Here is a 115343-nt window from a genome sequence, read left to right as displayed (position 1 = left end):
AGTATTGGCAAAAGGGGCAGGACTCATTGCCTTGCGTATTAAAGAAATGGGTGCGGAAAATCGCATCCCATTACTGGAAGCTCCACCTTTGGCACGGGCGTTGTTTCGCCATGCTGAGGTTGGCGGCTTTATTCCTGCGGCGTTATATGCAGCTGTCGCAGAAGTGCTTGCCTGGGTTTACCAATTGAAACGTTGGAAACAGGAAGGTGGCCTGAAACCGAAAAAACCTGAAAATCTGCCAGTGCCGCCAGCACTGGATTTTGCTGGAGAAAATAATCGTCATGGCTAATCTGGCCTCATTACTACGTTTATCAGGAAATCGTTTACCGGGGAATATAAAAGGCTCCCAGTGGCAAATGCTTGCAGGGCCTGTTCTGATCCTCATGATCTTGTCGATGATGGTACTGCCGTTGCCACCATTCCTGCTTGATCTGCTATTCACTTTCAACATCGCGCTTTCCATTATGGTCCTGCTGGTGGCAATGTTTACCCGCCGGACGCTGGATTTTGCCGCATTTCCGACCATTTTGCTATTTTCAACCTTACTGCGTCTATCACTTAACGTCGCTTCTACGCGAATAATCCTGCTGGAAGGGCACTCAGGATCTGCCGCAGCTGGGCAAGTTGTAGAAGCCTTCGGTCACTTTCTGGTCGGTGGTAATTTTGCCATTGGTATCGTCGTTTTCGTTATCTTGATCCTGATTAACTTTATGGTTATTACCAAAGGTGCAGGGCGTATTGCAGAAGTTGGTGCGCGCTTTGTATTGGATGGGATGCCGGGTAAACAGATGGCGATAGATGCTGATTTGAACGCTGGATTGATCGGCGAAGATGAAGCCAAAAAACGCCGGGCCGACGTTACGCAGGAAGCGGATTTTTACGGCTCAATGGACGGTGCGAGCAAATTTGTACGTGGCGATGCGATTGCCGGACTCATGATACTGGTGATCAATATTATTGGTGGTTTGATCGTTGGTGTCGCTCAACACGGCTTATCTTTGGGGGATGCCGCAGAAGCCTATACCTTGCTGACCATTGGTGATGGATTGGTTGCTCAGTTGCCTGCATTAATTATCTCCACAGCGGCAGGTGTTATCGTAACGCGTGTAGCGACGGATGAAGATGTTGGCCAGCAAATGGTGACCCAGCTTTTCAACAATCCCAAAGTCATGATGTTGAGTGCGGGTGTACTCGGTCTGCTTGGGTTGGTGCCGGGAATGCCAAATTTTGTCTTTTTGTTATTTACGGCCGCTTTGGCGGGCGTGGGCTATTTCCTCTTGCGTAAGGACAAAAATCCGCTGGTGGCACAACATGAAGAGATGAAAGCGGTGGAAGAGCAGCAACAAACCGCAGAAGCCTCATGGTCGGATGTGCAACTGGAAGATCCACTGGGTATGGAAGTGGGTTATCGTTTGATCCCCATGGTGGACTTTCGCCAAAACGGCGAATTGCTGGGTCGTATTAGCGGTATTCGCAAAAAATTTGCGCAAGAAGTGGGATATCTGCCCCCCGTGGTGCATATTCGTGACAATCTTGAATTGGCACCCGCCAGCTACCGTATCATGATGAAAGGCGTAGAAATTGGGCGTGGCGAAGCCCATCCGGGACGATGGTTGGCGATTAATCCGGGTGGAGCTGTGGGCGAATTGCAAGGTGACTTGACGACAGATCCCGCCTTTGGTCTGGCTGCTGTCTGGATTGATGACAGCCTAAGGGAACAGGCGCAAGTGCAAGGCTATACTGTTGTAGCGGCCAGCACGGTTGTTGCCACTCACCTAAACCATTTACTATCCCAGCATTCCAGTGAGCTATTTGGAAGGCAGGAAGCGCAGCAATTGTTTGAGCGAGTCAGTCAGGAAATGCCAAAACTGACAGAGGATTTTATTCCTGATGTAGTCAGCCTGACAACTTTGCATAAAGTTTTGCAAAACCTGCTGGCAGAACAAGTGCCGATCCGCGATATGCGTACGATTGTTGAAACACTGGCAGAACATGCTCCGGTACAGAAAGATCCTTATGAATTGACTGCCATTATTCGAATCGCACTTGGCAGAGCGATTGCCCAGAAATGGTTCCCGGGTGCGGATGAAATCAAAGTCATTGGTCTGGATACCGGATTGGAAAGATTGCTGCTGCAAGCACTGCAAAATGGTGGTGGATTGGAGCCAGGTTTGGCAGAAAGTTTGGAACGTCAGGCGGCAGAGGCATTGGAGCGCCAGGAAATGTTGGGAGCGCCATCTGTATTATTGGTCAACCATGCACTTCGTCCACTGATGTCTCGCTTCTTGCGACGTGTACTGCCTAGATTAGTTGTACTGTCCAACCTTGAAATCACCGACAATCGTCAAATCAGAATGACGGCAACGATTGGGGGGGCGAGGTAGTCTTAATAAACACACTGTCTTGACGAAAAAATAATGAATATACTCGATAAACTTCAGGTTGTAATCCGCAAGACGACGCGAGGCCTTATATTTCCCCGCTGCGCGGGGAAATATAACACGCACCTTGAAGTTGGATTGGTATATAAGGTGATCGCTTCGGCGATCACCTTATTATGGATTACTCTGCACTCATACAGGCTCATTACTTATAATCGACAGTGAAGGTGGCTGTGGCATTAACGCTACCGGCAATGACGGTATTACTGGTTTGATAATACTTTGCCTTATATGACAATGTCTTCAAAGAATTTATCGTGCCAAGAGCTTGCTGTTCACCAAACCTCACAGGATTGTCCCTGTCATCTAACATCTGAATGCCGATCCCTGTTGCTGATGAGGTTGAATCAGCATTTATCACGCCATTTGTATTAGTCTTTCCCGGCTCCCAGGTAATATTCGCGTTCGGGGACCCTTTGCACTGCACATTGATCTCGAAAGAACACCCACCGGCGGTATCACCTATATTTTTAAAGTGATTTTTTGATACAGCTCCCATCGGAACATGAATAATCGGCGTGGTTATTGCACAAGATCTTGCCGTGATGTTAAAAGAAGGGATTTTATAAGTGAAAACCGTATTGTGATCTCTATCATCAGCCATCGTTATTATTATTTCATTGACTGTTCCTGATTGAACTTCTTCATTGATCTTTATATAAAATTTACTGCTCAATGTTCTTCCTCGTGGTCCGTAGCCGATCCCTCTTGAACTGTTCACAGTCATGGTCTGAGACACTACACCATCAGGTTGGAGTTCCCATTTAAATTTGACACCAGGAAGACTGGTTTCATGATAACCATTTTTGAAGGAACCTACATTTACTCCAGTAATGGATTTTACGTATATATGCTGCTTGCTTATATAGCATTGTATCCACAACTCGTTATTGGAGGCGTGTTTTGTGTTTGGAAGATTTTTATAGTCAACATAAATATCATCAAATTTGACTATTTTTTGCATACTATTCGCCTTACATACTGCGGCTATAACCCGCGTTGAATAGCTTCCCGCGACAATAACAATGAATAATGCCAATAAAAAGTTATTCGCTTTAATTTGAAAGTGATTATTACGTTCAACATTAAACATGATAAATTCCTTTTAGTTGCGGCAATCAGCAATCAGGCGTAATACGCCTGACTTTTCGGACAGCATTGATAAATCTGTTTTTGCATGACATTGTTGATCCTTATTTTTTCCCCATTGTACTTTTATTTCTGCCTGCTCGGGGACAGCATTCAGATACAACTCACCGTCATCGCCAACAATCCCGCTACTGTCACTGTTTGTTAACGCTGCGCTGGCACCGAAAGGCACAGGTTTGCCGTTGTAACGTAATGCCACCAATATGCGATACCCTTGACGAACGCGAAAATCGGCAGCAACCACGGCCCCGCGAGTCGGTACAATGTGTTGCACTGAATTGTCAAGGTCAATGCCATCTGCCAGCATCTCAGTATCCAGGGCAATCCGGTTGTAGGTATAAGGTTCGATCGACGGGATGACGGCATAGCCACGTGAATCTGTTTTAATTTCACTGTGATTTAAAATAGTTGTTTCGGCTGCACCCGCCGCTTTGACCAGTGCGACGGTTTCACCCAATGGCTGGGAAAACGTAATGCCGTCTTGATGGGCGACAATACCGCCAGACAGCCCGTAGTTAAGCGATTGCCCAGTATCACTGTAGCTGTAGCCCAGATTCACACGACCAGAAGAATGGCTGTATTCCAGAGAAACACCTCCGCCCACGCCTTCCATATTATTGCTGTGTTCTCCGTGGAGACTATATGACAAGGCATGAGCATCCAATGCGCTGCCACTAATCGTCAATTGTTGGCCTCCTCGACTGTGGTCATTTCTATTCATGCTGTAAGTTACCCATCCATTAGGCAGCCACTGCCCCAGTGGAATAGAAACGTTAAACGATGCCTGCATATCCTTACTCTTCATGGATTCATGACTGGCATCGTAGGAAAGATTCAACCCATAATTGATCCCAGCAAGGTTAATGTTATAACCGGTAGATAATGATTGATTGGAACCTTGTTTTCCCCAGTAATCTTGCTGATAGGCAGACACATAAATATTGCCAAAATTCCCCATCCCTTGGTTTAGAGTCAGCTGCAATTGGTTACGCTTATTTTGTGCGCGGCCGGCTTCTTTTCTGACTGAATATTCATTCGCCTCTGCAAATGAATAGTATTCTGGTGTGGAATAGCGATACCCGGCCAATGTCAGGGATGTCCCCGTTGTCTCAATACTTTTCGTATATTGGATTCGATATGATCGCCCTTGTTTACGTTCATTTTCCTGCAACCAGGTATCAGCTTGTGTCATATCCAGAGAAATCGCACCAAAATTCCCTAAACCCATCCCCAGGCCAGCGTTAAACGCCCGGTAGTTTTCTGCTACCTGAATACCAGATAGCAAACTTAACCGATTGGAGAGTCCATAGATAAATGTCGCTTCGCTAAAATAAGGTTTATCAGCGCTGTCATTGGAATAACGGTAACGTCCCAGAGTAACCTGATATTTTAATTGTCCTTCTCGCTGCATCATTGGCACTGATGAAAATGGTTGTACAAATTTACGCTGCCGCCCGTCCTTTTCGGTGATCGTGATATCCAAATCACCGGAGCCGGAGGTTGAATAAAGATCCGTAATAACAAAAGGCCCTGGCGGAACATAGCTTTCGTAGATGACGTAATTATTTTGGCGGATCGTTACACGCGCATTGGTTTGAGCAATACCCCGGATAATTGGCGCAAATCCACGCTGGCTGCTGGGCAACATTAAACTATCGGATGTCATAGAAGCACCGATAAACGGCACGCTTTCAAATATATCTCCGTCAGTAACGGTTTCGCCAAGAATTATTTGGCTTTTTAGTTCTGGAATGTCCCGTTGGATGTAGCTGTTAATGGATGAAAAACGACTCTCATCTTTATTTTTTCCAGAATGATAGTTATAAACTGATTGATTCCTTATACGCCAGGCTCCGATATTTATTCCGCTTTGTAAATTTAAAAAGTAGCTTTGTTTTTTTATGTTTTTATTATAATTTTCCGATCCACTAAAGTTATAGCTCATTAAAAATGCGGTCTCTCCATGTTGCCATAAATGTGATGCCACAGTATCTCTGGCTTGATTATCCAATACTGCCTGAGGAATACTGATATCCAGACGTTGCTCATAGAAATCAAATGAGGTTGATGCCTGTAGAATATATTCGCTAATATCATCAATAACTTGCTCAGGAGAGAGTTTCATCAGCGCAGGAAAAACTGACATTTTCACGCCATACTGTTTTAAATCATCGACCGTTAGTTGTGGAGACAGTTTCCCGTTTTTTAGTTTAATAAAATTAACCTGTTTTGTGTCTTTTTCTTTCCCGTTAAGAAATATGTTCACCTGATACTGACCCGGTAATTGACCACCGGGGAATGAAAATACGCTTAAATCAATCACCGATTGAGTATCATCTAATTCCAATGCTGATGATCGAAAGTAATCCTGTGCCGTGACGGGTAATGATAGCAATATGGAAAAACATAAAATAAAGACTGAAAGTAAACATGTTGGCATAATTGTGCCGCCACTCGTTTTATATTTAACAAATATGATTTTTCGTCCCCTATCTTTATCTTTTATCTTCTTTTTGAGGCAGATTTTTACTTACCTCTTTGCTTATGCCACCATGACTATTAATGCTATTCCAGCTGACTAAGCCTGATGATTCAGATGGCAGGACGAAATGCGCTACACCTTGCGGAGCGATCATGTCAGTACCCGTCAGGATTTTCCCGGCTACTTTGAGCTGCCCGATGGTTACATAATAATTACTGGGGTTTCTGACCTCAAGTTGGTGACCAATGCGACAAAATGTCAGCGTCTTATAAGCTTCTTCAGAATCACCTTCAATGCCTTCAGGCCGATAAAACAGTTTGATCCGAGTTTTCACCGCAATCAATAAAGTATTCTGCTCGTTTTCTTGTACGGGAGGGATAGACTTCACATTAAGGTAAAAAACCGATTCCTTATCATCAGGTAAATGCCCGCCGATACGGACAATACGAAGAATACTTTCTTTGCCAGCATCCAAACGAAATAGCGGGGGAGTCACAATGAAAGGAGCTTTTTCTCCTTTTGAATCCGTGGTGATAAAAGACTGAATTAAATAAGGCCGGCTTTCGTCAGAGTTTTTCACTGAAATTGAAGTTTCTTTTTTATTTCCTTTATAAATAACACGGGTTCCACCAATAGTTACACCCGCCCAGGAAGGAGATATAAAGAATAATAATATAATCGTTATTTTTTTCGTTAACATATACGATGTAAATATTTTTTTTATTTTATCTTTCATTATTACATGACTACTTATGATATTAATAGCTCCTGGCCGCAGCCGTAAAAGTGCCACTGCGGCCAGGGAATAAATATTTATTTCCCAATTCAACTTCAAGATGCGTGTTATATTTCCCCGCGCAGCGGGAAAATATAAGGCCTCGCGTCGTCTTGCGGATGGCAACTTGAAGTTTATCGGGTATAACTAATTAATTTTTATCTGTAATTTATATTAAAATGAAGTGTGGCATCAGCCGTTCCGGCTGTAGGGTTATCTCCATTAGATACATAAGCCGCTTTTAAAGGTATTACCATATCGGATTTACTGGTTTTATCAGAGAATGAGTAAGTGGAAGATAAATTTATCTGCTTATCACTTTCGTCATAAATGCCAATGCCAATCCCTTTTGAACTTGAAGATGTGTTTAATGCCAATAAATTTGCATTTTTGGAATCCACCTGACTCCCAGAAAATGTAACGTCCATTGTAATAGGTGCAGACGGATCAACAGGGCACCCAGTTAATTTGATCTTAAAATTCCTTTCGCTTCCCGCAACTTTAATTCCCGCTGTTTTTATATCGCTTTTGAGATGTGTCCCCATGTTCACAACCTTGTCAGTATCATCACTAACAGTGCAAGTGGTTTCTATAATTCTCCCCGTGAATTTTACTTCCCCGGTTGTTGCCGGAGGTGCCGCATAAGAAATATTACTTACTGAAGCCAATATTGCAACAATAAAAGATGAAACTAAAACATTCTTCATTTACATATCCATAACAATCATAATATAAAACTACTTATTATGTATAACGCAAAATAATAACGCGTTATAACAAAAAGATTCGGGCACAGTTTTTTGTGCGCAGAAGAAAAATTTACCTTATGAATCAAAAAAGATCAACAAAACTATCGGTATTCACGATCAATTAACAATATATTGATAGGATTTATCAATCAAGGAAAGGTAAAGAATTTGAGAAGAGCATTGTTCGTCCAACTCTCAAATGAGCGTGACTTATCATCTCTTTAAATTATTTGATACTCATTTTATGATGCTAAAACCACCTCTTAAGCGTGAGGTAATAATAAGTTTCATCAATATAATGAGAATTATTTTCTTTTTTATCAGGCGAGGAAGAAATACAGATACACAGAAACAGACCCCTTATCATTGCCAATAAACCAAGAGGTCTGTAGAACTTACTGCTTAGGCAGTAACCGAATGATCAAACGCTGATCTTGTGGCCTGATAGCGCTGAATGATGACGGGCCTGGCCGTCTGCACCATAAAGAGAAGGGCTGTGGTGAGTTTTCAGAAAAGCGATTGCTTGACTGTTCAACTCAATATGTTGTTCCAGTAAAAATCCGTTATGTGAATTTAAATCACAGATACGTTCAACAGATTGACTAATTTGACTCCATAATACGGCTAACACTTTATGGTTAGCATAAGGCGCATTTATTTTTAGCGTGTCATTTAACTGCTGGCGTTTTCGTTCAGCATGATCGAGTGCTGAAAGCAAAAATGTCTTTTGTTCTGTCACACGATGTAACTGATTCGCGTCAATAAAGCCTTCGCTTAATATGTGCTGTTCTTCTGCCATAGTTTGCGAAAGCGAATTTAAGTGTGCGCTTTGCTGTTCAAGCAAGAGTTGAAGTTCTTCCATTTATGGCTCTTTAAATTTTAGTGTTTATTTATCATATTCCATGTTTTCAAGGGCCTCCCTAAATAGAGCATCAGCAATTTTACCGCTGTCCATCGTTAGGGTTCCCTTTGCAATGGCTTCTTTCAATTGTTGTACTTTTTGGATATTAATATCCTGACTGCTTGGCTGGACGAGCTTTTTCTGCGCTTCGCTCAACTTAACTTGTGTATCTGCGCTTTTTTCTGCAACAGCCACAATTCTGCGAGTGCTCTGAGCACCTTCATTGGCATTGCGTTGCTGTAAAGCAGCTATAGCCAGTAGAGGTTGAGTGCGTTCAATACTCATAATCGTAATCCTTTAATCAGGCATTATTTATTTGTCTTAGGTAGCAGGCGATATACCGCTGGCATGCCTGTAAATCATGGTCTGTTGGTTATATCGGCGTGAAAAAATAAAACTTTAGCCATTTATAACATCATTTTTACACTGCCATTTTCTTGAGCTGCACCCGTAATAACCTGTCCAGAGTTCAGGCGGACACGGATATTATCAAAACTCGCGGCGTTGTTAATTGCTTTTCCTTCGTAACGCACCTGAAAATGGTGTCCATCTACGGTGACAACTACATTTTGCCCGGCTTGAATTGCCCAGGGACGCCGGATCATATTACGTGTGATGAATTGTCCGGCAGGGATGTTGCGCAGTGCAATACCATTTTGTATGGCCTTGCTGTTACGGATTATGTCATTTGGCAGCTTATCTAAGGAACCCGTTTTTACTTGAAAATCTTTTTCTGTCAGGACCGCATTGCGGTTAATGGCCCGCTTAGAAACCCAATAAGGGCCGACGACATTGACATAAACCTGAACAAAACGGCGTTGCTGACCACAAGTCACAGGAACGGAAAGGTTACCCCAATTTTTGTTGCTAAGTAACGGTTGTATTTCAGGGTGTTCACAAGCGGGCCATTGTTGTTCAGGTGTTTTGATTTCGACTAAGACCTTATGATTCAATGGGCGATGGATCTGCCTGAAATAGTCATCTATTAATTGCGGTAACGGGTTTCCCCAGGCTAAAGCGCTGCCGAAAACAAAAAATAGATTAAGGAAAAAGGCAAACAACCCGATAAACTTTAATGCAGGCATTTCACCACCTTGGATCCTGTTAGCGAACCATGATTTCAAAAAATATTCAGCACCTGTTGGATGTGAGCAGTGTAACTCGATTGATTATTCGTTAATGGGATAAATAGCAATTCAATTTGTTTCTATTCTTCGAATTACCTTTTTCTTCTCCGTTTATTCTGTTAGCTGCCTGGGGCTTATACCCAGCAAATTTCACGAACAGATCCGGGGGAGGAGTATGCTCGATAAATTAGATGCCGCCTTTCAGTTTCGACAAGAAGCGCTGGCACTGCGCAACCAGCGGCAGGAAATTTTGTCTGCCAACATTGCCAATGCGGATACCCCTGGCTATCAGGCGCGTGATGTCGATTTTGCTGCTCAACTAAAAAAAGTCATGGCACATGGTCGTGTAACCGGAGATGGCGTTGGGCTAACGCTGACTTCCGATCGACATATTCCCGTTCAGCCTCAAAAACGTCTGGAGATGGATCTGCTGTATCGGGTGCCATACCAGACAGCTATGGATGGAAATACCGTTGACATGGATATGGAACGCAGCAATTTCGCTGATAACAGCTTGAAATATCAGGCTGAACTCACGATGACGAATGCACAAATCAAAAGCATGATGTCAGTTCTACAGTCACAAGGATAATGGGAATGTCTCTACTCAGTATTTTTGATATTGCCAGCTCCGCGCTTTCTGCTCAGTCTCAGCGACTGAATGTCAGCGCCAGTAATATGGCGAATGCCGACAGTGTTGCGGGGCCGGATGGCGAACCATACCGGGCCAAGCAGGTTGTATTCCGCGTTGCTGCACCAGCAGGCCAAGAGGTTGGCGGTGTTCGCGTTAGTGAAGTGGTGGATGATCCATCACCTTTCCGTCTTGAATATCAGCCGGGCCATCCGCTGGCCGATGAAAAAGGTTATGTACGTATGCCGAATGTGGATGTGGTCGGGGAAATGGTCAATACCATCTCGGCTTCCCGCAGCTATCAGGCGAACGTTGAAGTACTGAATACCACCAAATCCATCATGTTGAAAACGCTGACACTGGGCCAGTAACAGGAATATCGTTATGGGAATTACCGTTCCAATTAATGAATCATTGGATAATTCAGCCGTCAGTGGGCTGTCTAACTTGACCCACCAAAAAACGCAAAGTAGTGGTGATATCAAAGATAATTTCTTGAATATCTTGGTTGCCCAGCTTAAGAACCAAGACCCGACCAACCCGATGGAAAACAGTGAATTGACTTCACAGATTGCGCAGATCAGCACTGTTGAGGGGATTGAGAAACTCAATAAGACGTTGGGTTCCATTGTCGGACAAATGGACAGTAACCACACGATGCAAAAGGTGGCCCTGATTGGCCGAGGTGTCATGGTGCCCGGCAATGAGATTTTGCTGGGTTCCAGCGCAGAAGAGGGCATCAGCACAACCCCAATCGGTTTTGAACTAGGCCGGCCTGCCGACACTGTCAAAGTGACCATCAGAGATAAAAGTGGCGTAGTTGTCCGGGAGATGGAATTCAATAAATTAGATCCCAACACATCCGAATATTTGAAGGCGGGCGTACACAGCTTCATATGGGATGGTAAAAACGCAGACGGCAATGTCGTGGAACAAGGCGCTTACAACTTCACCGTTTACGCAAGCCAACAGGATCAGGGATTGGGGATAACTTCCCTGAGATATGCCGAAGTTCAGGGCGTTGTGCGGCAGGAGAATAGCACTAAATTGGATTTAGGGCTGGTGGGTACGGTAAACATGGACGAAGTTCGTCAGATTCTTTAATTAAACGGAGGACATATGGCTTTTTCACAAGCGGTCAGTGGCTTGAATGCCGCTGCGAACAACTTAGACGTTATTGGTAATAATATCGCAAACTCGGCAACATACGGATTTAAGTCCAGCTCTGCGGCTTTTTCGGATGTATTCAGTGGCTCGGATGTCGGGTTGGGCGTCAAGGTTTCTGGCATGGTGCAGAACTTTAAGGATGGTTCAATCACCAAAACCAACGATCAATTAAATATGGCGATCACGCAGGGCGGTTTTTTCCGTATGCAGGATACCAACGGCAATATTTTTTATTCTCGCAATGGCCAGTTTAAAATGGATGCCGATCGTAATGTGATCGATATGCAGGGCATGAAATTGACCGGTTATCCGGCCATTCAGGGCAAAGAGGGTCCTGAAATTCAACAGGGTGCCGCACCAGGGCCAATTTCGATCCCAACGGATATGCTGACGGCCAAAGCGACGACAGAAGTCAAGATGAAGACTAACCTGAACTCGATGCATGACAAGATCGATACGAAAGCGAAGCCATTTGAACCAGGCGATAAAGATACTTTTAGCTACAGTTCCGGTATTTCGGTATACGATAGCCTCGGCAATGAACATAACATCAATGTGTTCTTCGTCAAAACAAATGATAACCAGTGGGATGTTTATGCCCTGGATACTTCGGTTAAGAATTCAGCGGCTCAAAAATTAAACACAGACAGCGTTCAATTTAATGGCACTGGTCAGCTTGCGGCAGCAACGACGGCTGAAAACATATTTGCTTTCAATATGCCAGCCCTGAATGGTTCTAATCCGGCAGAAGTCAAATTCGATTTTAACGGTAGCCAACAGCAGAGAGTCAAAGAATCCTCCGTTTCTAACCAGAAGCAGGACGGTTATGCGGCAGGTCACTTCACCAACTACCAGGTTGACGGTGATGGCAAAATTTACGGCCTTTATTCTAACGAACAGAAGCAGGTGTTGGGGCAGGTCGTCTTGGCAAACTTCTCCAACCCGGCCGGTTTGGCTTCACAGGGTGATAACGTTTGGATAGAAACCGGTGCATCGGGTAGTCCGGTTGTGGGCACGGCGGGTTCCGGTAACTTCGGTAAGCTTATCAGTAGCTCATTGGAATCATCAAACGTTGATATGAGCCAGGAGCTGGTCAGCATGATCGTCGCCCAGCGTAATTACCAATCCAACGCCCAGACCATCAAAACGCAGGACCAAATTCTGCAAACGCTGGTCAGCATGCGTTAATAGGCTCAGGCGGATAGCATTATGGATCACGTCATTTATACCGCTATGGGAGCTGCACGCCAAACGCTGGAGCATCAGGCTGTCACCACTAACAATCTGGCCAATGCGTCAACGCCGGGCTTTAAGGCCCAGCTTGCGGCACTGCGTGCCGTCCCCATTGAAGGCGAAACTTTACCGACCCGCTCGCTGGTTGTTGCCTCTACCCCTGGCATGGATAGCCGTCAGGGACCCATGAATTACACTTCCCGTCCGTTAGATGTGGCTGTCGGACAAGGTGGCTATTTGGCTGTCCAGCTTGAAGACGGGACAGAAGCCTATACCCGTAACGGCAGCATCCAAATTTCTCCCGAAGGGCAACTGATGGTGCAGGGACGCATGTTGATGGGCGAAAACGGGCCGATTGATGTTCCGCCGCAGGCCGAATTGACTATTGCGACAGACGGCGCCATTTCTGCCTTGATTGCCAGCGATCCGCCCACGTTATTGGGGCAGATTGGCAAGCTGAAAGTCGTCAAACCGGAAGCCAACCAGGTGGTGCGTGGTGACGATGGCCTGTTCCATTTAACGCCACAGGCGCGGGAACAGCAGGGCAATGAACTGGCGGCCAGTACCGAAGTGAAAGTGATGCCGGGTGTACTGGAAGGCAGCAATGTTAACCCGGTGGAAAGCATGGTCAACATGATAGCCAACGCGCGTCGCTTTGAGATGCAGATGAAAGTCATACACAGTTCCGATGAAAATGCACAACGGGCTAATCAAATTCTTGCTATGAGCTAATCGGGGGAGATAAATTCATGATCCGATCTTTATGGATTGCCAAGACGGGTTTGGATGCCCAGCAAACCAATATGGATGTTATTGCTAACAACTTGGCAAACGTTAACACCAATGGCTTTAAACGCCAGCGGGCAGTATTTGAAGATTTGCTCTACCAAACCGAGCGTCAGCCGGGAGCAATGTCATCTGAGCAGACTAATCTGCCCTCAGGTTTGCAGATTGGCACGGGGGTACGCCCAGTAGCGACGGAACGGCTGCACAGTCAGGGCAATATCGTCAAAGCCAGTACTAATGATGTGGCAATTTCAGGACGCGGCTTCTTCCAGATCCAGATGCCTGATGGCACCACGGCTTATACCCGTGATGGTTCATTTCAGAAAGACCAGAACGGCCAGTTGGTTACGGCCGGGGGGTTTCAGGTCGTGCCAGCCATCATCATTCCAGACAACACCACCAATCTCAGTATTGCCGCTGATGGGATTGTCAGCATAAAAGTGCAGGGACAAGCCGCTTTTCAACAGGTCGGGCAACTCACGCTGACGACGTTCATCAACGAAAGTGGGTTAGAAAGCATTGGTGAGAACCTGTATCTGGAAACCAACAGTTCCGGTGTTCCGGTGGAAAACACGCCAGGTATCAATGGAGCTGGAACGCTTCGTCAGGGCTTTGTCGAAACGTCTAACGTCAATGTGGCAGAAGAGTTGGTCAATATGATCCAGGTGCAGCGAGCCTATGAAATCAACAGCAAGGCAGTATCAACCTCTGATCAAATGCTGCAAAAACTGTCCCAGTTATAACCTAACCATTAATGGTGGGGGAACACGTTCCTCCACTATTTCTACGATAAATTTAAGAGCATAGAAGATGGATACAATGCCTGTTGCCGAAAGCCATGCTAAAAACCATGTAGCTTATGGCTCCACGGGTTTACGGAAAAACCAGAGAAATAAGTGGCGTATCAGCATATCTGTGACGGCACTCGCATTGTCGGCACTGACATTGGGGGGGTGTGCTTATATGCCGCACAAGCCACTGGTGAAAGGACAAACAACCGCAAACCCCACCGAAGCACCTGCTCCAACGCCAAATGGCTCTATTTTCCAAACGGTCCAACCGGTTTATTACGGCTATCAACCGCTGTTTGAAGACCGCCGTCCACGCAATATCGGTGATACGCTGATGATTATCTTGCAAGAGAACGTCAGTGCGAGCAAAAACTCTTCTGCCAATGCCAGCCGCAATGGAAAAACCAGTTTCGCAGCGGCCTTGACCCCACGCTTTCTACAGGGATTGATGGGAGGAGGAAAAACCGATTTAGGCATGGAGGGAAATAACGAATTTGGCGGCAAGGGCGGTGCAAATGCCAACAATACCTTCAGGGGCACCATTACGGTGACCGTAGACAGGCTGCTGGCCAATGGCAACCTGCATGTCGTGGGGGAAAAACAGATCGCCATTAATCAGGGCACGGAGTTCATCCGTTTCTCTGGCGTTGTTAACCCGCGCACCATTACGGGCAACAATACGGTGAGTTCCAACCAGGTTGCTGATGCCCGTATTGAATATGTTGGTGATGGTTATATCAACGAAGCGCAGCACATGGGGTGGTTGCAACGTTTCTTTATGAATATCTCACCGTTTTAAAACAGGATGGTCAGGATGAGAAAATTAGTCACCCGCCTTTTTACGCTATGGTTGGTGCTGTTCGGTACGTTCACCTCTGCCAGTGTTTTTGCGGAACGTATTCGTGATGTGACGACGATTGAGGGGGTCAGGGATAACGCACTGATTGGTTATGGTCTGGTAGTCGGATTGGATGGAACGGGTGACCAAACCATGCAGACGCCTTTTACCACCCAAAGCTTGAGCAATATGTTGTCGCAATTAGGTATCACCGTACCGGCCGGTACGAATATGCAGCTTAAAAACGTCGCCGCCGTGATGGTGACAGCAAAACTGCCCCCTTTTGCGCGTGTAGGGCAGAACATTGATATTGTCGTTTCCTCGCTGGGGAATGCCAAGAGTCTGCGTGGCGGGACATTGCTGATGACGCCGTTAAAAGGGGTAGATAACCAGGTTTATGCTTTGGCTCAGGGCAATATTCTGGTGGGAGGGGCAGGTGCGAGTGCCGGAGGCAATAGCATCAAAATCAACCAGCTTGCCGGCGGACGGATCTCCAATGGTGCCGTGATTGAGCGTGAATTGCCAACCCGGTTTGGTCAGAAAGGCACGCTGAATCTGCAACTGAATGATGATGATTTCGGGCTGGCTCAGAAAATCAGTGAGGCAATCAACCGGTTGAAAGGAACAGGGACGGCGACACCGTTGGATTCCCGCACAGTCCAGTTGCGTTTGCCGATTGAGAACAGCGAACAGGTGAAGTTTCTGGCGCAAGTACAGAACTTGTCTATCCGTGTAGATGCCGGTGATGCCAAAGTGATTTTCAACTCCCGAACAGGCTCCGTGGTGATGAACCGCAATGTGACGTTGGACAGTTGTGCGATTGCTCATGGGAGTTTGTCGGTGACTGTTGAACGTCAGATAGCCGTCAGTCAACCCAATACGCCATTGGCGGGAGGCAGTACCGTCGTGACCCGCAATACGGGCGTTGGTATTCAGGAGCAGGGAGGTGCATTGCAGCAACTCAGTGCCAGTGCGAATCTGACCCAGGTTGTGCGTGCATTGAATGCGTTGGGGGCAACGCCAACCGATTTAATGTCTATCTTGCAGGCAATGGAGAGCGCAGGCTGTCTGCGTGCGAAATTGGAGATTATCTGATGAATGACTTTCTGACGATGCCCGGTGCCGCTTACGATGTTAACGCCTTGCATTCATTGAAAGCTAAACTGTCACAGGAACCACAACAAGGGCTACGGCAAGTAGCCCAGCAACTGGAAGGCGTCTTCGTCCAGATGATGCTGAAAAGTATGCGTTCTTCGTTGCCGCAGGATGGCATTTTAAGCAGTGAGCAGACTCGTTTTTATACTTCGATGTACGATCAGCAAATTGCCCAGGATCTTTCCCAAAAGGGATTGGGATTTGCTGACATGATCGTGAAGCAATTCTCTAATGCGAATAATGTGCCCGATGGGTTAGCTGACAACGTGCCGCTGCCGCTGGATAATGAAATTCTGCAAACATTACCGAACCAGGCATTAGCGCAATTTATACGTCGGGCTATTCCGGCTCCTGATGGTATACCTGACTACACGTCTAACAACTCTTCTTCGGCTTTCGCCAAGGATTCGGCTAAGCCAAAATCATTGCCAATGCCCAGCGCCAGTTTTGTTTCCATGCTTTCCTTGCCGGCACAGTTGGCAAGCCAGCAAAGCGGTATTCCTCATTTATTGATTATTGCCCAGGCAGCGCTGGAATCCGGTTGGGGACAGCGAGAGATTCTGACTGCGGAAGGTAAGCCAAGTCATAATTTGTTTGGTATCAAAGCAGGGAAACACTGGAAAGGACCCGTCACCAATATCATGACGACGGAATACATTGATGGTGAGCCGAAGAAAATGCAGGACCGTTTCCGCGTCTATGGCTCTTACAGGGAAGCGATAACCGATTACGTTAATTTGCTGACGGATAATCCCCGTTACGCCAAGGTTGCACAATCAACCACAGCGGAGCAGGGAGCGCACTCCTTGCAAGAGGCAGGCTATGCCACCGATCCCAGTTATGCTCAAAAATTAGTGTCATTGATCCAGCAGTTAAAAAACACCGGCAATCAAATGGCAAAAGCCTATACCGCTGATTTCGATAACCTGTTTTAACGGGATGAATGTCACTCAAGAATCAGGGTATTTTGCCGATAACTGTAGCAGTGCATTACCTCCCACGATGGAGGCATAACGAAAACGTAAAAGGATAGACACATGTCCAATAGTCTTATCAATACTGCCATGAGTGGTATTAATGCTGCACAGGTGGCAATGGGTGTAGTGGGTAATAACATTACCAACTCTAAGGTTGAAGGATATCACCGACAGACAACGGTAATGTCGCCGGATAGTGGCAGCATGTCACCGGTTGGTTTTATTGGCAATGGTGTGAATGTTAATTCTATCAACCGCCAATACGATACATTTATTAACCAGCAATATAACGCTGCACAAACCAAACATGACGCATTAAAGATATACAAGGAGCAGGTCACCCAAATTGATAATCTACTGGCGGATAAGGCAACCAGCCTTTCCAGCTCTATGGAAGACTTTTTTAACAGCCTGAGCACGCTTGAAAATAACGCAGATAATAGTGCGGCAAGAACGACGGTGCGAGGCAAAGCTGAAGGTTTAGTTAACCGATTTAAAGAAGCTGATCAATTTCTCGGTAAGTTGGACGATGGTATCAATAGCCAAATTGAACAGAATGTTAAAGGAATCAATAAATACGCGGAAGAAATTGCCTTTCTGAACGATGAGGTTTCTCGTATGCGTGGCGCAGGACACGGTGAACCGCTGGCTTTACTGGATAAACGTGATCGTGCGCTGTATGAGTTAAATCAGCTTGTTGACGTAGAAATGACTCAGCAAGACGGTGGTGTTTACAACGTCTCATTTGGCGGTGGCATGTCGCTGGTATCGGGTAGCAAATCCTATCGGTTAGAAGCGCTCCCATCCAGTGCAGATAGCAGCCGTATTACGCTGGGCTATGATAATGGTACAGGAACCAGAGAGATTGATGAACGCTTTATCTCGCAAGGAAAGTTGGGTGGTGCATTACGTGTCCGTAGTGAAGTGATCGATCCAACCCGCAATCAAGTAAACCAATTGGGATTAGTGATGGCGGATCGATTCAATCAGGTTCAGCACGGTGGCTACGATCTGGAAGGTCAACCAGGTATTAATTTCTTCAATTTTGCGCAGCCGGCAACCATTGCTAACAGCAATAACAAAGGTATGGCTGAAATTAAAGTGGAATATGCAGATACCACGAAAGTAAAAGACAGTGACTACACCATCAAGTACGAAGGCGGGGATTGGAAAGTCCAGCGTGTTGCTGACAGGGAAGTGATCTCTGTCACTAAAAAGGGTAATACGCTGGAATTTGACGGTCTGAAAGTCGAGATTGATGCGACTCATTCACAGGATAATGATCGGTACACACTGAAAACGGTCAGTGGTGTCATAACGACACTTGAAGTCAATATTAAGGATTCTGCTCGATTAGCCACTGCCGGCAAAGGAAACAATGGTCCGAGTGATAACGACAATGCGAAGAAATTCACTCTCCTGCAAAAAGAAAAGCTAATTAATGGTAAAAATACCTTGACTGATGCTTATGCTTCGCTGGTCAGTACGGTGGGTAGCAAAACCAATAGTGCTAAGCGCAGTCTGGAAGCCCAAGAGATTAGTTTAGAGGCGTGTTTCACCGCCCGTGAGCGGCTATCTGGCGTCAATATGGACGAAGAATACGGCGAACTGCAACGTTTGCAGCAATACTACCTGGCAAATGCTCGTATTATCCAGACAGCATCAACACTGTTTAATGCCATTTTAGACATTCGTTAATCACTTGTGGCAAAAGAGAAAAAGGAACTGATATTGTGCGTGTAAGTACGAATCTTTTATACAGTCAAAAAATGAATGGGGTTTTTGGCGCTCAGTCTAAATGGATGCGGTATGGTGAACAGTTATCCAGTGGGAAACGTGTTATCAATCCATCGGATGATCCATTGGCGGCTTCTCAGAATATTGTGACTTCCCAATCTGAATCGCAGAACCAGCAATTTGCGATGGCACGAATCTTTGCCAAAAACACAATGTCAACCCAATTGAGCACTATCTCCAGTGTGGTATCGGTAACACATAGTGTTCTGGAAACATTAGTCGCGGCGGCGGATGAACAGAGCGACCACGATCGTGCATCTTATGCTCAGCAGTTAGATGGGCTTAAACAGCAATTGCTGAATCTCAGCAATAAAACCGATGGCGATGGACGTTATATTTTTGCTGGTTATAAAACGGATAAACCCCCTTTCAACGATAGTAACGGGAAAGTTACCTATGAAGGCGGAGATCAGGCGATAAGCCAAAGGGTAGATGACAACCGTTCCATGATTATCGCCCATACAGGAAAAGACGTCTTTTTATCCAACCCGATTAAAGAACCTGATGGTAAAGCAAGTGAATCAAATATTTTTGCTTCCATTGATTACGCGATCGAAGCGCTTAGAGAGCCATTCACGGATGCCAGCCAGGCAGAAAAAGATGCAGCACTGGAGCAGATTAACAAGGCCAACCGAGGTGTGCGTAATAGCCTGAACAACTTTTCTTCGGCAGAGGCTGTGCTAGGGCTGCAACTTCAGGAAATGGACAATTTGGATGACTTATCTCGTGAACGCAGTGTGGCCAATAAAGTTCGTATGGGGGAATTGGTCGATGTAGATTGGCTCTCCACCATTTCCGATTATTACCAGGAACAGGCGTCACTACAGGCTTCTTATAAGGCTTTTGCTGATTTAAAAGGCATGTCGTTGTTTGAGGTGTATCGCTAATTAAGATTGGTATACTTCCATATTTTCAGGTTGCAGTTTTATTTTCTTATCCCAGTGATACAGCCCTTGCTTTTTCATTACATGAGGAAAAATAAGGGCTTATTTATAAAGAAATCTGATTTAGACGTCATTGAAGATTAGAGTTGACTATAGGTGGCTTGCTTGATGTGCAGGAAATTGAATCGCCTTTTTTGAAATCACCTAACCATGAACAACATTACTTTTGCATTGCGTTAGCATGATAAGCGATATGCTCTTCAATAAAGCTGGCGATAAAGTAGTAGCTATGGTCATATTCTGGCCGGAGATTTATAGTCACGGGATAACCGGTTTCATCGCAAATATCCTGCAATAAATCAGGGCGTAACTGTTCATCCAAAAAGCCGTCATTGAGACCTTGATCAATCAAAATAGGAAGCTGTTCTTTCGCATTCTTGATCAGTTCTACCGTGTCATATTGTTTCCAATCCGATATATCTTCACCAAGATAGGCTGAAAATGCTTTTATTCCCCATGAAACCTGAGCAGGGGCCACAATAGGTGAAAATGCCGACACACTGCGATAACGTCCTGGATTTTTCAATGCAATAGTCATTGCACCATGGCCTCCCATGGAGTGTCCACTGATTGCCCGTATATTCGTGACTGCAAAGTGTGTTTCAATCAAATTGGGAAGTTCTGAAACAACATAATCATACATACGATAATGTAAAGCCCAGGGATGTCTTGATGCATTGAGATAAAAGCCAGCCCCTTTTCCAAGAAAATAGGCGGGATCGTCAGCGACATCATCGCCTCGCGGGCTGGTATCTGGAGCCACAATAACGATACCCTGTTCAGCCGCATAACGTTGAGCACCTGATTTTGTGATGAAATTTTGCTCGGTGCAGGTCAGGCCAGAAAGCCAGTAAAGGACGGGTAATCTTCTTTCTTTCATCTGAGGAGGCAAGAAAATTGCGAAACGCATCTGGCAACCCAAAACTTTTGATTCATGTTGATAGACATCCTGCCAACCACCAAAACAAGCGTGATGTTCGATTCTTTCCATTACTTCCTCTCTAATGTCATTTGTTGCAATGATATTTTATGATTTATCAGATACCGTGTTGGCGTGCAACACGGTTTTCTGTCCACGATCCAGACTTCGTCAGTAGTCAGTAGTCAGTAGTCAGTAGTCAGTAGTAAATGACTGTTCGGATCGATTTACCCTCATGCATCAGGTCGAAAGCCTCATTAATGGATCCCAGAGGCATTGTATGGCTAACGAAAGGTGCAAGTTCGATTTCACCTTTCATCGCTTTTTCCACCATTCCCGGCAACTGGCTGCGTCCTTTTACGCCGCCGAAAGCTGTGCCTTTCCATGTACGCCCGGTAATAAGTTGGAATGGCCGGGTGGAGATTTCTTGTCCAGCGCCGGCTACACCAATGATGACGGATTGTCCCCATCCCCTGTGCGCACTTTCCAGAGCGGCACGCATGACATTGACATTACCGATGCATTCGAAAGTATGATCAACACCCCATTTAGTCATCTCCAGAATGACCTGTTGGATAGGCTTGTCGTAGTCATTGGGATTGAGGCAATCAGTGGCACCAAATTGTCTGGCAAGTTCAAATTTAGTTGGATTGGTATCAATGGCAATAATGCGTCCTGCCTTTGCCTGGCGAGCGCCCTGAACAACGGCCAGACCAATCCCACCCAGTCCGAAAACGGCAACAGAATCTCCCGGCTGTACTTTGGCTGTATTATGTACGGCACCAAGACCAGTAGTGACACCACAGCCCAATAGGCAAACTTGTTCATGGTTTGCCGTTGGATTTATTTTTGCTACGGATACTTCTGCAACGACAGTGTATTCACTGAATGTGGAACACCCCATGTAATGATAGATAGGTTGTCCATTGTAAGAAAAGCGGGTTGTGCCATCTGGCATGAGACCCTTACCTTGCGTTTCGCGGACTGCGATACAAAGGTTCGTTTTCCCAGACTGACAGAACTCACATTTGCCACATTCCGCCGCATATAATGGAATGACATGGTCACCTGGTTTTACACTTGTGACACCGTCACCTACTTCGACCACGATACCGGCTCCTTCATGGCCCAGAATAACAGGGAATATTCCTTCAGGATCGCTACCTGAAAGGGTAAAGGCATCCGTATGGCAGACACCTGTATGGCTGATTTTGATCATGACTTCACCTGCTTTTGGTGGAGCAACGTCAATTTCGATAATTTCGAGTGGTTTATTTGGCCCAAAGGCAACGGCAGCACGTGATTTCATATAATCCCTCTTTGATTTTTGCACAGAATATTTTAATACTTTTATTTGTCTGGATATTATCCGTATGGTTTGATTTTATTTTTGAGCTATGACCAATCAATCAATAAAAAATATTTATACGCATCAATATCACCATGATTAGAGATTTTTATAAAAGACCCCATAACCATAGCGTTGTCAATTGACTTTAAACTGCTATCGGCATCCAACTTCAGGATGCGTGTTATATTTCCCCGCTATGCGGGGAAATATCAGGCCTCGCGTCGTCTTGCGGATGGCAACTTGAAGTTTATCGCGTATAAATAGTATCTTTTGTAAATTATTTAAAATAAAATAATAAATGATAGATTTTATTGAGACCTGTTAATAATATGTCTCATCGATTAACTCATTTTATATCGTTCTATAAAAATCATTGAAGATAATAAACGCCCTTACCGAGTCGCTATATATTCTGTATATAATCTGATTTCAAATCATGGAGGTTTAATGGCTGACTTCAATTCTAAACCCATTAAATTTGCTTATTGGGTGCCTAATGTGTCCGGTGGATTGGTGATAAGTAAAATCCAGCAACGTACCAACTGGGATCATACTTATAATCGCAGTCTGGCTCAAATCGCCGAAAGTGTAGGTTTTGACTATGCATTGACCCAAATTAGATTTACTGCTGGATATGGTGCTGAAAACCAGCATGAATCGATGACTTTTTCGCAAGATCTGCTTTCAGTAACCCATAAATTGAAAATCATTGCCGCCCTTTTACCCGGGCCTTGGAAACCCGTGTTGGCCGCTAAACAGATAGCAACCATCAGTCAGCTTTATGGTGCCCGTATTGCGGTTAATATTGTTAGTGGTTGGTTTCGCGGTGAGTTTAAAGCGATTGGTGAACCGTGGTTAGATCATGAAGAACGCTATTTACGTTCTGAAGAATTTATCCGTTGCTTGCAAGGGATCTGGTCGCAACCCGCTTTCAGTTTTTCTGGTGATTTTTATCGTTTTCATGATTATGTTTTAAACCCCAAGCCACAGCTACCCTTACCGGAAATTTTTCAAGGAGGCAGTTCCAGAGCCGCCAGAGACATGGCTGCCCGTGTTTCTGATTGGTATTTTACGAATGGCGGTAGTGTGGAATATATTCACAAACAAATCGAAGATATTAAAGCGAAAGCGTTATTGAATCATCATCAGGTAAAAATCGGCGTTAATGGTTTTGCTATTGCCCGTGATGATGAGAAAGAGGCTCGCGCAGTATTGCAGGATATTTTAGATAATAGTGATTTTGAAGCGGTGAAAAGTTTCCATCATGAAGTGCAAAATGCGGGAAATGCATCACCGGAAAAAGAAGGAAACTGGGCAAAATCAACTTTCGAAGATCTTGTACAGTATAATGACGGCTTTAAAACCAACCTTATTGGCACACCATTACAAATAGCCCAACGAATTATTGAATATAAAAAGGTTGGTGTAAACCTGATATTGCTTGGATTTTTGCATATGCAGGAAGAGCTAGCGTATTTTGGTAGAAACGTGATCCCACTTGTCAGAGAATTGGAACAACAAACTGATTGAATAACCATTTATTGATTTTAAATACCATGTTATTTGCGTTTTGTATTGGTAAAAAAGCACCCAATAGATTTCAAACGGCTGCTTGAAATCTATTGGGTATATCCGTTAATCAAATTGATATTGGGATATTAGGTCATCCACTCAATTGACTAAATGTCCCGATATTCTGCCATAGGCTGGTTACCCATTGTCCGACATGGGGTGTGGACAGCATAGTCATGTGATTGCCGGGCACAACTATCGTATTGAGTTCAGCCGCGTGAAGACGCCATTGGGTTTCTCGAGTTCTCCTTGCCTCTTTTTTATCGCCTTCCCCGGCATTAACCAAATGAACAAGCCCCTCATAACGGGTACGCGGTATATAACGGGTGTTCAGATTAGCCTGCATAACGCGAACAATCCCTTGCAACAGTGATATGGGTGTTTTTGCCGGGAAAAGCCCGACCCTAACCAGAGCACTGTGCAGATGCTGGATTTGTTCATCCGCAGCCAGGTCAGCAAAATCTTGTCTGGTGAGCGGAAGAGGCTGGTTTAGTAGCATATTATAGATATCGATCAACTCCATGATTGTTTCAATACGGTTGACTGACTTGAGGGCACTCCCTTGCTGATCCGGTTCATCGGTATCAATAAGAATAAGATCGGATACCTGTTCTCCATCGGCCTGCAATTGCAGGGCTATTTCAAAGGCAATCCAGCCCCCAAAAGAGTGACCGAGCAGGTGATAAGGGCCATGCGGTTGGATCTGGCGGATACTCTGGATATAGGCACGAGCGGCCCCTTCAACACTGCTGTAAGGGGAATGATGCTCAATCGTGAACCCACGTGCCTGTAAAGCGTATATCGGAAGTTGCTGTGGGAACGATAGTGCCAGTTCGAGCAGACTGGACGGGCTGGCACCGGCACCCGGCAGGCAAAATAGCGGCGATACGGCTGGAGAGCCTTGCTGAATAATAACCAGTGGGTTAAAGGAAGGCACATCCCGTAGGTTTTCAGTGATTGAATCCACGATCTGGTTTAGCAGAGGAGGCTGCATAATGGAGAAATGTGTCCCACCGATAGGATAGAGCACCGAATCGGGACCGACAATGTCATGCCAGCCGTGCCAGCTGTCGCCGTTGACTAACTCCTCCGAAGTATAGAGGTGAACCGGTAAGGCGGATTTTTGCGCGATGTACTCTTGACCAAGCTGTGAAATCATCTCGGCGGTATAGACACGCAGAAGAATATCTTCACGTGTGATCCCCGCCGGCAACCACTGGTGTTCCATGAAGTACTCAAGCACCTGTTCCACATTATTGAGGTGGTACAGTTCCGCCAAATCCTTTTTATCATCAAGAATCTTTTGGGCACGCAGTGCGTTAATAACGAATCCAATTCGTCTTGCTTCTTCGCTGACAGAGAGGGCGGCAGTTGTTAAGGCGTCACTATTATCTTTATGGGCATGATAATAGGAATCAATCATACCAATAAACTCGACTGTCTCACCATCACTGGTTAATTGTTGGGCTATCTCGTAGGCAATTACCCCCCCAATCGACCAGCCCATCAGGCGATAAGGCCCTTGTGGTTGGATACGGCGAATGGCCTGAATATGGTCAGCGGCAAGTGCTTCAATCGATCCCGGAGGATGCGTCAGTGTATGGATACCAAGCGCCTGCAAGGCATAGACCGGAAGTTCAGGGGGCAACAGGGTAGCCAGGGGAGAATACACCAGGGGATCACCGAATGTTTCGTGAACCAAGAATAAAGGCAGCAAAGTGCCTGCCGGACTGAGCGGTACAGGATTTTCGTCAAATGGGGATACGGGGATGACGAACTGTTCCTTAACCGCCAGGGCCAGATCACATAAGGTTGGATGGGTGAACAGAGTGGCCAGTGAAACCTGCATATTTTGTTCACGCATGTGATTCAACAACTGTACCGCGAGCAGCGAGTGTCCGCCAAGTTCAAAGAAATGGTCATGGCGGCTAATCCTTTCCAGTCCCAGTAAATCTTGCCAGATCCGAGCCAGCGTGGTTTCTGTTTTATCGATGGGAGATTCATAGCCCCGCACCACGAAAGCGGACAGATCGGGGGCAGGTAACGCCTGCCGGTCGAGTTTGCCGTTAGGGGTTAACGGGAAAGTCGCTAACGTGACAAAGGCACTGGGCAACATATAGTCGGCAAGGTGTTGGACAAGTTGCTGGCGCAGTTTGGCGGGCACCAATTCAACCCCTTCCTGCGGTAACAGGTAGGCGACCAGTCGTTTCTGGCCGGGTTCATCTTCGCGGGCAATCACCGCCGCTTCACGCACGCCGTCACATTGGCAGAGTCTGGCTTCGATTTCCCCCAGTTCAATGCGGAAACCCCGTAGCTTAACCTGAAAATCATTGCGACCCAGGTAGTCGATATTGCCATCGGGCAGCCAGCGGCCGAGGTCACCGGTTTTGTACATGCGGGCATCAGGTGTGGCTGAGAATGGATCGGGAACAAAGCGTTCCGCTGTCAACTCAGGGCGGTTGAGATAACCTCGGGCCACACTGGTGCCACCAATATAAATCTCACCAGCAACACCAAGAGGCAGCAACTGGCCTTGGGCATCCAGAATATAGATCTGGGTGTTAGCAATTGGCCGGCCGATGCTGGGCTGTGACAATGTTAAATCAACCGGACAGAGGGTGGCATCTACCGTACATTCTGTTGGTCCGTAAACATTGATAAAGCGGGTTGTTTCTATTTCTTGCAGTCTGGACCACATTGAAGGAGGAATACTGTCACCACCCACCAGCGCCAACCTGGGTTGATAACCGACACGGGTTCCCAGCCCGGACTCTAACAGCCATTGTAATTGCACTGGCGTACAGTCGAACATGTCCACAAGGTGGCGTGCAAAATAGCGCCAGAGTTGCTGGCTGTCGGCACGGATCTCTTCAGGTACGATGATCAATGTATGACCGGAAAGTAACTGAAGCCAGATTTTCACCGAAGCATCAAACACAATACTGGCATTCATCGCTACGCGGCACGGTGGGCTGAGGTCGAGCGCGGCATTCAAACCGGTATGAAGATTGATGACATTCCTGTGTGTCACCATCACTCCTTTGGGCTGTCCCGTAGAACCGGAGGTGTAAATCACGTAGGCCAGATGATGTGGTGTGAGTTCCAGCGTTTGAGCATCGGGATTGTTTTCAGATCCCTTCGCAAAGAGAGAGCGTGACTGAGTATCGAGTAAAATGCTGGGCAGGGTGCAGTCCAGCATGTCAACGAACGCAGATTGGGTAAGCAGGGCTACCGGTGCAGCATCATCTATCATGTAAGTCAGTCGTTCGGCCGGATAGGCCGGGTCCAGTGGGACATAGGACCCACCGGCTTTGAGGATAGCCAGCAGTCCCACCATCATCTCAAGGCTACGTTCAACACAGATAGCCACACGATCATCAGGACGTACCCCTATGGCAATCAGATGATGCGCCAGGCAATTGGCCCGCCGGTTCAGTTCACCGTAGCTGAAAGACAGATCGCCGAAGACGACGGCGGTGACGTCAGGTGTGCGGGCGGCTTGTTGCTCAAACAGTTCATGGATCAGGACGTTTGGCGGGAAGTTAATCCCTGTGGCGTTGAACCCGGCCAGTAACTGTTGGCGTTCCGTGGCAGGCAGGATTGACAGATCCAAAACCGGTCGCCGAGGTTCGTTCATTAGGGCTTCGGTCAGGCTGCTAATGGCAGTGACCAAATAATCAGCTACCCGGGGAGAATCAATTGTGGCGACGGCCTTGACTGATATGCTGAACGCTTCCCCAGAGTCATCCACTGAGAGGCTCAACGGGTAGTTAGTTCGCTCCTCAGAAAGCAACAGGCGTATGCCACGCCAGACTGTCTCAGTTGTATCTGGTCGGTTATGGCGATAATTCAGTAAGGCACTGAACAGCGGCATTGGTGGTGCTACACCGCTGCACCGTTGTGCCAGCGCCAACGGAGCTTGTTCATGCTCCAATAAGGCGGTCAGGTTATGGTAGGTATCCTGCACAATTTCCTGTACCGTGCGCCCGCCCAGAGCGACACGCAAGGGCAGGGTGTTGATAAACATCCCCAGTATACGATCAACCCCCGCGCCGCCTTGCAGACGGCCCAGTAGCACGGAACCAAAAACCACATCATCGCGGTCACTGATTTGGGCCAGTACCTGCGCCCAGGCCACATGGAACAGCACACTGGAACTAACGCCCAGCCGACGCGCCTGAGAGCGAATGGCCTTCGCCAACGTAGAGTCAAGTGGAAGACGGTGTTCGTTGATAACACTATTATTGGCGGGGACGCTGAGTATCCCGAAGGGGGCGGTTGGCTCATCAATATCCGCCAGTTGGCTACGGAAATAGGCTTCATGCTCTGTCGTTGGCATACTTAATGTTTGGGCAATAAAGTTGCGGTAGGGCAGCATGGGGGGCAGTGTTTTGGCATTGCCCAGCAGTATCTGGGCAATTTCCGCAAAAATCAGCTCCAGTGTCATATGATCACTGACCAGATGGTGGAAACGCAAAGCCAGCAGCCATTCATTTTGTTGCGGATCATGGGCGGTATCGACGGCAAAGAGGGGGGCCAGGTTCAAATTGATTTTATGCTGGCGTGGATCAGTGTGAGCCTGTAACTGCACCGGAATATCGCCTGTCGTGGCAGGGGTGAATTCACGGACAGTCAGCGGTGCCTGACGCCAGACCACCTGCACCGGCTGTTCCAGTCCTTGCCAATAAATGGCGGTGCGCAGGATATCATGGCGATTGATAACCTGTTGCAAGGCATCCAAAAAGCTATCGAGACGATCACGGGTATCGAAAGCGAGTAAGCTTCGCAGCAGATAATTATCTCCCTGTGACTGTAACAGATGATGGAACAGGATACCTTCCTGCAACGGGGTCAGTGGATAGATATCCTGTATATTACCTGCTCCGTCCGGCAACTGCTCAACGATGGCATCAATTTCGGCCTGGCAGAGAGAAACTAAAGGCAGCATATCGGGCGTGATAACCGTACAACCTTCGGGGATACGGTTAGGGGGGACGACAAAGGGGCTGATCCCATGCTGGGTGGCCTGAGCCATATTGGTGAGCACAGGTGAGGCGAACACACTACGAACCTCGAGCTGCCAGCCTAAATTGCGCAGTTCTTCCACCAGACTGACAATCATCAGTGAATGACCGCCGAGTTCAAAGAAGTGATCGTGACGACTGACCTGTTTGAGTCCCAGGAGTTTTTGCCAAATCTGCGCCAGCGCGGTTTCTGCCTCACCGATGGGAGCTTCATAGTTGCGGGCCACAACCGCCGATAAATCGGGAGGCGGCAGGGCCTGACGGTCGAGTTTGCCATTGGGGGTCAGGGGGAAGGATGTCAGCGTGACAAAGGCACTGGGCAACATATGCTCAGCGAGGTGCCGGGCCAGTTGCTGGCGCAGTTCTGCCGGCACCAGTTCAACCCCTTCCTGTGGCAGCAGGTAAGCGACCAGCCGTTTTTCGCCGGGTTCATCTTCGCGGGCAATGACCACAGCCTCACGTACGCCGTCACATTGGCTGAGTCGGGTTTCGATTTCCCCCAGTTCAATGCGGAAACCCCGCAGCTTGACCTGAAAATCATTGCGGCCGAGGTAGTCGATATTGCCATCGGGCCGCCAGCGGCCGAGATCGCCGGTTTTGTACATACGGGCGTCTGGCTGTGAAGCGAAGGGATCAGGCAGGAAGCGTTCGGCGGTCAGTTCAGGCCGATTCAGATAACCGCGAGCCACGCCCGTCCCGGCAATATAAATTTCCCCCGTCACACCGCGCGGAACGGGTTGACCCTGTGCATCCAGAATATAAATCCGGGTATTGGCGATCGGGCGGCCAATCGGGGGCGGATTATCCTCTGCGGAGGAAGCACAGGAATAGAGTGTGGCACAGACTGTGATCTCCGTCGGCCCATACGCATTGATCATCTGCCGGCCGGGTGACCAGCGTTTGACTAAGGTTGATGGACAGGACTCTCCCCCCACCAACAGGGTTTGCACGGTATCGGGCAGGGTATCCAGCGCGGATAACGCGGTGGGTGACAAGAGAACATGGCTGATGGCCTGATCGGCTAAGTAGCCGGACAGTATGGCGCCGGGCAATAGATTAGCCCGTTTGGCCAGATAGAGGCACCCGCCCGCCATTAAGGCCATGCAACATTCCCAGATACTGGCATCGAAGCTGTTGGAGGCGAATTGTAAGACACGACTGTCGGCGGTGAGTGCCAGGGCATGTTGCTGGGTGGTGATTAAATTGCACAGGTTTTGATGTTCAATCATCACGCCTTTCGGTTGCCCTGTTGAACCGGAAGTATAAATGACATAGGCCAGATGGCGGGATGTCAATCCCAGCGCTTGGGAGGCTGGGTTATCAGCGGGTTGTGTTGCCAGACCTGATTCGTGGTCATCCAGTAAGACCGTTGGCAAGGCGTTAAACTGAGCGAGCCACTCTGATTGGGCCAGTTCCGATTGAGTCAGTAAAGCCACGGGGGTAGCATCTTCCAGCATATAGCTCAACCGTTCGGGCGGGTAGGACGGATCAAGCGGGACATAAGCCCCCCCCGCCTTGAGGATAGCCAATAAACCGACCACCATCTCCGGGCTGCGTTCAACACAAATGGCGACCCGGTCATCAGGCCGCACCCCCAGCGCAATCAGATAATGGGCCAACTGATTAGCGTGGTGGTTTAATTCACCATAGCTCAGTGTCTGGTCTTCATAGACGACAGCAAGAGTATCGGGATGCTGTGCGGCCTGCGCCTCAAACAGTTGGTGGATCAATGCCTCTTGCGGGAAATCGGCCTGAGTGGTATTGAAATCCACCAGCAGTTGCTGCCGCTCTGCCGCCGGTAAGATAGGGATATCCCGGATCGCTTGTTGCGGGTTGTGAACTAAGGCATCAACCAAACCGCTGATGACTGTCGCCAGATAGGTGTTGATGCGTTCCGGTGCAATGTCGCTGACAGTCAGAGCCGTTAATTGGAAACCGTCTCCTAAGTCATCCACTGACAGGGTGATGGGGTAGTTGGTACGCTCTTCTGCGGCCAAAACACGGATACCTGCCCAAGTGCTGTCAACGGACTCGGTTTCACCCATTTCCGTTTCACCCGAAGGGCTGTGACGGTAATTGAACAAGGTGCTGAACAGTGGCAGGGGTTGCTCCACGGCACTGCACCGTTGTGCCAGCACTAACGGGGCTTGTTCATGCTCCAGCAAAGTGATCAGGTTGTGATAGGTCTCCTGCACGATTTCCTGTACTGTGCGCCCATCCAGAGAGAGACGCAGGGGTAACGTATTGATAAACATGCCCAGTATTTGATCCGCCCCCGCCCCGCCTTGCAAACGGCCCAGCAGCACGGAGCCAAACACCACATCATTGCGGCCGCTGGTGTGGGCCAGAACCTGTGCCCATGCCACATGGAACAGGACACCCGGGCTGACACCGAAACGACGCGCCTGAGTGCGGATGGCTTTGGCCAGATCAGGCGCGATAGCGAGATGGGCTTTAGTGACAAGATCGTTGCCAGTTTGTACATTAAGCAACCCAAATGGCGCGGTGGGTTCGTCAATGTCCGCTAATTGGGCGCGGAAATAGGCTTCATGCTCGGCGGTTGATGTATTCAGGGTTTGGGCGATAAAGTTGCGATAGGGCAATACTGCGGGCAGTTTCTCCGTTTTTGCCTGCAAGATGAGCGCAATTTCTGTAAAAATCAGCTCCAGTGTCAGATGGTCACTGACCAGATGATGGAAGCGCAGCGCCAGCAACCATTCATCTTGTGCCGGATTGGGGGCAATATCGGCGGTAAACAGGGGCGCAAGATTCAGATTGATACGGTGCTGACGCGGATCAGTGTGAGCCAGTAACTGCGCCGGAATATCGTCTGTCATGGCAGGCGTGAATTCACGGACAGTCAGCGTTGCCTGACGCCAGACCACCTGCACTGGTTGTGTCAGTCCCTGCCAGTAAGCGGCAGTGCGCAGGATATCATGGCGGTTAATAACCTGTTGCAAGGCATTCAGGAAGCTATCGAGCCGATCACGGGTATCGAAAGCGAGTAAGCTTTGTTGCAGATAGTTATCCCCCTGTGCCTGTAACAGATGATGGAACAGGATGCCTTCCTGCAACGGGGCCAGTGGATAGATATCCTGTACATTACCTGCCCCGCCGGGGATCAGCTCAACGATAGCATCAATCTCAGATTGGGAAAGCGAAACCAGTGGCAACATATCGGGCGTGATAACCGTACAATCTTCGGGGATACGGTTGGGGGGCACAACAAAGGTGCTGACCCCATGCTGGGTAGCCCGGGCCATATCGGTGAGGACCGGTGAGGCGAATACACTGCGAACCTCGAGCTGGCGGCCCAGATTACGTAGCTCTTCGACCAGACTGACAATCATCAGCGAATGGCCGCCGAGTTCAAAGAAGTGATCATGGCGACTGACCTGTTTGAGTCTCAGGAGTTTTTGCCAAATCTGCGCCAGCGCGATTTCTGTCTCACCGACGGGGGCTTCATAGCCACGAGCGACAACCGCCGATAAATCGGGCGGCGGCAGGGCCTGACGGTCGAGTTTACCATTAGGGGTGAGCGGGAAAGTCTCTAAGATGACAAAGCCGCTGGGCAGCATATAGTCGGCAAGATGCTCAGTCAGTTGCTGACGCAATTCAGCCAGCACCAATTCAGCGCCCTCTGACGGACGCAAATAGGCCACCAGTCGTTTCTGTCCCGGCTCATCTTCGCGGGCCAGTACCACGGCTTCGCGCACGCCGTCACATTGGGTGAGCCGGGCTTCGATTTCCCCCAGTTCAATGCGGAAACCGCGCAACTTGACCTGAAAATCATTGCGGCCAAGGTAGTCGATATTACCATCGGGCAGCCAGCGGCCGAGGTCGCCGGTTTTATACAGGCGCGCATCGGGTTCTGACGAGAACGGATCGGTCAGGAAGCGTTCAGCGGTCAGTTCAGGGCGATTCAGATAGCCACGGGCGACACCTACTCCGCCAATATAAATTTCCCCCGCCACACCAATGGGAACGACCTCACCGTGAGCATCAAGAATATAGATTTGGATATTGGCAATAGGATGCCCAATCGGCACTTGCCCGATATAGCGACCCGGAACACACTGCCAGGCCGTGACATCAATGGCCGCCTCTGTGGGACCGTATAAATTATGCAGTTCACTGTGAGGTAAATGGGACAGACAGTGTTGTTGCAAGGCATAGGGCAGCGCTTCCCCACTGCATAAAATCTGGCGCAGAGAAAGGCAGCGTCCAGCCGGAAGGAAATGGAGGAAAATTTGCAACATGGAAGGCACAAAGTGGATCGTCGTGATATGACGGTTTTCTATCTCTTCCAATAAATAGTGCGGTTCTTTGTGACCGCCGGGGCGAGCCATCACTAATTGTGCCCCAACCATCAGGGGAAGGAAGAATTCCCAAACGGAGACATCAAAACTGAACGGCGTTTTTTGTAAGACGCGATCTTGCGGGGTTAATTGATAAGTCGCCTGTGCCCAGAGCAAACGGTTAACCACACCACGGTGCTCATTCATCACGCCTTTGGGTAATCCGGTGGAGCCAGAGGTGTAGAGTACATAGGCCAGATGACGCGATGTCAGCCCCAGCGCCTGGGCGTCTGGATTGTCAGTCGGTTGTGCTGTCAGAAACGATTCATGGCTATCAAAGATCTTATCCAGCAAGACCGCAGGCAAGGTGCTGTCAAGTTTGTCGCGTAACGAGGTTTGCGTCAGTAAAACCACCGGTGCCGCATCTTCCAGCATATAGGCCAACCGTTCGGTTGGGTAGGCCGGGTCGAGCGGAACATAAGCACCACCTGCTTTAAGAATGGCAAGTAGCCCCACGACCATCTCCAGACTGCGTTCGACACAAATCGCTATCCGATCGTCAGGATGAACTCCCAGCGCAATCAGGTGATGAGCCAGACGATTAGCATGGCGATTCAATTTCTCATAGCTGAGAGCGTGAGCGCCACAAATGACGGCGGTTGCATTGGGCGTTTTTGCCGCTTGTGCTTCGACTAATTGATGGATCAGTGCCGCTTGTGGGAAATCCACTTGAGTGGCGTTAAAATCGGTCAGTACGTGTTGCCGCTCTGCCGCCGGTAAGATGGGGATATCCCGGATCGTTTGCTGCGGATTGTGAACTAAGGCATCAACCAAACCGCTGATCGCTGTCACCAGATAGGTGTTGATGCGTTCGGAGTCGATTTCGGTGACAGTCAGGGCTGTTAGCTGGAAGCCGTTCCCTAAATCATCCACTGACAGAGTGATGGGATAGCTAGTGCGCTCCTCTGCGGATAAAGTCCGTATGCCTGCCCAAAGGGTATCAACCACTTCCGTTTCACCTACTTCCGTTTCACCTACTTCCGTTTCACCCGAAGCGCTATGGCGATAATTGAGCAAAGTGCTGAACAGCGGCATGGGTTGTTCCACGGCACTGCATCGTTGTGCCAGCACTAACGGTGCCTGCTCATGCTCCAGCAAGGTGGTCAGATTGTGATACGTGTCCTGCACGATTTCCTGTACCGTGCGTCCGCTCAGAGAGATACGCAGGGGCAGGGTGTTGATAAACATGCCCAGTATGCGATTAGCCCCCGCGCCGCCTTGCAAACGACCCAGCAGCACGGATCCAAAAACCACATCATCGCGGCCGCTGGTTTGGGCCAGTACCTGCGCCCAGGCCACATGGAACAGGACACCGGGACTGACGCCCAGCCGACGCGCCTGAGAGCGGATGGCCTTCGCCAACGTAGAGTCAAGTGGAAGACGGTGTTCGTTGATAACACTATTATCGGCGGGTACGCTGAGTATCCCGAAGGGGGCGGTGGGTTCATCAATATCCGCCAGTTGGCTACGGAAATAGGCTTCATGTTCTGCCACGGGCACACTTAATGTCTGGGCAATAAAGTTGCGGTAGGGCAACATCGTGGGCAGTGTTTTTGCATTGCCCCGTAGTATCTGGGCAATTTCCGCTAAAATCAGCTCCAGTGTCAGATGGTCACTGACCAGATGGTGGAAACGTAAAGCCAGCAGCCATTCATTCTGTTGCGGATCGTGGGCGATATCGGCAGCAAAGAGAGGGGCGCGGTTCAGATTGATCCGATGTTGACGCGGATCAGTGTGAGCCTGTAACTGCGCCGGAATATCGCCTGTCGTGGCCGGGATGAATTCATGGATAGCCAGCGTTGCCTGACGCCAGACCACCTGCACCGGCTGTTCCAGTTTTTGCCAATAAACCGCTGTACGCAGGATATCATGGCGGTTGATAACCTGTTGCAAGGCATTCAGGAAGCTATCGAGACGATCACGGGTATCGAAAGCGAGCAGGCTTTGCAGCAGATAATTATCCCCCTGGGTCTGTAACAGATGATGGAACAGGATACCTTCCTGCAACGGGGCCAGTGGATAGATATCCTGTACATTACCTGCTCCGCCCGGGATCAGCTCAACGATAGCATCAATCTCAGATTGGGAAAGCGAAACCAGTGGCAACATATCGGGCGTGATAGCCGTACAATCTTCGGGGATACGGTTGGGGGGGACGACAAAGGTGCTGACCCCATGCTGGGTAGCCTGAGCCATATCGGCGAGGACCGGTGAGGCGAACACACTGCGAACCTCGAGCTGCCAGCCTAAATTGCGCAGTTCTTCCACCAGACTGACAATCATCAGTGAATGGCCGCCGAGTTCAAAAAAATGGTCATGGCGACTGACTTGTTTGAGTCCCAGGAGTTTTTGCCAAATCTGCGCCAGCGCGATTTCTGCCTCACCGACAGGGGCTTGATAGCTGCGCGTGACAACCGCCGATAAATCGGGGGCAGGCAGAGCCTGACGGTCAAGTTTGCCATTAGGGGTGAGCGGGAAAGTTTTTAAAGTGACAAAGGCGCTGGGCAGCATATAGTCGGCAAGATGTTCAGTCAGTTGCTGACGCAATTCAGCCGGCACCAATTCAGCGCCCTCTGACGGACGTAAATAGGCCACCAGTCGTTTCTGCCCCGGCTCATCTTCACGGGCCAGTACCACGGCTTCGCGCACGCCGTCACATTGGCTGAGCCGGGCTTCGATTTCTCCCAGTTCAATGCGGAAGCCCCGCAACTTGACCTGAAAATCATTGCGGCCGAGGTAGTCGATATTGCCATCGGGCAGCCAGCGGCCGAGGTCGCCGGTTTTGTACATCCGCGCATCGGGTTCTGACGAGAACGGATCGGTCAGGAAGCGTTCAGCGGTCAGTTCAGGGCGATTCAGGTAACCACGGGCCACACCGTCACCCGCGATATGGATTTCACCGGCAACACCGACGGGAACAGGCTGACCACACGTATCCAGAATATAAATCCGGGTATTGGCAATGGGACGGCCGACAGGAATGGCACGGGTGACATCAACCGGGGAAGCCATCGCATAGGTGGTGGCAAAGGTTGTGGTTTCTGTTGGACCATATCCATTTATCAGATGCGCGGGCTGGGACAGCGCCAACTGCACCTGTTGTATCTTTCTCGGGTCAAGGACATCCCCACCGACAAGCAGGTAACGTAACTGCCCAAACAGGGGAATAAGATGATCCAGATATTCGTTAAATAAGCCGGCCGTTAACCAAAGTGCCGTGACCTGTCCTTTTACCAGTACATTGAAGAAACTCACCGGATTCAGCAGTACCGATTGTGGAACCACCTGCAGGCGTGCCCCATTGAGCAGGGCAGACCAAATTTCCCAGGTCGAGGCATCAAAAGCGATATTGGCACAATGGGCGACACAGTCATTCGGCGCAATATCAGCAAACCCGCTATTCACGATAAGACGAAGGACATTGCGGTGTTCGACCATCACTCCCTTCGGTTGCCCTGTTGAACCGGAAGTATAAATGACATAGGCCAGATGGCGGGATGTCAACCCCAGCGCTTGAGGCGTTGGGTTATCAGGGGGTTGTGTTGCCAGAGACGGTTCGTGGTTATCCAGCAAGACCGTTGGCAAGGCGTTAAACTGAGCGAGCCCCTCTGACTGGGCCAGTTCCGATTGGGTCAGTAAAGCCACGGGGGCGGCATCTTCCAGCATATAAACCAATCGTTCGGCCGGATAAGTGGGATCAAGCGGGACATAAGCCCCCCCCGCCTTGAGGATAGCCAGTAAGCCGACCACCATCTCCGGGCTGCGTTCAACACAAATGGCGACCCGGTCATCAGGCCGCACCCCCAGCGCAATCAGATAATGGGCCAACTGATTGGCCCGGCGATTAAGCTCGCCATAGCTGAGGGTTTGCTCCTCAAAGACGACAGCAATGCTATCGGGATGCTGTGCAACCTGTGCCTCAAACAGTTGATGGATCAACGCCTCCTGCGGGTAATCCACTTGAGTGGCATTAAAATCCACCAGCAGTTGTTGCCGTTCTGAGGCAGGCAGCAACGGCAAAGTGGCAATAGGTTGGGTTTCATCCGCGACCATGGCGGTCAGCACATTGTTGAAATAACCGGCTATCCGCTCAACGGTGGTGGTGTCGAATAAATCGGTGGCATATTCCAGCTCACCGACCAGACCGGCTTCGCTTTCACTCAGTGACAAAGTCAAATCAAAATGAGCACTATGATGTGCCTGGTCAATCGTAGTCAGTTGCAAACCCGGCAGGGTCAACGCTTGGGCTGAGGTGTTATTTAAGGCCAGCATCACCTGAAAGAGGGGGTTGTAGCTTAAGCTACGTTCAGGCTGGAGTGCTTCTACCACCTGTTCGAAGGGCAGATCCTGACGGGTATAGGCGGCCAGTGCCCGCTCCCGAACCTGGGCCAGCAAATCCGCCACACAGAGTTCATCATGGCAAGAGATGCGCAAGGCCAGCGTATTAACAAAGAACCCCATCAGCCCTTCCAGTTCACGGTGTGGACGGTTGGCAATCGGGGTGCCGATAACGATATCATCCTGTCCACTGATCCGGGTCAGTACGAGACTCCAGGCACTGAGTACCGTCATAAATAAGGTGGTGTGATGGCGCTGTCCAAGTTCCTTTAGTGAAGCCAATAAGTCTGCGTCAACGTGCACAGGCACTTGGTTGCCCGCATAGGTTTGTACCGCCGGGCGTGGCCGGTCGGTTGGGAGAGTGAGTAAGGCAGGCGCGTCAGCAAGCTGGGCACACCAGAAATCACGTTGTTCAGTGAAGAGCGAGCCTTGTAACTGCGCCTGTTGCCAGACCGTATAATCAGCATACTGAATGGGTAGGGGGGGCAAAGGGTCATCATGATGACCGTCAAGGGCCGCCCGGTAAAAGGTGCCCAGTTCTTGCACCAGCACACCGACGGACCAGCCATCAGTGATAATGTGATGCAGAGTCAGTAACAGCACATGCTCTTCGTCTGCCAGTTGCAGCAATTGTCCACGGATCAGCGGTCCCAGGGCAAAATCGAAGGGTGCCTGCGCCTCGATATCAGCGAGTTCGGCGACACGCTGGGTACGCAAGGCCGTATCAAGCGGGCGCAGGTCGTGACAGGACAGAGCAAAACCGATATCAGCCGGATCGATATGCTGGCAGGGTTGGCCTTCTACCAGGATAAAGCGGGTACGCAGACTTTCATGACGGGCAATCAGGCGGTCAAGTGATGTTTTCAGCGCATGGGTGTTGAGCTGGCCTGTGAGGCGTAAAGTCACTGGCAGATGATAAGCCTGACTGGCCGCCGGATCGAGCTGGTTGATAAACCATAACCGCTGCTGGGCAAAAGAAAGAGGCAGAGATTGATGTCTGTCCGCGGGTTTAATCAATGCCGGTTGCTGTTGTTCCCCGCGGGCTTTCAGCTGTTCTGCAAGTCTTTTCTCCAGCACCGCACGTTTCAAGTCATCGATATTCATATTGATCTTTGTCATTATCTACTGCCTCCGCGGGGTTCTTTCCCGCCTAAAATGGCCATCAATTCTTCTGCTGACAGTGAGTCAAGATCGTCCAGGATTGACTCAAGTTCGTTTTCCCCTACTACACTCATTTGGGTTGAGAGAATGACAGTGGCCTGCTTTGTCAATGTGGGCGAAGCAAATAACGAAGTCAGAGGGATACTGACCAGGAATTTGTCTTGTATACGGGTTATCAGTCTGACGACCATCAGCGAGTGGCCGCCGAGTTCAAAGAAGTGGTCGTGACGACTGATACGCTCCAGCCCTAATAGATCCTGCCAGATTTGCGCCAACGCGGTTTCTATCCTGCCTTGTGGCGGCTCATAACCCTGAGTCACCACGGCCGCCAGATCCGGCGCAGGCAGGGCCTGACGGTCGAGTTTGCCATTGGGGGTCAGGGGGAAGGATGTCAGCGTGACAAAGGCACTGGGCAGCATATAGTCAGCGAGGTGCCGGGCCAGTTGCTGGCGCAGTTCTGCCGGCACCAGTTCAACCCCTTCCTGTGGCAGCAGGTAAGCGACCAGCCGTTTTTCGCTGGGTTCATCTTCGCGGGCCAGCACCACCGCCTCACGTACGCCGTCACATTGGGTCAATCTTGCCTCAATTTCGCCCAGCTCGATACGGAAACCGCGCAGTTTGACCTGAAAATCATTGCGGCCGAGGTAGTCGATATTGCCATCGGGCCGCCAGCGGCCGAGATCGCCGGTTTTGTACATACGGGCGTCTGGCTGTGAAGCGAAGGGATCAGGCAGGAAGCGTTCGGCGGTCAGTTCAGGCCGATTCAGATAACCGCGAGCCACGCCCGTCCCGGCAATATAAATTTCCCCCGTCACACCGCGAGGAACGGGTTGACCCTGTGCATCCAGAATATAAATCCGGGTATTGGCGATCGGGCGGCCAATCGGGGGCGGATTATCCTCTGCGGAGGAAGCACAGGAATAGAGTGTGGCACAGACCGTGATTTCCGTTGGTCCATAGGCATTAAGCATTTGCCGTCCGGGTGACCAGCGTTTGACTAAGGTTGGCGGACAGGACTCTCCCCCCACCAGCAAGGTTTGCACGGTATCTGGCAGGGTATCCATCGCGGATAACGCAGTCGGTGACAAGAGAACATGGCTGATGGCCTGATCGGCTAAATAGCCGGACAGTATGGCGCCGGGCAATAGATTAGCCCGTTTGGCCAGATAGAGGCACCCGCCCGCCATTAAGGCCATGCAACATTCCCAGATACTGGCATCGAAGCTGTTGGAGGCGAATTGTAAGACACGACTGTCGGCGGTGAGTGCCAGGACATGTTGCTGGGTGGTGATTAAATTGCACAGGTTTTGATGTTCAATCATCACGCCTTTCGGTTGCCCTGTTGAACCAGAAGTATAAATGACATAGGCCAGATGGCGGGATGTCAACCCCAGGGCTTGAGGCGTTGGGTTATCAGCAGGTTGTGTTGCCAGAGACGGTTCGTGGTTATCCAGCAAGACCGTTGGCAAGGCGTTAAACTGAGCGAGCCACTCTGATTGGGCCAGTTCCGATTGAGTCAGTAAAGCTACGGGGGCGGCATCTTCCAGCATATAAACCAATCGTTCGGCCGGATAAGTGGGATCAAGCGGGACATAAGCCCCCCCCGCCTTGAGGATAGCCAGTAAGCCGACCACCATCTCCGGGCTGCGTTCAACACAGAGGGCGACCCGATCATCAGGCCGCACCCCCAGCGCAATCAGATAATGGGCCAGCTGGTTAGCGTGGTGGTTTAATTCACCATAGCTCAGTGTCTGGTCTTCATAGACGACAGCAATGCTATCGGGATGTTGTGCGGCCTGCGCCTCAAACCGTTGGTGGATCAACGCTTCTTGCGAGAAATCGGCCTGAGTGGCATTGAAATCCACCAGCACTTGTTGCCGCTCTGCCGCCGGTAAGATAGGGATATCCCGGATCGCTTGTTGCGGATTGTGAATCAGGGCATCGATCAAGCCGCTGATGGCTGTCGCCAGATAGGTATTGATGCGTTCCGGTGCAATGTCGCTGACAGTCAGAGCCGTTAATTGGAAACCGTCCCCTAAGTCATCGACTGACAGGGTGATGGGGTAGTTAGTACGCTCTTCTGCGGCCAAAACACGTATACCGGTCCAGGAGGTATCAACCGCCTCCGTTTCTTCCCCTTCCGTTTCATTCGAAGCGCTGTGACGATAATTGAACAAGGTGCTGAACAGTGGCAGGGGTTGCTCTACGCCACTGCACCGTTGTGCCAGCACTAACGGGGCCTGCTCATGTTCCAGCAAAGTGGTCAGGTTGTGATAGGTCTCCTGCACGATTTCCTGTACCGTGCGCCCATCCAGAGAGAGACGCAGGGGTAACGTATTGATAAACATGCCCAGTATTTGATCGGCCCCCGCCCCGCCTTGCAAACGGCCCAGCAGCACGGAGCCAAACACCACATCATTGCGGCCGCTGGTGAGTGCCAGTACCTGTGCCCAGGCCACATGGAACAGGACACCCGGGCTGACACCGAAACGACGCGCCTGAGTGCGGATGGCTTTGGCCAGATCAGGCGCGATAGCGAGATGGGCTTTAGTGACAAGGTCGTTGCCAGTTTGTACATTAAGCAACCCAAATGGCGCGGTGGGTTCGTCAATGTCCGCTAATTGGGCGCGGAAATAGGCTTCATGCTCGGCGGTTGATGCATTCAGGGTTTGAGCAATAAAGTTGCGGTAGGGCAATACCGCAGGCAGCCTCTCCGTTTTTGCCTGCAAGATGAGCGCCATTTCTGTAAAAATCAGCTCCAGTGTCAGATGGTCACTGACCAGATGATGGAAGCGCAGCGCCAGCAACCATTCATCTTGTGCCGGATCATAGGCGATATCGGTGGCAAAGAGGGGAGCACGGTTCAGATTGATACGGTGCTGACGCGGATCAGTGTGAGCCAGTAACTGCGCCGGAATATCGTCTGTTATGGCAGGCGTGAATTCATGGACAGTCAGCGTTGCCTGACGCCAGACCACCTGCACCGGCTGTGTCAGTCCCTGCCAATAAATGGCGGTGCGCAGGATATCATGGCGGTTGATAACCTGTTGCAAGGCATTCAGGAAGCTATCGAGCCGATCACGGGTATCGAAAGCGAGTAAGCTTTGTTGCAGATAATTATCCCCCTGTGCCTGTAACAGATGATGGAACAGGATGCCTTCCTGCAACGGGGCCAGTGGATAGATATCCTGTACATTACCTGCCCCGCCGGGGATCTGCTCAGCCAGGGTATCAATCTCAGTCTGAGAGAGAGAAGCTAAAGGCAGCATATCGGGCGTGATAGCCGTACAACCTTCGGGGATACGGTTAGGGGGCACGACAAAGGTACAGACTTCACGTTGGATAGCCTGAGCCATATCAATGAGAACCGGCGCAACAAATACGCTGCGAACATCAAGTTGCCAACCCAGATTGCGCAGATCTTCGATCAGACTGACAATCAACAGTGAATGGCCGCCGAGTTCAAAGAAGTGATCATGGCGACTGACCTGCTTGAGTCTCAGGCGTTTTTGCCAAATCTGCGCCAGGGCGATTTCTGTCTCACCGACGGGGGCTTGATAGCTGCGCGTGGCAACCGCCGATAAATCGGGGGCAGGCAGAGCCTGACGGTCGAGTTTGCCGTTAGGGGTGAGCGGGAAAGTCTCTAAAGTGACAAAGGCGCTGGGCAGCATATAGTCAGCGAGGTGTTGGGCAAGTTGCTGGCGCAGTTCAGCCGGCACCGGTTCAATTCCCGCCAACGGCCGCAGATAGGCTACCAGCCGTTTCTGCCCCGGCTCATCTTCGCGGGCCAGCACTATCGCCTCCTGCACCCCGTCACATTGACTGAGTCGGGTCTCGATTTCCCCCAGTTCAATGCGGAAGCCCCGCAACTTGACCTGAAAATCATTGCGACCCAGGTAGTCGATATTACCATCGGGCAGCCAGCGGCCGAGGTCGCCGGTTTTATACAGGCGCGCATCGGGTTCTGACGAGAACGGATCGGGCAGGAAGCGCTCGGAGGTGAGTTCAGGGCGGTTCAGGTAACCACGGGCGACACCCACTCCGCCAATATAAATTTCCCCCGCCACACCAAGAGGAACGGGTTGACCTTGTGGATCCAGAATATAAATTTGCGTATTCGCAATAGGCCGGCCTATCGGTGGCACTCTTTCATCCCGGGTATCACAGGGGGTGAGCGTTGCACAAACAGTGGATTCCGTTGGCCCGTAAGCATTGATGATGATCCGTTGGTCTGTTGCCCAACGTTTGATCAACGACGATGAGCAGGCTTCACCGGCCAGCACCAGAATGGTCAGGTCGGGTAATTCAGCATCCGGTGTTAAGGCGCTGGCGGCAACGGGCGGTAGGGTTACATGAGTGATCGCCTGCGTTTTCAAGGTATTAATCAGAGCTTCGCCGGGTAATAGCGCTTCACGGGGGGCCAGGACAAGGCAGGCCCCTTGGCACAGCGTAGTGGCAATTTCAGAGATGCAGGCATCAAAGCTGAAAGAAGCAAATTGCAATAGGCGGGTGTTAGCTGTGATATGGAATGCTTCAATTTGTGCCTGAGTGAGATTATATAGGCCACGATGCTCAACCATCACGCCTTTGGGCTGACCCGTGGAACCAGAGGTGTAGATCACATAGGCCAGATGGTGTGACGTTAACCCCAGTGCATAAGCATCAGGATTATGTATTGCGCAGGTATCGAGGCCCACGGTGTCCAGCAGTACGGTAGGTTGGTCGCTGCTCAGTGTTTCAACTAACGATTCTTGGGTAAGTAATGCCACCGGGGCGGCATCATCCAGCATATAGGCCAGCCGTTCGGCCGGATAAGCCGGATCGAGCGGCACATAGGCGGCACCTGCTTTGAGGATAGCCAGTAATCCTACCACCAGTTCCAGACTGCGTTCGACACAGAGGGCGACCCGATCATCAGGCCGCACCCCCAGCGCAATCAGGTAATGGGCTACCTGATTAGCGCGGCGGTTTAATTCACCATAGCTCAGTGTCTGGTCTTCATAGACGACAGCAATGCTATCGGGATGCTGCGCGGCCTGTGCTTCAAACCGTTGGTGGATCAACGCGTCCTGCGGGAAATCGGCCTGAGTGGCATTGAAGTCCACCAGCAGTTGTTGCCGCTCTGAGGCGGGTAACATCGGCAAAGTGGCAATCCGCTGGGTTTCATCCGCCACCATAGCGGCCAGCACATTGTTGAAATAACCCGCTATTCGCTCAACGGTAGCGGTATCGAATAGAGCAGTGACATATTCCAGTTCACCGACCAAACCCGCCTCGGTTTCGGCCAATGACAAAGTTAAATCAAAGTGGGCGCCGGGATACGTTTGCTCAATAGGTGAACATTGAATATTGGGAAATGCCAGCGCCTGTGCGGGAGTATTATCTAAAGCCAGCATCACCTGAAAAATTGGGCTGTAACTGAGATTGCGTTCGGGCTGGAGCGCTTCTACCACCTGCTCAAAGGGTAAATCCTGATGGGCATAAGCGGCCAGTGCCCGCTCCCGAACCCGGGCCAGCAGATCGGCCACACTGAGATCATCATTGAAGGTGATGCGTAAAGCCAGCGTGTTAACAAAGAAACCGATTAACCCTTCCAGTTCATGATGCGGGCGGTTAGCCACCGGAGTACCGATAACGATATCCTCCTGCCCGCTAAGCCGGGCCAGTACGAGACTCCAGGCACTGAGCACCGTCATAAACAAGGTGGTGTGATGGCGCAGTCCCAGCTTTTTCAGTGAGTCCAATAAGCCGGCATCAATGTGCACCGGGACGCGGTTGCCAACAAAAGATTGTACTGCCGGGCGCGGCCGGTCGGTCGGGAGCGTCAGTAAGGCCGGTGCTCCGGTAAGCTGAGTGCACCAGAAATCACGTTGGGCCGTAAGCGCGGCCTCCTGCAACCAGTGACGCTGCCAGACGGCATAGTCGGCATACTGAATGGGCAGTGGCGGTAAAGGCGTATCTTGACCATCAAGGATGGCGCGATAAAAAACAGTGAGTTCATGTAGCATTACCCCCGTGGACCAGCCATCCGAGATAATATGGTGTAGTGTCAATAACAAGACATGCTCTTCGTCTGCCAGTTGCAGCAAGTGGCCGTGGAGCAGCGGGCCTTGAGTCAAGTCAAAAGGCGTTTGTGCTTCGAGTGCCATTAATTCCACAATACGGTGGCGATGTGTCTCAGATGGTAATGAGCGCAGATCCTGGTAAGACAGAGCAAAGCCAATATCAGCCGACTCAATGTGCTGGCAAGGTTGACCGGAAACCAGCACAAAGCGGGTACGCAGACTTTCATGGCGGGCAACCAGATGGTCAAGAGCGCGGATTAAGGCAGGGCGATGAAGCTGACCCGTCAGGCGCAATGCCACAGGGATATGATAGGCCAGGCTGGCCGCCGGATCGAGTTGAGCGAGGAACCATAAACGCTGTTGGGCAAAGGAGAGGGGCAACGGCTGGTTGCGGTCAGCCTCCGGGATCACTATCTGAGCTATTGTCGAAGCACCTGTGAGCGTCTGCGCCAGATGCATCAAAACCGGTTGGTCAAAGAGTTTCTGTAGTGACAAATCCCGTGCCAACTTTTGATGGACATGTGCGACGAGTTGGACAGCCAGCAGGGAATGGCCCCCGAGTTCAAAGAAATTATCGTGACGACCCACCTGTTCTAAGCCGAGCAAGTCTTGCCAAATCTGGGCTAAGGCGATTTCTATTTCGCCTACGGGAGCGGCATATTCCTGAACCACCACGGCCGATATATCTGGCGCAGGCAAGGCCCGCCGATCCAGCTTGCCGTTAGGCGTGAGCGGGAAGGCGTCCAGCGTGATAAAGGCGCTGGGCAACATATAGTCAGCGAGGTGCCGGGTCAGTTGCTGGCGCAGTTTGGCGGGCATCAATTCAACCCCTTCCTGTGGTAACAGGTAGGCGACCAGTCGTTTTTCCCCGGGTTCGTCTTCGCGGGCAATGACCACCGCCTCCCGTACACCGTCACACTGGGTCAGTCTTGCCTCAATTTCTCCCAACTCGATACGGAAACCGCGCAGCTTGACCTGAAAATCATTGCGGCCGAGGTAGTCGATATGGCCATCGGGCCGCCAGCGACCGAGGTCACCGGTTTTGTACAAACGGGCATTTGGCGTTGTTGAAAATGGATCGGGGATAAAACGTTCTGCCGTGAGTTCCGGGCGATTGAGGTAACCACGGGACACACCTGCACCACCAATATAAATCTCACCGCTCACCCCAAGGGGTACTGGCAGGCCCTGAGCATCCAGAATATAAATCTGGGTATTAGCGATCGGTTTTCCGATGGGAATAATGTTGTCAACGATACTCTCCTGATGATGAGTATCAAACGTGATGCAACCCACCACTGTTTCGGTCGGGCCATATTCGTTGATAATGCGTGATCCCGGTGACAGATCGTGCCAAAGTGCGACGACGGATTGAGAGAGTGCCTCCCCACCAACGATAAAACAATGGGCAGGACAAGTCCGTTTTTCCGCCAATAATCCCTTACCTATTGCAGCGAAATGAGTCGGGGTGATATTAACCAGCGTAGTAGGTGCCGTAGAGAGGGATAATAGTGCGGGCACCAACTCAGTCAGCGCCTGACCTTCATGGATAAGGTGCATTTTGCCGCCACAAAGCAGGGGCAAGTAAATACTGGAGACGGTGGCATCAAAAGCAAAAGATGATGACACGATGCTGTCTGTCTGGCTGGCTGTTACATAATGACTGAGTCCCCATTGTAAGTAATTTCTGAACCCGGCGTGTTCAACCATCACCCCTTTGGGTCGGCCGGTCGAGCCAGAGGTATAGATGACATACGCCAGATGATGAGAGGTCAGCCCCAGTGCTTGGACGTCAGGATTATTTTCCGCGTGATTGTCGAAAACAGGGGCATCAAGTAGCACGACAGGCAGGCGGGTGCCTGTCTTATCAATGAGTGACGTCTGGGTCAGTAATACCACTGGTGCCGCATCGTCCAGCATATAAGCCAGCCGTTCGGGTGGATAAGCCGGATCGAGTGGCACATAAGCCCCCCCCGCCTTGAGAGTACCCAATAATCCCACCACCATCTCCGGGCTACGTTCGACACAAATGGCGACCCGATCATCGGGTTGTACGCCCAGCGCCAGCAGATGGTGCGCCAGTTGATTGGCGCGGCGGTTTAATTCACCATAACTCAGTGTCTGGTCTTCATAGACGACAGCAATGCTAGCGGGATGCTGGGCAACCTGTGCCTCAAACAGTTGGTGGATCAATGCGTCCTGCGGGAAGTCGGCCTGAGTGGCATTGAAATCCACCAGCAGCTGTTGCCGCTCTGCCGCCGGTAAGACGGGGATAGCCCGGATCGCTTGTTGAGGGTGGTGAACCAGGGCATCGATCAAACCGCTGATGGCCGTCGCCAGATAGGCGTTGATGCGTTCGGGCGCAATGTCGGTGACGGTCAGGGTAGTGAGCAGGAAGTCATCCCCTAAATCGTCGACTGATAAGGAGATAGGATAGTTAGTGCGCTCCTCTGCGGTCAAAATACGGATGCCCGCCCAGGGGGTATCAAGCGCCCCGGTTTCCCCTATTTCCGTTCCATTCGACGCGCTGTGACGATAATTCAGCAAGCTACTGAACAGCGGCATGGGTTGCTCCACGCCACTGCATCGTTGTGCCAGCACTAACGGGGCTTGTTCATGCTCCAGTAACGTGGTCAGGTTGTGATAGGTCTCCTGCACGATATCTTGTACCGTGTGTCCGCTCAGGGAGATCCGCAGGGGTAGCGTGTTAATAAACATGCCCAGTATTTGATTAGCCCCCGCGCCACCTTGCAGACGTCCCGATAGCACAGAGCCAAAGATGACGTCATCGCGCCCGCTGGTGTGTGCCAGCACCTGTGCCCAGGCGACATGGAACAGAACACTCGGACTGACTCCTAAACGACGCGCCTGAGTGCGGATGGCTTTGGCCAGATTAGGGGCGACAGGGAGATGGGACTCAGTCACGCAGTCGTTGTCTGGGTGTACTTTGAGCACACCAAAGGGAACCGTGGGTTCATCAATATCCGCCAGCCGGCTACGGAAATAGGCTTCATGTTCTGCCACGGGGACACTTAATGTCTGGGCAATAAAGTTGCGATAAGGCAGTACCGCTGGCAGCCTCTCCGTTTTGCCTTGCAGGATCAGCGCGATTTCCGCCAGAATCAGCTCCAGTGTCATATGATCACTGACCAGATGATGGAAGCGCAGCGCCAGCAACCATTCATCTTGTGCCGGATCATAGGCGATATCGGTGGCAAAGAGGGGGGCCTGATTTAAATTGATACGATGCTGGCGTGGATCGGTATGATGCCTGAGTTGAGTGACAACGTCACCCGTTGGAGCCGGGTTGAAAATGTTTACCGTCAGCAGTGCCTGACGCCAGACCACTTGCACTGGTTGTGCCAGCGCCTGCCAGCAAATGGCGGTGCGCAGGATATCATGGCGGTTGATAACCTGTTGCAGTGCCGCTAAAAAGGCATCGAGGTGTTCACGGGTATCGAACGCGAGCAAGCTTTGCAGCAGATAATTATCCCCCTGTGCCTGTAACAGATGATGGAACAGGATACCTTCCTGTAATGGAGCGAGCGGATAGATATCCTGCACATTGGTGACGCCGCCCGGCACAGTGGTAGCGATGGCATCAATTTCAGTTTGGGACAGGGCAACCAAAGGCAGCATATCGGGCGTAATATTGGGGCAATCTTCGGGAATACGGTTGGGGGGCACGACAAAAGTGCTGCCCTCACGCCGTATTACCCGGGCCATATCAATGAGGACCGGCGCGACAAACACGCCGCGCACCTCGAGCTGCCAGCCCAGATTGCGCAGCTCTTCGATCAGACTGACAATCATCAGCGAATGACCGCCAAGCTCAAAGAAGTGGTCATGGCGGCTGACCTGTTTCAACTTCAGGAGTTTTTGCCAGATTTGAGCCAGGGCGATTTCTGTCTCACCGATGGGGGCTTCATAGCTGCGCGTGACTACTGCGGATAAATCAGGCGCAGGCAGAGCCTGACGGTTGAGTTTACCGTTAGGGGTGAGCGGGAAAGTGTCCAATGTCACAAAAGCGCTGGGTAACATATATTCGGCAAGGTGCAGGGCGAGTTGCTGGCGCAGTTCAGCCGGCACCAGCTCAACGCCCTCCCGTGACCGCAGATAGGCGACCAGCCGTTTCTGTCCCGGCTCATCTTCGCGTGCCAGTACCACAGCCTCACGTACCCCGTCACATTGGCTGAGTCGGGCTTCGATTTCTCCCAGCTCGATGCGGAATCCCCGCAACTTGACCTGAAAATCATTGCGGCCGAGGTATTCAATCGACCCATCGGATAGCCAGCGTCCCAAGTCGCCGGTCTTGTACAGGCGGGCCGTCGAGTCTGGGAAAAACGGATCGGTCAGGAAGCGATCGGCCGTCAGTTCAGGCCGGTTCAGGTAGCCGCGCGCGACCCCGTCACCGGCGATATAGATTTCTCCCGCCACACCGAGTGGTGCCGGTTGGCCGTGGGTATCGAGGATATAAATCCTCAGATCCGCCAAGGGCTGACCAATCAGACTGCCCCGCCCTGAGTGGATATCGGCTTCGGTGAGTTCACGATAGGTAGCATGAACGGTGATTTCGGTGATGCCGTACATATTGACCAGACGGGTTTGCGCCGTCGGGTTGCGCTCTACCCACGGCGCGAGGGTATGTAATTCCAGGGCTTCACCGCCAAAAATGATGCACCGCAGGGAATGCGCAGTCGCATCCTGGGCGGCAATCAGAGGGCGGAAAGCACTGGGGGTCTGGTTTAGGATCGTGACGTGTTCACGGCACAGGAGTGAATAAAACCGGTGCGGTGAACGGGCATTTTCTGCTGAGATAATGACCAGTCGGCCACCGTAAGCCAGCGCCCCCCACAATTCCCATACGGAGAAATCGAAAGCAAACGAGTGGAAGAGCGTCCAGACATCCTGGTCATCAAACTGGAAACGGGCTTGCGTGGCGGCTAACAGGCGGGTGACATTGGCGTGCTCGACCATCACCCCTTTCGGCTGGCCGGTCGAACCTGACGTGTAAATCACGTAGGCCAGATGACGGGATGTCAGGCCCCGCGCGTGTACATCGGGATTATCCGTCGGCCGGGCTGCCAGGCTCGGTTCCGGGCTATCCAGCAAGACCGCAGGTAAGGGGCTGTTCAGTTTGTCACATAATGGGGTTTGGGTCAGTAAAACCACCGGTTCGGCATCTTCCAGCATATAGGCCAGCCGTTCGGCAGGGTAGGCCGGATCGAGCGGCACATAGGCGGCTCCTGCCTTGAGGATAGCCAGTAAGCCCACCACCATCTCTGGACAGCGTTCAACACAAATGGCAATCCGATCATCGGGTTGGACGCCCAGCGCAATCAGATGATGAGCCAACTGGTTAGCGCGGTGGTTTAATTCACCATAGCTCAGTGCCTGGTCTTCATAGACGACCGCAAGGCTAGCGGGATGCCGGGCGGCCTGTGCCTCAAACAGTTGGTGGATCAACGCCTCTTGCGGGAAATCCACTTGAGTGGCATTAAAATCCACCAGCAGCTGTTGCCGCTCCGATGCCGTCAGCATGGGCAGAGCGGTAATCAGTTGGGTTTCATCGGCTACCATTGCAGTCAGCACATTCGTTAAATAACCGACCATACGCTCAATGGTTGTGGCGTCGAATAAATCCACGGTATAAGCCAGTTCACCGACCAGACCGGCTTCGGTTTCGGTCAGGGAGAAGGTTAAATCAAAGTGCGCACTATGGTGTTCCTGCTCAACGAGTGAGAGTTGCAGATCAGGTAACGCGGCCGTTTGGAGTGATAAGTGCTGTGGTGTGTTGTTTAAGGCCAGCATCACCTGGAAGATTGGGCTGTAACCCAGACTGCGTTCAGGCTGGAGGAGTTCCACCACCTGTTCAAAGGGCAGATCCTGATGGGCGTAGGCCGCGAAAGCGTGTTCCCGCACTTGGGCGAGCAGGTCAGCGACACGGGTGGTATCATCCAGCGTGATACGTAAAGCCAGCGTATTGACGAAGAACCCGATTAATCCTTCCAGTTCATGATGCGGGCGGTTAGCTACCGGTGTACCGATAACCATATCCTCCTGCCCGCTGAGTCGGGCGAGGACGATGCTCCAGGCACTGAGTATCGTCATAAATAAGGTAGCGTGATGGCGCTGTCCCAGTTCTTTAAGCGAAGCCAGTAAGGCTGCATCAATATGGACTGGGATCTGGCTGCCCGCATAAGTTTGTACTGCGGGACGGGGCCGGTCGGTGGGTAATGTCAGTAGGGCCGGTGCGCCGGCCAGCCGGTTGCGCCAGAAATCACGTTGTTCAGCAATAACGGCGTCTTGTAACCATGTTCGCTGCCAGACGGTATAGTCGGCATACTGAATGGGTAATGGCGCTAAAGGCGTCTCTTGCCCGTCAAGGATGGCGCGGTAAAGGGTACTGAGTTCATGCAGCAGTACACCGATGGACCAGCCATCCGAGATAATATGATGTTGGGTAAGCAGCAGGAGATGCTCATCATCGGTCAGTTGCAGCAGGTGACCTCGCAGTAACGGACCTTGGGCCAGGTCAAATGGCGTCTGCTCGTCAAGTGCTGTGACTTCGGTAATACGGTTGTTACGGGCGTCTGGCGTTAATGCCCGCAGATCCTGGTAAGACAGGGCAAAGCCGATATCGGCCGGATCGATATATTGACAAGGTTGGCCGGAAATCAGCACAAAACGGGTACGCAAGCTTTCATGGCGGGCGACCAGATGGTCAAGAGCGCGGGTCAGGGCCGGGCGATGAAGCTGACCGGTCAGGCGCAACGCCATCGGGATATGATAGGCCAGACTGGCCGCCGGATCGAGCTGAGCGAGGAACCATAAACGCTGTTGAGCAAAGGACAGGGGCAACGGCTGGTTGCGGTCAGCCACAGGGATGTCTACCAGAGAGGTGGTTGTCGTATCCGTCAGCGCGTGGGCCAGATCGCTCAAAAGCGGCTGGTCAAAAAGTTGCTGTAATGGCAACTCGCGGGCCAGTTGTTGACGAATGCGGGCCGCCAACTGGACAGCCAGCAGGGAATGGCCCCCGAGTTCGAAGAAGTTATCATGACGACCCACCTGTTCTAAGCCGAGCAGATCTTGCCAAATCTCGGCCAGCGTGATTTCGATTTCGCCTACGGGAGCGGCATATTTCTGAGCCACCACGGCCGATACATCTGGCGCAGGCAAAGCCCGACGATCCAGCTTGCCGTTAGGCGTGAGCGGGAAGGCGTCCAGCGTGACAAAGGCGCTGGGCAGCATATAGTCAGCGAGATGCTGAACAAGTTGGCGGCGCAGTTCTGCCGGCACCAGTTCAATCCCTTCCTGTGGCAGCAGGTAAGCGACCAGCCGTTTTTCGCCGGGTTCGTCTTCGCGGGCCAGCACCACCGCCTCACGTACGCCGTCACATTGGGTCAGTCTTGCCTCAATTTCGCCCAGTTCGATCCGGAAACCGCGCAACTTGACCTGAAAATCATTGCGCCCGAGGTAGTCGATATTGCCATCGGGCAGCCAGCGGCCGAGGTCGCCGGTTTTATACATCCGCGCATAGGGTTCTGATGAGAACGGATCGGGCAGGAAGCGTTCAGCGGTGAGTTCAGGCCGATTCAGGTAGCCACGGGCCACACCGTCACCGGCGATATGGATTTCACCGGCAACGCCGCAAGGAACGGGCTGCCCCTGTGCGTCCAGAATATAAATCCGGGTATTAGCGATTGGGTGGCCGATAGGGATTTTGCCGTCAACTTCCTGATCTGCCATGGCCGGGATTTCATAGGCGGTGGCAAACGTGGTGGTCTCCGTTGGCCCATACACATGCAGTAAATGTTTGGGAGGGGATTCGGTGCTGAGGCGAATGGCCGGACGAGTATCCGCCTGCTCGCCGCCAAAAAGAACATACCGTAAACCGGATAAGGAGGGCCCAATCAGGTTTGCATACTGGTTAAACAGGGCCGTGGTCAGGAAGAGGGCACTGACTCCTTCCGATGACAGGCACTGACCAAAAAGGGTGGGGTGTAACAGGGTCTTTTCCGGGATGAGCAGAATGCGCGCACCATGAACCAGGCCAGCCCACACTTCCCAGGTGGCGGCATCAAATGAGACATTGGCGCAATGGGCAATACAATCGTCAGGTCCCATATCGGCAAAGCCATTATTGATGATCAGGCTAACGACATTACGATGTTCAACCATCACCCCTTTGGGCTGGCCGGTCGAGCCAGAGGTATAGATGACATACGCCAGATGATGTGAGGTCAGCCCCAGTGCTTGGGCGTCAGGATTATTTTCCGCGTGATTGTCGAAAACAGGGGCATCAAGTAGCACGACAGGCAGGTGGGTGCCGGTCTTGTCAATGAGTGACGTCTGGGTCAGTAATACTACCGGTGCCGCATCGTCCAGCATATAAGCCAGCCGTTCGGGTGGATAAGCCGGGTCGAGTGGTACATAAGCAGCACCCGTCTTGAGAATACCCAATAATCCCACCACCATCTCCGGGCTGCGTTCAACACAAATGGCGACCCGGTCATCGGGTTGTACGCCCAGTGCCAGCAGATGGTGCGCCAGTTGATTGGCGCGGCGGTTTAATTCACCATAGCTCAGTGTCTGGTCTTCATAGACGACAGCAATGTTAGCGGGATGCTGGGCAACCTGTGCCTCAAACAGTTGGTGGATCAACGCCTCTTGCGGGAAATCGGCCTGAGTAGCATTGAAATCCACCAGCAGTTGTTGCCGCTCTGCCGCCGGTAAGACGGGAATAGCCCGGATCGTTTGTTGCGGATTGTGAATCAGGGCATCGATCAAACCGCTGATGGCCGTCGTCAGATAGGTATTGATGCGTTCGGGCGCAATGTCGGTGACAGTCAGGGCCGTCAACTGGAAATCGTCCCCAAAGTCATCCACAGACAGGGTAATGGGATAATTGGTCTGTTCCTCAGCCGCAACCAGGCGCATTTCTGTCCATATGGTATCAATGGACTTATCCTTTTCAGCCTGACTATGGCGATAATTGAGCAGGGTACTGAACAGTGGTAGCGGTGGGGTCACGCGACTACTCCGTTGTGCCAGTGCCAATGGGGCTTGCTCATGCTCCAGCAAGGTACTTAAATTGTGATAGGTCTCCTGCACGATTTCCTGTACCGTGCGCCCATCCAGAGAAAGACGCAGGGGGAGCGTATTGATAAACATCCCCAATATGCGATCAGCCCCTGCACCACCTTGCAAACGGCCCAGTAGCACAGAGCCAAACACCACATCATCGCGGCCGCTGGTTCGGGCCAGTACCTGTGCCCAGGCCACATGGAACAGGACACTTGGGCTGACACCGAAACGGCGCGCCTGAGTACGGATTGCCTGTGCCAACGTGGGGTCAAGCAGAAGGCTATTTTCGTGGATAGCACTATTATCGCTATCGCCGGGGACGCTGAGTATCCCAAAGGGGGCGGTGGGTTCATCAATATCCGCCAGTCGGCTACGGAAATAGGCTTCATGCTCTGCCACGGGCACACTTAATGTCTGGGCAATAAAGTTGCGGTAGGGCAGCATGGGGGGCAATGTTTTGGCATTGCCCTGTCGTATCTGGGCAATCTCGGCGAAAATCAGATCTGAGGTCATATGGTCATTGACCAGATGATGGAAGCGCAGCACCAGCAACCACTCATTTTGGGCGGGATCATGGGCGATATCAGCGACAAAGAGGGGCGCCCGGTTCAAATTAATACGATGCTGACCCGGATCAGTGTGAGCCAGTAACTGCGCCGGAATATCGTCCGTCTGGGCAGGGGTGAATTCACAGACAGTCAGCGATGCCTGACGCCAGACCACCTGCACCGGTTGCTCCAGTCCTTGCCAATAAACCGCTGTACGCAGGATGTCATGACGATCAATAACTTGCTGTAAAGCTGCCAGAAAGGCATCAAGATGTTCACGGGTGTCACAGGCAAATACGATCCGTGATAAATAGGCATCACCTTGTGTCTGTAACAGATGATGGAACAGGATACCTTCCTGCAACGGGGCCAGTGGATAGATATCCTGTACATTACTTGCCCCGCCGGAAACGGTATCAATGATGGCATCAATTTCGGATTGGGACAGCGAAACCAGTGGCAGCATATCGGGGGTAATGGCCGCACAGTTCTCAGGAATAAGGTTGGGAGGCACTATAAAGGTATGGGTATCACGTTGGATAGCCTGGGCCATATCGGTCAGAATGGGGGCGGCGAATACACTGCGGGCATGGAGTTGCCAGCCCAGATTGCGCAACTCTTCGATCAGGCTGATAATCATCAGCGAATGACCACCGAGTTCGAAGAAATGGTCATGGCGACTGACTTGTCTCAGGCTCAATAATTTTTGCCAAATCTGCGCCAGCACGGTTTCTGTCTCACCGATGGGGGCTTCATAGTTGCGGGCCACGACCGCCGATAAATCGGGGGTCGGCAGGGCCTGACGGTCGAGTTTTCCGTTTGGCGTGAGAGGGAAGGCGTCCAGCGTGACAAAGGCACTGGGCAACATATACTCAGCGAGGTGCTGGGCCAGTTGCTGGCGCAGTTTGGCGGGCACCAATTCTCCCCCTTCCCGTGGTAACAGGTAGGCGACCAGCCGTTTTTCGCCGGGTACATCTTCGCGGGCAATGACCACCGCCTCACGTACCCCATCACATTGGCTGAGACGGGCTTCGATTTCCCCCAGTTCAATGCGGAAGCCACGCAATTTGACCTGAAAGTCATTGCGGCCAAGATAGTCGATATTGCCATCGGGCAGCCAGCGACCGAGGTCGCCGGTTTTGTACATCCGCGCATCGGGTTCTGAAGAGAACGGATCAGGCAGGAAACGCTCGGCGGTCAGTTCAGGCCGATTCAGGTAACCGCGAGCCACACCCGTCCCGGCAATATAAATTTCCCCCGTTACACCGCGAGGAACGAGCTGACCCTGTGCATCCAGAATATAAATCCGGGTATTGGCGATCGGGCGGCCGATCGGGGGCGGATTATCGGCTGAACTATCTTCTGCGGAGGAAGCACAGGAATAGCGTGTGGCACAGACCGTGATCTCCGTCGGCCCATAGGCATTGATCATCTGCCGGCCTTGCGCCCAGCGTCTGACCAGGGACGGTGGACACGCTTCGCCCGCCACCAGCAAGATTTGCAGGGTATCGGGCAGGGAATTCATGGCGGCCAACGCGGTGGGTGACAAGATAAGGTGGCTGATGGCCTGATCGGCTAAGTAGCCGGACAGTATGGCACCGGGCAACAGGCTGGCTCGTTGGGCGAGATAGAGACGCCCCCCCGTCATTAAGGCCATGCAATATTCCAGAATACTGGCATCGAAACTGTTGGAGGCGAATTGTAAGACACGACTGTCGGCGGTAAGTGCCAGGGCATGTTGCTGGGTGGTTATCAGGTTGCACAGGCCATGATGCTCGATCATTACTCCTTTGGGTTGACCGGTCGAACCGGACGTATAAATGACATAGGCCAGATGGCGGTGCGTCAATCCCAGGGCTTGAGGCGCTGGGTTATCAGCAGGCTGTGTCGCCAGAGACGGTTCGTGGTTATCCAGCAAGACCGTTGGCAAGGTGTCAAACTGAGCGAGCCACTCTGACCGGGCCAGTGCAGTTTGGGTCAGTAAAGCCACCGGAACGGCATCTTCCAGCATATAGGCCAGTCGTTCGGCCGGATAGGACGGATCAAGCGGGACATAAGCCCCGCCGGCTTTAAGGACAGCCAGTAAGCCGATCACCATCTCCAGACTGCGTTCGGCACAGAGGGCGACCCGATCATCCGGACGTACCCCCAGCGCAATCAGGTAATGGGCCAGCTGGTTAGCGCGGTGGTTTAATTCACCATAGCTCAGTGTCTGGTCTTCATAGACGACAGCAATGCTAGCGGGATGCCGGGCGGCCTGTGCCTCAAACAATTGGTGGGGCAGCACGTCTTGCGGGAAATCGGCCTGAGTGGCATTGAAGTCCACCAGCAGTTGTTGCTGTTCTGAGGCGGGCAGCATCGGCAAAGTGGCAATCCGCTGGGTTTCATCTGCTACCATGGCGGTCAGCACATTGTTGAAATAACCGGCTATCCGCTCAACGGTGGTGGTGTCGAATAAATCGGTGGCATATTCCAGCTCACCGACCAGACCGGTCTCGGTTTCACTCAGTGACAAGGTCAAATCAAAATGCGCACTGGTGTGCATTTGCTCAATGGGCGTGCATTGGACATCAGGAAATGCCAGTGTCTGGGCGGGGGTATTATCTAAAGCCAGCATCACCTGAAAAATTGGGCTGTAACTGAGATTGCGTTCGGGCTGGAGTGCTTCTACCACCTGTTCAAAGGGTAAATCTTGATGGGCATAAGCGGCCAGTGACCGCTCCCGAACCTGGGCTAACAAATCGGCCACACTGAGATCATCATTAAAGGTAATACGTAAAGCCAGTGTGTTAACAAAGAAACCGACTAACTCTTCCAGTTCATGATGCGGACGGTTAGCGACAGGGGTGCCGATAACGATATCATCCTGCCCGCTAAGTCGGGCCAGTACCAGACTCCAGGCACTGAGTACTGTCATAAACAAGGTGGTGTGATGGCACAATCCCAGTTTTTTCAGTGAGTCCAATAAATCGGCATCAATGTGCACAGGGACGCGGCTGCCAACAAAGGATTGTACTGCCGGGCGCGGTCGGTCAGCCGGGAGTGTCAGTAAGGCCGGTGCCCCGGTAAGCTGGGTGCACCAGAAATCACGTTGTGCCGTGAGCGCGGCCTTTTCCTCTTGCAGCCAGTGGCGCTGCCAGACGGCATAGTCGGCATACTGAATCGGCAGAGGCGGTAAAGGCACGTCTTGACCATCAAGGATGGCGCGGTAAAAAACACTGAGTTCATGCATCAGCACACCGACGGACCAGCCATCAGTAATAATATGATGCTGAGTGAGCAGCAAGACATGCTCTTCGTCTGTCAGTTGCAGTAAGTGAGCACGCAGCAGCGGACCTTGGGTAAAGTCAAAAGGCGTCTGCGCGTCAAGTGCCGTGACTTCGGTAATACGGTTGTTACGGGCGTCTGGCGTTAATGCACGCAGATCCTGGTAGGGCAGGGCAAAACGGATATCAGCCGAATCGATGTGCTGGCAAGGTTGGCCGGAAACCAGTACAAAGCGGGTACGCAAACTTTCATGACGGGCGACCAGATGGTCGAATGCACGGGTCAGAGCAGGGCGGTTAAGCTGTCCCGTCAGGCGCAATGCCACAGGAATATGATAAGCCAGGCTGGCCGCCGGGTCGAGTTGCCCCAGGAACCACAGTCTTTGTTGAGCAAAGGACAGGGGTAACGACTGGCTGCGGTCAGCGACCGGGATCACTATCTGAGCCATTGTGGAAGCACTGGTGAGCGTTTGGGCCAAATGCATCAAAACCGGTTGCTCAAAGAGTTGCTGTAATGGCAATTCCCGCGCTAATCGCTGGCGGACTCGTGCTACCAGTTGGGTAGCAAGCAGGGAATGCCCCCCGAGTTCGAAGAAATGATCGTGACGACCCACTTGTTCCAAACCTAACAACGCTTGCCAAATTTGGGCAAGGGTGATTTCTATTTCGCCCACGGGGGCGGCATAATCTCTCACTACCACGGCCGATAAATCGGGGGCAGGCAAGGCTTTGCTGTCTAGCTTGCCATTGGGGGTCAACGGGAAGGACTCCAGCGTGACAAACGCACTGGGCAACATATATTCAGCGAGATGTTGGGCAAGTTGCTGGCGCAGTGCAGCGGGCACCAATTCAACCCCTTTCTGTGGCAGCAGGTAAGCGACCAGCCGTTTCTGCCCGGGTTCATCTTCGCGGGCCAGCACCACCGCTTCGCGCACGCCGTGACATTGGCTGAGTCTGGCTTCGATTTCCCCCAGTTCAATGCGGAAGCCACGTAGTTTAACCTGAAAATCATTGCGCCCGAGGTAGTCGATATTGCCATCGGGCAGCCAGCGGCCGAGGTCGCCAGTCTTGTACATCCGCGCATTGGGGGTGGAAGAGAACGGGTCAGTGAGGAAACGTTCGGCAGTCAGTTCAGGGCGATTCAGGTAACCGCGAGCCACGCCGACACCCGCGATATAAATTTCTCCCGCCACACCGCGAGGAACAAGTTGACCGTGTGCATCCAGAATATAAATCCGGGTATTGGCGATCGGGCGGCCAATCGGGGGCGGATTATCCTCTGCGGAGGAGGTACAGGGATAGAGTGTGGCACAGACCGTGGTTTCTGTTGGTCCATAGGCATTGATCATTTGCCGGCCTGGTGACCAGCGTTTGACTAAGCTTGATGGACAGGTTTCTCCCCCCACCATCAAGATTTGCACGGTATCGGGCAGGGAATCCATCGCGGCTAACGCGGTCGGTGACAAGAGAACATGGCTGATGGCCTGATCGGCTAAGTAGCCGGACAGTATGGTCCCGGGCAATAGATCGGTCCGTTTGGCCAGATAGAGACGAGCGCCCGCCATTAAAGCCATGCTACATTCCCAAATACTGGCATCGAAGCTGTTGGAGACGAACTGTAAGACGCGGCTGTCGGCCGTGAGTGTCAGGGCATGTTGCTGGGTGGTTACCAGATTGCACAGGCTATGATGTTCGATCATTACCCCTTTCGGTTGCCCGGTCGAACCGGAAGTATAAATGACATAGGCCAGATGGCGGGATGTCAACCCTAAGGCTTGAGGCGCTGGGTTCTCAGCAGGTTGTGTTGCCAGAGACGGTTCTTGGTTATCCAGCAAGACCGTTGGCAAAGCGTTAAACTGAGCGAGCCACTCTGACCGGGCCAGAGCAGTTTGGGTCAGTAAAGCCACAGGGGCGGCATCTTCCAGCATATAGACCCGTCGTTCGGTGGGGTAAGTGGGATCAAGCGGCACATAAGCCCCGCCAGCTTTGAGGATAGCCAGAAAGCCGACTATCATCTCCAGACTGCGTTCGACACAGATAGCGACCCGATCATCCGGCCGCACGCCCAGCTCAATCAGGTAATGGGCCAGTTGGTTGGCACGGCGGTTAAGCTCGTCATAGCTCAGGGACTGCCCGGCAAACACGACGGCTGTTGCATTGGGTGTTTTTGCTATTTGTGCTTCGAACAATTGATGGATCAGGGTCTCTTGTGGGAAGTCCATCTGTGTGGCATTGAAATCCACCCGTAATTGTTGCTGCTCTGTGAGTGGTAATAGGGGTAAGCATCGGATCTGGGTTTCAGGAGACGTCAGGGCAGCATCTATCAACACCATGAGGCGGGACTGGAGTGCTGTCGCTTCAGCACGACTCAGGTAATTGGGTGAAAAATTAAACTCAAGAGTGACCGGTTTCTGTGCATCCTCACTGTCAGCAAAAGCATATTGATGGACAGCGATAACAAGAGGAAACGATGCACCACGTTGTATTTTGGCGTATTTGAGTGTGGCGTCGGGTATATCGGCGTTCACTTCTGTCCGCTCAAATGACAGCATGATATCGAATAACTGGGTGCGTCCGGTCTGTTGTTGGATTTGTGTGAGCCGATTGATTTCTGTGATGGGAAGACGCTGATGTTTGTAGCAACGCCGCAATTCTGTTGCAGTTTTGCTCATCACATCAAGGAAAGTATCATGGGGCGAAACGGTTATACCGACCGGAATCACCGATGAAAACATCCCCACCGTGCGTTTTTGTTTGCTGTTTTTACGGTTATCTACGGGAATACCAATAACAATATCTTCATCTTCGGTACGGTTTGTCAGCGAGTAAGCAGTACGTGAAAAATAGCAAGCCAGCGCGGCATACATAAAATGCAGGACAGACAATCCATGTGCAGCAACAGTCTCTTCGATTCGCTGGAAGAGCGTTTTATCCAGTGACCAAATTAAAGGTTCGGTATGTTCGCTATCTGTTGTTTTCCCTGAATTTGATGGCTGAATTAAAGCAGGTGGTAAATTTTTATAGCGCTCTGACCAGAATTGCTGGTCTTGTCGATAGCGCTGCGAGTTTAAATAGGCATGATCTTCATTAATCAAGTCGAGATAAGAGGGGGCCGCTTTTGTCGATTTCTTTCCTTTGCTTAACCGAGTATATGTATTGGCTATCTCTTCGGAAATAAGTCTTAAAGTCGTCGTATCGCCAATAAGATGATGACAGCAAAACTGGCAGTACCAACGGTTATCACTTACTCGTAACAGTGCAAAACGCCATAGTTCATTGTACAAATCAAACGGACGCATGAAGGCAGTACGGATATAGTGTTCTGCTTGTTCTTCAGCGTCAGAATAACCTGAGAAATCGTGGATTGTTACGGATACAGGCAAGGCGTCGGTGAGCGCTTGCTGTGGTAATTCCTGAGTTTTAACGAGTCGTAAACGCAATGCATCATGACGATGAACAACGGTCTCAACAGCGCGAACTAACAGCGCATCATCCAACTTTCCCTCAACAAGGATCACGGAACCTAAGTTATAGCAGGTGCTATAAGGACGGAGGATCTGGTCGAGCCAGACGACTTGCTGGGGAGAGCTGAGTGGGAATTTAATATTATTGTTACTATTGCGTGGCATAGGCATCGCTTAACTCCTGCTCGTGATAATAATTAGTCATGCTAATAAATTAAAATTTGAGTTATGTAACAGTGCTGCACGCTAGAATATGATTGGCTAACTAACGCTTTCATAAACGAATGCTTTGTTTTTTTGATTTTTGTTATAAGAGAATGAGTTTGTGTATTTTTTGATTATTTGTATAAAAAATACTGATATAAGTATCGTTTGGGGAATTTTTGAATAGAATCAGAAAGATAGAGATAGAGATAGAGATAGAGATAGAGATAGAGATAGAGATAGAGATAGAGAATGTTTGAAAATGCTGATGGTGTGCCTGTGGGGCTATCATATACGAGTTCTTAAGAATTCAGATCTTTAAAATTCCTATATAATGTTTTGTTCTTATATAATCTTTTTGACGGTATTATTGAAGGCATCTGATATAAAAGAAAAGGGATTAACCAGCGCGAGAACGCGGGAGGGATGTTGCAGAAACCGGTATGGGTAAAACCAGACCGGTTTCTGAAAATATTCTGACATTCCGTCACTCTGTCCACTCAGGCCTGAGGCCGTCTTCGTTATCGCAGAGGAAGGGATTCAGGGAATATTTTACGCTGTAGGCACAACGTTTGCTGCTGCCGGGCCTTTGGCGCCCTTCTCGATGGAGAACTCGACCTTCTGGCCTTCGAACAGAGTACGGTAGTCGTTACTCTGAATTGCAGAGAAGTGTACGAACACGTCTTTGCTTCCATCAGAAGGGGAGATAAAACCAAAACCTTTATCCGCATTAAACCATTTTACTAAACCAGTCATTTTATTAGACATGTGATATTTCCTTTAATTGAGCCTTTTTAGGCGAATATGGCTTGTTTTACAGAAACTACTTAGCGCTTAACGTAGAGACTCAACAAGAAGGGATATCTGGGATAACGCCTGAGGATGAGAACTGCTTTAATAAACTGCTTTGTATGAGGTCTGTCTTTCAAACCGACGCCGATATTAACGCATGACCTGAGATATTAAGCAAGTAATATTTTAGCGGATTTGTATAATTGCGGGTAAGAAGGAGACGATATTGTTGAAAATCACCGCCGGCTGGCGGTGATTAGAACTTATAACAATTCAAATGCTCGCTTAATCATCGCATCGGAATAAGGCTGTTGGCCGTTTTCCATTTGAATGATCGCTTTAACCAGTCGGCTCATTGTGGTGACATTTTCTACATCCACTACGGCACTGCTAGCTATGCCAACTGATTTACATACATAAGCGATATAACTCTCGGTATTATTTTCATTCGGTGGTGCCCAGCGGGAAATAAACTGGCGAATCGTATTGTCCCCGTATTTGCGTTCGTAGTTGCGCAGAATTTTTAGCATCGCCCGTATGCCATATTCCGGCGCCACAAATTGACAAAATGATTTGTCTGTCTGGATATCACGCAAACCTTGCCATTTGTCTCTATGACGGATATTGCCGGGGTTGTGGTTACGAATTCCTCTTGTCATTGTTATCTCCTAAACGTTTATTGATGGCACGAATGGAAAACTCTCGGATTTTCTCTACGCCAATAAAACCAACGGCTCCGCCGAGGGCAGGTGAAATGCTGTTTGGAATACCAAATAGTTCCAGTCCACTGGAAAATCCCCACGACAGCGCTCCACACAGTAGCGGCTCGACCCAGCGATTTTTCCGCTCCACACCGTCATAAATAAGCCGGCCGTAACAGATCATAACGGCCAAAATAGAACCAGAAATTTGCGGCCAAGCGTTTCTTAGACCGTTTAATAAATCGGCCCATAAATCAGGATGTTCTTTCATTATTGTTCCCATAATTTGGTGATGGGCATCATCATCATCATCATCATCAACACTGACTGAATGAATGACGTCCCGTACCTTTTCATAGTAACGCGGGTAAAGAAAATCCACATGGATACGCTATTGTGCTCTGGCTCTTACTAAACCCATAAACGCCAAATTTTAGAGATAGACAAAAAGCAAATGAATTGCACAAATTCAAATAGACACTATATTAATCAATGTGATTTTTAATCATAAAATTATATTTTAACAAATAGTTAACTTAAATAATTGTATTGTTGATAATCTTTTCTGTAGCTCATTTTAGCATCACTAAATTTCCTTGATTGTATCAACTATTCGATGGTCATCGCCAAGTAACGCTGAATTTATCCTGTCAGTTTAAGTAGAGATAGAGTAAGGAATAATGTCATGAAAGTATTGATAGCAAAAAATGAAGTGGGTACACGATATCATAGCCACTATGTTGAAAATGCCGTGCATAGGTTGGCAGATAAATTAATCGAGAAAGAGGTTGATGTTGTTATTGCTGAGTCTTTTGATGATAGCTATACAATAATTTCTGCCAATGAGCCGTTTGATTGTTTAATGATAAGTTGTGCACTCATGGATGATGATTTATATCTTCAAGTACAGAGAATATTAAATAAATTATTTGAACGACAGGAAAATGTTCCGGTCTTTTTGTTAAGTGATCGGGAAAAAACGGTATTTTTGCTAAATCATGAATTATTGGAGCAGTTAACTGAATTTGCCTGGATATTAGAAGATTCAGCGGCTTTTATCGCGGGTCGTGCTATTGCTGCTATGCAGCGTTATCGTCAACAATTATTTCCTCCTTTAATGTCAGCGTTGATGAAATACAGCCGAACCTATGAATACTCCTGGGCGGCACCTGGGCATCAGGGGGGAGTCGGATTTAATAAAACACCGGTTGGCCGCTTTTATCATGACTATTATGGGGAAAATCTTTTCCGTACCGATATGGGAATTGAACGAGCCTCATTGGGTTCGCTATTAGATCATTCCGGTGCATTTGGTGAAAGTGAAAAAAACGCCGCCAGAGTGTTTGGCGCAGACCATTCTTATTCTGTCGTGGTGGGAACGTCAGGCTCTAACCGCACGATTATGCAGGCGTGCATGACCGAAGATGACGTGGTGATCATTGACCGAAATTGCCATAAATCCATTGAGCAAGGGCTGATACTGACAGGTGCCAAACCGGTTTATATGCTACCGAGCCGTAACCGTTATGGCATCATCGGGCCTATTTATCCACAAGAAATGCAGGTAAAAACATTACAGAAAAAACTGAAACAAAATCCCCTGATTCAGGGCATAGCGAGCCAGAAACCCGTTTATAGCGTAGTGACAAACTGTACCTATGATGGTGTCTGTTATAACGCCAAGCAGGTACAGGCGTTATTGGATAAAAGCGTCGATAGAATACATTTTGATGAAGCATGGTATGGCTATGCGCGGTTTAACCCAATCTATCACGATCATTTTGCCATGCGTGGAGATCCCAAAAACCACTCCGGGCCGACAGTCTTTGCTACCCATTCATCTCACAAGTTGTTGAACGCACTATCTCAAGCCTCTTTTATCCACGTACGGGACGGACGCAACCCTGTGGATTTTTCAAGGTTTAATCAAGCCTACATGATGCATGCAACAACGTCTCCTCTGTATGCGATTTGCGCTTCAAACGATATTGCAGTTTCGATGATGGATGGCAACAGCGGCTACTCATTAACTCAGGAAGTCATTGAGGAAGCCATTGATTTTCGTCAGGCATTAGCGCGCTTGCATCGTGATTTCAATAAGAAGGGGGATTGGTTCTTTAAACCCTGGAATCAGGAAAAAGTAACCGATCCTGCAACCGGTAAGAAAATGGCTTTTGAAGATGCGCCAAAGGAATTACTGGCGAAGGAACAAAGTTGCTGGCTAATGAATCCGGGAGACAGTTGGCACGGTTTTGAAGATTTGCCGGCTAACTGGAGTATGCTTGATCCGATTAAAGTCAGCATATTGGCTCCGGGCATGGGAGATAATGGTAAGTTGAAAAAACAGGGCGTGCCGGCAGCATTAGTCACTGCCTGGTTAAGCCAGCACGGTATCGTACCGACCCGCACGACAGACTTCCAAATTATGTTCCTGTTTTCAATGGGGATCACCAAAGGAAAATGGGGAACATTGCTTAACACCCTGTTATCTTTCAAACATCATTATGATGCCAATACGCCTTTGAATAAGGTGTTGCCAGATTGGGTAGAGCAGCACCCAGAAGTGTATGAGCAATTAGGACTGAAAGAGTTAGGCGATAAAATGTTCGATTATTTGCGGCAGAATAATCCGGGAGAAAAACTGAATCGGGCATATGCCGGTTTACCCAAAATGGAAATGATCCCGCGAGCCGCTTATCAGGCCATTGTGACCAATAATGTGGAAATGGTGGCCCTGGACGATTTACCTCATCGCATTGCGGCAAACTCTATCATCCCCTATCCGCCCGGTATTCCAATGCTGCTTTCAGGCGAAAACTTTGGTGATAAAACCAGTCCCCAAATTGGATATTTGCATGCGTTACAAAAGTGGGATCATGAATTTCCTGGTTTTGAGCATGAAACGGAAGGCACAGAGATTATCAACGGCATTTATCACGTGATGTGTATAAAAAAGTGAAAACGGGAAGATAAATTATGGCTATTGTTTCAGAAGCAAATGTTTCAGAGGCAAAAAAAGTCGGATTGATCCCCGTTACTCTGATGGTTGCGGGTAACATCATGGGTTCGGGCGTTTTTTTGCTGCCTGCCAGCCTGGCTTCAACCGGCGGTATTGCGATCCTTGGCTGGCTGGTGACTATCATTGGTGCTGTGGGGTTATCAATCGTCTATGCGAAAATCTCCTCACTGGATGATAGTCCGGGGGGATCTTATGCTTATGCACGGCGGGCTTTTGGCCCTTTTTTAGGCTATCAGACGAATATTTTATATTGGCTGGCGTGTTGGATCGGCAATATCGCCATGGTTGTGATTGGCGTGGGTTACCTGAGCTATTTTTTCCCCGTCCTGAAAGATCCCATTATTTTAACCCTCTCTTGTACAGTCATACTGTGGATATTTGTCATTTTGAACATTATCGGGCCACATGTTATTACCCGAGTGCAAGCGGTAGCAACAACCTTAGCATTGATTCCGATTGTAGCAACCGCCGTATTGGGTTGGTTCTGGTTCAACGGTAAGACCTATATGGATGCGTGGAACGTCAGTGGCTTGAATACCTTTGGCGCGATTCAGAGTATTTTAAACGTCACATTATGGTCTTTTATTGGCGTTGAAAGTGCTTCTGTTGCGGCTGGTGTGGTCAAAAATCCTAAGCGTAATGTGCCGATCGCGACGATTGGTGGTGTGCTGATTGCTGCCGTCAGTTATGTTCTGTCCAGCAGCGTGATTATGGGCATGATCCCTAACGCGGCGTTGAAAATCTCCTCTTCACCTTTTGGCGATGCTGCCCGATTGGCGTTGGGCGATACCGCAGGAGCCGTAGTTGCCTTTTGTGCAGCGGCCGGCTGTTTGGGATCATTGGGTGGCTGGACATTGCTCGCAGGGCAAACTGCCAAAGCTGCCGCAGATGATGGGCTGTTTCCTTCAATCTTTGCCAAAGTGAACAAAGCCGGAACGCCAGTTGCGGGTTTGTTGATATTGGGTGTTTTAATGACGCTTTTCCAACTCAGTAGTATTTCGCCAAATGCCGCGAAAGAATTTGGCTTGGTTTCTTCCGTCTCCGTGATTTTTACCTTGATACCTTACCTGTATACCTGTGCAGCTTTGCTGTTAATTGGTCATGGTCATCTTGGGCAGGAGAAAACGCGATATATCATCATTACGTTTATTGCCTTTATTTATTGCATCTGGGCAGTTTTGGGAACCGGAGCACAAGAAGTGGTATGGACACTTGTTGTTATGATGGTCATAACAGCAATGTATACCTTTAACTACAACACGAAACACCCTGTCCCTTTTCCGTTAGATAAAAAAGAGTAACTTCGATTTTGGGGTGTCACTATTTTGGTGCTGTTATTTCAGCACCTTTTTTTGATCAAAAAAATATTCGCAATTTGTGATCGTGCCCTGATATTGACGCTTCTGGCAGCCCAGGCAAACGGATAGAAGGTAGAACTTATGGATGATGATATTGGATTTCGATGTAACAAATGGGGTTCTGGTTCATATAAAGACCCGCAATTCGATTCAGTACAAGGCTGGTTTTCATAATCGTGGATCATTTTTCTGGTTTTTCTGGAAATTGATAAAATTTTAAGGGAGGAACATTTAATGAGAACCTCAAAACTTCGTTATGAGATAAAGTTAGTATATTCAAATGGTTGATTGACTTTAAATATCATATTTTCTTTCGATGAAAGTACGATAAACAACACGTTGAACACCTGAAATTATCGGACTAATTCCTATCCATGAATCTGAATAGGCGCTAACATGGTTTAGGTGTTAGATAACTCACAGTAAGTTATCCCCATTTCAATAAACTAAAAGAAATCAGGATAACTTGGTATTTCGAAAAGTAGGAGCGTGCATATGTACAAAACTATTTTAGTACCAGTCGATATTTCAGAAGAAGCGCTAACCAACAAGGCAGTTGACTGTGCGCTTAAAATCGCCAGGGAAACCGGGGCTGAACTACATTTTTTACATGTATTACCCATTTCATCGGCGATTATTAATGCTTATGCACTAGGCTATATGGAAATTAAGGACAAGGCGACTATCAAGGCAGAGCGGGACTTGAAAAAGCTGGTTGATTCCATTGAATTACCCAATCGTCAAATCTCCTATTCGATTGCATTTGGTTCACCAAGAGACGAAATTACTGCGACAGCGGATGAAATTGGCGCTGATTTGATTGTTATCGGTTCAAGACGACCTAATATTACGACGCATCTGTTGGGTTCCAACTCAGCCGGAGTTGTCAGATATGCAAAAATATCTGTATTAGTAGTGCGATAAGTACTGGTGGTGATAATGTTAATTTGTTGATTTTTCTGCTTTTAACTGATGCTCAATAGTGCGCGGTTATATCCGATTACAGGGGGAGTATGTATGTATAACACGATTTTAGTTCCAATTGATATTGCGGAAGATATATTAACTGATAATGCAATCAAGCATGCTGAGTATTTAGCAAAAATATCTAATGCAAAGGTTCATCTTTTTCACTCTGTGCCAGATATTTCCCGATTTTCCGTGAATTATAGTTACCACTATGATTTATTGAGTGCTTTTGCTAAAAAAGCCATCGAGAATTCTGAAGAGGAACTGAAAAAAATCGTAGAACGAATTGATGTACCTAAAGAGAGGGTATCATTCTCTGTTGCCTTCGGCTCTCCACGGGATAAGGTGTTGTCTACAGCACGTGAGATTAATGCAGATTTGATTATTGTCGGATCTCGTCGGCCCGATATCTCAACTCACTTGTTGGGTTCAAATGCGTCGGGCATTGTAGGATATGCCAATATCTCTGTTTTGGTTGTGAGATAACTGACCGCATCTGGGTAAAGTTAATTATTATTATTTATAAAAACCGTGCCTGAATATAGCACGGTTGTTTTTTTAGTAACTTAAATCATATTACTATCAATTAATTCAAATAATGCATTGACGTTCTCCTCATCGTTAAAGGGAAATCGACGAATAATATTTGCCATTTTAGCGCCTTGTCAGGCAGGATAATAGATGGATGTTATGCACAATAAGTAAATAGGTATTATTTTGAATAGTAAAATAGGCCAGTTGGCACGCTATCTTTTGGTTTTTGGGTTAACCCTCTCTTTTCATGCATGGAGTGCACCGACCAGCTTCGAACAAGCTAAAGTTGAATCAAGAAAAAATGTTTATAATGGACAAACAAAATCAGGCATAGGCACACTATATTGTGGGTGTGATTGGCAATGGGTTGGCAAAAGTGGTGGGCGCGTTGATCTGGCTTCTTGCGGTTATCACGTCAGATCACAGCAAACAAGGGCTGCACGCATTGAATGGGAACATATGGTGCCCGCCTGGGTATTTGGGCATCAGCGTCAATGTTGGCAGAATGGGGGGCGGAAAAACTGCGTTGCAACCGATCCTGTATTTCGCATAATCGAATCAGACATACATAACCTGGCGCCATCAATCGGTGAAGTTAATGGTGATCGCAGTAATTTTGGTTACGGAATGCTCGCCAGAAACACACCTAATATGTATGGTTCATGTAGCAGCAAGGTGGATTTTAAATCACATGTGTTTGAACCACGCGATAGAGTAAAAGGTATGGTTGCCAGAGTCTATTTCTATATGCATGACCGCTATAATCTGACTATGTCACGCCAACAGCAACAACTGATGATGGCATGGGATCGCCAGTATCCAGTGGATGCCTGGGAGCGTGAAAGAGATAACCGAATCGCCCGGATTATGGGGCACCATAACCCATTTGTGACTGGCAGCAAAAAGTGGGAATTGGGACATAAAAATTCAGGCCAGGGTTTAATATCGCAGCAAGGATTGATGGCGCAAAAAAGAGGAGAAGTACAGAGCCGTGCGCCAAAGCCAAGTCATTTACATGCAGAAAACAGCCAGATATCAACCCAAAGGATGACATCAAAAACGGCGTCAAATGAGATAATTAAGGGGAATAAAAATAGCCAGATTTATCATTTTGCACACTGTGCTGGCTATAAAACGGTGGCAGATAAAAACGCAATTTACTTCCACTCAGAAGCAGAAGCTAAAAAAGCGGGATATCGCTTGGCAGGTAATTGTAAAAAATAGCTCTCAATGCATGGCTAATAAAAATCAAACAATGTTTCAGTAAAATTTAACCTGGGAGATTTTGTGGCCGGGGTATAGTGTTTGATAGTATACATTCAGTAATGTATGTGTATACGCGATAAACTTCAAGTTGCAATCCGCAAGACGACGCGAGACCTTATATTTCCCCGCTGTGCGGGGAAATATAACACGCATCTTGAAGTTGGATTGGTGTACAACAGAACATTTTTTAAGATTTATTAAAAATCTTCATAATTAAGTATGTGGATATACTAATATAAATAAATAGGAATAATTTTAATGAAAAATTATACCGAATAAGATCTAACATAGGTATAACGACGGCTGATAGTATTGTTACACCAATGACCAGAATTAATGAGGCGAACATTTTGTTTGAGAAGCTAACCTCTTTATTTAGATAACTAAATGTCTCTAATTTATTTTCAGATTCATTTCTAAATTCAGTTATTAATAAATTAAATTCCTTAATAACCTTAGCAATCATGCTGATAAAAGAAATTAGCATCATTATTGCAATAATGTAATCTATGCATTCAAATATTGAATCGTCTAATTTAAATATCGTTACAACCAATGAGTATACAACAAAAATTTCGAAGAAAAAGCGTTCTTTCCTAAATAAACTTTCCTTTTTATATTTGGCAATATAATGATCTTTAGCTAATGAATTTTTTTATTGTCTTTTACTTGCACAAAAACCTCAAATTTTTTTATAATGCGTAATGGTTTTACAATTTGATAACTTATAAAAAATAATACTTTGGTAAGTATAACAGCGTCAACTTAATTTATGTGCTTGATTTTAAAATTACTAAGATGGGGTATCTTGGTGGATGGTTAATCATTCATCTATTAATTCAAATGAATATGTTTATAAATGTCACTTGCCAGAGAAAGGTTTTATACTTGATAAACTTCAAGTTGCAATCCGCAAAACGACGCGAGGCCCTATATTTCCCCGCTGCGCAGGGAAATATAACACGCATCTTGAAGTAGGATTGGTTTAATCAGTTAAACCATTCTGTTGTTGCTCTGATCAAAACCTTAATTCAGATACCGCCTCAGCCATTAAACAAGTGAGTTATCACTTGACTTTCATTCCCGCCATTGTCATTAGAGTACGAAATAACGTAGATACGGCGTATAAAGCCAATACACTGCAAAACCAAATTGCTACCATCCAACTCAAGCGCTTCCACAATGAAGGACGCCGTGGTACTGGTTTAATGGTAGCCTTGTTCATGGGTGATTTTTCCTCGGAAGACATAATAACTCCAAAAGGTATAAGTCAAAATTATCGGAATAATGAACAGAGCACCAACCAGCATAAAACCCAATGATTGAGGAGGGGAGGCAGCCTCTTCATAGCTAATCGAGGGAGGGATCATGTTCGGCCAAATGCTGATCCCCAATCCAGTAAAGCCCATGAAAATCAATAACAGTGCTGTCAAAAACGGGGTGTAATGGCTTGAGTTTGGGTTAGATTTCAATAGCTGCCAGCTTGACCACAGTACCAATAATGGTACGGGCATGAAAAAAAAGAGATTCGGTAAACTGAACCAACGTTCAGCAATCGTTGAGTGAGCGAGTGGTGTCCAAATACTGATAATGGCAATAATGGCCAGCATCAGCAATGTTAAAGGGCGCAGGACACGGTACATCTGTTGTTGCAGATGACCTTCTGTTTTCATTATCAGCCAGCCACATCCTAATAAAGCATAAGCGATGACGAGTCCAATGCCACAAAACAGAGGAAAAGGAGCCAGCCAATCAAAATAGCTACCGATATAAACACGATTTTCGACAGGAAAACCGGTAATAACTGCGCCAACGACGATACCTTGCATAAAAGTCGCTAGCATTGAACCGGTAATAAATGCTTTATCCCAGAGGTGTTGGTGCTTTGGTGTAGCTTTGAACCGAAATTCAAAGGCTACGCCACGAAATATCAGGCCTAATAACATGATGGTCAATGGAATTGCCAGTGCATCCAAAACGATTGCATAAGCCAGTGGAAACGCACCAAATAATCCAGCGCCTCCCAGCACCAGCCAGGTTTCATTGCCATCCCAGACGGGAGCAACAGAATTCATCATCAAATCACGATCGGATTGCGCTTTAATCGCTGGATATAAAATGCCGATGCCAAGATCAAAACCATCCATTACGATATACATCATGGTACTAAATATAATGATCAGGAACCAAATGAGAGGAAGATCAATACCCATTTGCTGACTCCTTATTTGGGACTACTTGTGGAAGGCCTTTACGAATGAGTTTCATCATATAGGCGTAACCCACGCCGAATACGGCTCCATAGACGACAAAGAAAATAAGCAGGCTGATGCTCATGTGGATTTCCCCGTGTGCTGATACCGCATCTTTGGTGCGCATTAAGCCGTAGACGACCCACGGTTGACGGCCAATTTCTGTGGTAAACCAACCTGCCAGAATCGCAATAAGGCCAGAAGGTGCCATCAAGAGCATAAAGCGGAGAAAGAGCGGGTTTTCATACAGGCGCTTTTTATGACGTAACCATAACCCCCAGACGCCGGCAAGGATCATCAAAATGCCTAATCCCACCATGATGCGAAATGACCAAAACACCATAAACGCATTTGGGCGATCTTCCGGGGGAAATTCTTTCAGTGCTGGAACTTGCTTATCCAGACTGTGTGTCAGAATCAGGCTGGCAAGATAGGGGATCTTGATTGCATAACGTGTCTCTTCCGTTTCTTGATTAGGAATACCAAATAGAATTAGTGGGGTAGCTTCACCAGGATGGTTTTCCCAATGACCTTCCATGGCAGCGACTTTAGCCGGCTGATGTTTTAATGTATTCAATCCGTGCATATCGCCAATGATGGCTTGCAACGGGGCAATAATCAGGATCATCCACATCGACATTGACAACATTTTCCGCATAGCGGATGAATCATTGCTTTTCAGTAAATGCCAGGCAGCAGAAGCCGCAATGAAAAATGCTGAGGCCAGAAATGCCGCCGTTCCCATATGCAGTAGTCGATAGGGGAAAGAGGGATTGAAAATCACCGCGAGCCAATCAACAGGAACAACCTGATTATTGATAATTTCATGGCCTTGTGGTGTCTGCATCCAGCTATTAGAGGCCAATATCCAGAATGTCGAAATAATCGTGCCGAGCGCTACCATACAGGTTGAGAAAAAGTGTAGCTTCTCTCCGACCCGATGCCAGCCAAACAGCATAACGCCGAGGAACCCAGCCTCAAGGAAAAATGCGGTCAGCACTTCATAGACCAACAACGGGCCGGTAATAGAGCCAGCAAAATCAGAAAAGAAACTCCAGTTGGTGCCGAACTGATAGGCCATCACCAAGCCGGAAACCACGCCCATACCGAAATTAACCGCGAAAATTTTTGACCAGAAGTGATATAACGTTTTGTAGTCCGTATTACGTGTTTTAAGCCATAGACCTTCCAATACCGCCAGAAAGCTCGCTAAGCCTATCGTAATGGCAGGAAAGATGATGTGAAAAGAAACCGTAAATGCAAATTGTATCCTTGCGAGTTCAAGGGCATTCAACCCTAGCATAGTGACCTCTTATTGAAATCTTTGGGTATATGGGGAAACGAAGTAAGAAGATGCAGACAAGTAGAACACAGGGAATTGAGGTATAATAGTGACAATTTCTTGTTTATTAACTATAACAGTTTTGAGTGAAAACCAGTCATATGATGTGTTGTGGGCAATGGGTACTGTTTGAAAAACAGATACAGAGGGTGTTGAAAGTATTTCACTGACATTTTAAAAAATAATAATCTAAACAACCTTATTGAAGTAGGATCTTATTTTAATAACTAATTGGGCAATATCTAATTTTATAAAAATGGTCATGATTTCACTGTGATACATACGACCTTGCTGACGGCGTAGACGGTATCCGTTATCAAGAAAAAACTGCGTTCAATAGGGAATGAAAAAACGACAAAAATCGTCGACATCGCAGTAAATTTCAACTAAGTTATTCATAGTCTGTTCCGCCCCGGAGCTGTTTTCGGCGTTCATCAAAGTTTTGCTCCTGGAACAGGTTTTTTGTCAATGTCTTATCCAGAATTCGAGTTAAATATCATATTATGAAAATTAACCATCACATAAGAGGTCAATATAAAAAATATTTTAAAACTAGCGATTAGCGATTAGTACTGTAAATATTACTTATGTGGAAACTGACAAAACACAGTTGTGTTAGCTCTGTTGCAATCGAATATGGAGGTAGCAGGAAATCGTGGAACTCATTATAACATACAATCTTTATGGGTTAGACAAGACATATTGGTAATGTAGGGATGCATATCATGAAGTTAACAAGGCTTGCGCTGAAAAAGGATAGTCGCGGAAGATGAATATTTGTAATCCCAAGGTAAACTGCCAAATGTAAAAAACATGATATTTCAAAAACTAAAAGGAAATTAAATATATGAAATTTTTTTTTAGACTATCACAGATGATATTTATTCTAAGTTTTACACTGTCTGCTTCAGCGGTGCAAAGCTACGCCACCTTTAATGAAAATGACCCAGTTAACAACCGTACTGCATTTTTAATTCAACAAAACCATATAAGTACACAAAGACAACCTTTTCTTTATTCTGCTCCATATAATTACGGAGAGCAGATAAATTATGGCGTATTTGATCCAAATCACTCCTTTCGTTATCGAATACTAAAAAATGGCGCTCAGATAAACTCAGTTTCTGATTCCTTTAGTCCACTTATTCTGATGCGCACTAATGAAATGAAATACTTACAAGACAGTCATGAATACAGCAATGCTAATGATCCTTATGCTAATATTTTTATTGACAGGAGCATGATCCGCTTATCTGATTATGAGAGAAAACCGACTCGATCTATGGTTAATTGTGGGCGTGACCATTCTCCTCCGTTATCGCATACAGAGAAAATTTTGAGTAGTTCACAATGCAGTGATTTTGATCATGACTTTACTGTTGTCTATCCCATAGCAAAAAGTCTAATTCCCATTACCAATATGTTGCTGCTAGCTGATTATAAACTTAAACTTAAAATAAAAACATGCGAAGTTGAGTTAAACACAACAAAGACTTGGGCTTTTAGTTCATGGTATAGTACTTTCATTACTAAGGGAGATTGTCAGATTAAACTTAAGTTAATTTGTGATGGAAGTGAAAACTCGTGTTCCCCTTCTGTTGGAGATTATTCCACAAAAAATCAATTTAAATTAATTATATATGATGATGAAAAAAATAATAAAAAAGAGTCTATTAAACGTGTTCAAAACATAGAAAAAAGTAATGTACCTCACCGTCCGATCAATCTAGAATCAACCCATAATATGATGTTTGAAAATAAAGGCAGTGGTACTGCAAAAATTTCATATATTACTTCTAGTTGTTATCATTCCACAGGCCCTGGTTCATTTTATGTTAATTCAGGCACATTTTATCTTATTAATATAAAAACGAGCAATGCCTATAATGTAATCAGGTGGTGGAGTTGTATGGACGAAGCTAAAACAATCAGTTGGAAAATTGAATATACTACATATGAATAAATACGTTAAAAAGAGGTTAAATAAGATGAAAATATTTACTATACTTGCTTTGTTTTTAAGTTTAATTAGCAACATAGCGGTTGCTACAACACCTAAAGACACTACAAATAATACACAAACCAAATTAAATATCGGTGACCCAATAATTATGCTGGATTCTGCAAAAGACTGCTCCTCTATCAACCAGGGTTATCTTATTTCTTTATCTGTAGGATATGGTGGTAATACAAACTGGGCAACTTATACAATTAAAAATGAAAAAGGTGACAAGGCTTGGTATTGGGGAGCTTATCAAGTTGATACTCCGGCAGGGAAAGCCACCCTTGCAACGGCAATTTATGCTGCATCGAGTGGACAAAAAGTTATTATTCAATGTGACACCAATAATTATATTAAATCTTTGTCGGTTGGACCTGATTCTTATTAACGCAAATTTCCGAAATATTTAAAACACTAATGATTAAAGCAGATTTCATCATTTTACTTTTAAAAGTGTATAAATATTTATTTATTTTTCCATATGAAAGGTTAAAACCGACTTTAGTTGGTCAGCTTTAGCTGCGATACCGTATTACACGGGAGGTGCAATATGGATACAGATATGGCAGCTATGGGCTTTCAGTCCGTTAATAAATCACCCACCGCCTCGAGGCGGTGGGTGATTTATTTATGTTTGTATCAAAATTAAAAACCTTTTACAATTTTAGGCTTGGGGATTTACCGGAAGCAGATGTGTGATTGCTTTGCCAGATATAATCGCCTGTCAGATTGATATTTAATGTGTTATCTGATAATCAATAAACTGAGAAATCGTATCATTTTAAGCTGTTCTACGGTGTATTTCCGATTGAGAAAAACAAATTTTGAATACGCTTAATTGTTGATATTAGAATTTAGCTCTCTTTTTTCCTCAGTGAGGAGGAATTGGATTATACCTACGGGTGCAATTAACCATGCTCCGGATCCAAAGCCTTTCACCATCGGATAAATGGATCATATGTCTTGCAAGGTGTTGATATTGCGGTTGATTATAAAGATAAAGGGCTTGCAAAAATTCAAATTCATAATATTCCATAAGACCTGGCTGTGGCCTATCCTGTAAAGTCTCAAGAGAGGCAACACCCTCTTCACTATAAAGATGCCATCTTTCTCTTGGTGGCGGATAAAACGCAATTGCATTTGTTCTTGTTCTTGGATGAGAAAGCCCTACTGCATGTCCGAATTCATGGAGAATAAGTGTATAAGTGAAATTTTCTAGTAAAACTCTTCTATCGTTGGTTCCAAAGTTAGTTTCTAATTGTTGTAACTCTTCGCTACTTATTTCATCACTTTGGCGAATGTATATTCCAGGCGATGTAATAATAAAAGGGTATCGCCTATTAAGATCTCTTAATCCTCGATAACCTGCTTCATATGTAATTGCCATAGGCATAGGAGGTGGCGTATTTACATCACTAAAATAAGAATTTGGAACTGTTCGTATGACAAAATTTGGAAAGCCACTACCTACTACATATGGTTCTATAACTAGGCCTTGATCCCCAAGAATTTCATTCCAATATGTTGCCGCTTCATCAACAAGAGGCTGCAAACGAATATCTTCACTCCCACCACCTTCTATATTAAAATGAATTGTCATTTGTGGATCTGCTATGTAATAACGCATAAAAGGTCCATAATGGTGTACTGCTGAATATGGCATAGGGATATTAGTGTGCAGTGTTTCATATTCAAAGAAGAAGCTGACATGATTATAGGCTGGATCAGATGGGTCAAAATGAGAAGGTTGAGGTTGAGCATGGGCCTGAATCGTTGCTATAAGTAAAATAAAGCTTAATAAAGAAAATGCTTTTAATGATTTGAAAAATTTTTTATACATATAATTTCCCCTTCTATATTATGATCATGTATTGATGAAGATGCATTCTAAAATAGAATATTCAACACATCTCTCGTATCAGGCTGAATTTATGGGGCTAAAAATGATATGTTTATAAAACACATCTTAATTTTAGACAAAATAAGATTGATTTATATAAATAAAAATTTCAATTTCATGTCATTATGTTACATTTCATTTTTTCATTACTATCTTACTGTCACTTTACAGTCTGGCGCTGGATTAACATATTAATGGCAACAGGTTATATTGATTATCATTTTTCCCGTAGGGCAATAAGGACAGCATAAAAACTTGGAGATGATGGTCATCGTTGTCTTTGGTGGCTACAGGCTATCTACTAGAAGTAGAAGCTACAATACTCCCCCTACTTTATAGAGTCAATTAATGTATAGCGATAATGGAACTAATTTGTCTCTTTGAAAAACACGGTGAAGCTTATTAATATGGCACTGTTTGATGTGGAAATTAACCCTAAGAATAAATAGCTTAGTGATATTCATATTATTCAAGCTGGAAGAATATGACTGAGCAAAAAATTATCGGTAGCATTAAAGCAGACTCAATGATACTGAGTCTGCTTATGCCTATTAAGCAAAACAAATTTTTGCCCAGCGAGCCAGGCCTGTCGTTACTGAACCGAAGTAATTCCCCCCAACCAGCGGGATACCCGGCAAATTTTGTTCAACTGCCTGACGCAGAATAGGCGAGTTGGCTGAGCCTCCTGTCATAAATATCACATCAGGTTGGGTTCCACTTTGTGCCACGACTTCACTCACCAATTTTGTCATTTTCTCCTTAGTGGATTCGATTGCCGTAATCATCTGATCACGCTGAATATTAACGTCAATAATCTCTGACAATAAATTGAGTTTAACGCCATACTCAGACAGCACTGAAAGCGCAATTTTGGCTTCCTCTGCACTGCGAACCAAGCTGTATCCTAATGTCTCTTGGTGCACTTTCAATAAACGGGCAAGTTTTTCTGGCTCTTGGGCGTCTCTGTGCAAGGATTTTAATGTCGTCAAATTCTGGCGAGAGTAGAACGCTTTTTGAGCTTGTATGTCATTGATGGCAATCGAGTTCCAGAACTGTATCAGGGGCATGTCAATACCCGAAGAGACTTTGCTGCCTAATCCAAAAGGATGCATAAGTTGTTTAAAGGTTAGATTAATATCTAAATCATTTCCCCCGATGCGTTGACCTGTGTGCGCCAGTAAGCTGTCATTGCGCTCAGATAGGTTTTTCCAGCTTGGGCCCATTTGGATAACTGAGCAATCTGTTGTTCCGCCTCCAATATCGACAACTAATACTGTTTTATCTTCTGTTAATGTGGCTTCATATTCCAAGCCCGCTGCCACGGGTTCAAATTGAAATTCAATGTTGCGGAAACCTGCTCGTTTTGCCGCATTAAGTAAGATTCCTTCAGCTTGTTGATTCGATTTATCACCCCCACGCCCATGAAAATTGATTGGGCGCCCAATGACGACGTCTTCGACAGATTGTTGTTTATTAGCTTCTACTTGTTGTTTGATATTCGCCATCATGGCACAAACTAGATCCTCAAAAAAACTGATTTGAGTATCTCTTAATCCCATTGCGCCCAGAAAAGACTTTGGCGATTTAACGTAATAAACCTCTTGAGGATTTTCCAGATATTGAGCGAGTGCCTTTTGCCCAAAGACGAGATCATCTGGCAAAAGTTCAATGCCTTCCTCTCGGTTTGCCGTGATAGCGCTACGAAGTAATTGCTCACCTGTTTGATTATTTGGTTTGATATTCCAGTGGCGAAATAAGTGCTCAGAAACAGACTCTCTGGTCGGTGCCGCCAGAGCTGAAGGCATGTAGAAGTTATCATTCTCAATAGCAATGAGCTGTGGCGCATCTCCGATCATCTCTGCTACTGCGCAATTTGATGTGCCATAGTCAAAACCGATGAACATAGTTTTCCTCATATTTAATCGTAGAAAATTTTTAAAAGGGCGCAGATGCTATCACTAAATGAGTGCTGAATAATAGATAGGGTAATCATAAAGACTGAAATAAGTCATTATTTTTTCTTAGAGTGTATTATGCCAAAACCATAGAGAAGTATTGTATTATTAATAATAAATTTATTATTAACAGTATTGAAAAGATCATTAATTAATACGCGTTGTTTATTAGGCGATTTCTAATCGTGGATATATGGGAATTATCTTTTTCGGGCGGATTTATTAACTCTTATCATAGAGTGATTTTTGTTTCAGAAAATACCAAGTATAATATTGAACATTTTTCACTTTATGCCTGTAACAGTTTAGACAAAGGCCAAGCATATGACGCGTTACGAACAATTGGCTGGCGTGATCCGCCAACAAATAGAAGACGATATTTGGCAAGTGGGTGATAGATTGCCATCATTGCGGGAATCGGTGAAATCGTCGGGTTTGAGTTTGATGACAGTGCTACAAGCTTACCAGTTGCTGGAAAGCCAGGGTTGGATCGTGGCACGTCCACAATCAGGGTATTATGTTGCCGCTCGGTTAAAACCCTTTGCGGCGGCAAAAGGGGGGAAGGGACTCAACTTAAGTGAAAATGTGGAGATCAGTGCGTCCATATTTGATGTATTACAGGCATGTAAAGATCCGCAAATTATTCCTTTCGGTTCGGCATTTCCCGATCCTTCTTTATTAGTCGAACCCAAATTATCAAAAATGCTGGCTTCAGTCGCCCGCCGTTTCGTGCCACACAGTTCGCTGGCAAATTTGCCGCCAGGCAATGAAAAGTTACGGCGTAATATTTCTCGTCGCTATGCTTCTCACGGTATCCATGTTTCCCCAGATGAAATTGTGATTACTGCCGGAGCAATGGAATCATTAAGTTTCAGTTTGCAATCTGTCACTTCGCCAGGGGATTGGGTGGTGATTGAATCGCCGGCTTTTTATAGCGCGTTGCAGGCAATAGAGCGGTTACGATTGAAAGCTATTGCTATTAAGACAGATCCCCATACAGGCATTGATTTGGATACTTTGAAAGACGTCGTGCAGAAATATTCAATAAAAGCGTGCTGGCTGATGTCACGTTTTCAAAACCCACTGTGCAGCACAATGCCCCCTGAAAATAAACAGCGATTGGTAGAGATTTTGAACCAAAACCAGATCGCCCTGATTGAAGATGATGTATATGGTGAATTGTATTTTGAGCAGGAACCACCGGCACCAATCAAAGCATGGGATAGCGAAAATAATTTCATGCACTGTTCATCATTTTCAAAATGTCTGGCGCCCGGTTATCGGGTAGGTTGGGTTGCAGCAGGCAAACATGCGAAGAAAATTCAGCAATTACAGATGATGAGTACAGTATCTGCCAGCACGCCAACCCAGTTGGCGATTGCAGACTATCTGGCGCAGGGAGGATATGACAATCATCTGCGTCGATTGAGGCGGCAGTTGGAGCAACGGCAAAATCGGATGTTATGGGCAATCAGTGAATACTTTCCCCAATCTGTGAAAGTAAACAGTGCACGTGGTGGTTATTTTCTCTGGCTGGAGTTTGAACCCCCTTTTAATGCCAACCGACTCTATCAACTGGCATTGGCAAAGAATATTAGTATCGCACCAGGTAGTATGTTTTCCACGAGTACCCAGTTTGATCATGCCTTCCGCTTGAATACTTCATTTGCCTGGAATGAAACACAGGCCTTGGCAATGAAAGAATTGGGGAATATGTGCCACATGCTTTTGTAGTGGCCATACGCAATATGTGTCGTGACCTGATTTTTTGCAACAAACCCAAACAGGGAGCGGAGCATCGGGGGAGTATGAGTGAGCTGTCAATGTGCATTGGGCAAAACGGTGTTTACCAAAAAAGGTATCGAATCGTTATTGCCCATGCGTACCTGTCGTAAATTAAGTGAGGGCACGAGCGGCTCGGATCAGACTCTCACCAAGATAGTCATATGTGGATGATATACCCGGTAAAACCAGATAGTAACCCCCACCGAAAGGTTTAATATAACGTTCTAAGGGTTCGCCATTTAACCGTTTTTGGGTATCAATAAAGCCTTTTTTCAGGTCATTTTGGAATGAAACAAAAATCAGCCCCATATCGAGTTGGCCTGTTGATGTTAATCCAAGTGAGTAACTATAACTGCGCCGACGTAATTTGGAAACATGTCGTTCGGTTGTTCGAGGCTCGGCCCGACGCATGTGGGAGTCAAATAACACCCGATCGCCATGCGGATCACGATTAAATTCGGGGTCGTCGTGCTCATGCTGTTTTCCCATCGGTGCCCCGCTAGCTTTATGTCGTCCAAAATCATTTTCTTGATCTTCAAGCGGTGTTCTATCCCAAAACTCCAGGGCAAAGCGGATGAGACGAACGGCTTGATAACTGCCATTTTCTATCCACGCGGGTTCTTTTTGCGTAATCCAGACGAGAGAGTCCATTAAGTCATTGTCTTTCGCATCGGCATTGCCGGTGCCATCTTTAAAGCCAAACAAATTAATGGGCGTTGTTTTACATTCAATATTGCGAGCAGGTAAAAAACCATCTATCTTCCAAAGCGGTGCAACCTTTCCCGATAACTGACGTAAAACGTCACGTAATGCATAAATCACAGTTTCTCGGCTATTGGCACACAATTGCAGTAAGAGATCACCCCCACACCACGATGCTTCTAAGCGATCATTTGGGAACGCGGTCATCGCAACAAATTTTTTCGGCTTTAGCGAGGTTAACCCGAAACGGTTATCAAAGAGCGAATGACCGAGTGAAACCGTTATGGTTAAATCATCCGCCGCTAAATAACGCCCGAGGATCCCAGATTCTGCTGGTGGCATCCGGTCATTCGTGGTTTTTTCCGCCTGACGGTTTTGCGTTAATCGAGCAATACATTGCGTTAAGCGCTTAAAAATGTCTTCAACCTCATCAAGCGTGGAAACGGTTAAATTCAGCGACAAAAAAATCGCTTCTTTTTGTTCTGGTGTAATCACGCCAGCCTGATGTTTTTCTAAATAGGGAATGGCGTGTGTGCGGCTGAGGTTGTCACATGCTTTCGTTTCCGGTGTCGCCATTGTCGGTAAACTCAGCGCCCTACTGGATAACAGAACACTGCCTGCTCCCAGCCATTTTAATGTCATGCGTTTACTCAGCGAAATAGACTCATTCTCACTGGGGATCGTGTTTTTTTCGTGCTTCATGGTTCGTTCCGGTATTTATAATACACATCTATTTTCAATGCCGCCCGCAGTCCAGACAACGTCTGCGCTAACTGTGTCAGTTGGGCGTAAAGCTTATGTTTATCCCGACGAGAGAGTTGCTCATAACGGAAGTATTGCCCTTGTGCAGAGCGATAATTCGCCATGACGGAATCAAGCGCATCAAATTGCGTATTGAGTGATGTCACTATTTCAGGGGATAAAAAGGGTGCCAACCCGTCAACTATCCCGCGAGCACCCTGCAAATTTGCCGCAATATCCGCTAAGTCACTGCGACTGTAGCGGTTTTCATCACCGCCGAGTTTTGTCTCTAAAATAAGCTCAATGCCATCATCTGCGGATTGCACTAATTTTGCTATCGGAAGCGTTTCCACAGCCACACGCTGTTTTAAATCTTGTACATTATGCAGTAGCGCTTGCGTTGCTGCCAAAGCATCCGATTTATCGTTCGTTGAAAACAAGGCGTATTCAACACGATGAAAACCGATAAACTTCGGATCGCGCTCCTGTTCAAGAAAATAACTGGCATGGGGGTTAATCACACGATCGGCATGACCAAAAACAACCACCACCGCGCGGATCGTCTCATAATCATAATGAGCCTGAATATACGCTTGCTGTGCGGCTTGCCAATTTCCTGCGTTTAATGCATGTTGCAATGTGATTAACTGCGCTTCGATGGCCGCCACTTGTACGCCCATCGTTTTCATATAGACCGCAATTATCGGTTGATATTGCGTCGGCGTAGGAATATCTCCTTTGGCAATAACAACTTCATTACCTATGTCTGGACGCCCCGCACGATACTTTTCCGCCCCTGCAGCTAAACTCAATAACAGCATTAGCGAAACCGTCATTCTCAACGTATTACGCAGCATGACGACGCCCCTGACGACGGAATAATGCAATCACAACGATCCAATAAACAGCAAACGCCAGCACACTTATCCCAATAGGTTGCGCCCGATACCCAAATAAGGTAGCCATAAAATTCCCGATCAATCCGGAGTCATCTAACCAATTGCTGGTATCCCATGCTGGGTAGATGAGAAAATCATTCAGCTCAATATCGTGTTCTAACAGCACATTGGAAATCTCTTCTACGCCTTTAAGAAGCAATGAACAGGCTAAGAAAAGCAGTACGATACCGGTAATACGGAAAAACCATTTCCACGCAATCTTTCGATAGCTAAGTGAGAACAGATACAACGTCAGTACGGCTATCATGATCCCTAATATCACTTCTCCCGTAAATGACCACATGGAATCTCGCGTTAGCCCCATTACGATACTGGAGAGAAACACAACGATTTCACTGCCTTCACGTGCAATAGCGATTGCGACGATAACTAATGCGCCCCACCAAGAGTGATGTTGTGCGCTACGAACCATTTCGTGTTCAATACCCGATTTGAGTGAGGCGTTGTGCTGGTTCATCCAGTACACCATTTGTACGATAAGGATACAGGCAAAGAGCGACATCCCAATCATAAAATAGGTTTGTCCGCTGTCATCGAGCACATGAAATACGCCGTAAATTAACAGGGCTAAAAAGAGAGATAAGGCACTCCCAAGCGCGACACCACCCCATAAATAACGGCGTCCTGCCTCTGCATCAGGGTGTTGTTTGATCCACGCATAAATAATGCCGACCACGAGTAGCGCCTCAAAGCTTTCGCGCCATACCACAAAAAGAACTTGTCCCATTCCGTATCCTACAAACAAATGATTATTTAACTATTATCTCACCGGCGGGGTGCGCGAGATGAAAATCATCAAAAAATGTATATTTTCCCGGTTTAAGCGGTGCGATGACTACCACTGAGCTTGCACCGGGTGCCAGGACTTTTTCTTTACGCAATTGCGTGCTTTCAAATTCAACAGGCTCCGTACCGGTATTGCGAATTTTGATCCGAACGGGGGTTTTCGCTGGCACATTTAACACCGGTGGAGTTAACTCACCGTTATTCATTTCAAGTTCAACAGTAAATTTTTCAGCGGCAATCGTCATGGGCGTATAAATCAACGACATGACCACGATACACAGAGTGAAAATGAACGATTTCAAGATAAACCTCGACGAGAGCGGGACGTCCAATGTCTAATAACAGCGAGCGCTTTATTATTGCTCGCTGTTTTCAATGACTTAATAGCTGCCTTTGCGACCCGTTCCGGCGTAATCGAAGTCCCACGAAACATCAATGGGTTCAAACCAGGCCGCTACGCCAGTTTCTTTATCGATATGACGCCCGAATGTAACCTCATCATTCATACTCGGCGGGGAAATACGATATTCCACACGGTATTTTCCATAACCATTCAGTTTCAAATTTTCACCATAGTGAGGACCATCGCTGGCGACCATGGCCATAAATGTGCCGGATTGTGTTTTTTCCGGCTCATCTAACTTAGTAACCTTATAATCGACTTTCAGGTATGGGATCCAATCCCCTTCGGCAAAACCATTTGGATTCTCTTCGACGGCGTGAATATCCGCTTCCAGATGAATATCGGATTTTTCCGCCGCCAGATGATGCATTTTATGTTTGCCTTCCAATGCCATGGTGATCGGTTGCAAGTAAACCCCTTGAATTTCCAGTCCATTTTTGATAACCGGTTGCCCAAGAGGGTATTCCAATGCCATAGCCGATGTTGATACCACTCCCAGTAACGTTGCCATGACATTTATCCCGATACGCATTTTGATACCTCGCTGTTATTGTGCAAATAGTTTACTAATAATGATAATCATTATCACATTTATTATTCAAGAAAAATTGTTATTTATCCTGAATTTTTTTAATGGCATTGGTGACCCCCCGGTGAATTGCCCGCGCGGTATTAGCGCATCAGTAAACAACGTGTTTTTTGAAGATAATTTAATCGATATGTTGATGATTGATTGCCGATATCCATCAAGTTATTGAGCTTTTTTTATTCGCCAGATTAATTAAAAGTCTGTGTGACAGTCTTATAGCGTGATTGCTATCGTCGTTATATTTTACTTAACCAGGGAAGATATTATTTGCGATTTCTTTATTTCACATGCTAACATCTTGTTGTTAATGATAATATAAATGATTATCATTACTATTTGCATATGGATGATGAGATGACACACACAAATAAAACGATGTTAGCTGCTGTTATTAGTAGTTTTTTTGCCAGTTTTTATGTACATGCAGAAAAAAATCTTAGTAAAGAATCTGTGACAATAACAGTAAAAGCAGAAGAGGAGGGTTCTGCGGATGTTTTGTCAAAGCAGACTATAGGGGCTAATGAGATAAAAGATACACCTGCCAATAATGGTAATTTGAATGATTATCTGCAAACCGTTCCTAGCGTTCGTGTTGATAATAGCGTTCAAAATGGTCATAATAATGGTGAAATAAAACCATTGCCAATTTCTATTAATGGCGCTCCATCAGAACAAACTGCATATATGATTGATGGGGTTAATGTTAATAATGATATCGATCCCACATCTTCACTTTTTGATGGAATAATGGGCGTTAATCCTAATAAAAGTGCAGAGCAAGCATACTTTTTTGACGCCAATATGCTTGCGGGGATTACGGTATATAACAACAATGTGCCTGCTAATTTAGGCGGATTTACTGGCGGCGCTGTTGTAGCAAAAACGCGGCAATATAGTGGTGAAAATCATTTTTCAACGAGTTATAGAACTACACGTTCTGGTTGGTCATCACTACGAGTTGATGAAAATGCAAAACAAGCGATGGACAAAGCCATTCCAAACGGTTTTAACGCAGAATTTCAGCCTGTTTATAAAAAAGACTTCTTCAATATGGTCGCTGAGTATGGCCTGACTGATGATGTTGGCGTTGTTTTGGGTTTTAGTCGTAGAGATTCTAATATCCAACAAACACGGATGCTTAATCTAGAAGGTGAAACGGATAAGCGTAATCACACTCGCCGTTCAGATAATATTTTTGCTAATTTTAATTGGACTCCTGATGTTGATCAAACGTTAGAAATCGGATTGCGTTATTCAGATTATCGTGAAGGAAAATTTTACGCGACAAATATTGATGGTAATGTATCCGATACACATCAAGCTTATGGCTCAACAGTACGATGGATAAAAAATGTAAATAACGGAACATTAACCACAACAGCGGCCTACGATAAATTTACCGATAAGCGTGATTCAAATAGCGCACAAGCTGAAGTGATTAATGATTTCGGTAGTGGATTAGATTTTGAGCTAGGTGGTTATGGAGATAGTCAGTTAACTCAGAAAAATATTCATTTAAATTTAGATTATGCTATGGACAGCATGACGCTAGGAAATAGTCAGCATGTCTTTAATCTGGGAGCAGATTATCGTCGAACTCAATATGAATTTAATCGTGATCAAGATGTAACTTCTGCTATTTATACCATGTTTGATGGAAGCAAGACCCCACTTGTTGACATATTGGTTGCGCGCGAAGGGCAGATAAATACAGAGCATCAGGATTATGCTATTTATACTCAGGATACGGTTAAATGGGGTGATTTTACTATTCGCCCCGGTGTTCGTATTGAGCGAGATAACTACCTTAATAATACAAATATTGCGCCACGGTTTATGGTTAATTGGCAAGCATTGCCACAGACTAAAGTTAATTTTGGCTTGAATCGTTATTACGGTCGCTCATTTGCAGTAATGAAACTTTCAGGTGAAATATTAAAACTGAGCGATGATTATATTCGTGATTATAACTCTATCGAAAATTTAAAAACGCCTTATTCAAATGAACTTAGCTTTGGCGTTAATCAAGGGTGGAGCAATTGGCTTATTTCAGCCAATTATACCTTCAGAAATTACAAACAACGTATTGTCGTTAAACGTAATGAAATTGGTGGTAAAAAAAATGATTCATTTATTAATGGTGATGATTTCAATGCCCATATTTATACCTTGCAGATAAGTAACAAAACACCATGGGTATTAGGTGCAACAGAATGGAATACCACATTAGGTGCGGATTGGCTTAATACGGGAAGAGCAAATTTAGATCGTGCACTTGACGCTGATGAAATGGTCAGTTTAGATGGCAAATTAATGACTCGCGCCCAAATGGAAAAAGAAGTTAATAGCAATGAAGAAGAGTGGACAATCCGACTAGGTTTAGACATGAAAATGCCGCAGTACAATATAACTTGGTCAAATAAAGTGTATGTTAAGGCACCCATCCATAGCTATATAGAAACCAATAATACGGAACAATTAACTCTCTATAAAAGCATTGATTTTGGCACCCATGTTCAATGGGATACTCGTATTCGTTGGCAACCACAATTACTCGGTTCACATCAAATATATTTCCAGGCAGAACTGCTTAATGTACTCAATCAAGTACGCAAACTTGAAACAGGCGGATATAGCTCTAATGAGTACGGAATATATACTCCAGGCCGCCAATTATGGTTGGAAGTAGGGTATGAATTTTAATAAAGTTAATTAAATTCTCTTTTTATCAGTCACCAACCAGAAAATTAGCCTGGTTGGTGTGATTATTGTACACCAATCCAACTTTAATATATGTGTTATATTTCCCCGCTCAGAGGGGAAATATAAGGCCTCGCGCCGTCTTGCGGATTGCAACTTGAAGTTTAGCGAATATAAATACAAGATGAAAAATCAATTAAATCTGAGTAACAAACGATTTTTGCAGCAAATCTATTCTCTGACTGCACCTTATTGGCGAAGTGAAGAAAAAAGAATTGCATGGTTTTTATTAACTCTCGTTATTGCGCTTAATTATTTTATTGTTGAAGTTGCGGTGAAATACAGTGATTGGAACCGTGATTTCTTCAATTTAATGCAAAATAAAGAGTGGCATAATTTCTGGCCAATGTTAGGGCAGTTTATTTTAATTATGGCGATATACTCTCTGATTGATCTTGCTGAAGAATATTTTCGTCGGACTTTAAGAATTCGTTGGCGTAATTGGTTAACAAATGTTTTTCTGAGTCAATGGTTGAGTCATAAGCGGTTATATCGTCATCAATTATTATACAGTAATAGTGATAATCCAGATCAGCGAATATCTCAAGATGTAAAAGAGTTTTGTGATCAAACACTTTATCTCGGATTCGGTTTATTACGCACGATAACCAGTCTAATTTCCTTTACTGTTATTTTATGGGAACTCTCTGGAACTTTGCATTTTGAGTTTGTCGGTATCTCATGGGTTATTCCTGGTTATATGTTATGGGTTGCCATTCTATATTCAGTCATCGGAACATGGCTAACACACAAAATAACTAAGCGTTTGATCCCGTTAACATTTGAACAAGAAAAATGTGAAGCTGATTTTCGTTTTCATTTAATGAGAATAAAAGAATATGCTGAATCTATCGTTTTTCTTCGTGGGGAAAAAGCAGAGTTAGCACGCTCTAAAAAATTGTTTTCTAAAATTTGGAAGAACTGGCAGCATCTTACTGGAATGAAGGTTAAATATGAGGCTTTTACCAGTGGATATAATGAAGTGGCTCGTATTTTTCCTTATCTTGTTGCATCACCTCGGCTCATGACGGGAGGTCTACAACTTGGCGATATGATGCAAACAGCGACCGGTTTTTACCGCGTTCAGGAAGCATTCAGCTGGTTTGTGGATTCTTATGAATCTGTTGCAAATTGGCGAGCAGTAACAGAGCGTTTAATCACCTTTTATACTCAACTCGAATCCATTTCCCCTACGGAAAGAATTCATCGCGCAACTCAGCCATCATGGTCTGGTTTAGACATTATGCTGCCTGATAATAAGGCGATACAAAGCAATATGACCGGGTCATTTATCCAAAACAGTACCATCTGCGGACCGTCAGGTTGTGGCAAAAGTTCATTCTTACGCACTATTGCCGGATTGTGGCCTCATTATAAAGGACAGTTATCAATGCCTTGTGATGATAGTTGTATGTTTATCCCGCAAAAAACATACTTACCAAAAGCCTCATTAAGAGAAATTTTGAGCTATCCAAACATAGATTGCCATTATGATGATTGGGTATTAAAACAGGCTTTGAATGACGTCAGTCTTAAACAACTTATTGATAAATTAGATATTATTGACAATTGGCAACATAAATTGTCTGGCGGAGAGATACAAAAGCTGATGATAGCCCGGTGTTTGGTACAAAAACCAGAATGGTTATTCCTGGATGAAGCGCTATCTGCACTGGATCATCAAAGTTATATCGCATTGAGCCAACTGCTCAGAACAAAATTAGCGAATAGCAACATTATTGAAATTTCCCATCGTTCAGGGCAACAATTTAATCAAATGCAATTCACATTATGAAAAAGATCACACTTATATTAACGGGTTTATTATGGATGATAAGCTGTCAGACAACGGCATCATTAGATCCAACTTCATCGCTTATTTCATTAAGATATGCACCTGAAATACAAACAGGAAGACTTAATAACGGATTTCGTTATTATTTGGCAGAAAATACAACGCCTAAAGACAGAGTTTATATTCGTTTAGTCGTTAATGCTGGCTCAATGAATGAGGATGATGATCAACGCGGTGTCGCGCACCTTGTTGAACACATGGCTTTTAATGGCACTAAACATTTTCCCGGTAATCAATTGATTACTGAATTAGAAAAAGCGGGTTTAAAGTTTGGGGTTGATATCAATGCGTTTACTGATTTTGAAAATACAGTTTATACGCTTAACTTGCCTGCCAGTAATAAAAAATCCATTGAATTAGCTTTAGATATTGTTGCCGATTGGGCAGGGCACGTAACGATATTTAAGGATGATTTAGATGCTGAGAGGGGTATTGTTCTTGAAGAATGGCGTTCACGGTTAGGGCCGACATTACGTCTTGGCGATAAAAAAAGCGCAATAGAAATGGCGGGTTCACGCTATATAAAACGCGATCCGATTGGTGATGTAGACACAATAAAAACAGTCAGTGCGCAACGTGTAGCCGATTTTTATCACCAATGGTATCGCCCTGATAATATGTCTGTCGTTGTCATTGGTGATATTGACAAACAAAAGATCCTGACAATGTTGGAAACTAAATTAGGTTCTCAGCCAATCGCTACAACAAAATTAACTGAAATTGATTACACGATCCCGTTAGTCGCAGAATGGCGCAGCGCCTCTGTTTATGAGGCAGATAGAGTAACTCCCGCCGTTGAAGTGAGTTTTTTTAATAATTATCAAGAAGATAATAGTATAGAGCGCTACCGTCAAGATTTTGCTAATCAGATCGCAACTCGTTTACTGAATATCCGTCTACAGCGTTTTGAAAAAGAGAATGAGCATGCAATTAACACGGCTAACTATTTTTCATCAAATATAGGGCGCCAGACAACACAATCTGTATTTTCTCTGCAACTAAGCCATGATGATTTTGATCAGGCGACGTTAGCATTGTTCAATTTTTTAGCCGAAATAAAACAAAATGGTTTTAGTCAGGCTGAATTTGATGAAGAGGTTAAGCGGTTAGCACAACTGAATGAAAAAAACAGCAAAAAGGCTACATATAGTATTGATTTAGCAGCAGATGTTATGGTTAGCGCTGCTAGCCAGCAATGGCTAATAGGTAAACAGGATAAATACCAGCTTAATAAATCATTACTTGAACAACTTTCATTAGCAGAAATTAATGATGCATTTTCACGTATCATTGATGCGCATTCGCGCTTAGTTTTAGCAACGCAAACGAGTAAAAATGCAGTTCCTCTTATGAATAAAGACACATTATCTTTAAATTGGGAGCAAGCGATAAAAACATCTCAACCTCGTTGGCAGCAAAATAAGGTAAAAGTTACCCAACTTCCACAATTAGATTTACGCTCTGGAAAACTTAAGATATTACATAAATGGGATAAATATAACATTACCGAATATCGACTCAGTAATGGTAGCAAATTGGTTTATCAATATAATGATACCAATCCAGGAAAAGTATTCTTTAAGGCATTAACTCAAAGTGGACTACGCTCTGTACCCACCGAAGATTATCATGTATTACGAATTGCAACTAATTTGGTTGATGAAACCGGTTTTGGTTCAATACCTGTGGATGATTTACGCAACCTCTTTAATCAAAGTCCTATCGTAATGGCTACCTTACTAGATGATTTTCAACAAGGTTTTTCTGGCTGGGCAGAAAGTGAAAATGTTGAAAATATACTGACCTTATTTCATCTGAAACTTGCTGAAAGTGCAGTTTCCAGCAAAGTCTTAAGTAAATATCAAACAGAAATGCAACAGCAATTGTCTGAAGATAATGTAGATAGTCAGTATCAATTTACACGTCAGATTTCAGCGTTGCGCTATCCTGGACAAAAGACTATTTACGATGTGAATATCAATGATATAAATACACTCACAACAGATAAATTAAATGATGTTTATAACAAATATATCGCGCAAAGAACGGATTATACCTACTTCATTGTAGGCGATATTGAACAACAGCAAGTTGAGAAATTAGCCGCAAAATACTTAGCGTCTGTAAGGGTAAATTCGGATAATCCCCGATTATACCCATTATATGCAAAAACACCAAAGCAACGACTAATAAAAGCAAGTTCATCAGAACCGCGAGCTGAAGTTGAGCTTTATCTCACAATGAATGCGGGTTGGCGTCCTGATGATGCTTATTATCTTGAACTGGTTGGTGAATTAGTGCAGGAACAATTACGTTTAAAATTACGCGAACAGGCATCTGGAATTTACAGTGTTACAAGTTGGTTTTGGCACAATGCAAAAGAGCCTCAGAATGAAGGCCGGATTATGTTTTCTTGTGCGCCGGAGAGAGTTGATGAAATGATAAATCTGACTCATCAAGTTCTTAATAGCATTGCAAAGAATGGTATTGATCCTCAGGTGCTAAATAATAAACTCATTCAGAGTAGAGATAATATTAATCGTTTACATAGTTCAGTGCAGGGTATGCTTGATCTAATCGAGCGTAGTTACATGCTAACTGATAGTCCACTATTAATAGATGCCACTTTGCGCGCTAATCAAGAAGCCACGAAAGATAAAATCGAGCGTATTTCTCGCCATTTTCTCGAAAATGCTGAGATCTTTGAAGCTGTTTTATTGCCAAGTAAAACAGTAAAGTAGTGAAATGGAATGCATTTATGGAACAACTATGAATAAAAATAATTTACTTACTTTAATGCTTTCATTACTGCTTCATGCCGGTGTGTTTTCGTTATTATTTGCATCAAATCAGCAGGTGGATTACAAGTCTCAATCACTCAATCATATGTCATTTTCACCTATGTTGTTAACAGCCGAGAGTAAATTTAAGGAATTTAACGAGATTAACCATAAAAAAGACACTTTATTCAGTGAAGATCCAACTTTAGAAAACGTTGATATTGATAATATAGAAGAAGCTGAAATTCAGATGAAAAAGAAACCAAAACAAACACAAGGAAATAAGGTTAATAAAGATATTACAGAGGATAAACTTGTAAGGGAAACTAAAAGGATAAATAAAATCCGTGAGAGCCAAGAAATATCCGCTATTGAAAACAAACGTGATGAACTTGAAAACTCAGATTCTTCTGCAACTGACAATGCGAAAAACCCACAGTTTAACTCTCTGTCTGGTAATATTGACCCTAGTGCAATAGATCTTTACAGAGAGAATTTACGCAAAGAAATTGCGAAATACACCAAATATCCTAATCTAATAAAGAAAATTGAAGGTCTCGTTGAGGTTAGATTTTTAGTAACGCCAACAGGTGAAATAAAATCACCTACTTTAATAAAAAGTTCAGGTAACCGAAAATTAGATAAAGCGGTATTAATAGCTGTTATTCATAGTCAATCTGTGGGAGTACCACCAGAGGGATTTGAAAATACAGTGACTTTTTATATAGAGTTTTTAAAATAAGTTCCGGGCAGATGCCTATTTAGTTGGCAGTATTCGCTACTGGCAACCATTTTTGAGTACCTACAACACCCCGTAGAATATTGTGATAAAGATCAACCACGCGAGGCTTAGTCTGCTTGCGCACAGTCTCCAGCAATGGCCTTATTTGCTCGAACGATTCCCGTCTCAGATCACGTGGCTATTTTTTTCTCATCCCCATATTGTACAACTTATTCAGAGAGCGTAAACATGCTCTTAAAAGAATGCGGGGAATCAATCACATTTCAACTATCTCAATATTGTCGTAAGGGAAATTATTTGCCAATGTTTCTGTTAACAAGTTGACACGGGTTATCTTTTAGTTCTGTAAACAAAATTTAAAAGCGGTGAGGGAGTGGCATGAAAATGAAATGTTTCGATTATGCAACATTACCAAGAGTGCAATGGTCTGGAGGGGAAGGCGAAACAAGGGATATTGTTTGCTGGCCTGTGTCTGATGATTTCGCCTGGCGAGCGTGTTTTACGACGAGCCATCAAAGTGGGATATTAGGGCAATTCCCTGATATTGAATGCTCAATCATTTTATTAGAAGGAAAGGGCGTCCGCTTGACCAGTCCGGGTTTTTTGGAACACGAATTGGTAAAAAAGATGACGCCATTTAATTTTTCAGGTGATATTTTGACCCATGCGGAATTATTGGATGGTCCTGTACAGTGTTTCAATATCATGACTCGCCGTTCATGTTGGGCTTCTGAGATTTCAGTGATTTCTGATGAACGTTTACTGCCAACGTCACACAGTGGTGTACTTTATGTTTTAAAAGGGCGTTGGGAAATGACAGGGGCGAATTGTGTCCAGCTTGCTTTTGGTCAAGGTGCATGGTGGTTACCGGATATACGAGAAGGGGTAATTAAGCCATTGATTGTGGATAGCAAGCTTTTGTGGGTTGATTTACGCCCGATTGGGTGAATAGGATACTCATTGAAAATTAATACAATAAGCGGCCTGCTTTATAGTGGGCCGCTGAGTTTTATGTGCTCAAAACCAATGGTTTCAAGTTTTAGTTAAAAAAATTTAACCTAAAAAAATGAAAAATAGCTAAAAGCGTATAATCTTAAACTATAGACATATAACGATAAAATTAATATATCCAAGATATTATTATTTCTGTTATTGATAGTTAAATAAATTATCTCTGCTGGTTTTGGATTGCTATCAAAATAACAGACGTAGTGAAAACTTAATTTACACTCTGGTAAGGTCATTAATAATTATGAAAAAAATCTTGATAGCGACTCCATTATTGGCTTTTTCTTTTGGAGTCATGGCAGAACCTGCTCTATCACAATTAGATTGGTACGATGGTAATGTATCTTTTGCATTTGGGCTTGGTTGGCTAAAAGGAGAATCTAACGAACATCTTTATGGATATACTAAGGATCCAAAATACAAAAGTAGCCAATTGAATTGGAAAATTGGCGATGCTCTGATTGCCAGAGGCAAAGTTTCCTGGGATCTCCTTGACAGGCTAACCATGAATGCGGGTGGTTGGGTCAGATTATCGTCACGTGATAGCAAAATGGTTGATTACGACTGGCTGGATGTAAACCAGAGTCATTGGACTCATTGGTCATCCAGCTCTGATACTTCTCTAAACGATGCCAATGAATTTGATTTAAATGCCGCAGGTTGGTTGATTAAACAATCTAATTATAAATTGGGGGCGGTATTAGGTTATCAGGAAACACGTTTTAGTTGGACGGCTTATGGCGGTAATTATGTCTATGATAATGGCGCTGATATCGGAGAATTTCCTGCGGGGATGGCCGGAGTTGGCTATAAACAAAAATATAGCCTGCCCTATATTGGATTAACTGGACAGTACCGCTATCAGGATTTTGAATTTAGCCTTTTACTAAAATATAGCCCGTGGGTAAAAGCCTGGGGTAACGACGAGCACTATATGCGTCGTTTAACCCTTCCTCAGCGATCTGATAAAGTGCGTTATTTTGGTGCCAGTATAGATGCCGGTTATTATTTAACTCAAAATACGAAGGTATATACGGCGTTTACCTGGAATAAATATCGCGAAGGTAAAGGTCAAACGAGGCTCATCTATTATGATACTGGCTACACCGAAGATTTAGGTAATAATTCTATCGGAATTGAAAACCGAAACTACAGTATCGATCTTGGATTACAGTACCATTTTTAATTTTCTTATGATGATATCACTGACAGTTACCGTTTTTTCGGTATCTGTCAGTTTAAAAAGCATTGGTGGTGCCAAGTCCGACTAATTATTCCGTACTAGATCACACCTAAAATTTGATTCAGGTACATGTTAATATGTCTATATACTCGATAAATTTCAAGTTGCAATCCGCAGAACGACGCAAGGCCTTATATTTCCCCGCTCAGCGGGGAAATATAACACGCATCTTGAAGGTTGGATGGGTATAGGATAATGCCATTATTGGATGGGACACTATCAATTATCTATATATTTCGGCAGTTCCATTTAAATTATTTTGACCAACAGCAGAAGTAATTCGGAAATATTTTGCTCCAGCCTCATCAGCCTTTTTGGATAATTTATCAGTGAGTGCATCCAAAGTTTCTGCTCCTGTTACAGAAATAACGCCAATCTTCTCTCCTACAGCTGATCTGACCTCAATTGCGGCGGATGAACCAAATGAAATAGCGCTTAATACAAATAATAAAGTAATATATCTTGAGTTTTTCATTTTGAAATCCTATGTTAATTTTCAGTTTGCGAAAAATCTATATAGTATTTTACAAACTTGACAGAAACGTCAGGTTTTTACTACAAAATCTAAAGTTAGCTTTAGGCCAAGAGATATAGAGAAAAATATAAACATATTAATTTGAGAGCATAAAAAGTTGAGAATAGAATATAAATTAACAGTGGTTACCGATTATTAATCTGTAACCATTTTTCCGCATCAAGCGCAGCCATACACTCGGAACCCACAGAAGTAATGGCCTGCATCAGCAACATCCCCGGCGGCAAATACACCAGAGAACGTACGGTTGACCCGGTTGCAATGATTATACTCTCTGCCTGATATTTATTTTTCTCACCGAAGGCTACAATAGAAGAAAGACCCGCTCAGGCGACATATATCGCCGCAGTATATCCTGCGGGGCCTGTTCCTATAATTAGCACTTTCGTATAAAAAGACATTAAATGCTCCTTGTTTTACCCGTAAATGATAATCTTGGAATCTAAAGCAGGATTAACAAAATAAATCAGCCCCATAATTTACTGAATTAATTCAGACAGGGCTACAAATTTTGAGAAACCAGACTCTTAAATTGTGATAGCGAAACAACGCCAATCAGAGAATCTACGGGTTTTCCATCTTTATAAACTAATGTCGTAGGTATACTGCGAATACCATATTTTACGGCAATATTCTGAAAATCATCGATATTAACCTCTCCAAAAGTGGCGTTCTCTTTCATGTCGTTTGATAATTGGCTGAATGTAGGAGCAACGGCAAGGCAAGGCCCGCACCACGGTGCCCAGAACCGGACAACACAAACCCCTTTCGTATTGATAACACTATCAAAATTCGCTTCGGTTAGTTCAATTAATGTACTCATATTGGATCCTTAGTCAGGATTATGCATACGGTTATGGTTATCTTAGAATACCTGATATCACATAGTCAATTATTATATTGAATGTTGTTTTAATTTAGTGTGTCTTGAACAAGACATATCACATCAGGTACCAATGAATTGCTGAGAAATCACATGCGCTCAGGGATAAAAAGCGGCGAATGTTAAAAAAACAAACCATTATTTTCAATGAGGTTTGTCATAGGGTCAGACAACGGGTATCACTAATATTTTACTTTATTCACATAATAATCAAGCAGGATCGGAATAAGGGCGGTCATTGCCAGTAGTGCGCCCACCCAACCAATAGAAGCTAAACCATAACCGGCATTGATAGCTCCCCCGGCAAGTAAAGGGGCCAATGTAATCCCAAGCTGAAAGGCAGAGACGTTGGTTGCTCCGGCTAATGTGGGGGCACCATCGGCAATGGTATAAACTCGATTCATGACCGCAGGATTGACGACGAAGCCGAATATACCGAGCAAAAATACCAGGCAAATGGTGATAATCAAATTTTCGGCTAAAAAGGCTAATGCAACAGAGATCAGCATAACGCCCAATGTGCCAATAATCAGCGTTCTGAAAGGGTATTTATCAGTTGTACGGCCACCAATAGTGAGTCCGAAAAAAGCCCCGATACCAAACAGGGAGAGAACCGCCGGAAGCCAGGTGACGGTCAGTTTGCTGGTATCAATAAGCAGCGCTCCTAAATAGCCGAAGATTGCCATATAAGCAGCGGTTGTCAGGATTGTCGTACCATAAGCCACCCATAATCCAGGACGGGCCATCGTTTTTAATTCAATATGTAATGCGGGAGACTGCCCCTGTTGTATGTCGGGCAGCATAAACCACAAGACAATCGCGGTAATCAACGTGACCACGGCAATCACCCAAAACCCCGCCCGCCATCCGGCAATATCACTGATCATGGTGCCAAGCGGCCCTCCAATCACCATTGCCATACTTAATCCACTCACCACAATGGACAGTGCTCTTGCTGTGTGCTCCTTGGTGACCAAATTAACCGCTGTCGTTGCCGCGACCGCCCAAAATCCGGCATAAGCCACGCCTCCCACAATACGGCTAACCAACAATGACCAATAACCATGTGAAAGCATTCCGGCGGCAGTGGCGGCAATAAATAACGCCTGACTGATCAATAACGTTGTGCGTTTGGGCCAGTGTAGTGTTGCCACTGCCATAGGGGGAGCTCCAAGTAAAACCCCTACTGCAAAAGCGGAAATTAACGTTCCTGTCAGCGGTAAAGAAATTTGTAAGTCCTCAGCAATTTTTGGTAACACACCTGAGATCAAAAATTCAGAGCTTCCCATCGCAAACAGGCTGATTCCTAAGAGGTAAACTACCACCGGAATACGCGATTGAGTAACATTTGAAATGGCCATCATGGACTCCATAGTGATTGACTTTAAGTATATTACATTATTATTATTCAATTTATAAATTGAATTTTTAATAGCCATATCAACCCAGCTTCAAGATGCGTGTCGCCTTTCTTAGAAATTACACTTATTAGGCGAATCCAAGAAACCTATTAGTAAATGTAAGGAGCATTTATGGGAATTCGTGAACATTTTAAGCGATTACTCTATGAAACACCGGACGATGCTAATGCAATTGAATATCTTCAATCTTGGTGGACATGGGCAAAAATACGCGGCATTACAAATAGGCTTGATGAGTTATTACAAAAAACAGGTGTGACAAAATTTGAAAGAGTTGGCGTTATTCTGGAAAATCGTCCTGAACATATTGCGGTTCTTTTGAAACTCTTGGAGAGCAAGCAGACTATAGTTGTATTAAACCCTTTAAAATTGGCACAAAAATTATTAGAAGATGTCAAGCAATTAAATATCAAGGTGATTATAGTCGGAACGACATTATTTCAAGATAAAATATTACTGAACGAAATAATGATGAATACCGTGATTTTTGAATTAAATCATAGTGGGGAAATTTATTCTATTGGGAGGCAATTACACGCAAATAATATAACTGCTTCTGATATTGCCATTGAAATATTAACGTCAGGCACAACGGGAATACCTAAACAAATAAAATTAAGCTATAAAGAAATAGAAAACTCTCTTATAGCAAGCGGGCAAACACCCAGGAATAATCAATTATTAATTGATTCAGTCTCATTAGTGTCAATGCCAATTTTTCACATCTCTGGTCTATGGGGAGTATTAAGCGCTCTATATACCGGAAGAAAAATAGTATTAATGCCTAAATTTGTGTTAGAACCTTGGGTTGAAGCCATCGAGCGCCACAAAATACGAACAACATTTCTTGTACCTGCTGCTTTGTATGATTTACAAAGCGCCAATATTGATCCGGCTAAAATTAATTCATTAAAGATAATTACCTCTGGCTCAACCTATTGTCCCACTAAATTAATTGATCAAATTCTGGCTCTTTACGGAATACGAGTGTTAATGTCCTATGGCGCAACTGAATTTGCGGGTGCTGTTGCAGGCTGGAATTACGAATTACATAGGGAATGGTGGACCTTAAAATCAGGTAGTGCAGGTAAAGCATACCCCGGTATAAAGCTTCGGATTACCAACGAATTTGGTCACGAACTTCCCATTGGACAAGCCGGTTTCTTAGAAGTTTGCCCGAAAGGAAGGATCTCAGAGGAGAATAAGTGCCGGTGGAGCCGTACCAGTGATTTAGCGAATATTGATGAGGATGGTTTTCTCTGGATATTAGGGCGAGCTGATAACATGATTATACGAGGTGGATTTAAAATCCAGCCTGAGAAAATAAAGAATTTACTGGAAACTCACCCTTGGGTTAATGAGGCCGCAGTAGTAGGTGTTCCCGATGTTAGGCTTAATACTATTCCTGTCGCCGTTATCGAAACCAATTCAAATAAATATTCAAAAGTCAATGAGTTAGTTAGCCTGTGTCATAAAGAATTATTGCCTTATGAAATACCGAAACATTTTCTTACCATAGATAAATTACCTAAAACAGCAGTAGGAAAAATAAATCATACTGAACTTTTAACGTTTATTAATAATAACTTAAAGAATTAAGTTATCGTTGAAAATAATTAACCAGGAAATAATAAATGATGAACTCATCAGAGAAAAAGATAATCTTTATAAATAAGCCAAATGATTTTACAGTTAAAAAAGCCACACGTCAGGATTGGGAGTGTGTCGTTCAATGGGGGAATAAAGAAGGTTGGAATATTGGTTACCATGACGCAGATTGTATGTATTCAGTGGATAATGACGGGCTTTTCATTGGATGGCTTGGTGATCAGGCTGTTGCGGCTGTTTCTCTCATCAATCACTCAGAACAGTATGCGATATGGGGTAACTATTTAGTTAATAATGAATTTAGGGGAAAAGGATATGGAAAAGCGGTATGTAAAGTTGCGATATCCCATTCAGGTAATCGGGATATCGGTTCAAATGCAATGCCTCACATGGTTTCTAATTATACAAGGTCAGGGTTAAAGCCTATTTATAATATCGTTCACTATACGGGAAAACTAAAAAAAATAGCATCAGAAAATATAAAAGAAATATCTATTGTTAAACCCCATCATATTGACAATATCATAAAATATGACGGTCTGTTTTTTCCAACATTACGGCAAAAATTTCTAAACAGTTGGTTATCTTTCTCTGGACATACCTCATATTTAAAAACGGTTAATGGAGACATTTATGGTTATGGTGTGATTCGGCCTTTGCCCGATGGTTTCCGTATTGGGCCATTAGTCGCAAGAACGCCAGCCGATGCGGAGGAGTTATTTAACACGTTAACTTCAGGCTTGCTGGAAAACACAAAAATCTCTATTTTCTTACCTGAATATGTACATGAATCATTTTTTTCTTTTTTAAGAAAAAGAGAGTTATTTGAACAATATCATGTTGTTTATATGCACAATGGTAATTTTAAAATGAATATACCAAATGATATGTATGGTATTGCTAATTTAGACTTAGGGTAATTTTGTAAGCTAGCTACCATATTTCAAGTTGCCATCAATAATACGGGAAGAAGACTTATCTCTCTCCGCGATACGGGGGAGAGATAACATGCTCTGTGAAGTTAAATTGGCATCGGTAAAAAATCTTTCTTTTGCAAATAAGCCAAATAAGTATTAAGTAAATCATAACGTAATTTTGGCAATGTCATATCAATCATCCCCGTTGCTTCTTTTGTTTTTGTATGGTGGAATTTATCTATTTCCTGCCAGAGACTTAATAACTTATCATAGGAGTCTTCTACACCATAGAGTGGTAAGAAACGGGACAGGGCATTACTTTCACCACTGGAAAGTAATTTTTTTTGCCATTGATAATATTCTACTAGTTCTATATTAAATCCGCAGTTATTTAGCCAGGTAATAATATCGTTCCAATTTATCAGGCCTTCATAATTAAATAAATTAAGGACATTACCGGTTTCAATGGTATATTTAGTTAACGCCATGATGGATACGGTATAATCAATAGGGGTAAAATTCATAAGACCCGGAAAAATAGGAGCGTAACCTAACTGAATACAGCTCTTCATGAAAAGCATAAATTGATTATCAGCAAAGGGTGCCTCTCCTGTTTTACTGTGTCCTGAAATATAACCCAAACGAAATATGTTTGCTTTACCCCCTTTTTTTACGAAACTTTCCAACAGGCGTTCAGCTTCCCATTTAGAAATTAAGTATCCCATTTCAGAATTGAGCATGGTGTCTCCGGGAAAATCCTCCACAATATTCCCGTATTCATCCGTTTTAGAGGCGGCTGAAAGCGTAGAGGCATAATTTATCACTTTCTTTTTATCTGTGTTAGCCATAGTAATCATGTCATTGACACTATCAACATTAGGCGCTTTTAGTACGTCATAGGGACGCACGTGATTCACTCGTGCGGCTATGTGATAAATAACATCGACTTCATTGCACAATTCTTGAAAATCTGAATGGTTAATTCCACACTGAGGTAAAGTAATGTCTCCTTCTATAACTTTAATATTTTTTGCGGACTTTAAGTAGTGAATACCTTCTATAGAAAATTTTTTATAGGCTTCTTCTACACGAGATAATTTGTTTTCATCATCAACGGTTCTGCATAATAAATAAATTGTGCCTATTTCTTCTTTCTGCAAAAAAAAGTCCAAAAGATGTGAGCCAATAAAACCGGTTGCACCCGTTAATAAAACGTTATATTTTACTTTTATCATCCTAATTACCTTTATAGAATATTTACTAGTGAGATTGTGTTTTTATACCGATTTGTTATGAAGATTCAATTATTTAATTGAGTTAAATTTATGTCAATGCTTGTTTTTTGATAAAAGGTGAATAAAAAAGACTGAAAAACAAAAAATAATACCTTGCTGATATAGTTTCAATGCAATTTATTATTAATTTTATAATTAAATTATGTAACTATTTTATTTGCTATTAATAACAAAATAAAAGATTATTGACTTGACTTCATATTCAATATAATAATTGATTGTTTGAGGGCGGGTTATTTGAGATCGTTATTTCCATGTGTATACCCACCACTTTTCAAGATACAGCGTGCAAGACGACGCGAAGTGTTATTACTCCCCCACGAAGCGGAGAGTGATAACACGCATCTCGAAGTTGAATTGGTATATGACTAAGGATTGAGAGAGATGATGAATAAGACAATCGTTGTTGGTCTAGGAATAGTTTTATTGGCGCTAATCGGGTTCTTCGTTTATGTCCTGCAGGGTTCTGACCGGAATAATTCAGGAAATATCGACTACCCTCCAGTAAAAGTGGCTCTGGCAGAAGTAAAAAAAACCACTTTAGTAAAAGCATTATATGGCGTCGGAGAACTTGAAGCTGAGCGACAAGTTCATCTGGCGGCAGAAACTAGTGGCAGGGTCGTCACAATTGAATTTGAATCGGGTCAATATGTAGAAAAAGGGCAATTATTGGTGCAAATCAACGATGCGGTTGAAAAGGCAGATCTTGCCCGCCTAAAGGCGCAATGGAGAAATGCGGAGCGGTTATATCAACGCACTAATAAATTATTTACCAGCAAGGTCGTTTCCACATCAGAATTGGATAAGGCATTAGCAGAGCGCGATATGGCATCAGCAGCCATTCGTCAAACAGAAGCACTGATTGCCCAAAAAAACATTCGGGCACCTTTTTCAGGGGTGATGGGAATAAGGCAAATACACGAGGGACAATACCTGAATGCCGGAGATGCGATTGCCACTTTGGTGGATGCTAACAATCTAAAACTCAATTTTTCTCTGAATGAACAGACAAGCCCTGAATTGCATGTCGGGCAGTCCGTTAACCTACAGGTTGATGCGTATCCGAATCAAAATTTCCCCGCCACTGTCAATGCGATAGATCCGTTGATTGGTAATTCCCGCACGGTGCAAGTACAGGCTCGGCTGAATAATGCCGGCGGAAAACTGAAAGCCGGCATGTATGCCAACATTCAGGTTATGCGCCAGAATAACCAGCCAGCGCTGGTTATCCCGGAAACTGCCGTCACCTATACCGCCTATGGTGACACCGTTTTTGTTACTCAACTGGCGGAGCAGGAGGAAAATCAAGCAGGCAAGCCGGTCACTTCGCAGGGAATGACCGTAAAACGGGTTTCGGTTGACGTTGGCCAGCGTTGGGATGGCTTGGTTGAAATCAAAAAAGGGTTGTCTCAGGGGGAGCAGGTCGTCACATCAGGACAAATGAAATTAACGGATGGGACAGCAGTTGTTGCCATTGCCGTCGATACGCTGAAGGCAGCGGAATCAGCGGCTACGGATTCTTGATGGAGGCGGAAAAATGACTTTTACCGATCTTTTCGTTCGTCGTCCGGTACTCGCATTGGTGGTGAGCACATTGATTCTGTTACTGGGCGTGTTTGCCGTGAGCAAACTTAACATTCGGCAGTATCCGCAACTAGAAAGCTCAACCATCACCATTACAACGACCTATCCGGGGGCATCCGCCGATCTGATGCAAGGGTTTGTCACCCAACCAATTGCACAAGCCGTCTCTTCTGTCGAAGGGGTGGATTATCTATCATCGTCTTCTGTACAGGGTAGGAGTGTTGTCACTGTCCGTATGGAATTGAACCGTAATTCAACGCAAGCCCTGGCACAAGTCATGGCCAAGGTCAATCAGGTCAGGTACAAGCTGCCGAAAGAAGCTTATGATCCCGTCATTGAACTTTCATCGGGAGAATCCACGGCTGTGGCTTATGTTGGATTTTCCAGTGATACGCTGTCGGCATCGGCACTGACTGATTACCTCTCCCGCGTGGTTGAACCCATGTATTCGTCGATTGAGGGCGTTTCAAAAATCGAAATTTTTGGCGGGCAGAAACTCTCCATGCGCCTGTGGCTGGATGTGGACAAGCTGGCAGGGCGTGGATTGACGGCCGCCGATGTTGCCGCCGCCGTCAGGCAGAATAACTATCAGGCGGCACCGGGTAAAGTCAAAGGGGAGTTTGTTATTTCAAATATCCATGTGAATACTGATCTGACCAGTATCGAGGATTTTCGTGATCTCGTTATTCGCAATGACGGCAATGCATTAGTCCGTCTGAAAGATGTTGCCACTGTGGAGTTAGGTTCTGCCACAACAGACAGCAGCGGTATATACAATGATAAAATGGCGGTGTATCTGGCGTTATTTTCCACCCCAACGGGAAACCCGCTAGTGATTGTTGATGGCATCAATAAGCTGTTTCCCGATATCCGGAAAACTCTTCCACCCGGTGTGGAAGTAGAGTTGTCATTTGATACTGCTCGTTTTATTAATGCTTCAATTAAAGAAGTCGTACATACCTTACTGGAAGCACTAATCATTGTAATTACCGTGATTTTCTTCTGTTTAGGCTCATTACGTAGCGTACTGATCCCAATTGTCGCCATTCCTTTATCGATGTTGGGCGCGGCAGGACTCATGCTGGCCTTTGGTTTTAGCATTAATTTATTGACGCTATTGGCAATGGTGTTAGCTATCGGGTTGGTGGTGGATGATGCTATTGTCGTTGTTGAAAACGTTCACCGCCATATTGAAGAAGGGAAACCACCAGTTATTGCCGCGTTAATCGGTGCAAGAGAAGTGGCAGGACCGGTCATTGCGATGACGATTACACTGGCTGCTGTTTATGCGCCGATTGGCTTAATGTCAGGGCTGACGGGAGCACTGTTTAAAGAGTTTGCGCTGACATTAGCCGGTTCCGTTATCGTGTCTGGCGTGGTGGCGTTAACGTTATCCCCAGTGATGAGTTCTTTTTTACTTCATTCTAAACAGAATGAGGGGCGAATTGCACGGGCCGCTGAGGTTTTTTTCGAAAAATTGGCGCATTATTATTCTCTCATACTCAATGTTTCATTGCGCTACCGTTGGGTCATGGGCGGGTTTGTCTTACTAGTTGTGATCAGTTTGCCTTTGCTGTATCAACATGCTCGGCAGGAGTTGGCCCCCTCGGAAGACCAAGCAGTGGTGCTGGCCGCCATCAAATCTCCGCAATATGCTAATTTGGATTATGCAGAACTTTTTGCTCATAAACTGAGTGGCATCTTCCGTGAAATCCCAGAGGCGGTCGAAACATGGATTGTCAATGGTACTGATGGGCCTTCGGCCAGTTTTGGTGGAGTGAATTTATCGGCATGGGATGAACGTAAGCGCTCAGCGGCAGAGATTCAGGCGCAATTGCAAAGTGAGGTCAATGATGTTGAGGGAAGCAGTGTCTTTATCTTCCAGCTCCCCCCATTGCCAGGTTCTACGGGAGGCTTGCCGATTCAAATGGTACTCCGCAGTGTTGAAGACTACCCTGCGCTATACCGGACGATGGAAGAGATCAAACAACGTGCGCGTGAAAGTGGGCTGTTTGTTGTTGTGGACAGCGATCTGGATTACAACAATCCTGTGGTACAAGTGCAGATTGATCGTGCCAAAGCCAATAGTCTGGGGATAAGAATGCAAGATATTGGCGAATCTCTCGCGGTGCTGGTCGGGGAAAACTACATCAACCGGTTTAGTATGCAGGGCCGCTCTTATGATGTTATTCCGCAAAGTATCAGTCGTCAGCGATTAACGCCGGAAGCATTGTCTCACCATTATGTCAGGACGGAAGACCAAAAAATGATCCCGCTTTCGACCCTCGTTTCTGTCTCGACAAGAGTCGAACCCAACAAACTGACCCAATTTAACCAACAGAATGCGGCTGTTTTTCAAGCTATTCCCGCTCCTGGGGTCACATTAGGGCAAGCGGTGGATCTTCTTGATGATATTGCGAATAATCTGCCGGCAGGTTACAGCCATGACTGGCAATCAGACTCCCGCCAATATAAGCAGGAAGGGAACGCATTGGCTCTGACGTTTCTGGCCGCATTGGTGATCATCTATCTGGTATTGGCAGCGCAATATGAAAGCCTGGTTGACCCGTTGATTATTCTTATCACTGTACCGCTTTCAATTTGTGGTGCCCTGATACCGTTGGCGATGGGTTATATCACCCTGAATATTTATACCCAGATTGGGCTGGTGACATTAATCGGGCTTATCAGTAAACACGGTATCCTGATGGTGGAATTTGCCAATAAATTGCAGGAAAGTGAGGGGTTGGATAAACGTTCTGCCATCGTACAGGCGGCGAAAATTCGCCTTCGTCCAGTATTGATGACAACGGCGGCGATGGTGATTGGTTTGATCCCATTACTGTTTGCAAGTGGTGCCGGCGCCAACAGTCGTTTTGGTATTGGGCTTGTGATCGTCACCGGAATGTTGGTGGGGACGTTTTTCACCTTGTTTGTGTTGCCGACGATATACGTATTTTTGGCGAAAAATCACACAGCAGCAGCGGTAACACCGAGAAAACAGCTATTGAATAAAGCAGATGAGATACTGAACTCAAAACATTAACCTGCTGCCAATATCTCCCCGCAGAGCGGGGAGATATCTTATTTATAATTTAGGTTGTTTCTTCATTTCAATAATACACTCCCTACTGCCGGTTAGGGAAAGTTTCAAGTCTTGTATATTGGTGATTGTCAGGCCAGCGTGTTCTGCGATCGATTGAAATTCAGACTGATATCGTGCTTTACCTGACAACATAATATCCATATATAGATCAAATGATGCAGCATCTGAAATGTTGGGTTCTTTAACCATCTCAATAATATATAAAACAGAATTTTCACTCATTGCATCATGGCAATTTTTAAGAATATTAATCGCCCGATTATCTGGCCAATTATGCAAGACGTTTTTTAAACAATAGGCGTCATATCCGGATGGAATAGTAGAAAAGAAATCTCCATTGATAAATGTAATTCCTTCTGACTCATTTCGGGTGAAATCATATTGATCCATGACATGACATTGAATATCAGGGTAGTGCATTTTTATATTTTTTGCCAAAGAGCCTAACCCTCCACCTATATCAATAATTGAAGAAATCCCATTTAAAGAGATAGAGGTAATAATATATTTACTCATTACCTCAGACATTTTTGCCATTAAATTATCAAAGTCCATTTTGTGGGAATGGTTTTCCTCATGACTGAAATAATCATAAAGGGGTTCATTATGATAAAACTCAAAGGCAGATTTACTGTTCGTTTCAGTTAAGGATGCGCTGTATTGTGACCAGGCGTTCCAGACCGCTGGGTTTAGCTCGAATTTTATATGCGTTGTTTTAAAACTGTTTGGATTACTGAGTGATAAGCATGGCTCAGTAAGGTAAAACATATCCTCTTTTTTTTCTAACACTTTAAGGGATTGCATATAGTTACATAACCGTTCGATTTTATCTTGTGGAATATTGCATAATTGGGCAAGTTCTTTCACCGTTCTCCCTGCTTGGTTATTTAAGTATAAAGGTGCTTTGCTCTCTACAAAGGCAAATAGTGCTGCCGATTTGCGATAAGCTACCGTCAGTTCAAATAACATTATTTATTTTCCTTATTCAAATTTTATCAATAGGGTTGAAAAATATTTTTTACCGATAATTTTATTTTTCGAATTCATTAGTATGAAAAAATTCAATTACGACATGTTGTTAACTATCTGGTTACGCTATCTTTTTAACTTGCATCATTCTATACAGGGAGGGATTCCACTTTAATTAAAAATTAATCATTAGTCAGGTATTGATAATTTTATACATTCAATACGATTTCATTGATAGATTTCTATCTCTGGTCTGTATGTTTATTGAAAGAAAAGAGTGTTATTTTTGCTCATGATAACCATATTAAAAATGCGAGATCTTGCCTATCATTCTATATGAACCGTCACCACTACATGGCATCAAATAATAGTATGAAATTGATAAACATTATAATGTAGTGATGTGATGGACGTCCCCTTTTTCAGCAGCAAATAGTGCCATCTTTTTTTCCGATGCACTGAATTTCGGGAGAACATCTCATGAATACGATTAAAGTCATTGGCATTGACCTCGCCAAAAACGTTTTTCAAGTCTGTGTCTGGATGGAGGACGGTTCTGTCGCCTCGAACCGAAAAATTTCACGGCAAAAATAGTCGAAAAACAGACCAAAGTATTGATGAATATTTATACCGTTATAGCCACTTGGTGGAAAATGCTATTGCTCGAATAAAACATTTTCGAGCAATAGCAACGAGATACGATAAACTTGAACGGAATTATGCCAGTATGGACACTCCCATAAAATGAGTATGCTATTCATTTTGGTACAATTGACGCCATGTGGGACGTCCATCTCATCAGATTAAGTTTGAATTACTAACATTGGCAAAGCAAGGTGAGATCACCGGACGGTTACACTATAAGGCCGGAAATCTGAGAGGAACCACGCCTCATCTCTCAATTCTCGCACAGTACCAAAAGCTAAGTGATTGGGATGCGTTCATTACATTCTCCATCTTTGTTAAAAAGCCAAAGGACTTAATCTGTCAAACCAGGGTCTTGCTTGCTCCAATTGAAAGGCAAGCTGGAACAACAAATCTTCACGCCCTGCATCGGCTGCAAATTGTACGCCAATAGGTAAATTATCTTTGTTCCAGTATAAGGGTACTGACATAGCGGGTTGTCCACTAGCGTTAAAATATGGCAAGAATGTCGTAAATTGCAGTGTATCGGAACGATGAGTCACATAGTCCCGATTTGCTGCATAGCGCCCGATTTCAACGGGAGGAGAGGTAAGTGTAGGGGTTAGAAGTACATCATAATTTTGCATGAAAAACCCAAGCTTGCGGCCAATTTGATGTATTAGTACAACAGCATCAGTGTAATCTACAGCTGAATGTTTTTGTGCAAAATCAATTGCGGTGAAAATGGATATTTCCAGAAGGTCAAGATTAGGTGCCGTATTATGCATGGCGCAACCTGCCCGCACGGCCTGTGCGATGCCTGCCGCAACGATCAGGCGCATGGCATGGCCAAAGTCCGCATAATTAATATCATGCAACTCTGTCGGCATGATGTGATGACCCAATGTTTCACACAATTTCGCAGCATCTTCAACGGCTGCAAGGCAATCGGCGTGAACGGGTAATCCGGAAGGGGATTTCGTAACCAGACCTATGCGTAATGACTGAAGTTCTGTCTTATTTAAATCCTGATAGCGGCCTGTAAAAATAGGTGCACAATAGGGAGCCCCGATGTCTCTACCCTGTGTCGCATCCAGAACAGCTGCACTGTCACGTACTGACCTCGAAATGACGTGTTCCACGCTAAGACCGCCCCAGCCTTCACCTTCAATCGGTCCTGTTGGATTACGCATACGAGTTGGCTTAAGACCGAAGAGACCACAGCATGAGGCGGGAATTCGGATGGAACCTCCACCATCAGAAGCATGGGCAACTGGCAAGATACCGGCCGCGACTGCTGCCGCTGCCCCACCTGAAGATCCGCCTGAAGAAAGAGTGGTATTCCAAGGATTGCGCGTTGGTGCACCATAAACAAGTGCTTCAGTCGTGCAGTTCGCACCAAATTCAGGTGTCGTAGATCGCCCGAAAAAATTAAATCCAGCCTTGCGAAGACGCAAGGCTAATTCATTATCCTGATCGCTTTTATAGCCCTTAAAAAGGCGCGATCCATTGGTGAGGGTAAATCCTTCTGCCGTCATGCCGAGGTCTTTCAGCAACATTGGAACGCCAAGGAACTGACCTTTGAATGTTTCTTTGTTCGATTGCAGGGTTTGGTGCATTTGCTTTGCCTGATCGCGCGCCAAGTCGAGTTCAGACCAGCACACGGCATTGATCGTAGGTTGGATCCGTTCCATCTGGGTAATGGCTATATCCAGTAGTTCTTCCGGTGTTATTTTACTCTTTCGTACAAGCTCTCCAAGACTCAAACCATCATGCTGAATATAGTCTTCATGCTTCATGAAAGCCCCCTTATTATGCTAATTAGTTGAAAATGACGCGTCCAAAGAGGTAATGTCCAGTTCGTCGATATTGCAATCTACGTTAAGACATTGCATTGCATCAATGCCTTGAGCAACCCGGGCGGAACACCTTGACCGTTTCCCATAAACAGAGCTACCAGAGATTTTGTTACCCATTATCTCGAAAATTGGATAATAAGTTCCGCCTGTGGAAGCCGTCGAGATGGAGAGAAAACGTTTATTGGCATTTTCTATTTTTCCTGTCATGGCCATGATGACCAGAGCAATGGCGACAATAGCTGTAACAGGCGCTTTACTTTTGAGGAAGCCATATTTTTTATCGTCATAATGTGGTTACCAGATGATGTTGTGTAATAAATGTTAAATATTTGCATTCACTTGTATATACTCGATAAATTCCAAGTTGCAATCCGTAGAACGACGCAAGGCCTTATATTTCCTCGCTGCGCGGGGAAATATAACACGCATCTTGAAGGTTGGCTTGGTATACAACATTACTTATCTGGTTCAAAGTTTGATGTTGAAAATTTGTGATAGGTGTTTTGTATATCTAAAAAATAGGCGAAAAACATGCAGTCACTGATAGATTTTAAGTGAGAAAAGAGCACTGTATATATTGCAGAGGATAAAAAAATCAGGTTTTATAAATAAAATTAATATTAACGTTAAACTAATCTCAATTCGGTAGAACAGTCGAAATTTCTAACATTTCCTTAAACCAATCTGTTATTGACCCTTGAGGAGATAAATAATGGTTACTACACATCATCATATTCATCACTATAATATCCGCACTCGTTATGCAAATATATCGGTCATCGATACGGGCGGAAATGGATTGCCTGTTTTGTTAATTCATGGCAATTCAAGTTGTAAAGAAATATTTCGTCATCAAATTAACCAGTTAAAAGGACAGGAGACAAGGCTTCATATGTTGGCCTTGCGCCCTAAGATGATTGGTTCTTGATCAAATTTCTTAAAGATTTTCAATGAAATCGGGTGTAATAACTCATTGATTATGATAAATAATAGTGGGAGGCTTTTATTACCTATTTATTTAGGAAAACACTTAAAAGCGCTCCCACCATTATATTTTAAGGTGTTATGTCGTCACTGTTTTCTATATTCTAACTTCAAATTTTTACTGTACAGTAAAATTCAGGCTAGAATATGATTAAATAAAGACAATAATATCTTTGTTTTTTTGTACAGTGTTATACTAAGTTATAGTTACAAACACAATTGTTTAAGAAGTTTAAGGCCGGTGCCACCATCAGGTATTAAATTACATGCAGTTTCGCATGATTTCTGCACCTCTGGATTAAATGTCTTACATACTAATGCATTTGCGCTAGTTGTGATGATTGTTCCTACGAGTAATGAAAGCATACAAGCAGCTAATTTTCTTTTCATGATCTGTACCTCATAGAGTTAGGAATTAACATGAATAAAAGCATAACGATAAATTATGTAGAAACGAAGTTGACGTTAGAACGAGTATTAATGTCAACATACTCATTTTTACAAGTGTTCTGTGTTTTTTGCTATTGATTTTTTTATTGCATTGATGTTTTGTTTACATTTTTTTAACAATTTGTTTTTTATTATTTTATAGAAAAAATGTTCACAAAAGAGATAAAAAAGTATTTTGAATGGATTTATATTTTTAAATAACGTTAAGGGAATGTTTTATTTCATGTGTGATAATTATTAGGGTTATTTATTGTATTCGCAGGCAGATAAAAATTAAAATCCACGCAATCGCGTGGATTTTATATGATTTTTCTGTCTGAGTGAGCTTCAGTGAAACCTCATGAGATTACAGAAGCTATTTAGACGTTAAACAAGAAGTTCATCACATCGCCATCTTTAACGATATAGTCTTTCCCTTCCGCACGCATTTTACCCGTTTCTTTCGCGCCTTGTTCACCTTTGTAAGTGATAAAGTCTTCAAACGAAATAGTTTGAGCACGGATAAAGCCCTTTTCAAAATCAGTATGGATTTTACCCGCTGCTTGTGGGGCGGTTGCACCTACCGGGATCGTCCAGGCACGAACTTCTTTCACACCTGCGGTAAAGTAGGTTTGCAGATTCAGCAACTGGTAACCTGCACGAATGACACGGTTCAAACCCGGCTCTTCCAGACCTAACTCTGCCATAAATTCTTCGCGGTCAGCATCTTCCAACTCTGCGATATCGGCTTCAATCGCTGCACAAACAGGAACAACAACGGAACCTTCTTTTTCAGCAATGGCGCGGACGGTATTAAGGTGTGGATTATTTTCGAAACCATCTTCATTGACGTTGGCAATGTACATGGTTGGTTTCAAGGTCAGGAAGCTTAGATAGCGAATAATCGCTTTTTCTTCCGCACTCAGATTTAAAGCGCGCAGCATACCTGCTTGTTCAAGGTGTGGAAGGCATTTTTCTAAGACTTCCAGTTCTGCTTTAGCGTCCTTATCGCCACCCTTGGCTTTCTTTTGGATACGATGGATAGCGCGCTCGCAGGTATCCAAATCCGACAGTGCCAGTTCTGTATTGATAACGTCAATATCAGAGGCAGGGTCAACCTGACCAGAAACGTGGATAATGTTGTCGTTTTCAAAGCAACGCACCACATGGCCAATCGCTTCTGTTTCACGGATGTTGGTCAGGAATTGGTTACCTAAACCTTCACCTTTTGATGCACCTTTTACTAGACCGGCAATATCTACGAATTCCATCGTGGTTGGCAGAATGCGTTGTGGTTTCACAATCTCAGCCAACTGTTCAAGACGCGGATCTGGCATCGGTACAACACCTGTGTTTGGCTCGATAGTGCAGAACGGGAAGTTTGCTGCTTCGATACCTGCTTTGGTCAGCGCATTGAATAATGTAGATTTCCCAACGTTAGGCAGGCCAACGATACCGCATTTGAATCCCATATATTTATCACCTTAAATCACTTATAAACCAACAAGAATAGGCTTGTTGGTGAGTTTACAAAATTGGCGCTATTATACACGCAATAACCCGATGCGCCATGCACTCCCAATTAAGCGCTGGCTTTAAAGGCATGCAGGCGATTAATTGCCTTGTTCATGCCATCTTTAATCAGGATATCAGTACAGCGCAACGCTTCATCTATGGCATCGTCAATCAGTTTTTGTTCGCTGACAGGCGGCTTGCCAAGGACAAAACCGACGACCTTGTTTTTATCGCCCGGATGACCAATACCGATACGCAGACGGTGGAAGTTAGGATTATTACCGAGTTTGTTCTGAATGTCTTTTAAGCCATTATGACCGCCATTGCTGCCACCGAGTTTCATTTTTGCCACTCCAGGCGGTAGATCCAGCTCGTCATGGGCCACCAGGATTTCATCCGGCAGAATACGATAAAATCCAGCAAGGGCAAGGACAGATTTACCGCTTAGATTCATGAAAGTGGTGGGGACCAGTAAACGAATATCCTGCCCATTCACGTTGATACGGGCGGTATAGCCAGAAAATTTACTCTCTTCTTTCAGGGATTGGTTATAGCGTTGTGCTAACAAATCAACAAACCATGCTCCGGCATTATGTCTGGTCTGTGCATATTCGGCTCCAGGGTTTGCCAGGCCAACGATTAATTTTATGTTACTCACGGTTTAATTTCGCTTATTGGCAATAGAACAAAAAGGAGATTAGTTTACCTATCTCAAGGCTTGAGTACAAAACTGATTTAACAAAGATTATTCTGATGGAATGTAAAAAATTAGGCTTAAATTTGTACAGCTTGTGATCGCCGCCGCAATAACCTTTCATATAATAAGCCTATAATTAATCTTGAAGAAGATATCTACTTTCGTGCTTTTGCGTTCGTTGTCTTTGCAAATTAGCGTTCACAAAAAGTATTGGAGGTTAGTTATGAGACGTAAAAAGGCTTTTATTTTTGGCAATATTCTCATGGGAGCGGGCATGGCGGCAATGCTTATTAGTTTAGCGTATGTATTGCTCAGTCATATCTTTAATTTTGGTCTTTCGGAGTTTTTGACAAGCCTCTCACTAATGGGATTGTTTGTTGGGGCGTTTATTTGGCTGGTAGGAGCCAGTATTGGCGGCCGCGAACAGGTTACTGATAAATATTGGTGGCTGAAGAATTACGATGAACGTTATTGCCGTAAAAACCAGCGACATTCGTGATTATTTTGGATAAGGCGGTCATGGCTACCGCCTTATCCTTATTGGTTAATTGTTCAGTATATTAAAAGCTGACATTGAAGCCGAGATTGAAATAGTAGTCATGATCCGGTTCATTATCATTTTTTTCATGTGATACGGCGGCAAATGCGCGAAAGTCATTGGTCAGGTTGGCATTAACACCGACCGTATATTGGACATGATCTCTATTCTGTTTCCCTCCCGGTTGGACGAAACTTGTTTTGGTCGCATTGATCGCGCTGCGAAGAGCATAGCGTTCATCATCGAATTGATGGTTGAACAGAATAGAAGCATAAGGATTGAAACGGCCCAGTTTAGTATCTACGCGCCAACCCACCGAGCCAACTTTTGAGTGATAGCTTTGATTTGCAAAATGCATGGAGGTGCTGTTGTTACCTGTTTCACGATAGCCATCAACCTCCCCTTTATCCCATGCATATTGGATGATCGGGCTGGTAGTCAGGTAACGAGTGACTGGAATATCCCAGCCTGCTGCAATCCGCCAACCCCACTGTGTGCCCATCGTTGAACCTGATTCCCTGCGCGTGGCTTGACCAAGCTGAATGGAGCGTGACAGATTGTCGTAATTGGTACGTGAATAATGGACATCACCGTTCAGCCAGCCGCTGCCATAGTAGTTCCATAGTGTGTAAGCGG

68 protein-coding genes and 4 pseudogenes (2 of these 72 cut by a window edge) are annotated in these 115343 nt (G+C 45.9%); 36 read left to right on the top strand and 36 right to left on the bottom strand.

Features of this window, described 5'->3' with window-relative positions; translation table 11 throughout:
• Positions 1-289, top strand: partial view of a flagellar biosynthesis protein FlhB gene (gene flhB / locus ABLA76_RS02720; RefSeq protein ID WP_285810928.1) — the 3' end only. 863 nt of this gene lie to the left of the window's left edge; only the last 289 of its 1152 coding nucleotides appear in the window; its start codon lies off the left edge, out of view; its stop codon occupies positions 287-289.
• Positions 282-2384 carry a flagellar biosynthesis protein FlhA gene (gene flhA, locus ABLA76_RS02715; protein ID WP_348986765.1) on the top strand — a complete coding sequence of 701 codons (2103 nt, stop codon included), beginning with the start codon at positions 282-284 and terminating at the stop codon, positions 2382-2384. The genes flhB and flhA overlap by 8 nt, the downstream gene beginning before the upstream one ends.
• A gap of 202 nt (positions 2385-2586) precedes the next feature.
• Here flhA and ABLA76_RS02710 read toward each other — a convergent pair whose 3' ends face one another.
• From ABLA76_RS02710 to flgA, 7 genes are all read right to left on the bottom strand, one after another.
• Complete coding sequence (locus ABLA76_RS02710) at positions 2587-3534, bottom strand: fimbrial protein (protein ID WP_348986764.1); 948 nt, start codon at positions 3532-3534, stop codon at positions 2587-2589.
• Between the two features lie 12 nt (positions 3535-3546).
• Positions 3547-6030, bottom strand: coding sequence for a fimbria/pilus outer membrane usher protein (locus ABLA76_RS02705; RefSeq protein WP_348986763.1), 2484 nt, complete (start codon positions 6028-6030; stop codon positions 3547-3549).
• A 55-nt stretch (positions 6031-6085) separates the two neighbouring features.
• Positions 6086-6808: a molecular chaperone gene (locus ABLA76_RS02700; RefSeq protein ID WP_348986762.1), complete on the bottom strand. Its 723-nt coding sequence runs from the start codon at positions 6806-6808 to the stop codon at positions 6086-6088.
• 197 nt (positions 6809-7005) lie between these two features.
• Entirely contained in the window at positions 7006-7554 is a 549-nt protein-coding gene (locus ABLA76_RS02695) for a fimbrial protein (protein WP_348986761.1), read from the bottom strand.
• Positions 7555-8017: 463 nt separating this feature from the next.
• On the bottom strand, positions 8018-8458 hold the full coding sequence (gene flgN / locus ABLA76_RS02690) for a flagellar export chaperone FlgN (protein WP_285810923.1): 441 nt from the start codon (positions 8456-8458) through the stop codon (positions 8018-8020).
• 24 nt (positions 8459-8482) lie between these two features.
• A complete protein-coding gene (gene flgM, locus ABLA76_RS02685) occupies positions 8483-8782 on the bottom strand; it encodes a flagellar biosynthesis anti-sigma factor FlgM (protein WP_047770686.1) in 300 nt (99 codons plus the stop codon).
• Positions 8783-8904: 122 nt separating this feature from the next.
• On the bottom strand, positions 8905-9582 hold the full coding sequence (flgA, locus tag ABLA76_RS02680) for a flagellar basal body P-ring formation chaperone FlgA (RefSeq protein ID WP_285810922.1): 678 nt from the start codon (positions 9580-9582) through the stop codon (positions 8905-8907).
• A gap of 217 nt (positions 9583-9799) precedes the next feature.
• On the opposite strand from flgA, the gene flgB reads away from it, so the two are divergent.
• The 11 genes from flgB to flgL all read left to right on the top strand — a co-directional run bounded on the left by flgB (position 9800) and on the right by flgL (position 19886).
• Positions 9800-10216 carry a flagellar basal body rod protein FlgB gene (gene flgB / locus ABLA76_RS02675; RefSeq protein ID WP_348986760.1) on the top strand — a complete coding sequence of 139 codons (417 nt, stop codon included), beginning with the start codon at positions 9800-9802 and terminating at the stop codon, positions 10214-10216.
• Between the two features lie 5 nt (positions 10217-10221).
• Positions 10222-10626, top strand: coding sequence for a flagellar basal body rod protein FlgC (gene flgC, locus ABLA76_RS02670; protein ID WP_047770689.1), 405 nt, complete (start codon positions 10222-10224; stop codon positions 10624-10626).
• A gap of 13 nt (positions 10627-10639) precedes the next feature.
• On the top strand, positions 10640-11359 hold the full coding sequence (locus ABLA76_RS02665) for a flagellar hook assembly protein FlgD (protein WP_348986759.1): 720 nt from the start codon (positions 10640-10642) through the stop codon (positions 11357-11359).
• A 15-nt stretch (positions 11360-11374) separates the two neighbouring features.
• On the top strand, positions 11375-12610 hold the full coding sequence (gene flgE, locus ABLA76_RS02660; protein WP_348986758.1) for a flagellar hook protein FlgE: 1236 nt from the start codon (positions 11375-11377) through the stop codon (positions 12608-12610).
• Between the two features lie 21 nt (positions 12611-12631).
• Entirely contained in the window at positions 12632-13387 is a 756-nt protein-coding gene (locus ABLA76_RS02655) for a flagellar basal body rod protein FlgF (protein WP_348986757.1), read from the top strand.
• A gap of 17 nt (positions 13388-13404) precedes the next feature.
• On the top strand, positions 13405-14184 hold the full coding sequence (gene flgG, locus ABLA76_RS02650; RefSeq protein WP_348986756.1) for a flagellar basal-body rod protein FlgG: 780 nt from the start codon (positions 13405-13407) through the stop codon (positions 14182-14184).
• Positions 14185-14251: 67 nt separating this feature from the next.
• Complete coding sequence (locus ABLA76_RS02645) at positions 14252-15031, top strand: flagellar basal body L-ring protein FlgH (RefSeq protein WP_047770694.1); 780 nt, start codon at positions 14252-14254, stop codon at positions 15029-15031.
• Between the two features lie 15 nt (positions 15032-15046).
• Positions 15047-16165: a flagellar basal body P-ring protein FlgI gene (locus ABLA76_RS02640; RefSeq protein WP_348986755.1), complete on the top strand. Its 1119-nt coding sequence runs from the start codon at positions 15047-15049 to the stop codon at positions 16163-16165.
• Complete coding sequence (gene flgJ / locus ABLA76_RS02635) at positions 16162-17160, top strand: flagellar assembly peptidoglycan hydrolase FlgJ (RefSeq protein WP_348986785.1); 999 nt, start codon at positions 16162-16164, stop codon at positions 17158-17160. The genes ABLA76_RS02640 and flgJ overlap by 4 nt, the downstream gene beginning before the upstream one ends.
• 102 nt (positions 17161-17262) lie before the next feature.
• Complete coding sequence (flgK, locus tag ABLA76_RS02630) at positions 17263-18900, top strand: flagellar hook-associated protein FlgK (RefSeq protein ID WP_348986754.1); 1638 nt, start codon at positions 17263-17265, stop codon at positions 18898-18900.
• Between the two features lie 35 nt (positions 18901-18935).
• Positions 18936-19886: a flagellar hook-associated protein FlgL gene (flgL, locus tag ABLA76_RS02625; protein WP_348986753.1), complete on the top strand. Its 951-nt coding sequence runs from the start codon at positions 18936-18938 to the stop codon at positions 19884-19886.
• Positions 19887-20103: 217 nt separating this feature from the next.
• On the opposite strand, the gene fghA is transcribed toward flgL, so the two are convergent.
• Both fghA and ABLA76_RS02615 read right to left on the bottom strand, forming a co-directional pair.
• Positions 20104-20934: an S-formylglutathione hydrolase gene (fghA, locus tag ABLA76_RS02620; protein ID WP_348986752.1), complete on the bottom strand. Its 831-nt coding sequence runs from the start codon at positions 20932-20934 to the stop codon at positions 20104-20106.
• 127 nt (positions 20935-21061) lie between these two features.
• On the bottom strand, positions 21062-22171 hold the full coding sequence (locus ABLA76_RS02615) for an S-(hydroxymethyl)glutathione dehydrogenase/class III alcohol dehydrogenase (protein ID WP_285810916.1): 1110 nt from the start codon (positions 22169-22171) through the stop codon (positions 21062-21064).
• A gap of 489 nt (positions 22172-22660) precedes the next feature.
• Between ABLA76_RS02615 and sfnG the strand changes: the two genes are divergently transcribed.
• Entirely contained in the window at positions 22661-23743 is a 1083-nt protein-coding gene (gene sfnG / locus ABLA76_RS02610; protein ID WP_348986751.1) for a dimethylsulfone monooxygenase SfnG, read from the top strand.
• 133 nt (positions 23744-23876) lie between these two features.
• On the opposite strand, the gene ABLA76_RS02605 is transcribed toward sfnG, so the two are convergent.
• From ABLA76_RS02605 to ABLA76_RS02585, 5 genes are all read right to left on the bottom strand, one after another.
• On the bottom strand, positions 23877-38624 hold the full coding sequence (locus ABLA76_RS02605) for an amino acid adenylation domain-containing protein (protein ID WP_348986750.1): 14748 nt from the start codon (positions 38622-38624) through the stop codon (positions 23877-23879).
• Positions 38624-61267 carry a non-ribosomal peptide synthase/polyketide synthase gene (locus tag ABLA76_RS02600; protein ID WP_348986749.1) on the bottom strand — a complete coding sequence of 7548 codons (22644 nt, stop codon included), beginning with the start codon at positions 61265-61267 and terminating at the stop codon, positions 38624-38626. The genes ABLA76_RS02605 and ABLA76_RS02600 overlap by 1 nt, the downstream gene beginning before the upstream one ends.
• Positions 61268-61852: 585 nt before the next feature.
• Entirely contained in the window at positions 61853-62068 is a 216-nt protein-coding gene (gene cspG / locus ABLA76_RS02595; protein WP_047767238.1) for a cold shock protein CspG, read from the bottom strand.
• Between the two features lie 287 nt (positions 62069-62355).
• On the bottom strand, positions 62356-62751 hold the full coding sequence (locus ABLA76_RS02590) for a structural protein (RefSeq protein ID WP_348986748.1): 396 nt from the start codon (positions 62749-62751) through the stop codon (positions 62356-62358).
• Positions 62732-63064 carry a phage holin, lambda family gene (locus ABLA76_RS02585; protein WP_047767235.1) on the bottom strand — a complete coding sequence of 111 codons (333 nt, stop codon included), beginning with the start codon at positions 63062-63064 and terminating at the stop codon, positions 62732-62734. Before ABLA76_RS02585 ends, ABLA76_RS02590 begins: the two co-directional genes overlap by 20 nt.
• Before the next feature lie 414 nt (positions 63065-63478).
• Between ABLA76_RS02585 and adiA the strand changes: the two genes are divergently transcribed.
• From adiA to ABLA76_RS02560, 5 genes are all read left to right on the top strand, one after another.
• Complete coding sequence (gene adiA / locus ABLA76_RS02580) at positions 63479-65752, top strand: arginine decarboxylase (protein WP_348986747.1); 2274 nt, start codon at positions 63479-63481, stop codon at positions 65750-65752.
• Between the two features lie 17 nt (positions 65753-65769).
• A complete protein-coding gene (gene adiC / locus ABLA76_RS02575) occupies positions 65770-67113 on the top strand; it encodes an arginine/agmatine antiporter (RefSeq protein ID WP_047767231.1) in 1344 nt (447 codons plus the stop codon).
• Between the two features lie 552 nt (positions 67114-67665).
• Complete coding sequence (locus ABLA76_RS02570; RefSeq protein WP_047767227.1) at positions 67666-68094, top strand: universal stress protein; 429 nt, start codon at positions 67666-67668, stop codon at positions 68092-68094.
• A 93-nt stretch (positions 68095-68187) separates the two neighbouring features.
• Positions 68188-68625, top strand: coding sequence for a universal stress protein (locus tag ABLA76_RS02565; protein ID WP_047767226.1), 438 nt, complete (start codon positions 68188-68190; stop codon positions 68623-68625).
• 231 nt (positions 68626-68856) lie between these two features.
• Positions 68857-69897, top strand: coding sequence for an endonuclease (locus ABLA76_RS02560; protein ID WP_348986746.1), 1041 nt, complete (start codon positions 68857-68859; stop codon positions 69895-69897).
• Between the two features lie 1108 nt (positions 69898-71005).
• Here the strand turns inward: ABLA76_RS02560 and ABLA76_RS02555 are convergent.
• From ABLA76_RS02555 to ABLA76_RS02540, 4 genes and pseudogenes are all read right to left on the bottom strand, one after another.
• The gene (locus tag ABLA76_RS02555) at positions 71006-71164 is read right to left on the bottom strand and encodes a DUF2474 domain-containing protein (protein ID WP_072059737.1); all 159 of its coding nucleotides are present in this window, start codon (positions 71162-71164) and stop codon (positions 71006-71008) included.
• A complete protein-coding gene (cydB, locus tag ABLA76_RS02550) occupies positions 71145-72152 on the bottom strand; it encodes a cytochrome d ubiquinol oxidase subunit II (RefSeq protein WP_348986745.1) in 1008 nt (335 codons plus the stop codon). The genes ABLA76_RS02555 and cydB overlap by 20 nt, the downstream gene beginning before the upstream one ends.
• On the bottom strand, positions 72142-73494 hold the full coding sequence (locus ABLA76_RS02545; RefSeq protein WP_348986744.1) for a cytochrome ubiquinol oxidase subunit I: 1353 nt from the start codon (positions 73492-73494) through the stop codon (positions 72142-72144). Before ABLA76_RS02545 ends, cydB begins: the two co-directional genes overlap by 11 nt.
• A gap of 288 nt (positions 73495-73782) precedes the next feature.
• Positions 73783-73932, bottom strand: a pseudogene (locus tag ABLA76_RS02540) (IS982 family transposase); the annotation flags it as partial.
• Between the two features lie 448 nt (positions 73933-74380).
• Between ABLA76_RS02540 and ABLA76_RS02535 the strand changes: the two are divergent.
• Together ABLA76_RS02535 and ABLA76_RS02530 are read left to right on the top strand one after the other, a co-directional pair.
• The gene (locus ABLA76_RS02535; protein ID WP_348986743.1) at positions 74381-75496 is read left to right on the top strand and encodes a hypothetical protein; all 1116 of its coding nucleotides are present in this window, start codon (positions 74381-74383) and stop codon (positions 75494-75496) included.
• Positions 75497-75521: 25 nt separating this feature from the next.
• Positions 75522-75923 (top strand): hypothetical protein, encoded by a 402-nt coding sequence (locus ABLA76_RS02530; RefSeq protein ID WP_348986742.1) that lies wholly within the window; start codon positions 75522-75524, stop codon positions 75921-75923.
• Positions 75924-76406: 483 nt separating this feature from the next.
• Here ABLA76_RS02530 and ABLA76_RS02525 read toward each other — a convergent pair whose 3' ends face one another.
• Both ABLA76_RS02525 and yegD read right to left on the bottom strand, forming a co-directional pair.
• Positions 76407-77375 (bottom strand): hypothetical protein, encoded by a 969-nt coding sequence (locus ABLA76_RS02525; protein ID WP_348986741.1) that lies wholly within the window; start codon positions 77373-77375, stop codon positions 76407-76409.
• Positions 77376-77986: 611 nt separating this feature from the next.
• Positions 77987-79339, bottom strand: coding sequence for a molecular chaperone (gene yegD, locus ABLA76_RS02520; RefSeq protein ID WP_348986740.1), 1353 nt, complete (start codon positions 79337-79339; stop codon positions 77987-77989).
• Positions 79340-79714: 375 nt separating this feature from the next.
• Between yegD and ABLA76_RS02515 the strand changes: the two genes are divergently transcribed.
• Positions 79715-81124, top strand: coding sequence for a PLP-dependent aminotransferase family protein (locus ABLA76_RS02515; protein WP_348986739.1), 1410 nt, complete (start codon positions 79715-79717; stop codon positions 81122-81124).
• Positions 81125-81286: 162 nt separating this feature from the next.
• Here the strand turns inward: ABLA76_RS02515 and efeB are convergent, their stop codons facing one another.
• From efeB to ABLA76_RS02490, 5 genes are all read right to left on the bottom strand, one after another.
• The gene (gene efeB, locus ABLA76_RS02510) at positions 81287-82579 is read right to left on the bottom strand and encodes an iron uptake transporter deferrochelatase/peroxidase subunit (RefSeq protein ID WP_348986738.1); all 1293 of its coding nucleotides are present in this window, start codon (positions 82577-82579) and stop codon (positions 81287-81289) included.
• The gene (locus tag ABLA76_RS02505; protein ID WP_348986737.1) at positions 82576-83475 is read right to left on the bottom strand and encodes an EfeM/EfeO family lipoprotein; all 900 of its coding nucleotides are present in this window, start codon (positions 83473-83475) and stop codon (positions 82576-82578) included. The genes efeB and ABLA76_RS02505 overlap by 4 nt, the downstream gene beginning before the upstream one ends.
• Positions 83465-84304, bottom strand: coding sequence for an FTR1 family protein (locus tag ABLA76_RS02500; RefSeq protein WP_348986736.1), 840 nt, complete (start codon positions 84302-84304; stop codon positions 83465-83467). The genes ABLA76_RS02505 and ABLA76_RS02500 overlap by 11 nt, the downstream gene beginning before the upstream one ends.
• 22 nt (positions 84305-84326) lie before the next feature.
• Complete coding sequence (locus ABLA76_RS02495) at positions 84327-84629, bottom strand: cupredoxin domain-containing protein (RefSeq protein WP_348986784.1); 303 nt, start codon at positions 84627-84629, stop codon at positions 84327-84329.
• A gap of 114 nt (positions 84630-84743) precedes the next feature.
• A complete protein-coding gene (locus tag ABLA76_RS02490; RefSeq protein WP_348986735.1) occupies positions 84744-85298 on the bottom strand; it encodes an iron transporter in 555 nt (184 codons plus the stop codon).
• 411 nt (positions 85299-85709) lie between these two features.
• On the opposite strand from ABLA76_RS02490, the gene ABLA76_RS02485 reads away from it, so the two are divergent.
• The 4 genes from ABLA76_RS02485 to ABLA76_RS02470 all read left to right on the top strand — a co-directional run bounded on the left by ABLA76_RS02485 (position 85710) and on the right by ABLA76_RS02470 (position 93492).
• Positions 85710-88058: a TonB-dependent receptor plug domain-containing protein gene (locus ABLA76_RS02485; RefSeq protein ID WP_348986734.1), complete on the top strand. Its 2349-nt coding sequence runs from the start codon at positions 85710-85712 to the stop codon at positions 88056-88058.
• 154 nt (positions 88059-88212) lie between these two features.
• Positions 88213-89910 (top strand): ABC transporter ATP-binding protein/permease, encoded by a 1698-nt coding sequence (locus ABLA76_RS02480; RefSeq protein ID WP_348986733.1) that lies wholly within the window; start codon positions 88213-88215, stop codon positions 89908-89910.
• A complete protein-coding gene (locus tag ABLA76_RS02475) occupies positions 89907-92711 on the top strand; it encodes an insulinase family protein (RefSeq protein ID WP_348986732.1) in 2805 nt (934 codons plus the stop codon). Before ABLA76_RS02480 ends, ABLA76_RS02475 begins: the two co-directional genes overlap by 4 nt.
• 28 nt (positions 92712-92739) lie before the next feature.
• On the top strand, positions 92740-93492 hold the full coding sequence (locus ABLA76_RS02470; protein WP_348986731.1) for a TonB family protein: 753 nt from the start codon (positions 92740-92742) through the stop codon (positions 93490-93492).
• 63 nt (positions 93493-93555) lie between these two features.
• Here the strand turns inward: ABLA76_RS02470 and ABLA76_RS02465 are convergent.
• Positions 93556-93661, bottom strand: a pseudogene (locus ABLA76_RS02465) (IS5/IS1182 family transposase); the annotation flags it as partial.
• A gap of 209 nt (positions 93662-93870) precedes the next feature.
• Between ABLA76_RS02465 and ABLA76_RS02460 the strand changes: the two are divergent.
• The gene (locus ABLA76_RS02460) at positions 93871-94440 is read left to right on the top strand and encodes a HutD family protein (protein WP_348986730.1); all 570 of its coding nucleotides are present in this window, start codon (positions 93871-93873) and stop codon (positions 94438-94440) included.
• A 304-nt stretch (positions 94441-94744) separates the two neighbouring features.
• Positions 94745-95686: an omptin family outer membrane protease gene (locus tag ABLA76_RS02455; RefSeq protein WP_348986729.1), complete on the top strand. Its 942-nt coding sequence runs from the start codon at positions 94745-94747 to the stop codon at positions 95684-95686.
• Positions 95687-95966: 280 nt separating this feature from the next.
• On the opposite strand, the gene ABLA76_RS02450 is transcribed toward ABLA76_RS02455, so the two are convergent.
• From ABLA76_RS02450 to ABLA76_RS02440, 3 genes are all read right to left on the bottom strand, one after another.
• Positions 95967-96218, bottom strand: a complete 252-nt coding sequence (locus ABLA76_RS02450) for a DUF1471 domain-containing protein (RefSeq protein WP_047767192.1) — start codon at positions 96216-96218, stop codon at positions 95967-95969.
• Between the two features lie 562 nt (positions 96219-96780).
• On the bottom strand, positions 96781-97101 hold the full coding sequence (trxA, locus tag ABLA76_RS02445; protein ID WP_047767188.1) for a thioredoxin: 321 nt from the start codon (positions 97099-97101) through the stop codon (positions 96781-96783).
• Between the two features lie 242 nt (positions 97102-97343).
• Entirely contained in the window at positions 97344-98525 is a 1182-nt protein-coding gene (locus ABLA76_RS02440; protein ID WP_348986728.1) for a Cmx/CmrA family chloramphenicol efflux MFS transporter, read from the bottom strand.
• 168 nt (positions 98526-98693) lie between these two features.
• On the opposite strand from ABLA76_RS02440, the gene ABLA76_RS02435 reads away from it, so the two are divergent.
• Entirely contained in the window at positions 98694-100181 is a 1488-nt protein-coding gene (locus ABLA76_RS02435; protein ID WP_348986727.1) for a long-chain fatty acid--CoA ligase, read from the top strand.
• Between the two features lie 35 nt (positions 100182-100216).
• Positions 100217-101110: a GNAT family N-acetyltransferase gene (locus ABLA76_RS02430; RefSeq protein WP_348986726.1), complete on the top strand. Its 894-nt coding sequence runs from the start codon at positions 100217-100219 to the stop codon at positions 101108-101110.
• A gap of 101 nt (positions 101111-101211) precedes the next feature.
• Here the strand turns inward: ABLA76_RS02430 and ABLA76_RS02425 are convergent, their stop codons facing one another.
• The gene (locus tag ABLA76_RS02425; RefSeq protein WP_348986725.1) at positions 101212-102342 is read right to left on the bottom strand and encodes a thioester reductase domain-containing protein; all 1131 of its coding nucleotides are present in this window, start codon (positions 102340-102342) and stop codon (positions 101212-101214) included.
• Between the two features lie 444 nt (positions 102343-102786).
• Here ABLA76_RS02425 and ABLA76_RS02420 point away from each other — a divergent pair, with 444 nt between their 5' ends.
• Positions 102787-103926, top strand: a complete 1140-nt coding sequence (locus ABLA76_RS02420) for an efflux RND transporter periplasmic adaptor subunit (protein WP_348986724.1) — start codon at positions 102787-102789, stop codon at positions 103924-103926.
• A 13-nt stretch (positions 103927-103939) separates the two neighbouring features.
• Entirely contained in the window at positions 103940-107032 is a 3093-nt protein-coding gene (locus tag ABLA76_RS02415; protein ID WP_348986723.1) for a MexW/MexI family multidrug efflux RND transporter permease subunit, read from the top strand.
• Positions 107033-107074: 42 nt separating this feature from the next.
• On the opposite strand, the gene ABLA76_RS02410 is transcribed toward ABLA76_RS02415, so the two are convergent.
• Positions 107075-108061 (bottom strand): methyltransferase, encoded by a 987-nt coding sequence (locus ABLA76_RS02410; RefSeq protein WP_348986722.1) that lies wholly within the window; start codon positions 108059-108061, stop codon positions 107075-107077.
• Between the two features lie 480 nt (positions 108062-108541).
• Here ABLA76_RS02410 and ABLA76_RS02405 point away from each other — a divergent pair.
• Positions 108542-108652: pseudogene (locus ABLA76_RS02405) on the top strand (IS110 family transposase); the annotation flags it as partial.
• Positions 108648-108809: pseudogene (locus ABLA76_RS02400) on the top strand (IS5/IS1182 family transposase); the annotation flags it as partial. The pseudogenes ABLA76_RS02405 and ABLA76_RS02400, both read left to right, overlap by 5 nt.
• Before the next feature lie 214 nt (positions 108810-109023).
• On the opposite strand, the gene ABLA76_RS02395 reads toward ABLA76_RS02400, so the two are convergent.
• Positions 109024-110451: an amidase gene (locus ABLA76_RS02395; protein ID WP_348986721.1), complete on the bottom strand. Its 1428-nt coding sequence runs from the start codon at positions 110449-110451 to the stop codon at positions 109024-109026.
• 805 nt (positions 110452-111256) lie between these two features.
• Here ABLA76_RS02395 and ABLA76_RS02390 point away from each other — a divergent pair.
• Positions 111257-111472 (top strand): hypothetical protein, encoded by a 216-nt coding sequence (locus tag ABLA76_RS02390; protein ID WP_348986720.1) that lies wholly within the window; start codon positions 111257-111259, stop codon positions 111470-111472.
• Positions 111473-111735: 263 nt separating this feature from the next.
• On the opposite strand, the gene ABLA76_RS02385 is transcribed toward ABLA76_RS02390, so the two are convergent.
• From ABLA76_RS02385 to pth, 3 genes are all read right to left on the bottom strand, one after another.
• The gene (locus tag ABLA76_RS02385; RefSeq protein WP_348986719.1) at positions 111736-111918 is read right to left on the bottom strand and encodes a hypothetical protein; all 183 of its coding nucleotides are present in this window, start codon (positions 111916-111918) and stop codon (positions 111736-111738) included.
• 419 nt (positions 111919-112337) lie between these two features.
• The gene (gene ychF / locus ABLA76_RS02380; protein WP_348986718.1) at positions 112338-113429 is read right to left on the bottom strand and encodes a redox-regulated ATPase YchF; all 1092 of its coding nucleotides are present in this window, start codon (positions 113427-113429) and stop codon (positions 112338-112340) included.
• 110 nt (positions 113430-113539) lie between these two features.
• Complete coding sequence (gene pth, locus ABLA76_RS02375; protein WP_047767170.1) at positions 113540-114130, bottom strand: aminoacyl-tRNA hydrolase; 591 nt, start codon at positions 114128-114130, stop codon at positions 113540-113542.
• A gap of 262 nt (positions 114131-114392) precedes the next feature.
• Between pth and ychH the strand changes: the two genes are divergently transcribed.
• The gene (gene ychH / locus ABLA76_RS02370; RefSeq protein ID WP_348986717.1) at positions 114393-114668 is read left to right on the top strand and encodes a stress-induced protein YchH; all 276 of its coding nucleotides are present in this window, start codon (positions 114393-114395) and stop codon (positions 114666-114668) included.
• A gap of 61 nt (positions 114669-114729) precedes the next feature.
• Here ychH and ABLA76_RS02365 read toward each other — a convergent pair whose 3' ends face one another.
• Positions 114730-115343, bottom strand: the 3' end of a protein-coding gene (locus ABLA76_RS02365; RefSeq protein WP_348986716.1) for an autotransporter domain-containing protein. It continues 1357 nt past the right edge of the window; 614 of the gene's 1971 nt are visible here — the last part of the coding sequence; the start codon falls outside the window, past its right edge; it ends in the stop codon at positions 114730-114732.

The organism is Xenorhabdus sp. SGI240 (genome assembly GCF_040081915.1).
GTDB lineage: Bacteria > Pseudomonadota > Gammaproteobacteria > Enterobacterales > Enterobacteriaceae > Xenorhabdus > Xenorhabdus bakwenae.
This window is presented reverse-complemented; position numbering and strand designations above follow the sequence as displayed.

Bases quoted from the DNA above. Each gene is read 5' to 3' on its own strand.
- ABLA76_RS02600 (WP_348986749.1), bottom strand. From the start codon at position 61,267: ATGCCTATGCCACGCAATAGTAACAATAATATTAAATTCCCACTCAGC.
- yegD (WP_348986740.1), bottom strand. From the start codon at position 79,339: ATGTTCATCGGTTTTGACTATGGCACATCAAATTGCGCAGTAGCAGAG.
- ABLA76_RS02645 (WP_047770694.1), top strand. From the start codon at position 14,252: ATGGATACAATGCCTGTTGCCGAAAGCCATGCTAAAAACCATGTAGCT.
- ABLA76_RS02430 (WP_348986726.1), top strand. From the start codon at position 100,217: ATGATGAACTCATCAGAGAAAAAGATAATCTTTATAAATAAGCCAAAT.
- ABLA76_RS02590 (WP_348986748.1), bottom strand. From the start codon at position 62,751: ATGACAAGAGGAATTCGTAACCACAACCCCGGCAATATCCGTCATAGA.
- ABLA76_RS02495 (WP_348986784.1), bottom strand. From the start codon at position 84,629: ATGTCGTTGATTTATACGCCCATGACGATTGCCGCTGAAAAATTTACT.
- ABLA76_RS02695 (WP_348986761.1), bottom strand. From the start codon at position 7,554: ATGAAGAATGTTTTAGTTTCATCTTTTATTGTTGCAATATTGGCTTCA.
- ABLA76_RS02530 (WP_348986742.1), top strand. From the start codon at position 75,522: ATGAAAATATTTACTATACTTGCTTTGTTTTTAAGTTTAATTAGCAAC.
- ychF (WP_348986718.1), bottom strand. From the start codon at position 113,429: ATGGGATTCAAATGCGGTATCGTTGGCCTGCCTAACGTTGGGAAATCT.
- ABLA76_RS02460 (WP_348986730.1), top strand. From the start codon at position 93,871: ATGAAAATGAAATGTTTCGATTATGCAACATTACCAAGAGTGCAATGG.
- ABLA76_RS02705 (WP_348986763.1), bottom strand. From the start codon at position 6,030: ATGCCAACATGTTTACTTTCAGTCTTTATTTTATGTTTTTCCATATTG.
- flgN (WP_285810923.1), bottom strand. From the start codon at position 8,458: ATGGAAGAACTTCAACTCTTGCTTGAACAGCAAAGCGCACACTTAAAT.
- flgB (WP_348986760.1), top strand. From the start codon at position 9,800: ATGCTCGATAAATTAGATGCCGCCTTTCAGTTTCGACAAGAAGCGCTG.
- fghA (WP_348986752.1), bottom strand. From the start codon at position 20,934: ATGGAAAGAATCGAACATCACGCTTGTTTTGGTGGTTGGCAGGATGTC.
- ABLA76_RS02440 (WP_348986728.1), bottom strand. From the start codon at position 98,525: ATGATGGCCATTTCAAATGTTACTCAATCGCGTATTCCGGTGGTAGTT.
- flgG (WP_348986756.1), top strand. From the start codon at position 13,405: ATGATCCGATCTTTATGGATTGCCAAGACGGGTTTGGATGCCCAGCAA.
- ABLA76_RS02585 (WP_047767235.1), bottom strand. From the start codon at position 63,064: ATGAAAGAACATCCTGATTTATGGGCCGATTTATTAAACGGTCTAAGA.
- ABLA76_RS02570 (WP_047767227.1), top strand. From the start codon at position 67,666: ATGTACAAAACTATTTTAGTACCAGTCGATATTTCAGAAGAAGCGCTA.
- ABLA76_RS02615 (WP_285810916.1), bottom strand. From the start codon at position 22,171: ATGAAATCACGTGCTGCCGTTGCCTTTGGGCCAAATAAACCACTCGAA.
- ABLA76_RS02710 (WP_348986764.1), bottom strand. From the start codon at position 3,534: ATGTTTAATGTTGAACGTAATAATCACTTTCAAATTAAAGCGAATAAC.
- flgK (WP_348986754.1), top strand. From the start codon at position 17,263: ATGTCCAATAGTCTTATCAATACTGCCATGAGTGGTATTAATGCTGCA.
- ABLA76_RS02390 (WP_348986720.1), top strand. From the start codon at position 111,257: ATGGTTACTACACATCATCATATTCATCACTATAATATCCGCACTCGT.
- ABLA76_RS02420 (WP_348986724.1), top strand. From the start codon at position 102,787: ATGATGAATAAGACAATCGTTGTTGGTCTAGGAATAGTTTTATTGGCG.
- cydB (WP_348986745.1), bottom strand. From the start codon at position 72,152: ATGGGTATTGATCTTCCTCTCATTTGGTTCCTGATCATTATATTTAGT.
- ABLA76_RS02665 (WP_348986759.1), top strand. From the start codon at position 10,640: ATGGGAATTACCGTTCCAATTAATGAATCATTGGATAATTCAGCCGTC.
- ABLA76_RS02455 (WP_348986729.1), top strand. From the start codon at position 94,745: ATGAAAAAAATCTTGATAGCGACTCCATTATTGGCTTTTTCTTTTGGA.
- cspG (WP_047767238.1), bottom strand. From the start codon at position 62,068: ATGTCTAATAAAATGACTGGTTTAGTAAAATGGTTTAATGCGGATAAA.
- ABLA76_RS02490 (WP_348986735.1), bottom strand. From the start codon at position 85,298: ATGCGTATCGGGATAAATGTCATGGCAACGTTACTGGGAGTGGTATCA.
- ABLA76_RS02470 (WP_348986731.1), top strand. From the start codon at position 92,740: ATGAATAAAAATAATTTACTTACTTTAATGCTTTCATTACTGCTTCAT.
- adiC (WP_047767231.1), top strand. From the start codon at position 65,770: ATGGCTATTGTTTCAGAAGCAAATGTTTCAGAGGCAAAAAAAGTCGGA.
- ABLA76_RS02700 (WP_348986762.1), bottom strand. From the start codon at position 6,808: ATGAAAGATAAAATAAAAAAAATATTTACATCGTATATGTTAACGAAA.
- ABLA76_RS02475 (WP_348986732.1), top strand. From the start codon at position 89,907: ATGAAAAAGATCACACTTATATTAACGGGTTTATTATGGATGATAAGC.
- ABLA76_RS02415 (WP_348986723.1), top strand. From the start codon at position 103,940: ATGACTTTTACCGATCTTTTCGTTCGTCGTCCGGTACTCGCATTGGTG.
- ABLA76_RS02435 (WP_348986727.1), top strand. From the start codon at position 98,694: ATGGGAATTCGTGAACATTTTAAGCGATTACTCTATGAAACACCGGAC.
- flhA (WP_348986765.1), top strand. From the start codon at position 282: ATGGCTAATCTGGCCTCATTACTACGTTTATCAGGAAATCGTTTACCG.
- trxA (WP_047767188.1), bottom strand. From the start codon at position 97,101: ATGAGTACATTAATTGAACTAACCGAAGCGAATTTTGATAGTGTTATC.
- ABLA76_RS02425 (WP_348986725.1), bottom strand. From the start codon at position 102,342: ATGATAAAAGTAAAATATAACGTTTTATTAACGGGTGCAACCGGTTTT.
- ABLA76_RS02515 (WP_348986739.1), top strand. From the start codon at position 79,715: ATGACGCGTTACGAACAATTGGCTGGCGTGATCCGCCAACAAATAGAA.
- sfnG (WP_348986751.1), top strand. From the start codon at position 22,661: ATGGCTGACTTCAATTCTAAACCCATTAAATTTGCTTATTGGGTGCCT.
- ABLA76_RS02535 (WP_348986743.1), top strand. From the start codon at position 74,381: ATGAAATTTTTTTTTAGACTATCACAGATGATATTTATTCTAAGTTTT.
- ABLA76_RS02655 (WP_348986757.1), top strand. From the start codon at position 12,632: ATGGATCACGTCATTTATACCGCTATGGGAGCTGCACGCCAAACGCTG.
- ychH (WP_348986717.1), top strand. From the start codon at position 114,393: ATGAGACGTAAAAAGGCTTTTATTTTTGGCAATATTCTCATGGGAGCG.
- ABLA76_RS02410 (WP_348986722.1), bottom strand. From the start codon at position 108,061: ATGTTATTTGAACTGACGGTAGCTTATCGCAAATCGGCAGCACTATTT.
- flgE (WP_348986758.1), top strand. From the start codon at position 11,375: ATGGCTTTTTCACAAGCGGTCAGTGGCTTGAATGCCGCTGCGAACAAC.
- ABLA76_RS02640 (WP_348986755.1), top strand. From the start codon at position 15,047: ATGAGAAAATTAGTCACCCGCCTTTTTACGCTATGGTTGGTGCTGTTC.
- ABLA76_RS02505 (WP_348986737.1), bottom strand. From the start codon at position 83,475: ATGCTGCGTAATACGTTGAGAATGACGGTTTCGCTAATGCTGTTATTG.
- ABLA76_RS02450 (WP_047767192.1), bottom strand. From the start codon at position 96,218: ATGAAAAACTCAAGATATATTACTTTATTATTTGTATTAAGCGCTATT.
- flgC (WP_047770689.1), top strand. From the start codon at position 10,222: ATGTCTCTACTCAGTATTTTTGATATTGCCAGCTCCGCGCTTTCTGCT.
- adiA (WP_348986747.1), top strand. From the start codon at position 63,479: ATGAAAGTATTGATAGCAAAAAATGAAGTGGGTACACGATATCATAGC.
- flgM (WP_047770686.1), bottom strand. From the start codon at position 8,782: ATGAGTATTGAACGCACTCAACCTCTACTGGCTATAGCTGCTTTACAG.
- ABLA76_RS02605 (WP_348986750.1), bottom strand. From the start codon at position 38,624: ATGACAAAGATCAATATGAATATCGATGACTTGAAACGTGCGGTGCTG.
- flgA (WP_285810922.1), bottom strand. From the start codon at position 9,582: ATGCCTGCATTAAAGTTTATCGGGTTGTTTGCCTTTTTCCTTAATCTA.
- ABLA76_RS02385 (WP_348986719.1), bottom strand. From the start codon at position 111,918: ATGAAAAGAAAATTAGCTGCTTGTATGCTTTCATTACTCGTAGGAACA.
- ABLA76_RS02565 (WP_047767226.1), top strand. From the start codon at position 68,188: ATGTATAACACGATTTTAGTTCCAATTGATATTGCGGAAGATATATTA.
- ABLA76_RS02545 (WP_348986744.1), bottom strand. From the start codon at position 73,494: ATGCTAGGGTTGAATGCCCTTGAACTCGCAAGGATACAATTTGCATTT.
- ABLA76_RS02525 (WP_348986741.1), bottom strand. From the start codon at position 77,375: ATGTATAAAAAATTTTTCAAATCATTAAAAGCATTTTCTTTATTAAGC.
- ABLA76_RS02555 (WP_072059737.1), bottom strand. From the start codon at position 71,164: ATGAACAAGGCTACCATTAAACCAGTACCACGGCGTCCTTCATTGTGG.
- ABLA76_RS02500 (WP_348986736.1), bottom strand. From the start codon at position 84,304: ATGGGACAAGTTCTTTTTGTGGTATGGCGCGAAAGCTTTGAGGCGCTA.
- ABLA76_RS02485 (WP_348986734.1), top strand. From the start codon at position 85,710: ATGACACACACAAATAAAACGATGTTAGCTGCTGTTATTAGTAGTTTT.
- efeB (WP_348986738.1), bottom strand. From the start codon at position 82,579: ATGAAGCACGAAAAAAACACGATCCCCAGTGAGAATGAGTCTATTTCG.